General features: G+C 41.0%; 93 protein-coding genes and 4 tRNA genes (1 of these 97 only partly in view). 48 read left to right on the top strand and 49 right to left on the bottom strand.

What is annotated here, in order from left to right; translation table 11 throughout:
* From D7322_RS13340 to D7322_RS13325, 4 genes are all read right to left on the bottom strand, one after another.
* Positions 1-1,029: the 5' portion of a M13 family metallopeptidase gene (locus tag D7322_RS13340; protein WP_121124688.1), read on the bottom strand. The gene continues 975 nt to the left of window position 1, outside the view; only the first 1,029 of its 2,004 coding nucleotides appear in the window; its start codon is at positions 1,027-1,029; its stop codon lies beyond the left edge, outside the window.
* A gap of 105 nt (positions 1,030-1,134) precedes the next feature.
* Positions 1,135-1,344: a hypothetical protein gene (locus D7322_RS13335; RefSeq protein ID WP_147430407.1), complete on the bottom strand. Its 210-nt coding sequence runs from the start codon at positions 1,342-1,344 to the stop codon at positions 1,135-1,137.
* Between the two features lie 67 nt (positions 1,345-1,411).
* Complete coding sequence (gene metA / locus D7322_RS13330) at positions 1,412-2,356, bottom strand: homoserine O-acetyltransferase MetA (protein WP_121124686.1); 945 nt, start codon at positions 2,354-2,356, stop codon at positions 1,412-1,414.
* 115 nt (positions 2,357-2,471) lie between these two features.
* Positions 2,472-3,008: a TlpA family protein disulfide reductase gene (locus D7322_RS13325; RefSeq protein ID WP_121124685.1), complete on the bottom strand. Its 537-nt coding sequence runs from the start codon at positions 3,006-3,008 to the stop codon at positions 2,472-2,474.
* Positions 3,009-3,254: 246 nt separating this feature from the next.
* On the opposite strand from D7322_RS13325, the gene acnA reads away from it, so the two are divergent.
* From acnA to D7322_RS13310, 3 genes are all read left to right on the top strand, one after another.
* Positions 3,255-6,023: an aconitate hydratase AcnA gene (gene acnA / locus D7322_RS13320; RefSeq protein WP_183078696.1), complete on the top strand. Its 2,769-nt coding sequence runs from the start codon at positions 3,255-3,257 to the stop codon at positions 6,021-6,023.
* Positions 6,024-6,327: 304 nt separating this feature from the next.
* On the top strand, positions 6,328-6,894 hold the full coding sequence (locus tag D7322_RS13315) for a pentapeptide repeat-containing protein (protein WP_183078695.1): 567 nt from the start codon (positions 6,328-6,330) through the stop codon (positions 6,892-6,894).
* A 207-nt stretch (positions 6,895-7,101) separates the two neighbouring features.
* Positions 7,102-8,487: a WG repeat-containing protein gene (locus D7322_RS13310; RefSeq protein ID WP_121124682.1), complete on the top strand. Its 1,386-nt coding sequence runs from the start codon at positions 7,102-7,104 to the stop codon at positions 8,485-8,487.
* A 520-nt stretch (positions 8,488-9,007) separates the two neighbouring features.
* Here D7322_RS13310 and D7322_RS13305 read toward each other — a convergent pair.
* The gene (locus D7322_RS13305) at positions 9,008-9,892 is read right to left on the bottom strand and encodes a DUF808 domain-containing protein (RefSeq protein ID WP_121124681.1); all 885 of its coding nucleotides are present in this window, start codon (positions 9,890-9,892) and stop codon (positions 9,008-9,010) included.
* A gap of 132 nt (positions 9,893-10,024) precedes the next feature.
* On the opposite strand from D7322_RS13305, the gene D7322_RS13300 reads away from it, so the two are divergent.
* The 3 genes from D7322_RS13300 to D7322_RS13290 all read left to right on the top strand — a co-directional run bounded on the left by D7322_RS13300 (position 10,025) and on the right by D7322_RS13290 (position 12,701).
* Positions 10,025-10,582, top strand: a complete 558-nt coding sequence (locus D7322_RS13300) for a DUF4256 domain-containing protein (RefSeq protein WP_121124680.1) — start codon at positions 10,025-10,027, stop codon at positions 10,580-10,582.
* A gap of 209 nt (positions 10,583-10,791) precedes the next feature.
* Positions 10,792-11,250 carry a GyrI-like domain-containing protein gene (locus D7322_RS13295; RefSeq protein WP_121124679.1) on the top strand — a complete coding sequence of 153 codons (459 nt, stop codon included), beginning with the start codon at positions 10,792-10,794 and terminating at the stop codon, positions 11,248-11,250.
* 164 nt (positions 11,251-11,414) lie between these two features.
* A complete protein-coding gene (locus tag D7322_RS13290; RefSeq protein WP_121124876.1) occupies positions 11,415-12,701 on the top strand; it encodes a chloride channel protein in 1,287 nt (428 codons plus the stop codon).
* Between the two features lie 71 nt (positions 12,702-12,772).
* Here D7322_RS13290 and D7322_RS13285 read toward each other — a convergent pair whose 3' ends face one another.
* The 3 genes from D7322_RS13285 to D7322_RS13275 all read right to left on the bottom strand — a co-directional run bounded on the left by D7322_RS13285 (position 12,773) and on the right by D7322_RS13275 (position 15,874).
* Positions 12,773-14,194, bottom strand: a complete 1,422-nt coding sequence (locus D7322_RS13285) for an RtcB family protein (RefSeq protein ID WP_121124678.1) — start codon at positions 14,192-14,194, stop codon at positions 12,773-12,775.
* A 119-nt stretch (positions 14,195-14,313) separates the two neighbouring features.
* Positions 14,314-15,408 carry a slipin family protein gene (locus tag D7322_RS13280; protein ID WP_121124677.1) on the bottom strand — a complete coding sequence of 365 codons (1,095 nt, stop codon included), beginning with the start codon at positions 15,406-15,408 and terminating at the stop codon, positions 14,314-14,316.
* Between the two features lie 403 nt (positions 15,409-15,811).
* Positions 15,812-15,874: transfer RNA gene (locus D7322_RS13275), tRNA-Asp, on the bottom strand.
* Between the two features lie 530 nt (positions 15,875-16,404).
* On the opposite strand from D7322_RS13275, the gene D7322_RS13265 reads away from it, so the two are divergent.
* Entirely contained in the window at positions 16,405-17,001 is a 597-nt protein-coding gene (locus D7322_RS13265) for a hypothetical protein (RefSeq protein ID WP_121124675.1), read from the top strand.
* Positions 17,002-17,092: 91 nt separating this feature from the next.
* Here D7322_RS13265 and D7322_RS13260 read toward each other — a convergent pair whose 3' ends face one another.
* Together D7322_RS13260 and D7322_RS13255 are read right to left on the bottom strand one after the other, a co-directional pair.
* A complete protein-coding gene (locus D7322_RS13260) occupies positions 17,093-18,355 on the bottom strand; it encodes an amidohydrolase (protein WP_121124674.1) in 1,263 nt (420 codons plus the stop codon).
* Between the two features lie 76 nt (positions 18,356-18,431).
* Entirely contained in the window at positions 18,432-19,322 is an 891-nt protein-coding gene (locus tag D7322_RS13255; protein ID WP_220700073.1) for an AraC family transcriptional regulator, read from the bottom strand.
* Positions 19,323-19,505: 183 nt separating this feature from the next.
* Here D7322_RS13255 and D7322_RS13250 point away from each other — a divergent pair, with 183 nt between their 5' ends.
* The 3 genes from D7322_RS13250 to D7322_RS13240 all read left to right on the top strand — a co-directional run bounded on the left by D7322_RS13250 (position 19,506) and on the right by D7322_RS13240 (position 21,740).
* Complete coding sequence (locus D7322_RS13250) at positions 19,506-20,126, top strand: hypothetical protein (RefSeq protein WP_121124673.1); 621 nt, start codon at positions 19,506-19,508, stop codon at positions 20,124-20,126.
* 3 nt (positions 20,127-20,129) lie between these two features.
* Entirely contained in the window at positions 20,130-20,492 is a 363-nt protein-coding gene (locus D7322_RS13245; protein WP_121124672.1) for a hypothetical protein, read from the top strand.
* A 72-nt stretch (positions 20,493-20,564) separates the two neighbouring features.
* Entirely contained in the window at positions 20,565-21,740 is a 1,176-nt protein-coding gene (locus D7322_RS13240) for an oxygenase MpaB family protein (RefSeq protein WP_121124671.1), read from the top strand.
* Here D7322_RS13240 and recR read toward each other — a convergent pair.
* Entirely contained in the window at positions 21,737-22,351 is a 615-nt protein-coding gene (gene recR / locus D7322_RS13235; RefSeq protein ID WP_121124670.1) for a recombination mediator RecR, read from the bottom strand. The genes D7322_RS13240 and recR overlap by 4 nt on opposite strands.
* A 117-nt stretch (positions 22,352-22,468) precedes the next feature.
* Here recR and D7322_RS13230 point away from each other — a divergent pair, with 117 nt between their 5' ends.
* The gene (locus D7322_RS13230; protein WP_183078706.1) at positions 22,469-23,173 is read left to right on the top strand and encodes an LOG family protein; all 705 of its coding nucleotides are present in this window, start codon (positions 22,469-22,471) and stop codon (positions 23,171-23,173) included.
* Positions 23,174-24,276: 1,103 nt separating this feature from the next.
* Here D7322_RS13230 and D7322_RS13220 read toward each other — a convergent pair.
* A complete protein-coding gene (locus tag D7322_RS13220) occupies positions 24,277-25,722 on the bottom strand; it encodes an exonuclease domain-containing protein (protein WP_183078694.1) in 1,446 nt (481 codons plus the stop codon).
* Positions 25,723-25,950: 228 nt separating this feature from the next.
* Between D7322_RS13220 and D7322_RS13215 the strand changes: the two genes are divergently transcribed.
* On the top strand, positions 25,951-26,232 hold the full coding sequence (locus D7322_RS13215) for a GNAT family N-acetyltransferase (protein ID WP_121124667.1): 282 nt from the start codon (positions 25,951-25,953) through the stop codon (positions 26,230-26,232).
* 103 nt (positions 26,233-26,335) lie between these two features.
* Here the strand turns inward: D7322_RS13215 and hutG are convergent, their stop codons facing one another.
* From hutG to hutH, 4 genes are read right to left on the bottom strand one after another with little or no spacing between them, the layout of a single operon-like run.
* On the bottom strand, positions 26,336-27,325 hold the full coding sequence (hutG, locus tag D7322_RS13210) for a formimidoylglutamase (RefSeq protein ID WP_121124666.1): 990 nt from the start codon (positions 27,323-27,325) through the stop codon (positions 26,336-26,338).
* Complete coding sequence (locus D7322_RS13205) at positions 27,325-29,343, bottom strand: urocanate hydratase (RefSeq protein WP_121124665.1); 2,019 nt, start codon at positions 29,341-29,343, stop codon at positions 27,325-27,327. Before D7322_RS13205 ends, hutG begins: the two co-directional genes overlap by 1 nt.
* Positions 29,340-30,593, bottom strand: a complete 1,254-nt coding sequence (gene hutI, locus D7322_RS13200) for an imidazolonepropionase (RefSeq protein WP_245971338.1) — start codon at positions 30,591-30,593, stop codon at positions 29,340-29,342. Before hutI ends, D7322_RS13205 begins: the two co-directional genes overlap by 4 nt.
* Positions 30,594-30,605: 12 nt before the next feature.
* Positions 30,606-32,168 (bottom strand): histidine ammonia-lyase, encoded by a 1,563-nt coding sequence (gene hutH, locus D7322_RS13195; protein WP_121124663.1) that lies wholly within the window; start codon positions 32,166-32,168, stop codon positions 30,606-30,608.
* A gap of 76 nt (positions 32,169-32,244) precedes the next feature.
* Between hutH and D7322_RS13190 the strand changes: the two genes are divergently transcribed.
* The 6 genes from D7322_RS13190 (at position 32,245) to D7322_RS13165 (ending at position 39,029) form a co-directional block, all read left to right on the top strand.
* On the top strand, positions 32,245-33,159 hold the full coding sequence (locus D7322_RS13190) for a LysR family transcriptional regulator (RefSeq protein ID WP_121124662.1): 915 nt from the start codon (positions 32,245-32,247) through the stop codon (positions 33,157-33,159).
* A gap of 63 nt (positions 33,160-33,222) precedes the next feature.
* Positions 33,223-33,513, top strand: coding sequence for an antibiotic biosynthesis monooxygenase family protein (locus D7322_RS13185; protein ID WP_121124661.1), 291 nt, complete (start codon positions 33,223-33,225; stop codon positions 33,511-33,513).
* 106 nt (positions 33,514-33,619) lie between these two features.
* Complete coding sequence (locus D7322_RS13180; RefSeq protein ID WP_121124660.1) at positions 33,620-34,126, top strand: S-ribosylhomocysteine lyase; 507 nt, start codon at positions 33,620-33,622, stop codon at positions 34,124-34,126.
* Positions 34,127-34,771, top strand: a complete 645-nt coding sequence (locus D7322_RS13175) for a 5'-methylthioadenosine/S-adenosylhomocysteine nucleosidase family protein (RefSeq protein WP_121124659.1) — start codon at positions 34,127-34,129, stop codon at positions 34,769-34,771.
* A gap of 260 nt (positions 34,772-35,031) precedes the next feature.
* On the top strand, positions 35,032-37,218 hold the full coding sequence (locus D7322_RS13170; protein WP_121124658.1) for a bifunctional alpha,alpha-trehalose-phosphate synthase (UDP-forming)/trehalose-phosphatase: 2,187 nt from the start codon (positions 35,032-35,034) through the stop codon (positions 37,216-37,218).
* Entirely contained in the window at positions 37,215-39,029 is a 1,815-nt protein-coding gene (locus D7322_RS13165; RefSeq protein ID WP_121124657.1) for a glycoside hydrolase family 15 protein, read from the top strand. The genes D7322_RS13170 and D7322_RS13165 overlap by 4 nt, the downstream gene beginning before the upstream one ends.
* 84 nt (positions 39,030-39,113) lie before the next feature.
* On the opposite strand, the gene D7322_RS13160 is transcribed toward D7322_RS13165, so the two are convergent.
* The 3 genes from D7322_RS13160 to D7322_RS13150 all read right to left on the bottom strand — a co-directional run bounded on the left by D7322_RS13160 (position 39,114) and on the right by D7322_RS13150 (position 40,390).
* Positions 39,114-39,299, bottom strand: coding sequence for a CsbD family protein (locus tag D7322_RS13160; protein WP_104382022.1), 186 nt, complete (start codon positions 39,297-39,299; stop codon positions 39,114-39,116).
* A 38-nt stretch (positions 39,300-39,337) separates the two neighbouring features.
* Entirely contained in the window at positions 39,338-39,607 is a 270-nt protein-coding gene (locus tag D7322_RS13155) for a hypothetical protein (RefSeq protein WP_121124656.1), read from the bottom strand.
* A 204-nt stretch (positions 39,608-39,811) separates the two neighbouring features.
* Positions 39,812-40,390 carry a hypothetical protein gene (locus tag D7322_RS13150; RefSeq protein ID WP_121124655.1) on the bottom strand — a complete coding sequence of 193 codons (579 nt, stop codon included), beginning with the start codon at positions 40,388-40,390 and terminating at the stop codon, positions 39,812-39,814.
* Between the two features lie 181 nt (positions 40,391-40,571).
* On the opposite strand from D7322_RS13150, the gene D7322_RS13145 reads away from it, so the two are divergent.
* Positions 40,572-40,919, top strand: a complete 348-nt coding sequence (locus tag D7322_RS13145; protein ID WP_121124654.1) for a hypothetical protein — start codon at positions 40,572-40,574, stop codon at positions 40,917-40,919.
* A 21-nt stretch (positions 40,920-40,940) separates the two neighbouring features.
* The gene (locus D7322_RS13140; RefSeq protein WP_108631829.1) at positions 40,941-41,186 is read left to right on the top strand and encodes a DUF7218 family protein; all 246 of its coding nucleotides are present in this window, start codon (positions 40,941-40,943) and stop codon (positions 41,184-41,186) included.
* Between the two features lie 67 nt (positions 41,187-41,253).
* Here D7322_RS13140 and D7322_RS13135 read toward each other — a convergent pair whose 3' ends face one another.
* Positions 41,254-41,499, bottom strand: coding sequence for a hypothetical protein (locus D7322_RS13135; protein WP_121124653.1), 246 nt, complete (start codon positions 41,497-41,499; stop codon positions 41,254-41,256).
* Positions 41,500-41,902: 403 nt separating this feature from the next.
* Here D7322_RS13135 and D7322_RS13130 point away from each other — a divergent pair, with 403 nt between their 5' ends.
* From D7322_RS13130 to D7322_RS13115, 4 genes are all read left to right on the top strand, one after another.
* Complete coding sequence (locus D7322_RS13130) at positions 41,903-42,403, top strand: RNA polymerase sigma factor (RefSeq protein ID WP_121124652.1); 501 nt, start codon at positions 41,903-41,905, stop codon at positions 42,401-42,403.
* A gap of 85 nt (positions 42,404-42,488) precedes the next feature.
* On the top strand, positions 42,489-42,695 hold the full coding sequence (locus D7322_RS13125; protein WP_121124651.1) for a hypothetical protein: 207 nt from the start codon (positions 42,489-42,491) through the stop codon (positions 42,693-42,695).
* Between the two features lie 268 nt (positions 42,696-42,963).
* Positions 42,964-43,431 carry a ferritin-like domain-containing protein gene (locus D7322_RS13120; RefSeq protein ID WP_121124650.1) on the top strand — a complete coding sequence of 156 codons (468 nt, stop codon included), beginning with the start codon at positions 42,964-42,966 and terminating at the stop codon, positions 43,429-43,431.
* Between the two features lie 111 nt (positions 43,432-43,542).
* The gene (locus D7322_RS13115) at positions 43,543-44,508 is read left to right on the top strand and encodes a DNA topoisomerase IB (RefSeq protein ID WP_121124649.1); all 966 of its coding nucleotides are present in this window, start codon (positions 43,543-43,545) and stop codon (positions 44,506-44,508) included.
* A 4-nt stretch (positions 44,509-44,512) separates the two neighbouring features.
* Here D7322_RS13115 and D7322_RS13110 read toward each other — a convergent pair whose 3' ends face one another.
* Entirely contained in the window at positions 44,513-45,715 is a 1,203-nt protein-coding gene (locus tag D7322_RS13110) for an NAD(P)/FAD-dependent oxidoreductase (protein WP_121124648.1), read from the bottom strand.
* A gap of 190 nt (positions 45,716-45,905) precedes the next feature.
* Here D7322_RS13110 and ku point away from each other — a divergent pair, with 190 nt between their 5' ends.
* From ku to D7322_RS13095, 3 genes are all read left to right on the top strand, one after another.
* Positions 45,906-46,661, top strand: coding sequence for a non-homologous end joining protein Ku (gene ku / locus D7322_RS13105; protein ID WP_121124647.1), 756 nt, complete (start codon positions 45,906-45,908; stop codon positions 46,659-46,661).
* Between the two features lie 213 nt (positions 46,662-46,874).
* Positions 46,875-47,492, top strand: coding sequence for a hypothetical protein (locus tag D7322_RS13100; protein ID WP_147430404.1), 618 nt, complete (start codon positions 46,875-46,877; stop codon positions 47,490-47,492).
* A gap of 173 nt (positions 47,493-47,665) precedes the next feature.
* On the top strand, positions 47,666-49,840 hold the full coding sequence (locus tag D7322_RS13095; protein ID WP_121124645.1) for a GAF domain-containing sensor histidine kinase: 2,175 nt from the start codon (positions 47,666-47,668) through the stop codon (positions 49,838-49,840).
* 686 nt (positions 49,841-50,526) lie between these two features.
* Here D7322_RS13095 and D7322_RS13080 read toward each other — a convergent pair.
* The 3 genes from D7322_RS13080 to D7322_RS13070 form a co-directional block, all read right to left on the bottom strand.
* The gene (locus tag D7322_RS13080; RefSeq protein WP_121124642.1) at positions 50,527-52,545 is read right to left on the bottom strand and encodes a glycoside hydrolase family 43 protein; all 2,019 of its coding nucleotides are present in this window, start codon (positions 52,543-52,545) and stop codon (positions 50,527-50,529) included.
* 151 nt (positions 52,546-52,696) lie between these two features.
* Positions 52,697-53,359, bottom strand: coding sequence for a response regulator transcription factor (locus D7322_RS13075; protein ID WP_121124641.1), 663 nt, complete (start codon positions 53,357-53,359; stop codon positions 52,697-52,699).
* Between the two features lie 9 nt (positions 53,360-53,368).
* The gene (locus tag D7322_RS13070) at positions 53,369-54,067 is read right to left on the bottom strand and encodes a hypothetical protein (RefSeq protein ID WP_121124640.1); all 699 of its coding nucleotides are present in this window, start codon (positions 54,065-54,067) and stop codon (positions 53,369-53,371) included.
* A 371-nt stretch (positions 54,068-54,438) separates the two neighbouring features.
* Here D7322_RS13070 and D7322_RS13065 point away from each other — a divergent pair, with 371 nt between their 5' ends.
* Positions 54,439-54,945, top strand: a complete 507-nt coding sequence (locus D7322_RS13065) for an RNA polymerase sigma factor (protein ID WP_121124639.1) — start codon at positions 54,439-54,441, stop codon at positions 54,943-54,945.
* Between the two features lie 158 nt (positions 54,946-55,103).
* A complete protein-coding gene (locus D7322_RS13060; RefSeq protein ID WP_121124638.1) occupies positions 55,104-55,826 on the top strand; it encodes an SIMPL domain-containing protein in 723 nt (240 codons plus the stop codon).
* A gap of 509 nt (positions 55,827-56,335) precedes the next feature.
* On the opposite strand, the gene D7322_RS13055 is transcribed toward D7322_RS13060, so the two are convergent.
* Positions 56,336-62,185 carry an alpha-2-macroglobulin family protein gene (locus D7322_RS13055; RefSeq protein WP_183078693.1) on the bottom strand — a complete coding sequence of 1,950 codons (5,850 nt, stop codon included), beginning with the start codon at positions 62,183-62,185 and terminating at the stop codon, positions 56,336-56,338.
* Between the two features lie 438 nt (positions 62,186-62,623).
* On the opposite strand from D7322_RS13055, the gene D7322_RS13050 reads away from it, so the two are divergent.
* Positions 62,624-63,958 carry a GH1 family beta-glucosidase gene (locus D7322_RS13050; RefSeq protein ID WP_121124636.1) on the top strand — a complete coding sequence of 445 codons (1,335 nt, stop codon included), beginning with the start codon at positions 62,624-62,626 and terminating at the stop codon, positions 63,956-63,958.
* Between the two features lie 3 nt (positions 63,959-63,961).
* Here D7322_RS13050 and D7322_RS13045 read toward each other — a convergent pair whose 3' ends face one another.
* Positions 63,962-64,783, bottom strand: coding sequence for a hypothetical protein (locus D7322_RS13045; RefSeq protein WP_121124635.1), 822 nt, complete (start codon positions 64,781-64,783; stop codon positions 63,962-63,964).
* Between the two features lie 126 nt (positions 64,784-64,909).
* Here D7322_RS13045 and D7322_RS13040 point away from each other — a divergent pair, with 126 nt between their 5' ends.
* Positions 64,910-65,428 (top strand): hypothetical protein, encoded by a 519-nt coding sequence (locus tag D7322_RS13040; RefSeq protein ID WP_121124634.1) that lies wholly within the window; start codon positions 64,910-64,912, stop codon positions 65,426-65,428.
* A 73-nt stretch (positions 65,429-65,501) separates the two neighbouring features.
* Positions 65,502-66,026: a hypothetical protein gene (locus D7322_RS13035; RefSeq protein ID WP_121124633.1), complete on the top strand. Its 525-nt coding sequence runs from the start codon at positions 65,502-65,504 to the stop codon at positions 66,024-66,026.
* Positions 66,027-66,058: 32 nt separating this feature from the next.
* On the opposite strand, the gene D7322_RS13030 is transcribed toward D7322_RS13035, so the two are convergent.
* On the bottom strand, positions 66,059-67,159 hold the full coding sequence (locus D7322_RS13030; protein WP_121124632.1) for a peptidase associated/transthyretin-like domain-containing protein: 1,101 nt from the start codon (positions 67,157-67,159) through the stop codon (positions 66,059-66,061).
* Positions 67,160-67,349: 190 nt separating this feature from the next.
* Between D7322_RS13030 and D7322_RS13025 the strand changes: the two genes are divergently transcribed.
* Both D7322_RS13025 and D7322_RS29250 read left to right on the top strand, forming a co-directional pair.
* Positions 67,350-68,018: an Imm19 family immunity protein gene (locus tag D7322_RS13025; RefSeq protein ID WP_121124631.1), complete on the top strand. Its 669-nt coding sequence runs from the start codon at positions 67,350-67,352 to the stop codon at positions 68,016-68,018.
* A 23-nt stretch (positions 68,019-68,041) separates the two neighbouring features.
* A complete protein-coding gene (locus tag D7322_RS29250) occupies positions 68,042-68,416 on the top strand; it encodes a ribosomal maturation YjgA family protein (RefSeq protein ID WP_121124630.1) in 375 nt (124 codons plus the stop codon).
* 22 nt (positions 68,417-68,438) lie between these two features.
* On the opposite strand, the gene D7322_RS13015 is transcribed toward D7322_RS29250, so the two are convergent.
* A complete protein-coding gene (locus tag D7322_RS13015) occupies positions 68,439-71,333 on the bottom strand; it encodes a triple tyrosine motif-containing protein (protein WP_121124629.1) in 2,895 nt (964 codons plus the stop codon).
* 178 nt (positions 71,334-71,511) lie between these two features.
* Here D7322_RS13015 and D7322_RS13010 point away from each other — a divergent pair, with 178 nt between their 5' ends.
* The 4 genes from D7322_RS13010 (at position 71,512) to D7322_RS12990 (ending at position 79,472) form a co-directional block, all read left to right on the top strand.
* Positions 71,512-74,565 carry a SusC/RagA family TonB-linked outer membrane protein gene (locus D7322_RS13010; protein ID WP_121124628.1) on the top strand — a complete coding sequence of 1,018 codons (3,054 nt, stop codon included), beginning with the start codon at positions 71,512-71,514 and terminating at the stop codon, positions 74,563-74,565.
* A gap of 25 nt (positions 74,566-74,590) precedes the next feature.
* Positions 74,591-76,141 (top strand): RagB/SusD family nutrient uptake outer membrane protein, encoded by a 1,551-nt coding sequence (locus tag D7322_RS13005; RefSeq protein WP_121124627.1) that lies wholly within the window; start codon positions 74,591-74,593, stop codon positions 76,139-76,141.
* Positions 76,142-78,193 (top strand): glycoside hydrolase family 16 protein, encoded by a 2,052-nt coding sequence (locus D7322_RS13000; protein ID WP_121124626.1) that lies wholly within the window; start codon positions 76,142-76,144, stop codon positions 78,191-78,193.
* Between the two features lie 253 nt (positions 78,194-78,446).
* The gene (locus D7322_RS12990; protein ID WP_121124624.1) at positions 78,447-79,472 is read left to right on the top strand and encodes a threonine aldolase family protein; all 1,026 of its coding nucleotides are present in this window, start codon (positions 78,447-78,449) and stop codon (positions 79,470-79,472) included.
* Between the two features lie 99 nt (positions 79,473-79,571).
* Here D7322_RS12990 and D7322_RS12985 read toward each other — a convergent pair whose 3' ends face one another.
* Both D7322_RS12985 and D7322_RS12980 read right to left on the bottom strand, forming a co-directional pair.
* Positions 79,572-80,288 carry an MIP family channel protein gene (locus D7322_RS12985; RefSeq protein WP_121124623.1) on the bottom strand — a complete coding sequence of 239 codons (717 nt, stop codon included), beginning with the start codon at positions 80,286-80,288 and terminating at the stop codon, positions 79,572-79,574.
* Positions 80,289-80,443: 155 nt separating this feature from the next.
* A complete protein-coding gene (locus D7322_RS12980; RefSeq protein ID WP_121124622.1) occupies positions 80,444-81,511 on the bottom strand; it encodes an NAD(P)H-dependent flavin oxidoreductase in 1,068 nt (355 codons plus the stop codon).
* Between the two features lie 169 nt (positions 81,512-81,680).
* On the opposite strand from D7322_RS12980, the gene D7322_RS12975 reads away from it, so the two are divergent.
* Both D7322_RS12975 and D7322_RS12970 read left to right on the top strand, forming a co-directional pair.
* A complete protein-coding gene (locus D7322_RS12975; protein WP_121124621.1) occupies positions 81,681-82,673 on the top strand; it encodes a 2-hydroxyacid dehydrogenase in 993 nt (330 codons plus the stop codon).
* A gap of 32 nt (positions 82,674-82,705) precedes the next feature.
* Positions 82,706-83,632 carry a DMT family transporter gene (locus D7322_RS12970; RefSeq protein WP_121124620.1) on the top strand — a complete coding sequence of 309 codons (927 nt, stop codon included), beginning with the start codon at positions 82,706-82,708 and terminating at the stop codon, positions 83,630-83,632.
* An 80-nt stretch (positions 83,633-83,712) separates the two neighbouring features.
* Here the strand turns inward: D7322_RS12970 and D7322_RS12965 are convergent, their stop codons facing one another.
* On the bottom strand, positions 83,713-84,045 hold the full coding sequence (locus D7322_RS12965) for a winged helix-turn-helix transcriptional regulator (RefSeq protein WP_121124619.1): 333 nt from the start codon (positions 84,043-84,045) through the stop codon (positions 83,713-83,715).
* A gap of 120 nt (positions 84,046-84,165) precedes the next feature.
* Here D7322_RS12965 and D7322_RS12960 point away from each other — a divergent pair, with 120 nt between their 5' ends.
* Positions 84,166-85,614: an MFS transporter gene (locus tag D7322_RS12960; RefSeq protein WP_147430402.1), complete on the top strand. Its 1,449-nt coding sequence runs from the start codon at positions 84,166-84,168 to the stop codon at positions 85,612-85,614.
* A 36-nt stretch (positions 85,615-85,650) separates the two neighbouring features.
* On the opposite strand, the gene D7322_RS12955 is transcribed toward D7322_RS12960, so the two are convergent.
* Complete coding sequence (locus D7322_RS12955; RefSeq protein ID WP_121124617.1) at positions 85,651-86,784, bottom strand: 2-isopropylmalate synthase; 1,134 nt, start codon at positions 86,782-86,784, stop codon at positions 85,651-85,653.
* Positions 86,785-86,973: 189 nt separating this feature from the next.
* On the opposite strand from D7322_RS12955, the gene D7322_RS12950 reads away from it, so the two are divergent.
* A complete protein-coding gene (locus tag D7322_RS12950; RefSeq protein WP_121124616.1) occupies positions 86,974-87,750 on the top strand; it encodes an AraC family transcriptional regulator in 777 nt (258 codons plus the stop codon).
* An 18-nt stretch (positions 87,751-87,768) separates the two neighbouring features.
* On the opposite strand, the gene D7322_RS12945 is transcribed toward D7322_RS12950, so the two are convergent.
* The 6 genes from D7322_RS12945 to D7322_RS12920 all read right to left on the bottom strand — a co-directional run bounded on the left by D7322_RS12945 (position 87,769) and on the right by D7322_RS12920 (position 97,006).
* Positions 87,769-88,722, bottom strand: a complete 954-nt coding sequence (locus D7322_RS12945; protein ID WP_147430401.1) for a hypothetical protein — start codon at positions 88,720-88,722, stop codon at positions 87,769-87,771.
* 79 nt (positions 88,723-88,801) lie between these two features.
* Positions 88,802-91,945, bottom strand: coding sequence for an error-prone DNA polymerase (locus D7322_RS12940; RefSeq protein ID WP_121124614.1), 3,144 nt, complete (start codon positions 91,943-91,945; stop codon positions 88,802-88,804).
* Positions 91,945-93,447, bottom strand: a complete 1,503-nt coding sequence (locus D7322_RS12935; protein ID WP_121124613.1) for a Y-family DNA polymerase — start codon at positions 93,445-93,447, stop codon at positions 91,945-91,947. The genes D7322_RS12940 and D7322_RS12935 overlap by 1 nt, the downstream gene beginning before the upstream one ends.
* Positions 93,444-94,190, bottom strand: coding sequence for an ImuA family protein (locus D7322_RS12930; RefSeq protein WP_121124612.1), 747 nt, complete (start codon positions 94,188-94,190; stop codon positions 93,444-93,446). Before D7322_RS12930 ends, D7322_RS12935 begins: the two co-directional genes overlap by 4 nt.
* 139 nt (positions 94,191-94,329) lie before the next feature.
* The gene (locus D7322_RS12925) at positions 94,330-95,064 is read right to left on the bottom strand and encodes a LytR/AlgR family response regulator transcription factor (RefSeq protein WP_121124611.1); all 735 of its coding nucleotides are present in this window, start codon (positions 95,062-95,064) and stop codon (positions 94,330-94,332) included.
* Positions 95,065-95,077: 13 nt separating this feature from the next.
* On the bottom strand, positions 95,078-97,006 hold the full coding sequence (locus D7322_RS12920; protein ID WP_183078691.1) for a sensor histidine kinase: 1,929 nt from the start codon (positions 97,004-97,006) through the stop codon (positions 95,078-95,080).
* Positions 97,007-97,347: 341 nt separating this feature from the next.
* On the opposite strand from D7322_RS12920, the gene lgt reads away from it, so the two are divergent.
* A complete protein-coding gene (gene lgt, locus D7322_RS12915; RefSeq protein ID WP_121124609.1) occupies positions 97,348-98,160 on the top strand; it encodes a prolipoprotein diacylglyceryl transferase in 813 nt (270 codons plus the stop codon).
* Positions 98,161-98,199: 39 nt separating this feature from the next.
* Here the strand turns inward: lgt and D7322_RS12910 are convergent, their stop codons facing one another.
* The gene (locus tag D7322_RS12910; RefSeq protein WP_121124608.1) at positions 98,200-98,862 is read right to left on the bottom strand and encodes a response regulator transcription factor; all 663 of its coding nucleotides are present in this window, start codon (positions 98,860-98,862) and stop codon (positions 98,200-98,202) included.
* A 326-nt stretch (positions 98,863-99,188) separates the two neighbouring features.
* Here D7322_RS12910 and D7322_RS12905 point away from each other — a divergent pair, with 326 nt between their 5' ends.
* The gene (locus D7322_RS12905) at positions 99,189-101,240 is read left to right on the top strand and encodes a PAS domain-containing sensor histidine kinase (RefSeq protein WP_121124607.1); all 2,052 of its coding nucleotides are present in this window, start codon (positions 99,189-99,191) and stop codon (positions 101,238-101,240) included.
* A gap of 156 nt (positions 101,241-101,396) precedes the next feature.
* Here the strand turns inward: D7322_RS12905 and D7322_RS12900 are convergent, their stop codons facing one another.
* From D7322_RS12900 to rocD, 6 genes are all read right to left on the bottom strand, one after another.
* Complete coding sequence (locus D7322_RS12900; RefSeq protein ID WP_121124606.1) at positions 101,397-102,473, bottom strand: phytase; 1,077 nt, start codon at positions 102,471-102,473, stop codon at positions 101,397-101,399.
* Positions 102,474-102,486: 13 nt separating this feature from the next.
* Positions 102,487-103,749, bottom strand: coding sequence for a right-handed parallel beta-helix repeat-containing protein (locus D7322_RS12895; RefSeq protein ID WP_121124605.1), 1,263 nt, complete (start codon positions 103,747-103,749; stop codon positions 102,487-102,489).
* Between the two features lie 90 nt (positions 103,750-103,839).
* A complete protein-coding gene (locus tag D7322_RS12890) occupies positions 103,840-106,623 on the bottom strand; it encodes a TonB-dependent receptor (RefSeq protein WP_121124604.1) in 2,784 nt (927 codons plus the stop codon).
* Between the two features lie 205 nt (positions 106,624-106,828).
* The gene (locus D7322_RS12885; protein WP_121124603.1) at positions 106,829-108,493 is read right to left on the bottom strand and encodes a tetratricopeptide repeat protein; all 1,665 of its coding nucleotides are present in this window, start codon (positions 108,491-108,493) and stop codon (positions 106,829-106,831) included.
* A gap of 584 nt (positions 108,494-109,077) precedes the next feature.
* On the bottom strand, positions 109,078-110,043 hold the full coding sequence (gene rocF / locus D7322_RS12880) for an arginase (protein WP_121124602.1): 966 nt from the start codon (positions 110,041-110,043) through the stop codon (positions 109,078-109,080).
* The gene (gene rocD, locus D7322_RS12875) at positions 110,040-111,305 is read right to left on the bottom strand and encodes an ornithine--oxo-acid transaminase (protein ID WP_121124601.1); all 1,266 of its coding nucleotides are present in this window, start codon (positions 111,303-111,305) and stop codon (positions 110,040-110,042) included. Before rocD ends, rocF begins: the two co-directional genes overlap by 4 nt.
* A 122-nt stretch (positions 111,306-111,427) precedes the next feature.
* Here rocD and D7322_RS12870 point away from each other — a divergent pair, with 122 nt between their 5' ends.
* Positions 111,428-111,880 (top strand): Lrp/AsnC family transcriptional regulator, encoded by a 453-nt coding sequence (locus D7322_RS12870; protein WP_121124600.1) that lies wholly within the window; start codon positions 111,428-111,430, stop codon positions 111,878-111,880.
* Positions 111,881-111,946: 66 nt separating this feature from the next.
* Here D7322_RS12870 and D7322_RS12865 read toward each other — a convergent pair whose 3' ends face one another.
* A complete protein-coding gene (locus tag D7322_RS12865) occupies positions 111,947-112,132 on the bottom strand; it encodes a hypothetical protein (RefSeq protein WP_121124599.1) in 186 nt (61 codons plus the stop codon).
* A gap of 204 nt (positions 112,133-112,336) precedes the next feature.
* Here D7322_RS12865 and D7322_RS12860 point away from each other — a divergent pair, with 204 nt between their 5' ends.
* The 3 genes from D7322_RS12860 (at position 112,337) to D7322_RS12850 (ending at position 114,859) form a co-directional block, all read left to right on the top strand.
* Entirely contained in the window at positions 112,337-112,579 is a 243-nt protein-coding gene (locus tag D7322_RS12860; RefSeq protein WP_104382080.1) for a hypothetical protein, read from the top strand.
* Between the two features lie 100 nt (positions 112,580-112,679).
* Positions 112,680-113,339 carry an NAD(P)H-binding protein gene (locus D7322_RS12855; protein ID WP_121124598.1) on the top strand — a complete coding sequence of 220 codons (660 nt, stop codon included), beginning with the start codon at positions 112,680-112,682 and terminating at the stop codon, positions 113,337-113,339.
* Positions 113,340-113,446: 107 nt separating this feature from the next.
* A complete protein-coding gene (locus D7322_RS12850) occupies positions 113,447-114,859 on the top strand; it encodes an alkaline phosphatase (protein WP_121124597.1) in 1,413 nt (470 codons plus the stop codon).
* A 40-nt stretch (positions 114,860-114,899) separates the two neighbouring features.
* On the opposite strand, the gene D7322_RS12845 is transcribed toward D7322_RS12850, so the two are convergent.
* From D7322_RS12845 to D7322_RS12835, 3 genes are all read right to left on the bottom strand, one after another.
* Positions 114,900-114,972, bottom strand: a tRNA-Thr gene (locus D7322_RS12845).
* A 34-nt stretch (positions 114,973-115,006) separates the two neighbouring features.
* Positions 115,007-115,079 (bottom strand) — tRNA-Thr (locus D7322_RS12840).
* A gap of 33 nt (positions 115,080-115,112) precedes the next feature.
* Positions 115,113-115,185: transfer RNA gene (locus D7322_RS12835), tRNA-Thr, on the bottom strand.
* Between the last annotated feature and the right edge of the window lie 158 nt (positions 115,186-115,343).

The following is a 115,343-nucleotide window of genomic DNA, read 5'->3' as shown; positions in this document are numbered from 1 at the left end:
CACGAACTCTACCCCCCGTTTATCCAGCGCACGTTGCTCCTTCTGCCCTTTCAGCTTACGCCCCCAGAAATCAAAGGAAAGGTCATTTAATTCTTTCGTTGTATATGATGCAGCAGTATTTAACACATGAAATGTTAAGATATCCTTAATGACCGGAAGATTCGCAGGATTGAAGATCTTATCTAAATTTTCATAGTACTTCAGTTCAGGTACAATAACGGTATCCGCTTTAAATCCAACTTCGTTTAGATATTTAGCAATATCGACATTTTTTACCATCTTCTTTAAATCCGCAACTGCCACCGGATTATATCGGCCGTTTGCGTCTCGCGACTGTTCGACAGTTTTTAGGTTAGCAGCCAATTCTTTTTCAAAAGCGACAATTTTAGGCCCTTTAAGATCTCTCGTGCGTTGACCTGACTTAGCATAAAGTGCTGAAATATAATTTGAATAGTCCTTTAAGGTCTCTTCATTTTTTTGATCTTTTACCTGATAATAAGAGCGGCCTAAACCCAAACTTCCCCCACCCAGGTAAACCGTATTGACATTCGAATTTTTGAGATGTCCATAGACATATCCACCAAAGAAAGGATTGCCTCCTATGGGTGCAACCTCTACCAGATATTTATAAAGATCATCAAAATTCTTTATCGCATTGATTTTTGTCAAATAGGGCTGAACAGGCGCCAAGCCAAGTTTGTCGCGTGTTTTCATGTCTACAAAAGATCTGTACAGATCCCCGATCTTCTGATTATCAGTCCCTTTTGGAAACTGGCCAGATAACGACTCTTGCAACACTTTCAGCGTGGCAATATCCGTATTCTCACGTAACTCATCAAAAGATCCCCAACGTGCTTTATCGGATGGTATCTTTACAGTTTTCATCCACTGACCATTTACAAAATTGTAGAAATCATCCTGCGGACGAACGGCTTTATCCATGTAGTCTACATTAATCGCATTATTTTGGGCATGACCGGCCAAAGAACCGCATGCCAGCAAAGCAGCTAACAGTATACTTCTCTTCATATGATATTTTAGTTTGTTCTCTATCACACAAACTTAAGAAAAGTTTTGCTATTGTTTGTAATACAGAACATAGTTTTGCAGACAACTAAAATAATATACATTGCATTATGTCTGCGTCTTGTTTCCCGTCGATTTACGGAGAAGAAGGAGGAAAATAATCAGAAACAGCGCCACACCGCCCAGCCAAATCCATGGATTGGCATACCATAAGGTGCCGTTTGCCTCTCTAAGTTTTTGATTTTCCTCAATGGGCACGTCCGCATATAACGCAACAAAGGAAGATAGCAGACAAAATAGTACAGACATTCTTTTCATACGACCAACTTTATATAGATAGAATCCCGCGTCGACGTATTTTGTTTGCTTAGGATAAAATTTGTGTTCAGTCCTTCTGTCTGATCTCGCCCAGGTGAACGACATCTTTTAAATCAAAAGGTGTCTCCTGGTAAACGAAATAGTTAAGCCAATTATTGAATAATAGATTCGCATGACTCGTCCATCGTACCAAAGGTTGATTGTCCGGATTGTCATCACGATAATAGTTCGCTGGCATACGTATGGTCTGGCCTTTTTCTAAATCTCTTTTATATTCTTCATCCAATGTAAACGGTGCGTACTCGGAATGACCGGTCAGATAAAACTCACGTCCGCCACGAGAAGATGCGATTGCAATGCCCGCCTCGGGAGATTCGGAAAGAATTTCTACGCCGCTTTTAGTAAGCAAATCTTCCTTCTCAATAGTGGTATGGCGACTATGCGGAATAAAAAACTCATCATCAAATCCACGAAATAATGGATGTCTTTTGTCTAGTGCTGTATGTTTGAATACGCCAAAAAGTTTTTCTCCCAAAGGTTTTTTCTCAACCTCATAGAAATGGTATAACGCCGCCTGTGAGGCCCAACAGATGTATAAGCTCGACGTTACATGCGTTCTCGCCCAGTCAAAGATTGTCTGGATCTCATTCCAATAAGTCACCTCTTCGAATCGAACCATTTCCACAGGTGCTCCCGTGATGATCATACCGTCGTAAAAGTTCTCTTTCACTTCACTCAGGCTTTTATAAAACATCTCCAGGTGTTCCTCAGGTGTATTTTTGGACACATGCGTTTCCAGTCGAAGAAACTCCATCTCCACTTGCAAAGGATTATTGGAAAGTAAACGAATAAAATCGGTCTCCGTTGTGATCTTAAGCGGCATCAGATTAAGGACCAAAACACGTAATGGTCTAATATCCTGCTCATTTGCTCTCAGGTCACTCATGACAAAGATATTCTCCTTTTTTAAAAGTTCTATCGCAGGAAGGTTATTAGGAAGTTTGACTGGCATATATAAATTCTCCTTATACAATTAGCATGCAAAATTAGCAAGAAAATGGCAGAATAATAAATGAATCCGCAAATTTAAGTTTGCACCGAATGAGCAGATTCCATTACCTTCCAACTTATTCTTCACTTAATTGTTTTAAGGCCTTTCTAAACTTCATTGATCCGAAGTTCATCCCGCCAACATGCTTGTTGACCAATTTGCCCGCTTTATCCAGGATAATGGTGGTCGGTATACTTGTCGTACTCCATTCTTTTGGCAATGCCGAATTCAGTTGATAGACCGGAAGATTATACTTCCGCTTTTTTAGAAACTTTGCTGAAGATTTCAGATTACCGTCAACGTCAACGGACAAAAAAACGATTTTGCTATTCCCCTGAAAATCCTTATACAGTTTGTCCAGAGAAGGCATTTCCGACAGACAGGGTGGGCACCATGTCGCCCAAAGATTGATCAGGACAACCTTGCCTTTGAGCTGATTTAACGAAACAACATTTCCTTTGCTGTCTTTAAAGCTAACCTCCCCATTCTTGTTTAACAGGACTGCTTTTTCCTTTTGTTCTCCGGTATCTGCATAACTGAACGCTGTGTGGACAAATGGTATAGAAAGCAATAAGCTAGCGGCAATCAATCTGAATGTATTTTTTATTTCCATCTTGTTTTCTCCAATAAAAGGACATTAACTTAAACGTCTGATCTGGCAAATGATTGTACCTTTCGTACAAAACAAACTAATATCAACGTTCTCCAACGCAACGACAGCTCCGGCTGATCCGAGTTATTCCTGATCCGAACGGCTGCTTTTGTGCAGTCAACAACTGAAAGAAATGATATGTCTAAAAGTTATTACAAACAAATTTACGGATATGGTTATTATATAGTATATAATAAGTAAATCAATATGAGCAAGGAAAAATCAATTCAGGAAATCGAAATCGATGGAAGAGTGTATCAGTATAGCTCCCTAAGGGATCTACCAGAAGGTAATATTGAGCACCTCCCATTCAGTATCCGAATTCTTCTGGAAAATGTATTACGTAATCATGATGGATTTAGTATAACGGATGAACATGTCAGCACATTGATCGGCTGGTCTCCACAACCCGTTGATAAAGATATTCCATTTAAGCCGGCACGTATTCTGATGCAGGATTTTACGGGCGTTCCTGCTGTTGTGGACATGGCTTCCTTAAGGGCTGAATTTATTCGACATGGCAAGGATGGACAGAAGATCAATCCGGCAATTCCGGTTGATCTGGTGATTGACCATTCAGTGCAGGTGGATTATTTTGGAACAGAATACTCCTACGACAAAAATGTCGAATTGGAATATGAGCGCAACCAAGAGCGTTATGAGCTTTTAAAATGGGCGCAAAAAGGTTTAAAAAATTTCACTGTCGTGCCGCCGGGAATGGGCATCTGTCATCAGGTAAACTTAGAATACCTTGCCAAGGGTGTAATAGCCCGAGATAATTGGCTTTTTCCGGACACCTTGGTGGGCACCGATTCACATACACCAATGGTGAATGGTATCGGTGTTCTGGGCTGGGGTGTGGGTGGCATTGAAGCTGAAGCCGCCATGCTGGGACAACCCATCTTCTTCACCTGTCCGGAGGTAATCGGACTCAAACTTACAGGCAAAATTCCGGATATCTGTACCGCAACTGATATGGTTCTTTCGATTACAAAAATCTTACGCGATAAGGGAGTTGTCGGAAAATTTGTTGAAGTCTTCGGAGAAGGATTGGATACTCTATCAGTGACAGACCGCGCCACCATATCCAATATGTCGCCCGAATTTGGCTGTACAGTCACCTATTTTCCAATCGATGACCGTACGCTGGAATATATGCACAGTACCAATCGAACTGAACAGGAAATTAAAATTGTCGAAGAATACTGTAAGCGCAATTTGCTCTGGCGCACGGGAAAGGAACAGATCTCCTACTCTTCGGTAGTGGAATTTGACCTAAACACACTAGAACCGACAGTCTCAGGCCCCAAGCGCCCACAGGATAAGATTTTGGTCAAGGATCTAAACCATAAGTTTTCACAACTTTTAGATAGCGAACACCATAGGCAATATATTCCTATGCCACAGCGTTCGGAATCAGCCTGGCTGGCAGATGGTGGGTCGGGGACCGAATTTACTTTTGGGAAAGTTCCGGTTGAACATGCTTCTCCCCATGAAGTTATTTCAGAGTCCATACATGCCGTACGCATCAAACACAATCACAAGGAGTATATCGTCAGCGATGGCAGTATTGCTATTGCCGCGATAACCAGTTGTACCAATACTTCTAATCCGACTGTGATGATCGGTGCGGGTCTATTGGCCAGAAATGCGATCGAACGCGGTTTGCGCACAAAATCCTGGGTGAAGACCTCACTGGCCCCGGGTTCAAAAGTAGTAACCCAATACCTGGAAAGATCAGGCCTGAATGCAGATCTTGATGCGCTAAGATTTCACACTGTAGGTTATGGTTGCACTTCCTGTATTGGAAACTCTGGACCACTCCCACCCCAAATTGCTGAAGCAGTAGAGAAAGGAGAATTGATTGTTGCATCGGTACTGTCAGGAAATAGAAACTTTGAAGCACGCGTACATCCTCAGGTAAAAATGAACTTTTTGATGTCTCCAATGTTGGTTGTTGCCTATGCCCTTGTAGGTCGAGTGGATATCAATCTAATGGAAGAACCATTGGACTATGATCCAAATGGCCAACCGGTTTATTTAAAAGATATCTGGCCAAGCCGCGAAGAAATAACCAAAACAGTTAACGAATGCGTTAAACAATCTGATTTTCAGGAAGTATATGACGTTATTTTCGACGGATCTACGGACTGGCAAGACCTGGAAGTCAACCTTGACCAGAATTATCAATGGGACCATAACTCAACCTATATCAAAGAATCCCCTTTTTTTGAAAACTTACAGGCAGTTCCACAGCCCATCGAGGACATCAAAAATGCCCGAGTATTGCTTTATTTAGGAGACTCTGTTACAACCGACCATATATCGCCGGCAGGTTCTTTTAAGGAAGATACCGCAGCCGGAAAATACCTAAAAGCCCATCAGGTGAATAGAGAAGATTTCAACTCTTATGGTTCTAGACGTGGTAATCATGAAGTGATGATGCGTGGAACCTTTGCCAACGTGCGCATTAAAAACAAAATTACCGATCAGGAAGGTGGTTTCAGCCGGTATTTCCCAACAAATGAAGTAAAAACAGTCTATGATACTGCAATGGAATATCGAAAAACTAATACGCCGCTGATCGTTTTGGCCGGAAAAGAATACGGTTCAGGATCTTCCCGGGATTGGGCAGCCAAAGGCACATTTCTCCTTGGTGTACGGGCGGTAATTGCCGAAAGCTTTGAACGTATACATCGAAGCAATCTGGTGGGTATGGGGGTAGCACCGCTTGTTTTTATCAATGGAGAGAATGCGGAAAAGCTGGGACTTGACGGTACTGAAACCTATACCATCACTGGCCTGGCGAATGAGTTAACACCGCATAAACTTTTAGATGTAAAAGCTGTTCACGAAAATGGGAAAACAATCACGTTTCAGGTCAGAGCAAGACTGGATTCGGCTATCGAAATCGAATATTTTAAAAATGACGGTATTTTACAGTATGTATTAAGGCAATATTTAAAAAACAATTAATTTACTGCCTTATTGATCAACACCAAATTTGCAAATACAACGGGGCACGATATATCGCGCCCCTTTCACAACCTATATAAAAACCTACCAGAGTTCTTTTTAGACAACTATTTCCCGCCAACACACAAGGAAGTTTGGCGACTTGCCAAAGTTAGATCCGATAACAAGAGATTTTTCTCCCTGAAGTCAGCCATTTTTTGGCCTCGGAACAATGTAAGGGATTAAATCGGTTATACTTCCATTATCAATGATAAAAATGTATTTTCGTCTGCGGTCAATCGCAATATTTACGTACAGACAAATCATGGAAGAACTGGTAGAGCAGACTATTTCGAATGTAAACTTCAACAAAGAATTACAGCAAATTACAGAATTTTATAAATGCACATTTGAGTATTGCGATTTCCAAAACGCCGCAATGGTTGATCTGATATTTACAAATTGTGAATTTAAATCCTGTAATTTATCCAATATAAAATTAAAAGGAACTCAATTGGATCATGTCATTTTTCAGGACTGCAAGATGTTAGGTATTCAGTTCAACGAATGTAGTTCCTTCTCTTTTCATATCCAAATGAAGAATACCATACTGGATTACGCTTCTTTTTTTGAACGTAATATGAAGAAATTCAAATTTGAACAGTGCTCATTGCAACATGTTGATTTTGAAAAAGCCAACCTCCAACAGGCCATCTTCAAAGATTGTAACTTCCTGAACGCCAGATTTCACCAATGCAATCTGGAAGGCTGTGACTTTAGGACTTCGGTCCATATCCAAATGGATCCCGAAACCAATCGGATGAAAAAGAGTAAATTCGAACCGGAGCAACTACCGGGTTTATTGGCAAAATATCAATTGTTGATTGACTGAGGGGAATTTTTGACATTGCACACGGCGAAGATTGTTAATCAACAATCGGCTAAATAACGGATTTCAGGGATAAAAGCATTTATCCTAAATCATCATATTTGCCTATCAATTTTAGGTAGATGAACCTATCATGCGCTTACAATGGCAAAAATATCTTACCATACAAGCTCATGACCGTTTCCTCACCGCTAAAAGCAAATTATTCTGATGAAAAAAACATTCTTATCATTCGCAGCTTTGATGGCTGCCAGCACAGTATCTCTCGCACAGATCAATAAAGCGTTTAAAATAGATTATGCCATTGTGGTTACAAACGCTAACAGCGGTACCGAGCAGGAAGCTCCGGTTTCCTTGTATGAGGCTTATGTCAGTAATGACAAGATAAAAGTGGTCTCCTCAGCGGATGGACAGGAATCTATTTTTCTGGCTAAAAAGAATGAAGATAAATCGACCATACTCTATCCGTCCTTATCGAAATACATCGTACACGAAGATGACGCAACTTCCTTCTCGATCAAATTAGTTCCGGGCCAAACTAAAAATATCGCTGGTTACCCTTGCAAGTTAGCACAGATCGAACTTCCGAATATAGAAGATATCGAGGGCAATAGCACCTTATCCATCTGGTATAGTGAGAAACTTCCTGTGATCTATTGGGAGAGTTTTGATATTTTCAAAAAGATTCCCGGTGGCGTTTTACAGGTAACCACACCACTGGGTGTAGACATTGTGGCACAAAGTGTAGCGAACAGCCAACTGAATGACAACGATTTTATCGTTCCTGAAGATTATGATCAGGTAGATTCCATCTACGGGGAAGAACAGGAGGGTGAAGAAAACAATCAAATGGCCGAAAACCTTTACTTATTTGAGGATAGTACTTCCGGTCTTATGGGGTTACAGGATGATACGCAACAAATCGTCGTGCCAGCACAGTATCATTACATCACACCATTTGTCGGTGAGGTAAGTGTTGTCCAGTTTAAAAATGAGAAATATGGTGCAATCAATCTTACGGGGAAAACCGTGATCCCTTTTCAATACGATTATTTAAGCTATGACGATAATTCGGAGCAATTTCTTTTTGGAACAAATGAAAAATATGGTATACTAGACAAGGCAGGTAAAGTTCTTATCCCGGCCAATTATGATATGATTTCATTTATCAATGGTGGTTACGCTGTTTTTCAGCAAAATGAAAAATACGGAATCCTAAATCAGGCCGGAAAAATCGTTGTACCGGCAAGCTATAGCTTCATCTCGGAGAACAATGGCACACATTTTATTTCTGTCGAAAATGACAAATACAGCTTGGTTGACATAAAAACAAATAAGATCTTAACGCCAGCCTATGATTTTATTTCAATAACCGAAGAACCGAATCTTTTCCTTTCCAGCAAAGATGGTAAATACGGTTATTTAAACGGTCAGGGGAAAATCGCCATTCCTTTTATCTACAGCGGCGCAACTTCCTTCAGCGATGGGTTGGCATCGGTCACAAAAGAAGGGTCAGATGACGTGATCTTAATCAATACAAAAGGTGAAGAAGTAGAATTGGACGCTGCTGCTGAGGCTGCCACGGAAGAGAGCTAATTCATATATAATTTTTCTAAAAATAAGAGTCCGTGTCTTATGCATGTTTAATACGTGTACGAGTTGGATCCGTATCTGCTATACCCCTGCTTCGGCCCATATAGGAGGTAAGAGCAGGATTCACCGCTGTTGATTAGACCATGAGTCCATGTTTAACTCGGACTCAACACGGACTCATGTCAGACTCATGTCGCTCTCATGGTGAAGCAGAGGCGACCATGTCCCGACCAAGTCCTATCTGTAGCACGTAGAGTTGCCGAGCAATACCATGTTGAGCCATCTATCGGTTTATCCGAAGAAAGGGGCCGTATCATAAACGAAATTCCCATTTGCAAATCAGAATTAAATTTGGGAGGATACCTTTAATTACAGAAATCATAAAAAAGGGTCAAATCTCTGATGAGGTTTGACCCTTTTTCGCTGAATCTAACAAATTGTCGAAATTTTAGATGGTATCGATATTGTAAAATTAACTTTTGATACAGTCCCTTTCTTATTTTTAGAAGCTATTTTTCAGTAATTATGTCGTGCTTACGGTTTTCTTTTTACCAAGAATTTTCTTGCCTATTGTGAAAAGTAGCACTGCAATGATGCCGCCCCCAAGTCCAAACAAAAGTTCCTTGACTATACCCGGGAAATCCGGCAAAGCGTGATGTAGGAAATCAATATAATGGTTAAAAATACCGCCTGAGACCAGGATTAAAGCAATGGTACCGACCACAGCTAGCAATTTGATGATAAAAGGAAGTGCTAACACCAGTAGTCTACCTAAGCTGGCTAAAGGCCCTTTTTCGTTCGCGCTTTTGATCAACTTATATCCAGCATCATCCATCCGAACAATTAATGCGACGATACCATACACACCTACCGTAGCAAGAAGAGCAACTACACAAACAGTAATAATCTGCAAAGTCAGACCTTTATCCAATACTGTTCCCAAGGCGATGATAACGATCTCCACAGAAAGGATAAAATCTGTTGTGATTGCCGCCTTGATCTTCGACTTTTCGGCTTCCATATCATTCTCTGCGATAACCTCTTCGGTCTTTGTTTCACCTTCATGCTGTTTCCGATGAAATAAATATTCAATAATCTTTTCAACCCCTTCGAAAGCCAGATAAAATCCGCCTAAAATCAAAATGTATTTAATAGCGATCGGAAAAAAAACGTTCAACAACAAAGCTATAGGGACGATAATCAGTTTATTGATGAGTGACCCTTTGGTAATCGCCCATAGGACAGGCAATTCCCTGGATGCTAAAAAACCTGTCGCTTTTTCCGCATTCACGGCCAAATCATCACCCAAGATTCCTGCTGTTTTTTTTGTCGCTATCTTGCTAGCAACCGCAACATCATCCATTAAAGCTGCAATATCATCTAAGATTGCAAATATTCCTGAAGCCATATTTTATTTAAAATTTGAACGTAAAAATATAAATTTAATTCAATTCGTAAATAAGTAATTTAACGGGATTGCCATAATCGCCTATAAACAGATCTATTTAATTGTGTATTTTAGATACAAATTATACCAAATATGAAAAAATCACTTTCAGCGACGGAACAAACCGCATTATTAAACATACTTAAGACCAGATTTGAGAATAATATGAAAAGGCATCAGAAACTGGTTTGGGAACCCATACAGCAAAAAATCGAAGCAAATCCAGCCAAGGCCCGGAGTTTACAGCAAATGGAACTGAGCGGTGGTGAACCTGATGTTATTGGCCTAGATCCAGTCAGCAACTCTTATCTCTTTGTCGACTGCGCTACAGAGAGCCCAAAAGGAAGAAGGAGTCTTTGCTTTGATCAAGCCGCGTTGGATTCCCGAAAAGAAAATAAACCTGCGGACAGCGCAATAGAAACGGCCAAACAAATGGGTGTCGAACTACTTACGGAAGAACAATATCGACAACTGCAAAGTTTGGGAGAATTTGATCTGAAAACATCAAGCTGGATACAGACACCTGCCAACATTCGCCAACTCGGAGGTGCTTTATTTTGTGACCGGCGCTATAATCATGTTTTCACCTACCACAATGGCGCGAACTCCTATTATGCCGCGCGTGGATTTAGAGCTATACTACATCTTTAAATAACACTAATAAACAAACTGTTTGACATAATTTAAGTCAAAAATGAAAAAATCAATAACCGTACGGCTTAGTCTTTTATGCTATACCAGACATGAAGGCGATCATCTGCAATCTCAGCTCAGGGAAAAATAATTTTTTATTTCAATAATTCCTAATGACAGAGGGTTGTCAGTTGACGGATCTATTTTTGGAGAAAATATAAAAACGCATGAAAAACAGATCTATTCCTTCTTTTAATATTATTGGAATTGCGATACGCACAAGCAATCAAGATAGTCAGGCAGCCAAAGATATTCCTGCTCTCTGGGCTCGATTTTTTGAAAATGATATCATGAACCGGATTCCTAACAAAATCTCCAATGCGCTCTATTGTGTTTATACGGAATATGAAAAGGATCACACACTACCCTACACCACTTTGTTGGGCTGTAAGGTTGCCCATCTTGATGATGTCCCGGAAGACATGGATGGCATACGCATTGAGGAAAATGTCTACCACCATGTCGAAGTTGAAGGAAATCTGGAAGCGGGCATTGTTTACGACGCGTGGATGAACATCTGGGAAGCCGATCTCCCGCGCGCATTTTCAGCAGATTTTGAAGTTTATGGAGAAAATGCACAAAATCCCGAACAAGCTAAGGTTGATATTTTCATCGCGCTTCAATAAGCAAAAAACTTAATAATATCTGGGGCAATAACAGCTAAATTTGTTAAAGCCTGACAACATGCATGGCTCCGTCAGCAAATGTAACAATAAGTATGTCGGAGCCACCTTGCTTTTATTTTCGTCAAAATATCTTTTACCTTTGTGCCGATTTAAAGCAAAATAATATGCAGGGCACCACGACGCATCGTAAGAAAATTGTTCGATATAGCTACCTTAAATTAATCGGAAGTTCAGTTTTTGTGAGCTTGATCTGCTGCTTGTTGGCTTATAGTCTCAAACATATCACCGGATATTTTCTGGAAAGAATAGCTGAGGGCATTGGAAACCTAGATCCCCGACTCTTTATCATCTTGCCCAGCATAGGCATCACGACAATATACTTCCTCCGGAAATATGCTTTTCAAAATAGAAAGAATAAAGGGATCAAGGAGATCTACACGACACTCGAAACACGAAAAGATCATCTTCCTTTTTTTAAAATACCGTCCCATTATGTCAATGGCTTTCTGACCGTTATTTTCGGCGGGTCAACAGGAATTGAAGTTTCTACGGTAGTAGCAACAGCAACTGTGGGGAATCAAGCCTATAAACGCCTCCATCCCGCTTGGGCTTATAAGACCGAGCTGATCTGCGCCGGTGTTATTGCCGGAGTGACATTATTGTTTGGCAGTGCATTGGGCGGCCTTTTATTTGCCTTTGAAGTTATTTCCAGAAAATACAACAAAACACTAATGATAAGCGGCATTAGTTCGATGCTTGTTGCTGCTTTATTTGTTTACTATTTGGATGCAGCTCCCCTGTTTAACTTTACGCCAAAGCAATGGCAATGGCAGGCAGTTCCTTATATTGTCATTCTCGCATTAATAGGCGGTTTATTGGCACTATATTTCACTAAAATTGTGATCTATGCAAAATCGTTCTTTGCTGGAATAAAAAATAATTTTATTCGGGTCAATCTGGGAGCGATCACTGTGGGTCTGCTGATTTTCGTTCTGCCGTTATTATACGGTGACAGTTATCACGGTCTTGGGAAAATCCTTGAAAGTAGTTTGCATGGATCAGTCAATTGGTTATACTTTCTCCCACTGCTTTTGTTAGTGCTGTTAAAACCGTTGGCGGCGGCGCTTACTTTGGGTGCAGGCGGTGACGGTGGCGTTTTTGCTCCAAGTATCGTAACGGGTGCGCTCCTGGGCATATTTTTTGCGCAATCCTGCAATCATTATCTCGGCACCCAGCTCATTGTCATTAATTTCGCATTATTCGGCGCAGCATCCATGCTTTCTGCAGCTATTCATGCTCCTTTTACAGCAATTTTTATTGTTGCGAGTATTGTTCCTTCAGGCTATATACTATTTGCACCACTGCTGCTGTCCAGCCTCGTCGCTAAACTGCTCGCCAAAAAGATCTATCCGTATAACGTGTACACCTACAAAGAAGTCGCCCACAGTTAATGGCTTATTTATTTTTATTAAAAAGCAGTTCCATTCGTCAATGAAACTGCTTTTTTGCAAAGTAATCCATGCTAGTCTTCACGACTACCATCGTCTGCCATACGAACAATCTTGGGAGAGAACTTAGCCACAATATCGACTAATTCCTTTTGGGATGCCATGACTGTATGAATATCTTTATATGCCATAGGCGCTTCATCCATTCCTGCCCCCAACAAAGTAATCCCTTGATCAGAGAGCATATTTTTCAGTTCAACGGACGAAAGCGTTTTGATCGCCTGCGTACGGCTCATCAACCGCCCCGCCCCATGGGAAGCCGATTGGATCGCCGCCATATCACCCTTTCCGCGAACCAAAAATCCCGGAGTCGCCATGGAACCCGGAATAATCCCCATGACACCTTTTGCCGCAGGAGTAGCGCCTTTTCGGTGTACCACAACCTCTTGTTCATTCCAACGTTCTTTCCATGCAAAATTATGATGGTTTTCAATTTTCGCTAGCAGCTCAGCACCCAAAGCAGCTCTTATTTTTTCATGGATAACCTCGTGACAGGCAGATGCATAATCACCGGCCAGATTCATTGCCATCCAATATTCCTGTCCCTCCATTGTATTTAAGTCCAGATAAGCCAGATTCTGAGCTTGATAAGGCAGCTTGCACAAAGACTTGGCCAATTTGGTATAATGAGCAGCAACAGTGGCTCCCAATCCTCGGGATCCGGAATGTGTAAGTAAGCCTAGGTAAACTCCTTTATCAGTATCCAGTACTTCATCCTTTTCATTGAATTCCACCATCCCAAATTCTACAAAGTGGTTGCCGCCACCGGAAGAACCTAACTGCGTCCATGCTTTATCTTTTAATGATGCAAGCAGATTATTCTCCGAAAACAATTTGTTTTCCAAAACCGCGTGATCCACGCGTTCGTGTTTCAGATACCCATTACCGGCACCAAATCGCGTATGTTTCAGGATAGTTTCCTTTAATGTGTCCGTTTCTGTGTCCAAAAGAGATGCTGGCATATCAAATATGGACAAAGCCATTCGGCAACCAATATCAACCCCCACACCATACGGAATTACCGCATTATTCGTGGCCAGTACCCCACCGATCGGCAGCCCATAACCTTGATGGGCATCCGGCATTAATGCACCGGCAACAGTAACAGGAAGTTTCATTGCCACTTTCATCTGCTCTTTGGCTCCCGCTTCGATTTCAGACTCTCCATAGATGCTATATCCCACAGGATTTTCGTTCAAGGTAATCAGGGAGGCATCAACGGCATCCTGCCCTAATATGGCATCCGCCAGTACACCGAACACTGCATCCGCCAAATATGCTGACGGATCTTCCAGAACAGCTTTAAATTTGCCCAACATCTCCGTTCTCGTCAAACCATGTCGCTTGCTGTTGATTTTCAACGCAGCACCTAATGTATGATTCTCCTTATATCCCAATGCGATCAGGTCATTGCCATTGATTCTTTTATTTTCCATTTTCTATCATTTGTTATTTTTTTTGGGGGAATCAATCCAATTCCAAACAGGTGGCAATAACCTCTTTACAATTGCCACCTGCACCTCTTTTTTCCAATTTTATTTACTTTCTATGCTCGTTATTTGACAAACAATTGCTTTAACTGATCGACAATCTGTCCATTTCCTGAAACAGATATGCTATTGATCTTTTCCGCAATTTTTTCTACATATTCCATTTCTTTCAATTTAAACAACATGTTGTTTTCCTCCATAAGTTTCGCCGTGTTGAGCAAACTTCTTGTGGAAGCGGTTTCTTCACGCCGCGTAATAATATTTGCCTGTGCCCGTTTTTCTGCAATCAGCACCTGGTTCATAATATCACGGACATCTCCGGGAAGAATAATGTCTTTGACCCCGCAAGTTAATAAGCGTAGCCCCAATCCGGCGATATAAGCAGTGGTATTTTCTAAAATATAGCTGCTGATCTCGGTCTTCTTCTCCATCAGTTCGTCCAAAGTCATTTGCCCGATATAGGTACGCAGATTTAACTGCATCACTGCGTACAACTGCTTCTCGTATTCTTTATGGTCCAACAGCGCTTTCTTGATATCTATGATTTGGTATTGTAAAGTGAAATTAACCCGTATCTGTGCTTTGTCCCGTGATAGAATTTCTTGTCCGACCACATCCAAGGTCAATACACGCATATCCGCTTTTGAAACGGCGATTGTTTTCGCATTCTTCCACCAAAAATATGTTCCCGGATTCAAAATTTCGGTGAACACGCCATCGACAAAAAGTAAACCCTTCTCATTTGGTTCCACTTTATATTGACGGATATAGTAAGCTAAGGTTTGCTTTTCAAACAATTGACGGTTGATAGAAGCCGGTATTTCGATTTCTGAAATATCCTCCAATTGGAATTTACGTGACTGCAGACCTTTCCAGAATACATATCTGCCCGCCGCCAATGTCTTCTCAAAATTATTGTTTAAGAAGACCAGCGCTATAGCGGTATCCTCCACTTCGACAATATCTACCAGCTCACGAAAGCCCTCCAGCAGCAAGAGCACATCAATATTTTGGTTGGACGGAAATGAATGTGCCCTATTGTATAGCTCCAGTTTTTCGCCGAAACCCAACCAGTATTTACCGGTTTCCAATACACGGATGACTTGGTTATTCTTAACCACCAATCCAATTTCATTGACATTTATTTGTACTCTTTTCATACTATCTGTTGTTTTATACTATTATCTAATGAAAAAAACCGCTATTATTTGTCCATCGATGCAGGGCGGAATCAAAAAGAGCCCTACAGATCTTTACACTTAGAAACTTCAAGAAAGCTAGCACCGCTAGTTGCTATCTGGTTCTTCCTATATCGGCTCTGTATGAGATGTTCCCGATCACAGGCCCCTCACCAACTGCTCCAAAGAGAGACAAAGCGCTCTCCAGAACCGGACAAACTATAGCAAGCTTTAATTAACTGACCTTTTTAAAGAAGGTTAACTTTCAAATCCAGAACCTAAATTCTGTGCAATACCCTTATGCTATTCCATCCGAAAATGGAAGTGGGATTCGAACCCACACGATTGAGTTGTTGTTCTAACCAAGCTGAACTATCCTGATTGCTCAGGAGCAGGAGTCGAACCTGCGGCCTACAACGACAATGCCATGCTCTACCCTTGAGCTACCCCTTTCGGGGAAAGGATTCGAACCTTCATCCCTGGCAATCTTCTCTCATGCTTTTCATCTTATCAGTATATTGAATTCCCATCGGGTACAACACTATCCTGCTATACAGAAACAGGACACCGGGATGCAAATCAAAGCCTGAGAGTATTTTCGTGCTCCCTTCAAAGAGAGGCACATATCTTAAAAGCATTTTGCTATTATTTTCATCAAAGAACATTTATCATCGCTGACATGACAAAGATCGCATGGCGAATATGCAGGTAAGCTGCGCAGTATAATTAAACATCAAAAAAATAACAAATAAAATTACAAATCCCTGATAATAAGCAATAAAAAATACAAACCAAGATCTCACATATGAGCGGTTAATTTGTAATGCGCAATTAGAATGCGTAGACAAGAAGAAGCCAAAGCATAGTTGACGTACATTAACGATTGGAAAGCAAAAAATATCACTGAAATCCATGAGAACGACTTCCGATATAAATACTAATTTTACGTTTGCATAAACAACATGAATTCATCCTAAAATGAGTGTAAAAATATTCTCGACTATATTGGCTGTATTGCTTGTCACCGTAGGCTGCGCGAGCTCAGACAATACAAATACCCCCGCTAGGGAAATGCGTAGAAACGAAAAAAAAATCTTGCTATCGGACAGTACAAAAAACAATGATCAGCCCGCATCAAAAGTAGCTGCAGATCCGGCCAAAGAATGGCTGGAAACTATTTTTCGCTGCGAAGAAAGGAAGCCCGGGAAGTATTGCTATTATTTAGACAAGGAAGAGACCATCTGTACGGCACGTTTCATGGAATTCCTACAGGATGCCAATAAAATTTATGGCCCTTCCAATCTGACAGATGCCGAATTACCCGAGGCGGAAGCGCGATACAAAGCCAAATGGAAAAATGTTTATCCCCTCAATACACAGGAAATGTGGTTATTTGGCCGAGGTAATGATGATGCTTTAACGATCAATGCCATCCTTATCAAAAAGTTAAGCGCAAATAAATACAGCGTATTTATAGATTACGGTGATGATATAAAGACACAAAATGAGGTACAGCTGGTTGTCGAAAAGAACAACTATAAAATTGATTATTGCAAGACAACCTTTGCACAATAATGGCACTATAAAAAACAGTTGAGCTGATCTAAAAAGTCACTTTCTATTTTTGAGGATAAAAAGTGACTATATAGTACCATAAATGAGATGTTTAAGCAGATTGAACAGGCGTCGAATTATGCCATTTTATGATATTGCCCTTATGCAGCAGTCCGTCCACAGCAGAGATTCTCGATACAGCTTCAGCGGAGCAGCTTGCATCCACCAGTAGGAAACTTGCATCATCACCTACATTTGGCCATGTTCTATTGCCTTTATCATCCAACGGTAATTTCCCATTTGTAGCATAACGCAGACAACGGGATAAGTCAAATTCCGTTTCATAACCATACAACTGTGCCGCAAGATTCGCTTTTTGCAGCATATTTCCGCTACCGAAAGTGCCCCAATGATCCTGTACATTATCATTCCCTGTAAGCACCTCCACTCCTGCCTCGCGCAGTTGCGGTAATGGCATGAGCATATTCCGAAAAGGAACCGAACTGGCAATGCCGACTTTCGCCGCGCCCAAACGTTCAGCGGTGTATTGCAGATCCTTTGGAGACATATAGGCTAACGCAAAAGCGTGACTGATAAATGTACGTCCCTGTAGCTCGGGATTCTCAAGTACTTTGTCTATCAAATAATGAATGGTTTTAGCACCTGACTCTCCCCCCTCATGCAAGTGAATATCAATTCCTTTTTTGTTGTCCAAGGCTAACTGAACAGTAAAGTCCATCGGTTTTTCGATACTTCCGTCTATACTATAAGGATCTAAACCGCCTATAAAATCAACTTTGTCCCAAGCGGCAATTTCACGCATGAGTCCGGTTGAATCGGTGTAATATAATCCATGTTGCGGGAAGGCAACCAATTCCGCACCAAAAGACGCTTTCAAATGTTCCAGCGCCCTGAGCAGATGTTCCAGTGATTTAGTACCCGAAGTCGGGTCAACGTTAAAGTGTGTTCTTGCGAAATTAGTTCCATAGCCTTGTAACAGCATAATTAGTTTTTCCGCTCTTTCCACTGATGTTTTGAGTAGCTCGGGGATAATTTCCTGCTCACGTGCAATCATATCCTTCACCGTTCTGTTTTTAGGAAACACAGCTTTCCAAGGAAGCCCGTATAGCGTTTTATCCAGGTGGATATGCATATCCCTAAAGGTGGGTAAAACAAGTTTTCCATTGGCATTGAATGATCCTGTTCCATCACCGGTTTGGGCCGGCCGAATTTCCTGTATTTTTCCACCCTTTATCGTTATGGAGAAAAGCGCGGTATCAGTTCCGATAATTTGTCCTTCCCGGTAAAGAAACCCTGTTTCCAACCGTACATTTTCCAGTGTATACTGCTCGCTTCGCTGAATTAATTCGTTCATGAAAATATCATTTTTTTCAAAACTAGGCTATTAAAGGCTTTCCGCTTTGTAGATATTATCACATCATTTGTAAATATTATGGCTGAGCCCTAAACTGGCTGGGTGTCATGTTCGTATGGCTCTTGAAAAACTTACTAAAACTGGCATTATCATAAAAGCCCAGATCAAAAACAATATCCTTAACGGACTTATTCGATATTTTCAACAACCTCTTGGCTTCCAGCAATATCCGATCTTGAATCAAAGCAGAAGCCGATACATGAAAGATTCTGTTGCTCAGAACATTCAGATAATTGGCAGAAATATTTAATTTATCTGCATAAAATGCAACAGATCGTTCAGCTTTATACCAACAATCTATCAATTGCACAAATTTCGCAATAATCGGGTTATCTTGATATTGGTCATAATCGTTAAAATTGTCCGCAACAAATTTACTAATCAGCAATACGATTACTTTGACCCTGGCGTAGATAAGTTCCCATAGAATTTCTTTTTCTTTCAAGTCAGTGGAAACAGCCCGAAATTCCTGTTCCAATGCCTGATACCCCGATGCGGATAAAGTAATCACCAAATGCCGCAAATAATAGGATACCGGAAAGCGCAAAGCTGGTAAAAGGCTTTCAAACCAGATCCTGCTGATCATCAATTGCAACCCTTGCGTAGAGTCTGTCATCGACCATTGATGTACCTGCCCCGGAAATACGAGATGTAATTGATGCGTTCCTAAACGAAATGTTTCAAAGTCCACTGTATGCGTACCGGTTCCTTTTTCAAAAAGCAGTAAAATAAAAAAATCGTGCTTGTGAGGTTCTTCAATCTCCCGCTTTCCGATTAATTCATGAAAAAGTAGATCACGGTCGGACATTATTCCATCGTAGAACTTCTGCAGATTTAATATTGGGAAATGGTCAGTAGGATGATGCATAAACAGGTTCAAAGATAAATCATAAATCTTGGAAAACATAAAATGGCGGTATCTGTTTTAGACATTGCATGAATTTTCTCCCAATTCATGGGTTTAATGCAAAAATATAGTTACTTTGATTTCAGTTTATAGAAAATCCAAATGTTGCGCAGAACTAAAAATCCAGTTTAGAATGAAAAGCAACCAACAGGGTTTTCAAATAGCCTTAAAAAAGTTTTTAATATGCAGATTGAAATTGATCATAATTTTTATGAAATCGTCAGCTGGAACAAAGATTATATTCAGATCCAGGGAACATATTCTCCCTATCGTATCTATGCCCCGCCCTACTACGATATTGCCTCTTTAAAGCAATATATTAAACTCAATCCACCAGTACATCAGGGAGGAGATCAATCCTATTCTTATCTTGAAAATCCCTATTATCTCTTCAAAACTCCCTACCTAGTTAAAGTTTTTTCGACGGTATCTCCTGCTGCCATTGAACTTAAATCAAGTAGCATTCTGGTTTATCAACGAAAGAATGTAAACACATTAAAATTACTCAAAGCTTGGAGTATGGATCTTCTATACAATGAATTAATCAAAATAGTATGCTATTGGGAAGAGCAACTGGATAACTATGCGATTAGGGCTGTACGTTTAAGCAAGCGATCGAACTCGAATTATAAAATCGAAGGCAACGAGATCTGTTTTTCCTCCCGATTGATTGATCTTGATAAAGAACAGTTGAATCTGATCGTTTTGGCAGCGTTTTGTAAATTTTCTAAAAAAACCAAGAAAGAATCCGAAGCTATTTATAACTTGTACATCCCCAATTGGAGGGAGTTTAATATATACTAAAACATGGCAGAAACCGCAATACTATTGACAATCACAGTAGACGGTAATTTTGACTCACTGATTGATGATCCCGTCCAGTTTTCGAAACTATTAGGTCCTGAGCAACGACGTCAGATTGACGATCATGTCGTTAATCAGTTGGAAGATAAAGATGGTGCTCCGGCCCTGAGCGATTTTAGCATCGCAAACATCACATTTGATCCCGTCTCCTCAAAGGGCTCCTTTCGCGTTCATTTTAAAATTTCCAGACAGTTCTGCTGTAGTGACGTTACTTCCTGTCAGACAGACTATATGGACTTCAAGTTCACAAAAAGAGGGAAAAAAATTGATGTAACGGGATCCTATGTATTGTGGGCTATCCAATAGGTACCAGATCTTAAACTGGGAACAGGAGAATTCAAGTCCAATAAATTCAAGCTCTATATATTACTATCAAAAATGAAAATTCCCGATCGCTATAAAATTAACACAACTTCTTTTCACTTTTACTGGACAAAGGGTATTGGTGTCAGCTTACTAACTAAATTGCCAACCACTCCCGATTTGGCTCATGCAGCACAATTTATACCTTTGCTATATCAATATGACAAAGCCTGTGATCAACTGGTGGAACAGTTGCATCTGAAAATTGGTTTCGTAAAGGGACAGCAACTGATTCGGGACTATTTACGCGGTAGAGTTATTGAAGCCGATTATGTTGGACTGATTTCGGAATTCATGGATACATTACCTCTGGAACCTGAGTGGCTCGATCGGCAAAAAATAGAGCAGGGAATCAAACTCAGTCAACGCTCCGGACTAACCGGACTAATTGTATTAAGGGATTACTGTCTTATGGGTGGCTACGAATCCAGTGCAATCAACAAACCGCTAATTTTTACGGGAGCGCTGAAAAAAGGTGCGGCAAAGCGTTTAACGGAAACCGTTACATTTTGGGTTGATATTACGGCCAATGATGCATTGAAAAAAGGCGGTATCGGTATAGAGGCCATTTTATTGACCAGATGCATCCATTCATTTGCCCGATTGAATATATTGAAACATAGTGGTTGGAATTCTGATAAATGGGGAATTCCTTTAAACACCTGGGATATGCTGGCAACAAACCTAGGCTTTTCATTAGTTTACTTAATTGGACTCAAACAAATGAAATTCAATTTATTAAACACTGAAATTGACGGTATATTCCATCTTTGGAAATATGTCGGAACTTTATTGGGAATTCCAGTAGATCTCCTCCCGGATTCGGAGGAGGAGGCTATTAAATCGCTGTACTATTGGACAATGACCCAAAAAGAAGGTGATAAAGATAGTGTCGCACTCGCTCAGGCTCTAATGGAAGAACCGGTAAACGCGGCATATCCAAGGAGCAAATTTGGCAGAAGACTCATGCGGGAAGTTCATTTGTATTATAACAACTATCTTTTAGGAGCTTATTCCTGCGCGTTGTTGGGACTGGAAAAAACGACTATCGGCAAAATTGCCTACTTCAACATCCTCAAAAACAAAAAAGCAAACAGTCAAATCCTAAACGATAAAGTCAGGCAGCAACAGATACGAAAAGGCCGAAAAGTTCATGAGGGAGTCAAACAGATCTATTTGACGTACAACTAACCTACATTTCGTTCGTAGGGTACTCTCGTGGCAATCGATCTGCCCAATGTGAGCTCATCAACATATTCCAGTTCACCTCCAAATGCGATACCACGTGCGATTGTCGTAATCTTAATATCAAATTCACGCAACTTACGGTACAGATAAAAGATCGTTGTATCGCCCTCCATTGTTGCTGACAACGCAAGAATAACTTCCTCTACACCACTACGTTGAATACGATTGAGCAAACCTTCAATTTTAAGATCAGCCGGACCGATGCCATCCATGGGCGAAATCAGGCCGCCCAGCACATGATAAACGCCCTGATAAGAATTTGTATTTTCAATGGCCATAACATCACGTGTATCCTCCACAACACAAATTATGCTTTTATCCCGCTTGAAAGAACTGCATATTTCACAGGTCGAATGGTCCGAAATATTAAAGCACTCCTGGCAATACTGAATATCTTCTTTCAATCGGTCAATAGTGGCAGTAAAACGGGCCACCTCCGGATCGGACTGCTTCAATAAATGCAAAACCAGCCTTAGCGCTGTCTTTTGCCCCACACCAGGTAATTTGCCAAATTCCGCAACCGCGTTCTCAAGAAGTTTAGAAGAAAAATTCATAATGCAAATGTAAGAATAATCGCAAAAAGTAGCTAGTATTAAAAAAATAGCTATATTGTATTCCTTTTTGAAAAAAAATGGGTTTTAGAAATTAAATGTATAACGTTATATATGGACATTACAAAAGAAGATAAAATTATCCGCGCTTTTGAGAACAAAACATGGCAGGAAATTAAGGTTAAAGATTCATGGCAGATTTTTAAAGTCATGTCAGAATTTGTGGACGGGTTTGAAAAATTGGCTAAAATTGGTCCCTGTGTATCCATATTTGGTTCTGCACGTACACCACGCGAACACAAATATTATCAGATGGCGGTAGATATCGCTGCCCTACTCACTGAACGCGGTTATGGAATTATATCTGGAGGTGGGCCGGGGATCATGGAAGCAGCGAATAAAGGTGCCTATGAGTCTGGCGGAAAATCCGTGGGCCTAAATATTGAATTACCATTTGAACAATTTCACAACAAATATATCGATCGGGATAAATTGCTTGAGTTCAAATACTTTTTTGTGCGAAAAGTAATGTTTATGAAATACTCCCAAGGTTATATCGTCATGCCGGGGGGTTTTGGAACAATGGACGAACTCTTTGAAGCAATTACCTTGATTCAAACAGGTAAGATTGCGCGCTTCCCTATCGTATTGGTTGGTTCAGAGTATTGGAAAGGCTTAATAGACTGGGTGCAAAATACCATGCTGCCAAACAAGTATATCAGTGAAGAAGATTTGAAACTTTTTCGCATTGTCGATACAGCAAAAGAAGCTGCCGACCATATTTTCCGTTTCTATGACAAGTACTTATTGAAACCAAACTTCTAATAATCAAAATATTATGTCAAAATAAGGAGCATCCGAAAAATCGGATGCTCCTTATTATTTTAATTTCCTCCTATTGTCAATCTAGGTATGGTCGGTCCGTTTTGCCCCCCTCAAAAAGAATAATATCTATATCGAAATCTAGGTGCAAGATCTTAAACAAAGGCAAATACTACGGATAATCTACAGTTGTAGATCATTGCTACCTTATTAAAATTTTGTTTTTAAATATTTGAAATACAGTTAATTAATACTATTTTTTGATTAAACAGGTTTTGATTCTAACTTTTGCAACTACACCACCGAAAATGCTGTCCGGATCCAGATCTATACCGTCATCTGCACGTACTGCTTGGTGGTCATCGCGCAGCATAAGATGAAACTGGACAGAAGTACTAATGAAGTACTATAAATATTAAGCATCTCCCTGACTGATTAAACAAACCTGCGAGGGTTCTTTAGCAAAACTAAATTTCAATATAACAAAGAACGGACCTTAATGCACCAAATTTATTTAATTTTTAAAATGCCCCGATTTTAATGGGACACTAGTGGTTGTAGATTATAAATAATAAAAAAAAAGGGCCTAGGCCCTTTTATATATAAAGATATGGATAAGATATACCGTAGCTACTTTTAGAAAACGCCCCATATTTGTTTACTAATTCCGCCATTACAGTATGCTGACGCTAAAATAGAACAAATTAACTCTATAGAGAAAAAAACAAGGGGGGACAAAAAGGGGGACAAATCACAAATAACTGAAAAACAATAAATTACCATTATCCAACAAAATACTATTTCAACTTATCATTGGGTCCAGCCTAGAGCCGCGGCCACTGTATTTCTGTATGAACAATAAAGAAAATTAGCTACTAAACACAAAAAAGAAGACCTGAGGTTGGGAGCCCCAGGTCTTAACTAACCAATTATTAACCTAAATTATGAAAAGTCTTTTTTATTATTCTATATAAGGAATGTTTCAACTATCAGACCAAAAAAAAATGTAGGCTCTTATTTCACATTTTTTTAACAAATTACTGAGATTGATATGACGAATCCCGTTGCTAATAGTCTATTTCGCAAATTATAGCGCGCTATCCCGACTAATGAAAGAGCCTATCAGAAGTAATTTTGTCATAGTTACTGACAGGTTCTGCTGCGACAAGGCCCATAGGATTATTATTCATGAAATGTACCTTATTTGGATATCTTTCGGCCATCTGTCGTACCAGTTCCAACATATAATGATTGCTAGGATACACCTTAACCTCTGCTCTGATATCATCAAGACAAGCATGCTGACCATACTGATCAATATAACCCATCCCATAAAACCGTCCATTTTCAATAACAATACAGCTTTTTTCTTCCACATTCCGACCCTGATCTATAAATACATAGGAAGGCCTCCGCTTCGACCATTCATCTATACACCGTTCTACCCGCGTATTATGCAGTTCACGATCAGGTAACTCACCCCTAATTGTGGATTTAATTGCCAAACTGGCAGTGCCAAAATGACAAAACTGGGCATTAATTTCGCCTTCTTTCATAAAGGATTGCAACAACTGAATAGCATCATATTCCCGCTGAAACAACTGAATAAAATCCTGAACGCGGTTCATTTTACCAATTGCCAAATGGAGGTAACCATTTTGGTCCTCATAAGAAAATAAGGCAAATTTTGGCTCATAACGTTTGAGCGCCCGATTATATTTCGGCCAAAGCCGTTTAATTTCAGCGCATTCCAGCAACAGGGACATAAGCTCCGTTCCACATCGTTCATAGCTGATGTGATAGATCTCTTTTAAAAAATTTTGCCGTTGTGCCTGAATATTATTGCCTGTAAAATGCGACGATACCCGCTTCTTGATGTTGATTGCTTTTCCCACATAGATTACTTTTCCATTTCTATCGTGAAAATAATACACTCCTGGAGTATGCGGGAGCTGCTCAAATTCCCTAAGATTTAAATGTGGTGGAAAACGCTGATCGATAGCCTTATGTTTGATCATTTCCTGAAAGACCTGAGCTGTGTCCAATGCACGCAGGTAACCAAAAAGGATCGCTGTCGCATCCGCGTCACCGCCTGCACGATGCCGATTTTCAATAGGTATATCCAGATAATCACACAAACGCCCCAAACTATAAGATAATAGCCCAGGCTTGATCTTGCGGGCATAACGCACCGTGCATAATTTAATTGAAGACCATTCTATTCCTGCCTCCTGCAGCTGAAAACGAATAAAGGAGTAATCAAAATTGACATTATGCGCAACGAAAACCCGATCTTTCAATAAAGCGTGAATATCTGAGGCAACATCCTCAAACATTGGCGCATCTTTAACCATGTCATTGTCGATGCCTGTCAACGCAAAAATAGAATTGGGAATTTCCATCCCCGGATTTACCAAAGTCTCCCAACGATGCAGTACCCGATTACCATCGTGTATAACGATTGCAATTTCAGTGATCCGACTGGATTTTGCATTCCCGCCCGTGGTCTCAATATCCACTATGGCAAATTCTTGTTTTTTGCTTCGATTCATAGTCATTCTTAAAACAAATATACTAACATTTTTAGTAGAAGCGTATTTTTTCTAAAGTTTATTAACAAAGGGAGTAATTGGAGTGGCGGAAATTGTCAGTTCCCTACGGCCTGTGATCATTTAGTCAATTTTCGGCAATATTCAACAGAATCAACAGTACAGGAAAGTTGTTGATTTGATTTTATTTATTTTGTAGCTACTTTTAGATAACACATTAAATCATAATCAATGGAAGTAATACATAAAAACGACGAAAAACATGGCAGTTTTGAGGTAGTAGATCAGGAAAAATCAGTCGCGCAAATGACATACACCTGGGCTGGTCCAACAAAGTTTATCATTGATCATACCGAGGTCAGCGAAAACTACACAGGTAAGGGATTAGGCAAGCAAATGTTAATGGCTGCAGTTGCTTTTGCCCGAAAAGAACATCTCAAAATTCTTCCCCTATGTCCTTATGCAAAATCTGTCTTTGACAAAGAGGCGGAATTAGCCGATGTGCTTTTTTAGCCCCAAAAAAACATAAAAAGCAGGTTAATCTATCATTGAAAGAGCCAACCTGCTTTTATTATTAAGACAGACTTTCGTGAAACATACCTGTGGATATAATAGCTTAAAACCGCTCCAATAACTTGAAAATAAGATATGCTCCTAATTTAGCCGTGCGGGCATCGATATCAAAATAAGGGTTTAACTCAGCAATATCCATCGACCTCAAATTGGGCAGTTCGATGATAGCACTATACAAATCGAAAAATAATTCATCAGGAACGATACCATTGAAGGCTAGTGCACTTACACCAGGTGCATAGGGCGCTGCAAATGCGTCCAGGTCAATGGTCAGATATACATAGTCCACCTGACCGGCAAAGTCCCGTACCTGTCTCCGAAGCGCATCCAGTCTGTCCGCGACTACATCCTTTCGTTCAATAATCTGCGTATGCTTGGATTTTGCATAGGCAATAAGACCTCTCGTATTGCTGATTTCCTGTATACCAATGGCCAAATAGTGAAATGATTGCCCCTGGTTACTGAGGTCTCTTTCGATCTGAAAAAATCCAGTTCCTGAATTCCCCTGTCCTGTCGAAGTTTCTCGCATATCCAGATGTGCATCAATGTTAATAATCCCGATCCGGTATTTCCTGTCGTCCAGGAAACGCTTTACCCCAAGATAATGACCATAGGTTACCTCATGTCCCCCGCCCAAAACAACGGGAAATCCCCCGCCTTTAAGAATGGAAGACAGCGCATTTCCAAGAGTAAATTGGGAAGATTCCAAATCATTATCTGTTAGCATAATATCACCAGCATCCTTAAGTTTAAGTTCACATGAAAAATGAGCTGGTAAATTTGCAAGTACATTCCTTATCGCGCTTGGCCCATCCTTCGCACCTACCCGCCCCTGGTTCCTACCTACACCTTCATCACTACAAAATCCCAAAAAAACCAACGATTGACTCAAATTGGAGTCAGCGGACAGATCTATACAGTCCACCAACTGATGCCAACGCATCCAATCTCTTTCTTCGCCATCAACCCGCCCCTTCCATACGGCTTGGTCTCCAGGGACATATAAGTCTTTGTGATTAAATAAAGGATCCATCAGTCTTCATTAAACAAATCATTGATAATATCATCGTCTACGAGTTGCGCACGGGTAACCAACAATGCGCTATTGCTCGCCATTGCATTGTCCAAGGCTTGATTTGCCTCCTTATTACGGGCCCACGCTCGCCTTGCAATACCATTATTTACATCAAAATACAACATTTTCTCCAATTTAACGTCAGCAGCAGCCGAACCGTCAAGCAGCATCCCAAATCCACCGTTGATAACTTCACCCCATCCAACACCGCCACCATTATGGATAGACACCCAAGTTGCACCTCGAAAACTGTCACCTATTACATTATGGATAGCCATATCAGCTGTAAACTGACTGCCGTCGTAGATGTTGCTTGTTTCCCGATAAGGGGAATCCGTCCCACTGACGTCGTGATGGTCACGTCCCAAAACGACCGGGCCCGCCAGGTGTCCTTTTCGGATAGCTTCGTTAAATGCTTTGGCAATCGCGATACGCCCGTTGGAATCTGCATACAGAATACGTGCCTGCGACCCGACAACCAACTTATTTTTACCCGCCTCCTTGATCCATTTGATATTATCCAACATTTGTTGCTGAATCTCCTTTGGAACAATGGCCTGAAGGGATGTCAATACATCCATCGCAAGCTGATCTGTCTTTTCCAGATCATTGGCCTCACCGGAGGTACAGACCCAACGAAATGGCCCAAAACCATAATCAAAGCACATCGGCCCCAAAATATCCTGAACATAAGAAGGATATCGGAACCCATCCCCTTCTGTGTCCAATATAGCAGCACCTGCACGACTACTTTCCAGCAGAAATGCATTGCCATAGTCAAAGAAATATGTCCCTTTAGCGACGTGCTTATTGACCGCATCCACATGGCGAACCAATGTTGCCTGTACAAATTGTTTGAATTTATCAGGATCAGCAGCCATCAGCGCATTGGATTCGGCAAAAGATAATCCCATTGGATAATATCCGCCGGACCAGGGATTGTGGAGCGAAGTCTGATCCGATCCAACAGTTACAAAGATATGCTCACGGTCAAACGCTTCCCAGACTTCCACGATATTACCGATGTATGCAAAGGATATCGTCTGTTTTTGAATCATTGCTGCCCGAACCTGCTTCACCAACTGGGCAATATTTTCAACCAACACATCTACCCACCCCTGCTCATGTCTCTTTTTTGCAGCCGCAGGGTTAATCTCCGCGCATACAGTTATACAGCCTGCTATATTACCTGCTTTAGGTTGGGCTCCACTCATTCCGCCCAGGCCCGAGGTTAAAAATACCTTTCCTTGAATGGTCTCTCCGACAGGCAACTGTCGACGAAAGGCATTCATGACAGTAATCGTGGTCCCGTGAACGATTCCCTGTGGACCAATATACATGTACGAACCAGCTGTCATCTGCCCATACTGCGTGACACCCAGTGCATTATAACGCTCCCAGTCATCAGGTCTGGAGTAATTCGGGATCATCATTCCATTACTGACCACAACGCGGGGAGCATGTTCGGATGATGGAAATAACCCCATAGGATGCCCGCTGTACATGTGCAAGGTCTGTTCATCGGTCATTTGGGACAGATAGTGCATTGTAAGCCGATATTGTGCCCAGTTCTGAAAAACAGCACCATTGCCGCCATAGGTAATCAGTTCATGGGGATGTTGAGCAACTGCAGGGTCCAAATTGTTCTGGATCATTAGCATAATGGCCGCCGCCTGTTTACTTTTTGCAGGATACGCATCTATTGGCCGCGCATACATCGCATAGTCAGGCCTAAAACGATACATATAGATCCTTCCATATTCCTTTAATTCAGTCAAAAACTCTGGCGCCAGTTCAGCATGCCATGATTTCGGAAAGTAACGAAGGGCATTCCTCAAGGCCAGCTTTTCTTCTTTTTTTGAAAGAATGTCCTTGCGCCGAGGCGCATGGCTTACCATAGCGTCACGTTCTATTTTGGGTGGCAGTTGGGAGGGAATGCCCTCTGCAACTACACGACTAAATGTATTGTCCATCATCGTTCAGTTGAAAATACTTCCTTACCATCTTTCCATACGGCCGAAGGCTTCATACTTCCCTGGTAATAAGTAATATTTTGATAATTATCGGTCCGGAATAAAATAAAATCCGCACGCATTCCCTTCACTAGCTTGCCCCGATCGTGTAGATTCAGGGCCTGTGCGGCGCGAAAAGTCAACGCTGATAAAACCTCGGCATTGCTTAGTTTTTCCATTGTAGCCAATATGCAGGCACTAGTCAGCAATTGGCCTATCGGTGCGGACCCCGGGTTCCAGTCGCTCGCAATGGCCAGGCATACGCCGGCATCCAGCAGTTTTCGTGCTGGAGTGAAAGCACAACCAATGCCAATTGATGCGGCAGGCAATGCTACAGCAACAGTATCGGAATGCGCCAAAAGGTTGATTTCAACCGCTGTGGATGCTTCCAAATGATCAGCGGATCGCGCACCCAGTTCCACAGCAACTTGGCTACCGGACGTACTAAACTGATCCGCGTGAACCGTCAGATCAAACCCCATGGCTTTGGCACGTTGCAAATATGGCCTGATCGTTTCCGCATCAAATGCTGTCTTTTCGATAAAAGCATCCACGCGATTGGACAATTGTTGTGCTTTCAATTCCGGAAAGAGGGTTACCTCCATTAGGTCAAGATAATCTTTTGCTGTCCCTTTATAGTCCATAGGCAGCATATGGGCTGCCAGACAGGTGGGTACCAGGTCCGCCGCAGCCACTTGATTTGCTTTTTTTATCGCACGTAATATCTTAAGTTCTTCTTCAACCTGAAGCCCATAACCACTTTTAACTTCAACAGTTGTAACCCCCTGTGCCAATAAAAATGCGGCACGGTCGACAGTAAGCTGTACCAGATCATCCTCCGTGCAGGCCCTTGTATGGGTGACAGTGCTCCAAATCCCGCCACCAGCTTCCGCAATTTCAAGATATGAAGAACCCGCATTGCGAAGGGCGAAATCATTTGCCCGCTGTCCCGCATAACAGATATGAGTATGACAGTCAACAAAACCGGGTAGTGCAACCTGATTACCTTCAAGACGAATAAGAACTGCTTTATCCTGCCATTTTTGGTACAGAAAATCAAAGTCACCTACCTCTTGAACAAGTTCACCTTCGATTAAAATTCCCGCCTGCTCAATAACCTGCAGTTTCGCATCCTTTATGGCGCCCTTCAACGGAATATTGTCCATTGTCAATAATTGCCTGAACGGACCTATCAGTTTTAAATCTTTTTCCATTTTCATGTGAAGCTAAAATGTTTCAAAACGTTCTACCAGCTCCATTGTTATGGCATTCTGTGGATTGCTTTGACGGCGTAAGCTAATCAGCTCGCCTGATTTGACCAATTCCAATGCACTGTCCAACAGAGCTTCCATTGGCTGATCGGATTCAATATGTGGAATAAACTGCCGTATGCGTTCGTGAATTGCTTCCAATGCCGGAGTGGACTGCAGCGGGTGATGATAATCCTTCGCCTGTGCAGCACATAATAATTCGACGCTCAGGATTTTATCCACGTTATCTATGACTTGAAGCAGCTTTCTACCGGAGATAGAGCCCATACTCACATGATCTTCCTGCCCCAGCGATGTCGGTATACTGTCTGCGCTAGCAGGAAAACATAAGCCTTTATTTTCACTTGCAATAGCAGCCGTACTGTACTGAAGAATCATAAAACCAGAATTGAGCCCTGTCGATTTCATCAACAATTTCGGAACCCCATTGGTTTGCCCCTCTAAGGATAAATAAACCCGGCGGTCCGATATATTACCCATTTCAGAAACTGCAAGCGTAGCATAATCCAAAGGTAAAGCAATGGACTGTCCATGGAAACTACCGCCACTGATCGTCAATTCATCGTTTATAATAACGGGATTATCCGTTACTGAATTGATTTCTAATTCGATCGCCTCCTTTAGGTGAAGCCAAGCATTACGTGAAGCGCCATGCACCTGTGGGATACAACGTAAAGAATACGGATCCTGAACGCGCGAACAATCTTTATGACTTTCTAAAATAGCCGAACCGTAAAGTAAAGAATGGATATTTGAAGCCACATAACGGTTCCCCGAATGTGGGCGAAGCTCATGCAGTTCGGAAAAAAAGGGTTTTATCGAGCCATTTAAGCCTTCAATCATCAACGCAGCAATGATATCTGCATTTTGAAGTACCCTATTAAATTCACTTACGGCTTTAACACCGTGCGCAGCCATAAATTGTGTCCCATTGATCAATGCCAGTCCCTCTTTAGCCCCCAATTGAACTGGTGCAAGATTATGTTTCACTAAAATTGCTTCCGTCGCATAAATCTCACCATTGACGCTAACCTTGCCAAGGCCGATCAAAGGAAGAAAAAGATGGGACAACGGGGCCAGATCACCCGAGGCGCCAACTGACCCCTGCTTGGGAACAACAGGAACGACATCCTGTTCAATATGCCAGACAATACGTTCTATGGTACTGTACTGTACCCCGGAGAAACCCTTTGCCAATGCATGAACTTTCAATATCAACATCACCTTAGCCAGATCATTAGCGATAGGTTCACCCATTCCCACAGCATGACTCTTCAGAATATTTTCTTGCAATAACTGCGTTTGATCCGCATCAATTAACGTCGTACAGAGCGGACCAAAACCCGTGTTAATACCATATACAACTTGCCCACGTTCGACAATTTGCTGCACATAAGCGGCACTTCTGTCGATATTTGCTTTCACTTCTGCCGAGATTTCTCCCTTTATATCCCCTTTTGCTATTGCTAAAGCAATGGAGCAAGTCAAATGTCCACTGCCGTATAAAAATTTTTCCATCGTTATAAAGCTTTTATCAAATTTAGCCGCTATATTTAATAATTAGAAATACCATTTTTATCATCAATTGATAACCATGAATTATCAAACAGAACTCAGACACTTTCTTTACTTCAAAGTGTTAGCCGAAGAGCTGCATTTCAGAAAAGCTGCGGAAAGGTTATTTATCGCCCAGCCAGGGCTGAGCCGGCAGATCAAGCAGCTGGAGGAGAACTACCGTGTGACACTATTGGAACGGAACAAACGACATGTATCACTGACCGAAGCAGGCAATTATCTCTTTGAAGAGGTGAAAGAATTGTTTAGGCATTTAGATCAGATTGAAACCCAGCTCCAAAGCTTGGCCAACGGCAGGATTAGTACACTAAAACTGGGCTTCATCGGCTCGGCAGTACAGACAATATTACCACAATTACTGATCAACCTCAAACAAAAACAACCGGATATTGAATTATCCCTACATGAACTTGCCAATGAAACACAATTGGACCTGATTCAAAAGAAGGAACTTGATTTTGGCTTTGTCCGTCTTTCCGATACGCCTATAGGATTACATAGCCTTCCTATTTATACGGAACATTTCAGCTTGGTGTTACCAAAAAACCATCCATTATTAATACAGAAAAAACCAAATCTGTACGCATTAAAGAATGAATCGTTTATTCTATTTTCGAAAAATTACAGTCATTCTTATTACGATCTGGTCATGAGTATTTTCCGGGATCATCAGTTTACCCCGAAAGTTACCTTGCGTACCGTAAACGCGTTAACAATATTTAATATGGTGGCCCAGGGACTTGGCGTCGCTATTGTTCCTGCCTCCTTGAAGAATGGTTATCACGTTGACGTCTGTTTCCTGGAACTGGACAGCTTGCCTCAACGAACGACACTTTCCCTGGTCTGGAATGCCGAAAACCGTAACCCGGGAATACCCTTCGTTTTAGATATTATCGCTTCACAAAGCCCAGAATCCATTATTGCTGAAATTTAGACTTTTTTTATCGTGGAAATATTTGATATATTTACTTGACTATATATTTTAAAAAAACAAATTATGATTTTAGAAGTAGCCGTACTACAAATTATCGAGGGACAACAGTCTAATTTCGAACTTGATTATAAAAATGCCTGCCAGTATATCAGTGCAAGTAAAGGGTATATTACACATTCGCTCCGCAAATGCATTGAAAAGGATAACCAATACATTCTATTGGTTGAATGGGAAACATTAGAAGACCATACTGTCGGCTTCCGAGAGTCTGATTTATTTAAAGAATGGGAAAAACTATTGCATCACTATTATGATCCGTTCCCTACTGTAGAACATTATGAAGTGTTAAAATAGCTTTTTAATCCACCTTTTTCAATAATATCTACTATCTTTGTAGAAATTTTAAATTCAACTTTTAACCCCTGTGAAGCCATGGCTTTACAGTAATGAACAGAATAAGATGTATACAAAAGAAAAAGCAAAAGTAAATAGTTTCACGGTAGACCACACCAAGTTGAAACAAGGGATATATGCCAAGGCTTCCAATACCAATAACAGCAACATTGAAAGCTACACGACATACGATATCCGCATGATCAGACCGAATTCGCCCGAACGTATGTTGTCTCCGGAGGTGATGCACACTTTGGAGCACTGCTTTGCTACGGAAATTAGGACTATCTTAGGTGACGAAGTGATCTATGTTGGACCAATGGGCTGTTGTACGGGATTTTATGTAGTCTTAGCAGGCACAGACAGAAGCCCTCAAGCTGTTGCCGAATTGATGAAAGAAGTACTCGAAACCATTTTGACAGAGGGTTATGAGGTACCTTTTCAAAACCCGATCAGTTGCGGAAACTACACGTTTATGGATTTCGATTCCTCAAAGCAAGCCTGTGTCAATTTCTTACATTTGATCAATGCTGGAGAACTCGCTTTCGAATACCCTTATATTGAAGAAAACTAAATGATCCTTAACAAAGAGATTGAAACAATCATTCTGGTAGCAAATAAAAATGAATTATCTTTTACTACCGACAATACATCGACCATCATCTATGAAATAGGTGTTGGTAAAGTGAACGCACTCTTATCTGTGGCAACGCTATACGAGGAGATCAAGACACTGGGTATCACCCCGGTTCTACTTAATGTCGGCACGGTTGGATGTACGCGGCACCCAATCGGTCACGTACTGTACCCAAGTTACTATGCCCAAGGCGACGCTTATACCGATGGATTCTTTTTGGAAAATACCCTTTTATTAAAGGGCCAAGGTTCAATCGAATCTGTTTCCGGCGCGGAATTTAAATATGAAGACGCCCTATTGACATCAGATCGTTTTATCAATGTAAATACAGCATTCTATCAAGATATCAAACACCTGAATCCTTTGGCTTTTGATATGGAAGCTTACGCACTTGCAAATTTTTGTTTTCTCAAAAATCTCTCTTTTCATAGTGTCAAAATTGTTTCTGACAACTGCGATGGTACCGTAAAAGACTGGGAAAGCATTCTTGGTGAAATTTCCGGTCGATTGGGAAAAATATTGGATGAGTTTGTGAATGAACGACTTCACAAAGAAAAAATAAGCATACCGAGAATTTCATAATAGTAAATACGCAGAAAAGACCTAAAGCGCTGGCTTTAGGTCTTTTTTTTCTTCCATATCCTATTGAAAGATCAAAATAGGTCAAAATCTGCGCTGCATAAATTTCTCATTCCTCATCAACGTAAAAGACTAAAATCTTGATTATTTGAATTATTCTAAACTATTTCCGGTCATGGCTTGTTCATATACCTAGATTAGGTACCAATCGTTATATTTATTATAACTCCTCTACACTGCAAATAAATCGATCTAATACTTTTATGAAGAATAAAAAGAAAATAATAATTTCAAATAGACTGCCGATACAAATAGAACGAAAAAAAGACAAACTCATCATCAAACCAAGTACTGGAGGTTTGGCCACCGGCTTGAATTCAGCCTTTGATTCCAGCGAAATCCTCTGGGTAGGTTGGCCGGGAATAGTTCCCAAGGATGATGCTGAAAAGGAGAAAATCACCGAATTGCTCAAACCGATGAACCTGCTGCCAGTTTTCCTTTCAAAAGAAGAAATCCGAAATTTTTATGAGGGTTACTCCAACGAGGTCCTCTGGCCGATCTGTCACTATCAGCCCAGTTATATACATTTTGATCGGGAATACTGGTCCACCTACGTAGCGGTCAATAAAAAATTTTGCGAAACGGCACTATCCATACCGCAATCTCTAGATTTTATTTGGGTACAGGATTACCAGCTTATGCTGCTCCCGCAACTTTTACGTCAGGAAAATAAGGAACTCAATATTGGCTATTTTCATCATATACCCTTCCCTTCAGAAGAGCTTTTTATGAATATCCCCCAACGGAAGGAACTGATTGAAGGCTTATTGGGGGCTGACCTGGTTGGCTTCCATACATTTGCAGATAGTCAGAACTTTCTGAACTCCTGCAGGAAAATATTAAACGTACCCTGTGGTCACAATCAGCTCAAACACAAAGACCGGCATATATTCATCGAATCTTTTCCAATGGGGATTGACTACGACAAGTTTGTACATGCCAGCTCCCTTCCGGAGGTAAATGCCATCGCTACGCAATTTCGCAGTCATTTTCCCGATCAGAAAATAATCATATCTGTAGATCGCCTGGATTATAGTAAAGGAATATTAGAAAGATTACGGGCTTTCCTCACTTTCCTGGAAAAATATCCGGAATGGCATTCAAAAGTTGTATTGTATATGCTTATTGTTCCTTCAAGAGATAAAGTATCACAGTATAAGAAACTAAAAGATGAAATCAATCGAAAAGTAAGTGAGATAAACTCGATATATGGTAATCTAAGCTGGACTCCGGTACTCTATTTTTATAAATCTCTTCCATTTGAAGAACTTATAGGTCTATATATGGCTTCAGACATCTGTATGGTTACCTCGACGAGGGATGGCATGAATCTCGTGAGTAAGGAATATATTGCCAGTAATACCTATAGTGACGGTGTATTGATCCTCAGCGAATTTGCTGGTGCTTCAAAGGAGTTGGTCGATGCACTCATCGTCAACCCATATAATCGGGCGGAAACTGCTGACAGCATCTATCAGGCCCTTAAAATGTCTCCCGAGGAGATTCACGAGCGCTCAGAAGCCAACCGTCAAATTATACAGAAATTTAATGTACAGCACTGGGTTCGTTTGTTTATTAACCGCTTGGCGGAAACAAAAGCGATACAACGTGATGAATGGGCACGACGAATTTCAGACAAGGTATTTAGCAGCATTGCCGAACGTTACCGAAAAAGCCACAACAGACTGTTTTTTTTAGATTACGACGGTACGCTGGTCAAATTTCAAAATCATGCTCAGAAGGCAAGTCCGACCGTCCTCCTATATAATTTGCTGGATAGTATAATCGCTGATCCGCTTAATACGCTCGTCATCATCAGCGGCCGTGCACAGGAAAGTCTTTCCACTTGGTTCGATGGACGTTCCTATTATCTGGTTGCGGAACATGGAATCTGGTCCAATTTTCCAAATTTCAACTGGGCTTATAAAAAAGGACTAGCTCTCCACTGGATGCCGGAAGTCAAAAAAATCATGGAGAAACTCGCCGACCAGACTCCGGGTGCCTATATAGAAGCCAAACCCTATTCCCTGGCATGGCATTATCGTAAAGTGGAACTTGGACTCGGAGAACTTAAAGCTACAGAATTAAAAGAAATTTTAAATCCAATGTTGAATGACTATGGACTGCAGCTTCTCGATGGAAATGCTGTTATTGAAGTAAAAAATACCGAGGTCAACAAAGGAAAAGCGGCATTAGAAATTGCCGGTCATATCAAAGCTGATTTCCTCTTGGCTATCGGAGACGATATTACCGATGAAGATCTCTTTAAGTATCTGCCGCAATCAACTATCAGTATAAAAGTAGGCAGTAATAAATCCGCAGCAAAATACTATTTAGATCAACAGGAAGATGTACTTCAATTTTTAAATCAACTTATTATAAAACAATGAAGGAAAACACAACAGTAGACAGACATATTTATCAAACCGGTATTATCGGCAATTGTTCCTATATTGCTCATGTAGGCATCGACAGTAACATATCTTGGTTATGCTGGCCGTCCTTCGAAGATAGTTTTATATTTGGCGGTCTATTGGATAAAAATCAGGGGGGGCGTTTTATCATAAAGCCAGAAGAGGATATTGTTGAAACCAAGCAATATTATATCAAAAACTCCAATATACTCTGCACGGAAGTCCATACCGAATCCTTTGCTTATCGCATTACGGATTTTGCGCCGCGATTCGAACAATTTGGACGTTATTTTAAACCTCTGATGTTAATCCGTAAAATAGAACCGGTAAGAGGCGCCCCAAGCGTCAATATCCAATGCCAGCCGACTGGAAACTACGGAAGGAATACCTTAAAATCTACGCGGGGAAGCAACCATATTCTATACAGTAGCACTGAAATTGGCGAACGGATACGCTTGACGACAGATGTGCCCATCTCCCATTTTTTTCAGGATGACAACTGGACAATTATTAATGAAAACAAATATCTTATATTGACCTATGATGCGGCTTTCGAATCTGCCATTTCAGGTACCTGTGAAGATTTCCTTCAAAAAACATTGAGTTACTGGCAACGCTGGATAAAACATTGCAGTATTCCAAATATCTACCAGAAAGAAGTGATCCGTTCGGCCCTGGTGCTCAAATTGCACCAATATGAAGATACGGGTGCAATTATTGCCGCTTCAACCACGAGTCTCCCCGAATTTCCAGGCTCCGGCAGAAATTGGGACTATCGATACTGTTGGGTACGCGACAGCTATTATGTCTTGACAGCATTAACACATATTGGTCAATTTGAAGAAATGGAAAGTTTTGCGAATTATATTGCCGGCATTACACATCATAACCCCGGAAGACTGCAACCCTTATATGGGATACTCGGAAATTCGGAACTCACCGAACAAATTCTTCCCTATTTAGATGGCTATCAAGACAGTGGTCCGGTCCGTATTGGCAATCAAGCGTTTGAACATATCCAAAACGATGTATATGGCCAAGCCATGATTGCCCTACTCCCCTTATTTACAGATCAACGCTTTAAAATCCACGAGAACAAAAATGTATTGGGCTGGGTAAATTTTATTCTGGAAAAAATTGAGGCAACCATAGATGAGAAAGATGCCGGAATATGGGAGTTCCGAAATTTCGCCAATCATCATTGTTATTCCAATCTTTTCCAATGGGTAGGCTGTAAAGCAGCACTACTTATTGCCCGTCAAAACGGCTATCAGGATATGGAACAGCGCGCAACTGTACTGCTCGAAAAAGCGGCCGCATATATCGAGGCTTGTTATGACGAAGAAAGAAAGGTCTACCAAAATGCCTTGGATAGCAAAAATTTAGATGCCAGTACCCTACAATTAATTGTCATGGATTACTTAAATCCTAAATCCACACGCGCACAGCAACATCTTGAGGCGCTGGAGAAAGAACTTAAAGGTGAAAATGGACTCTTTTACCGTTACAAACACCAAGATGATTTCGGTAAACCCAAGTCTACTTTTTTAGTTTGCGCATTTTGGTATGTAGAAGCCCTCGCTTGCGTGGGAAGGGTTGACGAAGCAAAAGAAATTCTGGAAAAATTGCTTACTTATAGTAATCATCTGGGACTGTTTAGCGAAGATGTCACTGAAAATAATGGCAGCCAATGGGGTAATTTTCCTCAGGCCTATAGTCATGTAGGTTTAATGAATGCGGTGTACCGCCTTGCAATTAAATTAGACAAACCAATCTTCTCCTTATAAAAAGGATTGTAAAACAAAAATGCGGTCAATTAGTTATTGACCGCATTTCTTCTCATATGTAAGTTTAAAACTTAAATCAAACGCTTACATTTTATCTAACCAATCTTCCACTTCCTCTTTCGTCTTTCCAGTTTTCTGTTGCAACTTACCTAACAACTCGTCTTCCTTGCCCTCCGCATATAACAAATCATCGTCAGTCAAATCAGCATATTGTTGCTTTACTTTACCTTTTAACTCGTTCCAACGTCCTTTCCATGTTAAATTACTCATAATACTCCTTTTTAGTTCAAAAATGAATTGATATATATTTATATTAAGTTTTCTTTATATTCATTGAAATGATCACAAATTTCATCCATCCCAATACTCCTTCCCATCAAATCAATAAAACGATTCTTATAGAGCGAAAATATATACAAACCTGTCGCAATATTCCCGATAACGAATATACCTTCAAGTTCATTGCTCCTGACAATCTTGTCTTTTAGGTGACACTCTTTTAGCAAAGGAATAGTATACGAAGACCATTTTCCCATTCGATCCTTAAGAACCAATCCGATATCTTTTGTTCTAGTCATTGTTTTTATCCTTTTTGATCTATATGCAAAACAGTAGTCAGTGATCAAATGTTTCAAAGTTTAGATGTTTACTATCAGAACAAGTGTTTTTATGCCGAAGACAGGTATTTATACGTCTATGTATGGTACACATCCAGCAACTTAACAAAAGTTTCCATCCCGCTGGGATGGAAACTTTTGTTAAGGTTGCCAGTTATATTGATTTTATCTTTTTCCCGGCAAATAGATCTGAAAACCCACGCCTACTCCGAGGCCGCTGGCACCACTGCCGGTATTGATACTTGCTTTGCTGTAGTTATACCCGAATGTTGCTTCCAAAGCGACTGTTCGGGTGATAAAATGGGCATACCCAACATTTGCTCCTACCGCCAAAGAAGCACTTTTGCCGATAGAGCTTCCGGAGATACCAATATCACCTTGTCCGAAAAAACGACCTGTAGACGATCCAGCGTTCGGAAAATAATAACGTACAAATGGCGCTATACCATAGGTCCATTCGTTATCCTCATCCTTTTTTGTATGTAATCCAAGGTTTGCCTGGGCACCTATCGCCAGTCCGTCTGATACAAAATAACCAGCACGTGGCTGAAGTGCAGCATTAAATGATTTTCCTTCAAAACTATAGCCAAGACTTCCGATTGAACCACCTACCATCCAGTTGCCCTGACGAATGGGCTCAATACCGACATCTGATGCCATCTGTGGCGTGGTTTCAATCTTCTGTGCATTTGCCTGTAAACAAATGCCGCTTGTAACGAATAAAAGTAGTGCAAATTTTCTCATAGTATCTTTTTTAATAAATTACTTTAATTTAATAACAAGATGCATGATTGAAAAGTTTTGTATTTATTATTAATTTCATTTTTGATACAGAAACAATCTTATCTATATTATAGCAAACCTATTTCACATAAATACAACGATTCGAACCCGGTAATTGTTCTATTCAAAAAGGAAATAGAATATGAGAACAACAATTCAATTTCGTAGTGGTATGCCATTAAAGTTCGAAGATGCTTTCTTGCTTTTGAACGAAATAGACCCTATCGATACTAATCCAGGCACAAATGAAGGCATGCCAGTCCGTAGACCTCCTAGAGTTCCTGACCTAGAAGAGGTGACACCTGACAAATACTATCCGGAAAATGCGGAAGGCCCCGATCCCACAGAGGAAGAACAACGCGACAGAGACGATTTGGATCATATAGATCCGGACCACGAAAAACATCCGGAGAAGCCGGATCATAAAGAGGAGGATATTTATCCCCCCGATTCAGACGAGGAGGAGGACGTCGAGGAAAAAGGCTTATAATCAACAATTAAAATAAACGTTATGACCAAAAATCATGGTAAACAGATCAAGGATGACGCGAAATACGAAGCTTTGCGCCGTGAAGGTTACAGTAAAGAAAAATCTGCCCGAATAGCGAATACACCCGACTCGGGAAAAAAAGGTGGAAAAAGCACAGCGCTGGATGAAAGAAGTAAAACTGAATTACTTGCGGAAGCCAAGAAAATCGGAATAAAAGGCCGTCATAAAATGACTAAGGAGAGCCTGATCAAAGCAATTCGCGCCTAATTAAAAAACTCCCTAAATAACGGGAGTTTTTTAATTAGCAGTTTCGGCTGAATTGCCAACGGCAAACTTAACGATTGATATCCTTTGAACTATCTTTTTGAGCAGAATCCAATAAGGTTGTGTCTTTCTGCATGCTCATCTTCTGTTGCTCACTTAAGTTATACCTTGTTTCATCGGCATTACTAGGAGTTATATTATCTGATTGTTCACTTCCCTCCGTATTATCTCTCGAAGAATTTTTACAGGAAAACAATGTTGTGCTACATAGTAGCCCGATTCCAACAATAACCATTAATTTCTTTACCTCTTTCATATATAATTTATTTTTATGTGCTGATTCTTAATAAAGGAACCCCTTTCATTAAACTTTAGTTCGATAAAATTGAAAAACTGTCCGTGTTGCTCCAAAACCTGAACAATATGAAATGTTAAATAACAGTGACCTATATCCGTAATTTAAACATTTCTTAAGGGAATAAATACCCATTTGAGGAGCTACAAAAGAGCGTAAACTTATTTTATTGCTGTACTATTTTTTTGAATAAACCGTCTTTCCGTGTAGCTGATAAGCCACAATGTATAAAATATCCGGTATACGTATTTTCCGCATTTAGCTGTTTAAACAAGGGTATACACCCCAATTTTGGCAAAAATTAGCACTCTAATTGCACCAATATGTTTGGAAAATCAATCAATTTAAATAAACGATAGATATCATGAACAATTCCAATTTAAACTTGCTAGTCGAAGAAAAAAGAAGTCTATTAAAACATTTCGCAGGAAAATTCACCACCGATCCTGACGAAAAAGAGGATTTGATTCAAGAAACACTTATTCGTGCATTGAAGTCGATCGATGACTTTATTAAGCATCCCAAATTAATGTCGTGGTTGTATGTTATTATGAAGAATGTCTATATTAACCAATATCGTAAAGCCAAAAGAACCAGTGATATCCATGAGACCTATATAGGTTTGGAAGCTTACAAAACGACAGAAGCGAATAAGGGTGAGAATAAATTCGTATCGGATGATATTGAGAAGGCCATGTGCGGTCTTTCCGAAGACAACTATCAGATCTTCCAGTTATTTTTGGAAGGTTACAAATATCACGAAATCGCGTCCTATCTTGGGATGCCGGAAGGAACCATAAAGACGAGAATACATATGACCCGCAAGAAGCTGCAAAAACAGTTAAAAGTATATCGAATTCAATAAAACCAAAAGTTCTTTTGAATGTTAACAAAGTAGAGTTCTTCACATTAATTTGAATTAATTTGACAATACATTAAAAAACAGCTATATGAAATCTAAAAACATAGCCTTCAATCAGCAGCATTTATCGATTTTGCTGATTATTTGTGGCGGTCCTATTGGCAAAGGAAATAACAAAACAATCGTTCAGCCAGATGCGGCCAGCTCGATAAACAAAAAACAAACCAAGAGCAACGTGGAAGAGGAAAAAAAACTTCCTGCTCAGGTAAAACAAAATAAGATCTGCATCAGCTAAAAAGAGACCACTTTATTCAGATAAAGTGGTCTCTTTTTAGCTGAATTCCGATAGATCAACAAATCATGACAAGCAGAGTTCCATTCTCTCTGTTTTGACAGACAATTTTACCTTCAAACGGCATTGCAGAGTGTATCGCTTTTTTAATGGCAACCCGGAAAGTTACCAAAGGGTAAAAATACGCATACTGCTATTTTTTTCAACGGAACGGCTCCGGCATAGGTTCTAAGATCGAAATGAAATCAAATATCTTAAAACGCTAAAATAAATGGAAACGATAACAATAAATGATAGCACATTGATCAATGATCTCATACAGATCAACAATGATCGCATCGCAGGGTATAAGAAAGCAATTGAGATTGCTGACCGTCTTCATATCGATACCTTGCCCCCTATTTTCGTTGATTATATGAATCAATCCGAACTATTTATTGAAGAACTTAAGCCCTATCTGGAACAGCAGGCCAAGGCCGCTACCGACGGTACAATGATCAGCGGTAAGCTTTTCAGAATATGGATGGACATTAAATCTGCCGTGTCCGGCAATGACCAAAAAAGTCTGCTTTCAAGTTGTGAACAGGGGGAAGATGCTTTTACAAAGACCTATAAAGATGTTGTTGACAATCAAGATTGGGAAATCACACACGACCTCCTCCTGCTGATCGAAAAACAGCTGGCCATACAATTGGAAGCCCACGAGTACATCAAAACACTAAGGGATAAAGAATTATAATTAAATATAGTCTAACTTAACCATAAAAAGATCCTTATTTGTCGATAATGAGGATTTTTTTATTATTCAACGACGTAAGTTCAACAATTGTTATCTAAATAAAGCGTCTATATGAAGATCAAAAATAAACAAGGCTACACAAGGCGAAAAATTAGAAAAATCTTTAAATATTTTGATAGCTCAGGCAAAGAGATCACGGATCCAAAGGTATTGGACCGGATACGTCATTTAGTCATTCCGCCGAATTGGAACAATGTCTGGATTGCAAAGAGTGCAAGAAATGATCTCCAGGCCTATGGTTTCGACCAGAAGGACCGCAAACAATATATCTATCATCCAAAATTTGTCCATCAAAAACAAACGGATAAATTTAGACATGTTCTCTATATGGGGCAGTACCTTCAGGATCTTAGGAAAATAAGTTCCCGACATTTGAAACATAAGGACTGGACGATGGAAAAATTATGTGCAATTGCTTTTAAAATAATGGACAGTACGCTTATCCGAATTGGCAATAAGCGTTATACGCTGGAAAACAAGTCGTATGGTCTCAGCACCCTTGAAAAGCGGCATGTCAAGATAACGGGCAATACCATCACATTCGCTTACAGAGGGAAAAAAGGTGTTTTCCAAGAAAAGACCTGGCGAGACAAACAACAGGCAAAATTACTTGACGAACTGCTCCGACTAAAGGGAAAAAACCTATTTCAGCTCGAAAAAAAAATAGGCAAAAGCAATTTTTGCGGGCGCACTTTTAATACCTATCTGCGTAATCATTGTCCGGGACAGATCACCTGTAAAGATATCCGTATATGGGGAGCCAGCAGAGAAGCGTTCGATCTATTATCCCGATCAAAGCAGGGAGATGATCTAAACACACGAAAAAAACAGCTAAATGAGGTAATAAAGACGATCGCCAAACAATTGGGCAATACCAAAACTGTATCACAAAATTATTATATCCATCCGGTCATACAACAGGTATATATGGAAGGGAAATTCCCTGTCATCAAAGAAAAATTGACGGGGAGTAAGCTCGAATATAAACTATTTCGCTTTCTGTTAAAATATAGCTAAACCCTTAGCGTCCAAACCTGAACCACTCGGACAGGGGATGTTTCTTATTTTCCAACCAATGAGCGACCATTTCCATTCCAGTGACCGAAAATGTAATTCCATTGCCCCCAAAGCCACAAACGAAATAGGTATTTTTAAATTGCTTATGTTCACCTATATAGGGCAGACCGTCTTTGGTTACGCCAAAGGTTCCGGCCCAGCTAAAATCTGTGAAAAAAGACTTATTGAAAATCTTGTGAAAAGATCTTTCCAACTTATCGGTCTTTTTAGCGATCAACGCATCACGCTTTTGCGGGTTACGAAATCCTTCATCTTCGCCGCCTAGCAAAAATCGGCCATCATCGGTCGTCCGCATATAAAGGTAAGGATCGGAAGTATTCCAGATCAATAAGTCTTTATACCGCTGATAAAGAGAGGGATTCACTTCGGAAACGATAGCAAAAGTGCTGATTAAGTCCACAAATTTTTCTGGGATTACGCCTACTGTCTCATAACCGATGCAATAGATTATTTTTTTTGCGCGGATCGTTGCCCCTGTAGATACTTCTGCCGTATGGCTGCGCAGATTGCTTTTTACAGAAATAAGCGCTGTCTTGTCAAAAACTTCCAATCCATGCCTGACATTGTGGGTCAGCAGTTCGTGCGCAAAACAAAAGACATCTATACTAGCTCCTTTTTCGGAGAGTATTCCGCCGTAGGCTTTCTCCAGATGGAATCTGGTTTTGATTTCATTCTCGCTAAGCCATTTTACTTTAAACCCAGCAGCTTTCCGGGCATCAAATTCCTGTTTTAGCCAAGTAATATCCTTTTTGCGCGAAGCATAATATAATGAATCTTTAGTCCGAAAACCAGCTTTGGATTCGATCTTGCGTGAAAGCAATCCGATATTGTCAATTGCTTTACTACAAGCTTCATAACTGGCGATGGCACCTTCCTCGCCTATTAATTCCGTTAATTGATAGAGCGGCGTGTCGATCTCGTATTGCAACATGGATGTTGTCGCCGCCGAACTCCCATTAACAATTTCCCGTTTATCAATCAGCACGCACTTTTTCCCCATTGATATACATTGGTGAGCAACCAGCGCGCCAGTGATTCCGCCGCCAACAATTAAAACGTCGCAGACTTTGTCCTCGCGCAGGGCGGGATAAGTTGCCAGGAGTCCATTTTTTATTAACCAGAAAGGTTCGTATGATTTTAAATCCATATTGTGAGATAAGCAATGCCCTTATAACCAATTTCAGAAAGAAAAGTTTGGATTACTTCGTCGGGCGTGGAAAGAACAAAAGCACTATTTTTTGGATGGCCCAAACTATTTCAACTTAGTAGCGGTTATCTCTCTAGAATAATCGTAATAAAGCAATCTGGCTATCAGATAGCGATAAAAATAACATACTATGCGAGCCATTTGGACAGGAGCAATCGGATTTGGTTTGGTAAACATCCCGATAAAACTATATAGCGCAACAGAAAGCAGCAGCCTTGATCTCGATATGCTAGATCGAAAAGATTTAGCCAATATTAAATTCAAACGCGTCAATGAACAAACAGGAAAAGAGGTAAAGTGGGATAATATTGTCAAGGGATATTTTATGAAAGATCATTATGTGGTATTGGAAGATGCTGATTTTGAAGATGCCAGTCCGGAAAAATCAAAACTCGTCAACTTACATGCATTCGTCAAATTGGCAGATATCGACAGTATATATTTTGATACACCCTATTATCTTGAACCCCAAAAAGGTGGTGAAAAAGCATATCAATTGTTATTAAAAGCTCTTGATAAAACAAAAACAGCCGGGCTTGGCGCTTTTGTCATGCGTAATGTAGAACACCTTGCCATCATAAAACCCTATCAAAATGTTTTGGTTTTGAACAAAATCCGTTATCAACAGGAAATAAGAAGCCTTGATGAACTGAAACTGCCTGCTGAAGTCAAACTACAAAAAGTAGAAATGGATATGGCCACGCAACTTATTCAACAGCATAGTCAGGCTTTTGATCTAAGCAACTATAAAAATGAATATAGTGAGGAACTGTTAAAGATTATCAAACAAAAAGATAAAGGTAAGCGGCCTACAATAAGAAAAATAAAGGTTGAAAATACGAAGGCCAATGACCTGCTCGCCAAACTAAGAGCAAGCTTAGGTTAACTAAAAAATTTATTCAATACATAAACTCAAATCAGGAAATACATATTGTCTACGCAAACTAGGCCAATGTTGGATATGTGGTGTACAGATCGTTATGAACTTGATTACTTACACATTTACAGCGAACGGACAGATATCCTTAGGTTACCCGTCAATGATTCACTATTTCTTTCAAACCATATGAGAGCGAACACTGTTCTTAATCAAAAAGGCATGAAAAATATTATTCCTGAACAGAAAGAAGGAAAGAAGCTTGATTGCTTTGAGTCAGTTGATTTTGAGAGTGCAGCGATGGCCGACTTGGCCTTTGAGACCGTATGCTCCTATCTCCTGGATGTCAATTACTGGTATGAACTTGCAAAAATCCCTGCCACGACTTTTCAGTTGACCGACAGCAACGGTTTTCCGATTGACCGTCCGCTAGCATTACATGACTACATCAGACTGAATATTCCCGGCCCCGGCCTGCCCAGCAGTGAAGGCTATGACTGGGTAAATGTAGTCAATATTACCCAAGATGTAACGACTGAATATAAGCTACTTGCTTTGACACTAAAACCCTGTCCTGATCCAAGACATCCCGACAACAAAGATACCTCCCATTTTTTTGAAGGTATCTCCTCTTCAACGTTCCTAGTAGAACAACGACGCAACAGCATATTAATTCAATATGCTGGACGTAATGAAATTATTAACGTGGAAAATCATGGCCTAGGTGACAATATCAGGAACTTAATTATTGGATTGGCCGCGAAAATTGGGGCCTCTTATCCGCAATGGAAACTCCTCGTTAAAGGCCTCGCAGATCGAATACGTCCGAATAGACCATAAATTGGAGCCACGATGACCAGGTAACGCGTAATATTATTAATTTTTTAAGAAAATAAATTCAAATAAGATAATCTGTTTCAATAAAAATATCCTATTAATCACCGATAGACAATCTACTTGTATTAATTTTTTCGTATATTTAGGCATATATCTTAAGGAGTTTTGGGGTTACTATGAACACTGATTTTCAATCTAACAATCAAAATGCGATCAAACTTCAGCATTTTGGCAGTCTTGTTGTTTTGGATGAACAATATACTATTGTAGCTCTGAGCGAATTCGCGGCTGAAAAAGCCAATCTGCCTACCGACGTTCTATTACGCACGAATTTTTTTGAAGGTTTTGCCAAGGCTTTTGGTGATGCTATTCAAAAGATCGCAGATGTGATGAGTGAATTGCGTGAAAATAGTCAGTCACGTCATATCCTGCCCATAAAAGTATATCAGGAACGTATCTATTTCAAAATCAAACTATATCAAGGTCATTTTTATATCGAATGGGAACGACAACATAAAAAATATATTTCCGCAAAAAAAATAAACGAATTTAACTTTTTACTCGACACAATCCAACCTAACAACTGGGATAGGGTTTGCTTAGCAATCAATAGATTACTAAATTACGATCGTGTTTTTGTCCTTCAAATTCAGGAAACCGGATATAGTGAGGTGATCGCCGAACATACCGCTGACGGTAAACCTTATTTCAGAGGAAAAGAGTTTTCCAGAGATTTCATGCCCCAAGAAGCGATGGAATATTATAGCAGCTATTCGTATCGTTATGTTCCCAACATCAAAAAAGTTGATCAGCATTTTGTGTATATGGAAGATAGCATAGACACACTTTCCAGTCTTTTGCGCCCGCTTCCTCAACTTCATCATCTTTTTCTTGAAAAGATCAGCGTCCAGAGCGCGTTGTTTTTCCGTATTTGTATAGATGATGAATTCTGGGGACTTGTGGTGGCTCAACATACCCATGAAAAAGAGGTAGATCTGCAACAACGGAAACTATGTACTTTTGCCATCCAGGCTGCTACCAATAAGTATGAAAGCCACGTAAAACAAAACCTGCTCGAAAGAACAGAACTTCTTAATTCGGCAGAAAAAGAGCTAAAAAAAAGTCTGTCCGAGAACAAAATGGTTAACTGCGCATTAGTCCAGCATATAGATACGCTCACCGAACTGGTCAATGCAGATGGTCTTGCCATTTTTAATCAGGGCGATGTCTTCAACCACCGTCATACACCGCATAAATCACTGTTTTATGAAATCATTCAATTTCTCCAACAACATAGTGATAAAGCATTGTTTAAGGATTACAACTTTAGATTAAATCACCAGCATCATTTCAAAGAAAAGTTAAATTTTGCAGGACTGATGTATCTCAAGGTTGGCCTCGAAAATGATTATTATCTTGTATGGTTCAGAAAAGCAAGTCAAAGTCGTGTGATGCAACTAGGACAGATCGGAAAAGCTCTTAAAGAACCCGGGAAACTAAAAATTTGGGAGGATGTTCGTTATGATGTCGCCAAACCTTGGAACGATGCAGAAATCAATTTTGTCTTGCGTCTCAATCAAATTATTAAAGAATCCATATTCAGAAAACTTAAAGAAAGACAATTACTTAATGAGGAACTACTGAGTCTGAACAATGAATTGGAAATGTTTACCTATACACTATCCCATGACCTGAAAAATCCCTTGTCAATACTAAAAATGGGCATTCAATTTCTACAACAGCATTCCGACAATATTGATCTTTCTAAAACCAACAAATGGTACCAGAATTTCAGCAGAAGTGTCGCCAATATTGAGGATATCATCAACAGTATGGTACAATTAAGTCAACATCGGGCAAGTGTTCTGGATAAAGAGCCGCTTCCTATGGCTTACACGCTACAACGTATCTTTCAGGAAAATAAAACACTATATGATGCAGCAGACTGTGAGCCCCATTTTGGGCAATTGCTGCCAATATGGGGAGAAAAAAGCGCTGTCTATCAGATATTTACCAACCTTATTGTAAATGCCATTAAATATTCTTCTCAGTCCGACAAACCTACGATCAACATTGAGAGTAGCACCAAGGATGATATGACCTATTACTGCATCAAGGATAACGGCATAGGCATACCTGAAGAACATCTACCACATATCTATGAAATGTTTACCCGGGCAGATAATGTCGGTGGGATTCCCGGAACGGGCATCGGCTTATCTCTTGTCAAGCGTGTCATGGAGCGTCTTGGAGGAAGCATTCAAGTCGAATCAAAGGTTGGTGTTGGGACAACAGTTCACCTTTATTTCCCTATTGTTGCACCTTTTCCGGATCATATGCTCAATGACTGATGCCATACGTCTTGACGATAGAGACACGATAAAATACGGGTATAGATTAATTTTTCTTCACTAATTTTCGGTAAATAACAAGTGTAATTACAAATATAAAGATAAGGATAAAGAGCCAAATACCCGGCTCTGTGTACCACTCATTCGAATTTCCGGTATTTAATGCCTCCGTGCGTTCCGACTGTTGCGTTATCAGAGCAATGAATGCGATATTTAAAGCGTTTAATATTATCATGACAATTTTATCCTAGAATCCAACATTAGAAGAACCAATTTCATTGGAAAGTAGTTTGAATCGAATTAATTTAAACCAATTGCCCATTTTGATTGTTCTTTTATTAAAGCAATAGGCATAAAAGTATACATACTCATTCAATCGTTGAGAACAATGGAAAAGATTTTGCAGCATTCGATAGTGAAACAAGGTTTGATTATTGCATATTATTTTAGTAATAGATGGTATCGAAAATGTTTGTTTAGTGAGACCAGTATTCCTGTTTCAAATAATACCGATCCGATGGTAGTAACCGAAGCAGATTTAGATCATTCTCACCGGCAAAAGAAGGCTGAATTAACTTGCGCTCCTATACAGGAGGACAACATCACCGAAGAAATAAAGCAACCGTGCAAAGAAAAATACGACCGAAACACAAGTCAAAAATCCAGGAATAATCATTGATTGAGCGTCATTCCGATTCGATTTGTAATTGATTATCTTTATTGAAGCGAATATCCCGGATAAAGACAATCCGCTTATCACCTGTTTTTGTTGTCCGCCCGTGATAAATACAACGCAGCTTTCCATCGCGATCTTTAAAAATACTATTGTGTCCCGTACCTGAAATAACTCCGCCGTGATCGGTATTTTTTTGTATAATCGGATTGGTTTCTGATTTGCTGTAACGTCCCAAAGGAGATGTGGAGGTAGCATAGCCGACGGCGTAATTTGCTCCCGCAAAATAATTAGCGGAGTACATCATATAATATTGGCCTTTTGCTTTTAATAAAAATGAACCTTCCGTCCATCTTCTGTTGATTTCGCCTGAAGATACGGAACGACTTTCCCATTCGGACTGTTTATCATTCATCTTTAGCGGTGGACGTATTAACAGTTCAGGACGCCCAATGACCTGCTGCATGCTGCTGTCCAATTCAACGCCATAAACCCAGCTTTCCTCAATATCTTTATATCCCCATTTAGATTTAGCCCAGTCGGCGATTTCAGAAGCAACGGGATGTTCATAGCAACAACGGGAGTAAAACAAATAATTTTTGCCGTCAGTATCCCTAAAAACATTGGCATCGATAATGGGATAGCCGGGGTCAAATAGTGGCTTGCCTGTCAGGTCTAAAAATGGTCCCGCCGGATTATCTGCAACCGCCACGCCAATGCGATAGTTCTCCAATTTATCCCCGGGGTTTTCCTTCCAGTGTGCACTATAATACATGTAGTATTTATCATTGACCAAGTACACCTCCGGCGCCCAAAAGTCTTTTGTCCCCCACCCTTTAGGCTGTCTTCCATCATATACCTTCCCTACTTCCTTCCACTGGATGAGATCTTTTGAACTGTATGCTATAAACCCATTTTCCGTACCCCCTGTTCCATACAGATAATATTGATCACTGGGTTTATCATAGAGAATGAACGGATCGCCGAAAGCGACATCCAAGGAGGAAGCAGATTTATCTTCAGTCTCAAGTAATCTAAATTTAGCACTGTCAAACCTAGGCGTCATCCTCCCACTCCCTTCCGAGGAGACAAGATCGACAGGTACTATCGCCGTACGTCGTGGAGCAACTTGCTGTTCAGAAAAATGCGTATGACAGATGTAGTACCACTGCTTCCCTTTTTGGAATAAATCGCCATGACCGGTGCCCGAAAATCCACTGTTATTTTGGCTTAATAGCGGATTTGTTTCTATTTTTTTCCAAGGGCCAAACACATTTTCAGCAACAGCTACGCCTACAGCATAATCTTTATTTCTAAAATCATTGGCCGAATAAAACATGTAATAACGTTTACCCTGTCGTAAAACCGTAGGGCCCTCGCTGACCGGCCATGAGGATCCAGCGGTATTCTCCCAAGGGAGTTCCGCATGTAGGCATTCTTTTAATGTTTCTTCCTTAATCCCCGAGTAATCATCTTTCAATTCAGCAACGAAGATGCGGTTTCCTTCCGTTAACCTGACATGAAACAAATATTTTTTACCATCGTTGTCCCTGAATACATAGGGATCGATCTGCTTTCCGCCCTCCATAAGAGTCTTAGGAACGTTTTGTTTAAAAGGACCTATAGGGGAATCGCTGACAGCGATCGCAATTTTTTCACCGGCAGTATATGCCATGTAAAACTTTCCCTGCTCAGACCACACCTGTGGTGCCCAGAATCCCGTGCTTCCAAATACATCCTCTTGAATTAATGCGAATCCTGCTTTTGCGCCTATCGGCCCCTGCCAATGTTTTAAATCTTCTGACTTGTACACTTTAAACCCCAATTGCTGATCACCATCTCCGTTAGTGCCATACAAATAGTAATAACCATCATGATAGAAGATCGTGGGATCAGCCTGAAAAATTCCATTTTCAGGTGACCGAGCCCCTCCATCAGCATCATGCATAACGGAGACAATACTATCTTTACCCATTGGGTAGCCCAGGGGCAGTATAGCGTAAAGCATAAAAAAAAATGCAGTAAATTTCATCTGTTTCACCGATACAATTTGAGTACACCTTAAAATTGAAGAAATATTTACAATATCACAGGCGATATCGTATCAATAAAGGATCAATTTGTATCTTTTTTCGGTTTTTACTTTTAGCCGATGTATAAAAGAACCCATCGAGAATGGAAAATTAATTTAATATTCCATTCTCGAAGGCAAACTTGACCAAATGTGCAGTATTCTTCACGCCAGCTTTATCTATTAGATTTTGCCGGTGCCCCTCCACAGTACGTTTGCTCAAAAAAATCTTATCTGCAATTTCAATATTGGTGTAACCTTCTGCAATAAGTCCCAATACCTCGAGTTCCCTTTCGGAAATCTCGAAATCAGTTTGTATTCCCATCGCATGCTGCGCATAGCGTTGACCAGAGCGTATCTGCTCCAGCAGTAACATTGAAATCTCCTCACTCATATATCTACCGCCAGCAGCAATATGATTAAGTGCAAAAAGCAACTCGTTATAACCAACATTTTTTAGCAAATACCCTCTAAGACCATATTCAAATGCTTCAATGACATAGTTAATCTGGTTCAGCATCGAGAGAATTACCACTTTTATATCTTTATGGTGTTGATGCAACACCTGTAAAAGAGCAATCCCATCCATTTCTTCCATGCTAATATCCGTCAATACAATATCAGGCAGAAGATCTCGGTTCGAATCCAGATAATCCAGCGCTTCTTTGCCATTGGACGCCTCACCAACAACCTTAAAACTATCTTGGGACTCCAGAAGCAATTTTATACCATTACGTACCACCATATGGTCCTCTACCAATAGGATTTTTGTCATATCGTCTTTTTAAATCGTTAATTTAAGTATCATACCTTTTTCAACGGTATCGTTAATAATTTTAGCACTATATAACTCCATTACTTTTTTTAGTCGCATTGGGCTATCAGCGCTTCTGGTTTTTTGCAGTATGTTATCCGCCTTAAAATAAGGCAACACTTTTATAAATACAGCAAAATCAATGAGCTGTACAGATATTGAAATCGTCTGAATAGGCATCTCGTCTTTCAGATATTCAAATAGTGCGGTAAGCAATTTAAAAAGATGCACCTGAATATGATGATGAAGTTCCTTTAAATCCGGATCGAGGATAATATCTATATTAAAGCCTAGTTTTTGTCTATACGAGCTCACGACCTCATCAATTGCATGGAAAATTCCCAAATCATTCAAAATTGGATTATAAAGCACAATAGCTTTGTTTCGTAATTCAATCACTAACGAAGTTAGAGAATCACGCAAACAACGTAGTTCTTCAAAGTCACCATGCCGATTTGTAAAATTCTGTAATGATATTCGCATTCCATATAATTCCTGCGCGAGTTCATCTCTAAAATAACGCCCTATACGTCCTAAGTCTTCCTGCTGGTTTCGGATTATGGATTTGTAAAAATCTTCCTGACTTCCTCCCCAGATCTGATTTAGATCCTGCCCCCCATCGTTTTCCTGTGATTGATCTATATATAAATTTTTGTCATCGTTCCCCATAGTATATTGCTTTTCGTAATATGATCAATAACCATTATCAAGCTCGAACAGTTTTTAAAATCTGATAACTCCGTTAAAGATTCCTGTATAGTTTATAGTACTGCGTATAAATACGTAGTACTATGGGATAAAGGATGGAATTTCATAAGGAAAACACTTGTTGTTAAAGTAAAAAACACCTTAATTCACCTCTAACATCCGGAACGACCAAAGCCAGCAAAACAAACTTAAAGTACTATAAAACACCAAGTTAAATTAGAAACAAAATTACATATCTCGAATTTAAATTTAAAAAAAACAATTTTTACCTGTTTTTTCTAGCACCCTAATTGTAGTAGTCTTGGCACTAATAAACACTTAAAATTGATAATATGGAAAATACAACAATCGATCAACTGTTTAAGGAAAAGAGACCTACATTAAAATATTTGGCGGCGCAATTTACGAGCGACCCAGATGAAAAAGAAGATTTAGTGCAGGAAACTATGGTTAGATCATTATCTTCCATAGAAAAGTTTTTAAAACACCCAAAGCTTATGTCCTGGTTATATATTATTATGAAGAATACGTATATTAATCAGTATACACGCAATAAACGGTTAGAAAATTACCGCAACGAATACATAAGTACTGGTTATATAAATGAAATCACAACAAATCGTGGTGAAAATAACTTTGTGGCATCAGACATACAGCATGCGCTCAATAAATTACCAAAAGATTATTACAATGCTTTTGCATTATTTTTAGAAGGTTTTAAATATTATGAAATAGCGGAGCACTTGCAAATCCCGGAAGGAACGGTAAAAACACGTATCCATATGGCTCGAAAATCTTTACAGAAGCAACTAAAAACGTATGCTAAAAGTATTTATTAAAGAGCAGAAACTATTTATACCAAAGCAGACGCAATTATCGTGTCTGCTTTTTTTTTATATTTTTTTGTTTTATACTGCTCAGGCCCGCAGGTGCTGTCACCAATATTTAGTATATTAGAATAATTACTTATAAAATCCAGCTTAATAGTCGTTACGATATGAGACATAAAATAAAGTTATTATCGCTAGTCGTCAGTAGTGGTTTATTATTGATGATATCCTGCCAATCTGTTTCCAGTGACAATAGAGACCGGATACGGGTCAGCGGCGAGGGAAAGATTAGAATAATGCCTGACCAAGTTACACTTACCATCAATACAGCATTTACAAAACCGCGGATGGTAGATGCCGTACGGGAAACACAAAATACTGTTGACAGCGTCATCGCCATACTTGGAAAATATGGGAATAAAAAGGAAGACATCAAAACAAGTAGTGTTTCGGCAAACAAGGACTATCAATTTATCGGAAATACGAATAAATTTGTCGGTTATCAAGCGCAACAGACCATCGATTTTGTTTTACACGATCTATCCAAATTCACGGAATTAACGGGTAAATTACTCGAAACAAAAATCAGTGGAATTGGCTCCATTTCATTTGACCATTCAAAAGCCGATAGTATTCTTCGGGAAGCCGACCTCATCGCATATGATGATGCACTAAAATCAGCTCAAAAGTTGGCATCAAGAGCTGATGTAAAGATTGGAAAGCTGCTATTTTTATCAAATGATGGTAGTGCCCCGAATGAATCTACAGGGTATAGAACAGGAATGGCTCTGGAAACATTTAATAAAGCTTATGGCGGCGAGGGATTTAAGATAGCTCCGGAGGTACTTGAATTTAAAAGGACGATATATACCGAATTTGAAATAAAATAACGTACCCGCTGTAGAATACGATCGTTCCCGTCTAATACTGAAAATATCTTGTCCCAAAGCGTGTACAACTTTTTGGGGACATGATATTTTCAGTATTTTTTTACGGCATTTTCGCTAGATTTTGAGACTCAGCTCGGTTGCAAAATTCCAACACCAAATTTGAGCGAAAGCGCCGTTTGCTTAAAGTGACCTACCCTAGCTACCAAATAAAAAAGATACTTGACCACCACCGTCATAACCTTTTTTTTTGGTCAAGATTGACCAAGCCACCAAATAAAGTTGCCATTCCACCGTACAAAGTACCGGAAGATCCTTTTATGACCATATAACCCCACTCTACCTTTGCAACTTTTGAACTGTCACGTTCCAGAAATTGATTTCGATACCACGTATCAAGGCAAAGTAATATTTGAAGTACGGGACATGTCTTTTGAAATCAGTGAGCAATAATAGCGTAAAAAGATCTACTTTCGAATAATTCGGAAGCAGATCTTTTATTGCAATTTCGATTAAGGAATAATGGTCAATATGGTATTTGCACTATGTGCATTAATAGCGGGATCATACATACATCCTACCGTAGTGATTCCCGAATTAAATGTGCCCGGATTGTTCGCTTTAACCTCATACTCATAGGTGGATTTTCCCTTTGACAGGCGATCCATAAAGTAATTTGTCGAAGCATCTTTCAAACTAAAATAATACCCTTTTCGCCATTGGTATCCAGAAGGGCTATAGATGGGTTCTACACCGGCCGGGCGGCTATCTTTCAGATGAACATATTGAATGGGGTCATCATTGATCACTGTAATCCTAACTTTGATCCGTTCGCCCAACTTAGCTTCCTTGGATTCTACCCATTCCCCTTTCCGCTCTACCAGATATACTTTCTGAACCGAGAGCGCATTGGTACTGGATTTCACCTGGTCGAGATCAGCAAAATACTGATGGACAATACTCCCGAAAATAACTCTATCATTGTGGTTTTGTATTTGAATAGCCTTATCAGTTTGCAGTTCCGCTCGATCAAATTGCTTACTGACTTCTCCCAGAACATTATTGCTGAGGTCAGCCTCTTCCTTATTCACCCAAACACGCACGGTGTTCCCAGGAACAAAATCCTTCGGATTGTTTGCCAATAACAACGCATATAGGGCATCTGCTGTCATCCAGGTGCTATACCAATGATTGGCCTGTTTGTTATAATAGATCCATTGAGTAATTTCATTTAGTTTGGTCGGATCATTTAGTTTGTAAGCTTCCACAAGATAAGATTGTAAACTAATTTTATTGTATTGATTCAAATTACTTTTCCAATACATTCCTTTTTGTGCATCGACAATAGCCTCTTGATCAAGTCTATTTTTGATTTCCATACTTTGTTTACCTTGTCCAAAGAGCTGGTTAACAATCCATGCTTTAGCTGCCAGTCCAGCACTTAGACTGGCACTGCTTAAGGAGGAATTAAGCATTTTATGCTGTACTAATCGAAGCGAATCTTGTGGGAAAGGATTGAATTCAGTCCAATACCTGCGTGCAAATAAATAGTCTATTCCCACATTGACACTGGCTTTGGGCGAAAATATGGCCGGATCGCGATCAAGGTATTGCGTAAGCTTTAAAGCAAGGTCTCGCATATCACTGTTGACCAAGGTTCTGTCCAAATAGAGTACCTTACCAAAGATTTCCAGCATACGGATGCTGATTTCAGTATTGGCCTGTCCTCCGTCAAACCAAGCAAACGAACCATCTTTTGACTGATTATTTTTTATCTTCTGTTCAATGGCACTGATTTCAGATTGTATATCAATGTTAAAAAACGCTGCTATTGCTTTCAACCGTTCCTTATCTCCCTGCATGTCCCGTAGCCAGGGCATTTCTTCCATTTTAAATTCCTCTAAACTGCTATTCTCTTCTAATCGTCCTTTTTTTGATCCGACATCCAATTTCTTGAAATAGTCCGTCACTGCTGGATAATGTAGCTGTATGTATTGCGCCATTTTGAGACCAAACCATTTGCTGCTCAGTTGTTCATTACATTCATACGGATAGTTTTTCAGGTAGTCCAGTGCCGAAAGTATTTCCAGTATGGGATTGCTTTGTACCTGTACCCTCCCCATGAGGTTGTCCTTCGCATTTCCTTTTAATGTATATGTTTTGGACTCTCCTGCTTTTAGAATAATTTTTTCCGAATCAGCAACCAGAATTTTATTCGGTAATACCGGAATTTCAATAATTTCACCATCAGAAAACTCCTTGCCTGCTGCAACGATACGAACCTGAATTGTTGGATATTCAGCTGGGATTTTCAATGTCCATTCCGCGATTGTGTTATTGGATGCTGCCACACTAAAGTTTTTTAACACGGAGTCAACGCGAAAAGCGGCCGAAACGACCTGATTATTCCGTGGATCAATAAGTTCTATTGTTGTATTTACCTGCATGCGCTCCTTCGTCAAATTTTGAATTTGCGCCTTGATCGTAATCTGGTCATTGGTTCTAAAATAGCGTGGAATATTCGGGCGCACCATCAGCTGTTTTTGTGTTTGTGTAAAATAGGTACCTCCAGCTGATGCCAACTCCTGAGTATGCGCAAAAAGTAACAATTTCCATTTTGTCAATGCTTCGGGACTATCAAATTCAAAACTGATATTACCCGCTTCATCGGTATATAAATTGGGAAAGAAGAAAGCCGTTTCCTGAAGATTGGTACGTGCCTTAATCTGCTTTAACGGATTATCTGCGGCGGCGTCCATTTCAATAGCACCCATTCCAAATTCGGCAAGCTTCTCATTTGCTGTAATCCCCATAACTGGCGGTTCATTCAACAACGCAGAGGCAGGTAAAGGTCGAGACTGTTTTGCTACACTTGCAGCACCGCGGATGCGTATCGCGCCAACTTCGGCCCGCAGTCCCGGATCCCGCAACTCGTCGTACATACTCACGGTTGACATGTACGCTTGGTTATCTACTACTTCATATAAGGAGTCGTCCCGCTCCAGAACGCTGCCCCTATAGCCCCCGCGGTTTGATAACAAACCATAGTCATAAATCTGATCCCGTTGATTATCGGCATCAGGACCGAAGTAATAAGAGATAAACATGTTTCTTGAACTGATCTGTTGTCTAAAAGCATTGTTGATGTAGTAATAATTGGACCTTTGATAATAAGGATAACGCAACTGAAAAGAACCGAAAGCATTACTGGCAAATGCATCCAACGAGGCGTCATACATCGTTGCCAACACTTCTGTCGCTATTGTTTTATCCTCCTGTTTTACCATAAAGCTCCATTTTTCTTTTTGACCGGGCTTTATTTTATCGCGAAATGTCCTGGTTTGAATCGTTAACTCCTTATTCTGTTGAAAAACAGGAATTATAATTTGTGACAGCATCAGTTGATTATTGACAACAAAAAGTGCATTCAGCTGTAATTGACCGATGACATCTTTTTCATCCAATACAAATTGATAGTCAATACGACCATTTTTCCAATTCAGGATTTTTGTATCTAATTTTTGCGAATTTCTCTCGCGCATTAACAACAGTTTCCTTGCATTTTTCACATCAGTCTGCAGCATGATGGTGACCCGATCACCGATCTTATATCTGTCTTTCTCCAACCGGTAAGTGAAAAACTCTTGCTCTTTTAATTTCTTATCTTTCGACCGGTATAAATTCGTATAGCCGACCGCCCGTACGGTATCCCCATCCCGTATACTAATGGCTTCGATCTCGTATCTTCCCCAGTTGAATTTTAATGAGTCAAGTATGATCTTACTCGTATCTTCGTCATCTAAATCATAACTGGCTATCTTAATCTTTTTCTCTTCTTTTTGGAGCGAGACCGGATCAAAATAAAGTGGAAAATACTTACTATAAAGCTCTTTTGAAAGCAGATGATATTCTGCCCTTCCAAAACTTTCCCGGTATTCCGCTGTCAAAGGAATGCTGGTATCTTCCAACTTATAAATCGTGACCTTTCCGTCGAATTTCATCGGAAAACCATTTTGATTTTGTTTTAAGATCGTAATATCGCGCCATTTCTTTTCTTCCATAAGAGCAGGAACCTGAATCTGCAGCTGCCATGGACGGGACGAATAAACATAACCGCCGGAAGCCGATTGCATCTCCCCTGTCTGATTCACCACCTCAGCCTGATATGTCAATACATAGTCTTTCAGTCCGGCAAACTGGCTATCCATCAGGGGTACCCGAATGTAAAAATTTCCTTTTTCATCAACTGTTGTTGTTGAATCGCTATAAACAATATTCTTTTCTTCCTTCACATGATAGAATGATACTTTATACTTGACTGTGGCACCGACTAGCGATACGCCAGCCAAACTCTCTGCTTTGCCAACAAATATTGCAGTATCTTTTGCTGTATAAGTCATTTTATTCGGCTCAAAAACTACTTCAAATGTCGGTCGCTTATATTCTTCGACCCGGAAATAGTGTTGATCAAGCTGTTTTGAGCCATAAAATACCAAGAGGTTATAGTTTCCATTCAATGCCTTTGACGGCAGCTGGAAACTCGCGTTGGCAGACCCAAACAGATTTGTTGTCAAGTTTACCGAGTCGATTTTCTGGCGATTGGCATCCTGCAAATAAATTTTAACACTCTGCTTTTCTAAAACCTTGCCCTGCTGTACATGATCATCGTAAAGAATTGTCTTAAAATAAACGATTTGACCCGGTCGGTAGATTGCTCTATCCAACAAGCTGAGTGCACGCATATTCCGCTTATTATTGCTTTCGGCTGATTGGCGTAGGTTGTTTTGATAATAGACTTGATTTTCGTTATCCAAAGGAATTAATGTTTTTTCCCCAGATAGCAATAATGCATGATTACGTAGGTAACCCTCATTTTTGGGCGAGTAAGTCGCCTTAAAGCTGAATTCGCCAACAGCATCGGTCTTTAATTGCGCGATCAATTTAGGAAGAGCATTGTCTACAAGCTGGTACAATGTTGCGCTTTGATTCGTATAGGGTGCTCCGGTTTTTCTATTCAATAACAACCCCGAATATATAAACTCATCGGTAGATTTTACAGCTATATTTCCGGGTATAAATACATCTGAAATGATAAGCTGGGATACAGCGACATCCTTATCCTGCCCATTATCGTGAAAAAACTTATTATTCCCGACCAAAATGGTATAAGTACCCGCTTTAAGGGGATTAATTTTATAAATTGTACTGTGCGTCGTATAATCAACAAACGCTTTCAATGGAACTTGTTCCTCATAGACCAGCAACGCATCTAGGGTCGTCCGATAATTGAGGGAATCATATTTTACCGTATAGTTCTTTGAACGCCTCGGCATCAGGCTTGTATTATACACCCTGATGTAAAGGCTGTCTACATTTGTGTGATAGATTTGGACCGGTACGTATTCGTCAGTCGGTGCCGTTCTCTTGTAATTTAAGGTAATGGAAGCCTTCTTAATTTCCTTCATTAAATTAACGGCATTCGAAATCCAAGGCGATTTTGGGTACTCTTGTAAGGCTTTTTCAAGATAGGTAACTGCCGTAGGCTTCTTTCCGATATCATTGAAAGCCGTCGCTATCTGATACAATAAAAAAGCGTTATAGTCACTTTTATTGCTCGCTATATTTTTCAAGTACTCGTCCACTCTTTCTTCGATATGATTCCATTTCCAATCTTTGGACATGATATAGCTACGTGCATCCAGATAATTATTTTCGGTACTGATCGTTAACAATCTCTCTTCAAGTTTATCTCTATTAGTTCTGTTGACACCCTTTAATGTATTCAAAAAATCTAGGTATTGGTAGCTTAGAAAATGGTACAGTGTAGGATTCAGACTGAGGTTCCGGGTTTCGACAAACAGACCTTTCCAACGTGTTATGGGTTGGGTACTCAATCCGTTTGTATCCGAAATTGACAGACGAAAAATAGAATCTATCATATGTATTTTACCTTTTGCATCTTTTGCCACAAATTTGTTTTGGCTTTTACTTACATACTGGTTGATATTGGAAAATAGATAGCTAGCATAAAAATTTTGAAGGACCGCTTTTTCTACCTTTTCAGCTGTCCGGATATTGTCATCAAAATGATTCTGAATACGCAGAAAAGTAGAATCCCCGGATTGATTTACTTCCAATACTTTGCTCTCCGCCAAAAATGCCCGTATCCATTCAGCATGATCCTTGGCGCGTCTAGCTTCGGCTTTGATATCGGCTAATAAGGGTAACGTCTGCTCATAGTTTTTTATGGAAATAAGCCGTTCGACTTCGTCCCACTTTGTCAACTGCTTGTGTGAACCAAGCTCTTGTGAAAATCCCAAGACCGGGATACATATCAACAATAACCAAATATATTTTTTCATAAAATATGACGCTAAATATTTATTAAATATCCTGTTTTTTTTCGAAAGGATGCGATAAATTAGCATATTCCATAACTGTTAAAAAAAATACTTCCCTGAGGACATACATGCTGAAGCATATTCTATTTCTTTTATTTTTAAGACTGATATTGTACAATTTGATTGCTAGGTATCACTAAATGATAAATAAATATTTTTTTATATATTTAATAAATAATTCATATCCAGTTAATATCAGTTTCGTTCCTTTATAATAGAATAATTAATGCAGTTAACACTTTAATGTATCAATTATGAAAACGATCAACTATTTTTTCCAACGGATTATATTTAGAATCTTTTTAGGTCGGTTCAGTTCATTCTATTCACCACTAAGATTCCACAAAAATTAATTCATATTCAGGTCGGATGACACATCCGATAGCTATATTTCGATAAATGCATTTAACCAAAGATGCCTTTGGCAAAGATTTTATGTGGGGTGTGTCTACCGCAGCCTATCAAATCGAGGGGGCACATGATCAACATGGCAAAGGCCCTTCTATATGGGATATTTTTGTAAAAAAGAGAAACCGGATATTTCAGAATCAACATGGCGATCAGGCCTGTGATTTCTACAATCGTTACATGCAGGATCTGGCACTAATGCAAGGTATGCATATTCCTAACTATCGTTTTTCCTTATCCTGGAGCCGTATCCTACCGAATGGTATTGGGCAGCCCAATCAGTCAGGTATGGATTTCTATGATCGCCTGATCGACCTCTCACTGGAACTGGGGATTACACCTTGGGTTACTCTATATCACTGGGATCTCCCCTATGCGCTGGAAAAAAAAGGCGGCTGGGTCAACCGTGATGTCAAAGATTGGTTTGGTGAATTTGTATCCACATGTGTTGCCCGTTATGGAGATCGTGTAAAAAATTGGATGGTGCTTAATGAGCCAACCGTATTTACGGCTGCAGGATACTTCTTTGGTGTACATGCTCCGGAAAGAAAAGGTTTGGGCAACTTTCTTGCGGCGGCTCATCATGCTGCATTAGCACAAGCCCATGGCGCTAGGATCATAAAATCCTTACAACCGGACAGTCGGGTGGGCACGACTTTTTCCTGTTCCCATGTTGAAGCCTTCACAGCAAGAGAAAAAGATGTGATTGCGGCAAAAAAAGCCGATGTATTACTCAATAGATTGTTTATCGAGCCACTACTGGGGATGGGCTACCCCACACAGGAAATCAAAATTCTCAATCGAATTGAAAAATACATCAAACAAGGTGATGAGAACGATTTAAAGTTTGACATGGACTTTATCGGTATTCAAAATTATACCCGTGAGATGATTCGTTACGCCATGTTTGTTCCCTATCTTCAGGCAAAGATCGTAACAGCCAAGGAACGTAAAGTTGAAATGACCGAAATGAACTGGGAAGTATACCCCAGCTCCATTTATCAAATGCTGAAAAAATTCAGTAGCTACCCTAATATCCCCCCACTCATTGTCACCGAAAATGGAGCTGCTTTTAAGGACCAGATTGAGCATGGACAGGTACATGACCCCAAAAGATTGAACTACCTGCAGGAAGCCATACAACATGTCTATCAGGCAAAAGAAGAAGGCGTAAATGTGAAAGGCTACTTTGTCTGGACTTTTTTAGACAATTTTGAATGGGCGGAAGGATATCGGCCACGATTTGGGTTGGTATATGTAGATTTTCAAAACCAGCAACGCATTATAAAATCCTCAGGTCACTGGTATGCTAATTTTCTAAAATAATCCTTACTTCTTTTCTGACCGACGTTTCCATCTATTGAACAGTTTCAACAGCAGCGGAATCAACAGGAAGGGCAATAATAAACTGATCATACTGACGACCGTATTTCGTCCGTTATCACCAAAAAAGTAAGCCGACAGCGAACCTAACAGAACTGGAACACCAATGACCAGAATTTTCACCCATGCCAATTCGGTCTCAGTCTGACGAATTTCACGAGTAGGAATAGCCTCGACCACGTTAAACTCTCCGGCATTGAAGTAGGCTAAAATTTGTGTTATTTCAGATGTTGTTAATTCCCGTGGTCGCAAAATCTCTCCTTTTACAACAATGAGCAATCCACGCTCGTCCTGTTGAATGCTATCAATATCCTTTGTCTTAAAGTATTTCCTATACCCCATTGGGTTAAGAGCATACCCTTTATAATCACCTCCGGGACAGAGACAGGAGAAGTTATCCGCATTCAGTGAAAAAATAATGTTCGTATGATCATCCCGAATAGTCGCTATTAGAGCTACCAGAGCATGAATACAACTTAATGCCAGAAATTGAAGGATAAACATCCAAAAAGACAGCTGTAACAACCAGGATACGAGCAGTCCCAAGAGAACCAAAGCAATGGAAAACCATTTCAGATATACGATCAGATTTATTTTGCGATTCAGAAAATAGCTAGCAATCGCACAGACGACAGAAACGATACCTGATTTCCACTCCAAAAAAACAGAAAGCAAACCTACAGTGAAAATTAGTCCATACAATACCAATATGAAATAATTCCCCTTTTTACCTAAATTTTTCCGTTCGATTTGGATACTGTTTCCCAAGTTTCAGCGCTTTTAAAATAATGATTGCTTTCTTGTTCGCTTATATAGCATTAATTGGATAAAGATATTTATATTTATCCAATTAATGAATATTAAAAGGGAAGATAAACAGTGAGAATTTGACTTATGAAGACTTTTCAATTTAAATCACATAACGTTAAAAAGGGCTTAATCTTTGGATTTAGCTATTTGATTATTGTTTTTACTATTTTCAGCCTTATCTATGGTGGCATAAATCGTATGGCTGATGCTGTCAATGACTTTGGCTCAGCGAAAGGGCTGGGCTTCTTGGTCGCCATCATTGTTATTGGTCCATTTGTTGTGATCCTGCAGATAATTAACCCCAAAATAGAAGTACATATCGATTCTCAGCATATACTGATCAAACAAAAGAGGAAACCGGATCAGGACATCCTCCTAGAAGACATTTATAGCATGAAAATAAACCATTCATTGGTTAATCAGCTTCAGCTTTTCGACCGGCAAGGACAGTTAATCATAACGATCCACCCCCAACAGGATATGCAAATCATTTACGGGATTGCTGCCGAAATAGCGCAGCAAAGATCCTTCGTCCAACAAAAAGGTAGCAAGAAGATCTTTGGTAATCCTATCGAGACCATGTCTTACACAAGGAAGCTTTAAAACTGAAACAGATTAACGTTCTCGACCTGATCCAAAATAACAACAAGATTTTAAATAGAATAAAAAATAATACGTGAAGGTATACTATCCCAATAATCAATGGACATTTTATATGATATCTCCTCTCATCATCTGGGTAGGGCTTTGCTATTTCATATTTGTCGAAAGGGATTTTTCCTTGGTTTTTATAGGCTTTGCTTTATTTTCCTTTCTCTTCTTTTGCTATTGCCTTTACGAAAGATTTGGAACCAAATTAACCATCTATGCCGATCGTCTGGAACTCCGCCAAAACTTTCAACAGTCCCAATCATTTCACTATATAGATCATGAATTTGTCGTAGGTCCGACCTATGACACCTTTACCCATCGGACGTTTTCAACAAAATATACGGGTCGGTCACGTTATTTTTTTATCTATCCATTGGATGAAGATGGCAATCGCGTGAAAATGCTTTCTACTGCGCTTGAACTTAGTATTACCAAGGGTAGATACCGAAAAATCCAAAAAGATTTGTCAGAAAGCTTGAAAAAGTTGGATCTTCTAGCACATTTGCGTTATAATAACAACAACGATACTGTTATTGTTAGAAATAGGTAATCCTCTTTTTAGCAAGAGCACAGCATCCAAGCTTACTTTAGTTCCAGCAGTTCTTTGCCAAACTTTTTCTCAATAAAAGGATTCATCGGTGGGATGCCGAATTTAGTATTGTCTAACCAAAATTTGCTTGTATAACGGCTTTTTAATTCGAGCCAAAGACCTGAAGTAACCTCTTTCTTTACGTTCTTGAATTCATCTTTCGTCATGAATCGACGTTCCTTTGTATAAAACTCGCTCAAAAAATCAAAAGGGACAAATTCCGATTTACGACCTCTCTTAATAGCACCGACATTCATTACCACCCTGCTGACCAACTTCCCCTGTTCAGGTTGATCGAGATTTGTCGGCGAATAATTTTCCATGGTTACCCCAGTATATTGCTGCCCTTTGATCTTAAAGAAGCTTACTTCTTTTTGGCTATTGGGTGGGATAATATCAAAATATACTTGTACATCACCACGGGCTGTTTTTTGGATATATCCTGTATTCAGATTACCCGTCCGGATGATTTTCCGCCCTTTATCCGGAACCAGAACAAATTTTGAAGGAAGATCATTCGCAACAGACTGCGCCTTCATGCGCATCATATGTGGCTTCCATTGCCAAAAATTTCCCATCACTTCTATAAAATTCTGCGTAGCGATGGAGTCCTCAAAAATCCGGTAATCCAAAACCCGATGATAGACCTTCCCTTTTTTGTTTTTCAACGGAATATAATATTCTATAATTCCGTCGTAGAAATAACGTGTACGCTTATTGAAAAAAGTGGTATTTCTAAAATATCCCTTCAAAATAAGATAATCATACTGACTCTTATCTCCGATAGCGACCTCATTTATTTTAATACTACGTGGAATCAATTTGATCAGCTTCTTCTTACGCAGCTCCGAACTCAATTCCTGATAATTATTATAAGAAATATGCTGTAATATGATCTTTGAGCTTGCATTCTGCCTAAGCGAATCCAGTTCGAACTCCCCTTTCGTATTCGCTACACACAATAATGTACCATCTTCTGTATAAATATTCACTAAGGGCACAGGTTCACCACTCAGACTATCAATGATGCGAATCTGAGCAAATAGTATGTTGCAACTAAAAAAGAAGCCTAACACAAATAATATTTTTGCCATAAGTCAAATGATTACCCTAAAATATAAAATAGTCATTACAATAAATGCCAAAAATCGTTAAAATACATTCTTATACAGATCACTTCGACCAAAATCTATCGAACCCGATCTCACTTCATTTTCGAAATGCTTTTTTTTATTCCGTACAATAAATTTCTTTCTATATTTAACCATCAATCCGATACATCATATGGACAAAAGTATTTCGGTTAAGGAATTAGAGGACAGCCTATTTTTTTGGTATTATTATTTATGTTGGTTCCAAGGTTATGACATTGACAACGAATTAAATATGGATGAAGCCCTGGAAGTACTGCAAATTGATGAGCTGGCTTTTGCAAATTGGAAACAGCAATTTTTTCCGGCAAGTATCAATAACGAAATCCTGCGATCTGTACAAGGCGAACTGACGGAAGAATTATCGTTTCATATTCAATTCCGAACCCATGAAATCGTATTTTTTCTCAACGATACCTACATAGGTAATTTAGGAGGACATTTTGAGGCATGGTTTTTCACCTTGGATGAATTAAAATCTTTTGCATGCTTTCCGCTTCTCTTCATGTTATTTTTGCCTATGCTGGGTATTACAACCGAGCAGAAACAGGAGACCCACGCATTGATAATGCAACATTTGCCAGCTTTACCGGCATTGAGCGATCATGCGACATACATCGCTAATTGCATCACAAATGGATTAATAATGGCGAATGGATTTATAAAACAAGAACGCGTCGGCCAAATCAATACACAAAACCATAGTGTCAGAAATATCAACCAATATCCTACCCATACAGAGAATATTATGACAATAAATAAATTACTGGCAAAATTCGTTCAAAAAAAACGACATGAATAGGTTCAAACTATTTAATTGTACCGATGAAATTCAAAAGAGCTCACCACCTGATTTTAATGTGCATAACAATAGCCTTAGGATTGTTATCGCGAAAAGTAGCGTTTATCCCCCTTTTTATTGGCGATAGTCTGTATGCCTTTATGATCTATTGGGTATGCAGGTTTATTTTTTTCCACCGATCGTTCAACTTTTGTTATATAACTACCCTTGTATTTTGTTTCTTAATCGAGTTTTTACAACTGGTACAACATCCATTATTGATCAGTGCCCGCAGCCATCCGCTTCTGCGATTACTATTTGGCCAAGGTTTTCTCTGGTCTGATCTGCTCGCTTATATCGCCGGTGCTTTTTTTGCTGTTTTATTGGAGCGATCTGTTCATTCAGGTCCGAAAAAGTGAAAATTTTACCCGTCTAATTTTCTTAAATCGCATTCAGGTAGTCGTTTAATGACAGCTCTGTTTCAATCTGCAATTTCTTACGCAATCTATACCGGTGGATTTCAACTCCCCTAACGGTAATATTCTGCAGCTGTGCAATCTGTTTGGAAGTAAAATGAAGTTTCAAATAGGCACACACCTTAAGATCATTACGAGATAACCCAGGATGTCTCAGCTTCAACTTATTCAAAAAACCATCATTGAGCTCGTCAAAATGACTGGCAAACTGATTCCAGTTGGCGCTGTTCTTTTCGATGTCTTTTAATAGATTATTGATACGTTTCAAATTGGAGGTTTCATCTTCACCTGTATCCAACTTAGCCAGTTCATCCCTTACTTTAATCAATGCACCCGAGTTTTCAAGTAGCTGCATACTCGTACTTGCCAGTTCTTTTGTTTTGGTCATGACCTCATTGGCCAGTTTCTCGTTATTCAACTTCACGATCTCCTTTTCGTTTTTTTCAATTTCCAGTTGATGGATATAGCGCAGTTGAGCCAGTTGCTTTTCATGTTTCAATTGTTGTTTATTCTGTTCAATTTTTCGCACACGAATCAATCCCAATACAGCAAGGCTAGCAAGCAGAAAATAACCGATTTTTGCCCATAGCGACTTATACCAAGGCGGCAAGACGATAAAGCTATATTCCTCCACGCTGGATTCCTGGTTAAGATTGTTCCTTACTTTTACCAAGAATGTATATTCGCCATTCTGCAAATTGGTGTATGACTTTTCCGACTGCTGGGTCCAGGAAGACCAACTCTCGTCATACCCCGAAAGTTTATAACTAAACTCGATATGTTGATGTATACCGTAACTTGGGGAGGAAAAGCTAAATCGGAAAGAATTGAAAACAGCAGGTAACTGTAGGATACCATCCCCAACAGACGCCTGTTGCCGTTTTGAAGCATTTGAAAAAAAACCGCCAAAAATAAGGCTATCGCCCTTCCCTGTTGCCACAATTCGCGACAGTATAGCGACAGGTTTTACACTTTGTTTCAAATATTTATCATAATTGATATGAAGTGCTCCTTTCTCCGCTCCTACATAGATATTATTTCGATCAAAACTATAGATATGCTCAAAGCCGGATGTATTCATGCCTTCTATTTCTGGAAAATTAATCAGATGATAAGTTCCCTGTTTTGAATCAAATTGCCCCAAACCGACCGTTTTTTTTGTGCAAAACCAGACATTCCCATCTTGGTCATCTCTGAGATAGCGTATGGTCAGATCTTTAAAGGCAGCAAATTGCTTGCTTGGCACAAATCGCTGCCTACTATAGTCATAATTGTAAAGCCCTTTTTCGGTCGCAAAGACTACCTGATTTTTTATTTTAAACACATAGTTTTGATAATCCGCTGGGAGTCCATGCTTTCGGGTGTAGAGTTGAGCTTGATATGACTTTTTGTCCTGTGAAAGCGTTATGCTATAGATCCCTCTGTAGGGATGAGAAGCCCATATTGTTCCATGTTCGTCCTGTTCCAGAAACCGAAAAGAATCCGAGGGACCATTGAGCGAGCCTCTTGAAGAGAAAATGCCATTATGAAAATGCAATAGCTCCAATCCCTGATAGGTTCCGACTAAGCTCTCTCCAATCGGATATACCATATTTAGCGGAAGCAATTTCCATGTTCCTATCCCCCGGCTTAATGGTTGGATGGAGTGCCCCCGGATCTGAAACAACCCTTTATTGTGCCCAAGTAGCAATTGACCATTGAGCTGTTCAAGACGCCAGGCTTCTCCACCGTCACTACCCTGAAGAAGGGAAAATACGGCTGGTGAACGGCTCTGATCTATCAGACCACTTTTTATCCCCGCATAATATACACCATTTGAGGACGAGAGATAAAGTGTATGATTAAAGATTAGGGAGGAATATCCGGTCACGTCATTTTCCATATTGGGTCTAAGATACCGAATCGCACTTCCATAACTTATTACAGAAATCACATTATCCGTACCGATCCATATGTTCTTTTGTCGATCTACGAAGACGGCGGTGACATTCTTATTTTGGAGACCTTCCCGGACACCGATCCGTTGTATTGTATTTCCAGCTAAGTTGCGTATGTGGCAACCTTCTTTTGCATTGCCGACAACAAAGGTTGAGTCATCGATTTTCGCTAAAGACGGTGTGTAACTACCATCGCCATCTTGTGCATTCAATCGTGTCAATTTCATGTTTAATAACGCATATGTTTCGTTATTTAAGGTTGACAACAGCATGCGATCTTTGCCAAAAGGCATCAATGATGCGATTTTCACATCCTTAAAAGGCAAGTCTTTTAAATAGGGAGTCCATTTATTATCACGAAACTCCAGCAAGCCATTCTTCTTATCCTGAGCATAGAGCATCCCCGCTGATTGCCCCATATAATACCATTCCACAGCCGCCGGGTGTACTTGAATCTTTTGTCCTTTTAATTCAAATATCACATTGGTAGCCCTAAAAAAGACCGATTGCCCTACACCCACCGTATTCCAGATGTCTGCAAAGTTCCTGTATTTTTCGGGAACTAAATCCTGCAATGACCGATAGACTAAACCCGATTGCGACGAGCGTTCAAAATACCCAAAGTCACCTTGTCCCCCAACATAAATTCGATCGTCGGCATCAATCCAGACCGAGCGAATATTGGTGTGATTGGGCAGGGAAAATGTTTTCCAGTATCGTCCGTCAAAGGTCAGCAGCCCTTCGCTGTTACCAAAGTACATGATGCCATGACTATCCTGTTTGATATCCCAAGTGCGGCTCCCACCCTGGTACACGGATTTACTATAATTGTAGACCAAAGGCATGCCAAGCAAATCCTGAGCAAATAACGCATTAGAAAAAGCAGAAAATAGTATAAAAAAAAGGATGGCAAAACACTTCATAATAATTCCCTTCAATTGGCTGACGTAAACTTGACGTACCCCAAATATATTGAATTATAGCCGAAAAACCCAACATGAAGTAGTATTGTAGTACCCTTAAAATTCATTAATCATATCTGTAAGGCTAATTTTGACTCTTGATAATTATAAACAATTCCTAAATTTCAATTCATTACACATGAAAAATAATATCAGTATTATTGCCGGTACTGTGCTGTTCTCCTGCCTAACAAATATGGTAAGTGCACAGAGCAGAACAATCAGTGGACGGATTACAAACGAGCAGGGCAATCCTGTTGTCGCCAGTATCGTTGTACAGGGAAATTCCAAAATAGGCACAAGTAGCAATGAAAACGGGGACTTTACACTCGACATTCCCTCCAACTTCAACTATGTCATCATCTCATCACTGGGATATGAAACGAAAAAAGTACCCGTAAACGGAACTACTTTAACTATTCAACTCAAACAAAAAGGAGATTTCAATCTCGATGAAGTGGTTATCGTGGGTTATGGTACCCAACGCAAGGGCGACCTAACCGCCCCCATTGGTACAGTAAATATGGAAGAAATGGTCAAACGTACCGTTTCCAATCCAATGGATGCGCTACAAGGTACAGTTGCGGGCTTGCAAATCGTAAGTTCGGGAGCACCGGGCTCATCACCCTCGGTTCGTGTCCGTGGGGTGGGTTCTTTTAATAATGAAAGTCCGCTGTATGTTGTGGATGGAATGTTCATGGACAATATTGACTTCCTGAATCCAAATGATATCGCTGACATCTCTGTTTTAAAGGACGCTTCCGGTGCCGCAATTTATGGGGTACGTGCCGCAAACGGTGTCATTTTGGTAACCACAAAAAAAGGAAGCCTAAATATGAAATCAAAAATTACATATAATGGTTTCGCTGGTTTCCAAACACCGACAAATGTCCTCAAAATGGCCAATGCACAGCAATATGCAGCCTATGCGAAAGCCATTGGTAATGAAGCCTTCGTAAAAAGTTCGGTGCAAAAATTTGGCGGGACCGAGACCAACCCAGCGATGGACACCGATTGGTTCAATGAGCTCCTGCGCTCCAAAGCCCTGATCACCAACCATAATCTCGACATCATGGGTGGATCCGATAAAATCACCTATTCCATGGGCCTTAATTACGTCAAACAGGATGGAATTATGGATGCCAGCAATATGAACCAAAAATACAATATCCGCATGCAGGCGGATGCCAAAGTAACAGACTGGTTAAAGGCGGGTTTTAGTGCGCATTTCAATAACTTCAAAACCTACTCGCCGAATAATGCTGCTTTTAGACAAGCTTATTTCGCCTCTCCACTCTATCCGGTCTATGATCCTACCCTGGAACTTGCCAAACCAGAGAAATTTGGCTCGAGTACTGCAATCGGCATGCAATCTGGTTTTTGGTACAACAATCCCATTGCAACAGCCTTTTACAATACGAACCAAACAAAGGGTTTCCAGATCCTGCCTACCATCTATCTAGAAGCTACATTGTGGAAGGATAAGATCACTTTTCGTTCGCAGCTCAGTCAACGGTATCAGTCCACACACAATATAAATTATAATCCGGTCTATTATATTGACAATGACCAGCGCAATGATCGCTCCTTTTTACGGTCAGCACAGGCACGTAATACCAATTATATTTTGGATAACCTCCTAACGTATAAAGATCAGGCTGGCAAGCATCACTGGTCCCTGCTATTAGGCCAGTCTTCACGTGAGGAACGCTGGCGCGAAACCTGGGTCCAAGCCAATGATGTACCTGCATCCGAGGAATTTTGGTATGTCGGCGTAGATGCGCAAGGCACTGGTTCAGCTACTGGTTATGGCGAAAAAGGATCTCGGAATGCAGGGGTATCATACTTTACCAGAGGCACTTATGATTATGACAACAAGTATTTACTAACTGCGACATTCCGCGCGGACGGAAGTTCAAAATACCAAACGAAATGGGGTTATTTTCCATCAGTTGGTCTGGGCTGGGTGATGACACGCGAAAAGTTTATGGAAAACCAAAAGCTTTTCAATCAGTTAAAGCTTCGTGGAAGTTGGGGTAAATTGGGGAACGACGGTATCCAGCCCAATGCAGGATATGCAACAGTCTATTCTGGCAACAACTACTCTGGTATATTTGGCAGCGAGGGAGCAACAAATGGTATCCGGGTCCCCGGATACCGTGTCGGCCGTTTTTTCACTCAAGTCCGCTGGGAAGTTGTTGAAGAATGGGATGGCGGTCTGGATTTCGCTTTATTGAACAATCGTTTGACAGGCTCTGTAGATTATTACCACCGCACGACACATGACCTTGCATTTAGTCGACCTATCCCCTTTTCCTGGGATCGTGTCTATGGTAACTGGGGAAGTGTAACAAACAGTGGCTGGGAGATCGCTCTGCAATGGAAAGACAAAGTCGGTGACTTCGGATATGCACTAGGCGGAAACCTGACCACCCTAAAAAATCGGGTCAAAAACCTTGGCGGACTGGAAAATATCATGAACGGTTATCCGGAATGGTCTGCCGAATTCCCAGCACGTATCGAACTTAATCAGCCCATCAATTTCTATTATGGTTATGAAGTCGCAGGGGTCTACCAAAACCAGGCTCAGATTGATGCCGATCCCATTGCGAAAAAATACAACCAACAAAATCCAAACACACCAATTTTACCGGGATATCTTCAGTATAAAGATCAAAACAACAATGGCGAACTCGATGAGAAAGATCGCGTCAACCTGGGCAACTACCTTCCAACTATTGCCTATGGATTTAATATTGCATTTGATTACAAAAAATTTGATTTAAGTGTTGCTTTTCAAGGTGTAGCCGGCAACAAGATCCATAATCTTAATCGTGCGATGCGTCGGAAGTACAATCAGATGAACGCAGATGCCGCATTCATTGAAAACTTATGGACTGGAGAGGGAAGCAGTAATACACATCCTTCCGCAAAAGGTTCCGTTGCCCCCTGGAATCTTCAAGCCAGTTCATTTTTTGTTGAAAGTGGAGCTTACCTACGGATACAGAACATACAATTGGGCTACAACTTTGATCTGAACAAAATACCAGTTCGTGTTTTCGCAACAGCTGACCGACCTTTTATGTTCACCAAATACAATGGATTTACGCCTGAAATATCCGGAATGGGATTCGATGCCAATGTGTATCCGATCGCCTCTACATATAGTCTAGGTGTCAAAGTATCGTTCTAACTATTAACCCCTTAATTTAAACTGCATGAAAACTTTTAAATATATCCTGATTGCAAGCTGCTTAGGCCTTTCTTTTAGCCAATCGAGCTGTAGTAAATTTTTGGACAAACCCTTAGAAAACCAGCAGCGTTCTGAGGAGATCGATTACAGCAACACGGCTTTGATGTATGGGCCTGTTTCCGGTGTATATCGTTCGGCCTCAGACGATAATCTGGTACACTGGATTGACCTCTCCATTCGTTGCATGCGCGATGACGACTACCAACAGGCCGCACCAAATCCAAATGACAACCCCGAATTAATGGGGATCAAAAATTTTCAAAATGATGTCACGATTCAATCGTATTGGGGTTTAAATCAATCTTGGATCAGTTATTACAGCCTCGTTATTGCTGCAAACAATGCATTGATCGAACTGGATAATTTTGCGGCGAAAATCCCTGCATCAAATACAGCCGATATAAAACTCAATAAACAATACAAAGCCGAAGTCAGGTTTCTAAGGGCCTATGCACACCTCATGGCATCACGCCTGTTTGGAAATGTACCTATTTTAATTGACAGTGATAATATTGGTCGCCTGGCTACAATCAATAAAAGCACAGCCACCGAAGTCCGCCAATTTATCCTGGATGAAATGAATGCCTGTTCGGAGGATCTTGAAGATGCCCGTCCAAATCAGTCCAAGCACGTTGGAGCAGTAACACGATATTCCGCACTTCTTTTAAAAGCGAAAGCCGCTGCGGATTTGGCTGGAAATGACAACGGTAGTACCTATTGGAACGAGGTCCTCGATGCTACAAACAAAATTATCGCAAGTGGCAAATTTTCCTTATACCCCAACTTCTATGAACTTTTTAAAATCCCGGGAAAACTGTCCAACGAATCTATCTTTGAACTGCAATACTCCGATTTTGGATTAGGAACCGGAGATATTGTTCGTCCCGGTGTTGATTGGGGAACGTTTTTCAAGTGGCAAGGTCCTTCAGGTGATCAAAAAGGAAGTCCTATTTCTGGTGCTGGCTGGGTCCCACCTTCACAGAATATCGTTGATTTCTTGACCAATAGAGGCGAAACCGAACGGCTAAAAACCACAATCTTATACTGCGGTATCAACGGCAACCCGGCAACTACGGCAACAACACCAAGCGGCGATGTTGTCTATGGGAATCCTTTCGGTGTCAAATATTTCAACGGCAAGGCCTATCTTCCAAAATCACAGATGACGGCAGGCCGAATGGAATATGGAGCGAACAATAATGTGCGTATATTACGTTATGCGGATGTACTTTTATTGAATGCAGAGGCCAAAGTCAGAAAGGGACTGAATGGTGATGAGCCTTTTCGTCTGATCCGCGAACGTGCCAAACTAACTGCAATTACAAATGTCACTTTAAACCAGATTTTGGACGAACGCCGCGCCGAATTTGCCTGTGAATGGTGGGGCGAGCGTTTCAACGACCTGGTCCGTACAGGACGGGCAAAAGAAGTATTCGGTGCAAAATTCACCCCCGGTGTAAGTGAGTTCCTCCCTATACCACAAACTCAAATAGATGCAAATCCTAACTTTCGATAAATGATGACCGCAGGAAGACTACTCGCTTTTCTATTGCTCAACCTTCTCTTCCTTCCCTTCGGATGGGGACAGCAGGGAAAACCCGTTAAAACAACAATTACTAAGGTAGGCGGTGGCTTTACAATCATGCGCAACGGCCAGCCCTACTTCATCAAAGGAGCGGGTGGAACAAGCAATATGGAACAATTAAAAGCGTATGGAGGCAACTCCATACGCACATGGAGCCCTTACCAAGCAGATGAAATCCTGAATAAAGCACAACAGCTGGGACTTACGGTAACCCTGGGTCTCGACGTGAAAACAGAACGGCATGGTTTCGATTACAATGACCCGGTGGCTGTTGCAAAACAAAAAGAATACCTGCGTACAGTGATCCTGAAATACAAAGATCATCCGGCCCTATTGGCTTGGGGGATCGGCAATGAACTCAACCTGCATTACAGTAATCCCAAGGTCTGGGATGCTGTCAATGCCATTGCCAATATGATCCATGAATTAGATCCCAATCACCTGGTCACCACAATGCTCGCCGGTATAAATCAAAAGGAAATTGATTATGTCAAAAGCAAATGTCCGGCATTGGACCTTATTGCCGTGCAAGTATACGGCGGACTTGCCTCCGTTCCTGAACAATTGAGAAAAACAGGCTGGAACAAGCCCTATATCGTGACAGAATGGGGGCCTACCGGCCATTGGGAATGCCTCCAAACACCTTGGGGAGCATCGATTGAAGAGACCAGCCACGAGAAAGCAGCAGTTTACAAAAGCCGATACGAAGCCTCCATCGGTCAGGACAAAAACTGTCTGGGATCTTATGTCTTTCTGTGGGGACAGAAGCAGGAACGTACACCAACTTGGTATGGACTGTTTACCGAAGCTGGCGAAGAAAATGAGGTTGTCGATGTAATGCATTACCTCTGGTCGGGGAAATGGCCAGAAAATCGGGCTCCACAGCTGGACTCCTTTTTGTTGGACAACAGGCAGGCAAAAGATTTCATCTATCTTGAGTCTGGTAAAACCTATCCCATGGAAGTCTTTGTACGGGATCCCGACGGGGATAAATTAAGGATACGCTGGGAACTTCTACAGGAGAGCACTGACCTTAAAGAAGGTGGTGACCGTGAAGAACGGCCACAGGCGCTAACCGGATTTATCAAAAATAGTACGGATGACAAAGGTACATTAACTGCTCCTTCCAAAGAAGGTGCTTATCGGTTATTTGTATATGCAAATGATGGAAATAACAATGTTGCGACGGCAAATATCCCCTTTTATGTGAGATCAACTTTAAATAAGACCAGCGGCAGAGCCTATCATTTCTCACCGGTACCGGTATGGTCCGATGAATTTAATTACTCGGGTTTACCGGATAAAAGCAAATGGTCTTACGATATCGGTTCCCTCTATGACGGCTGGGGAAATAATGAATTGCAATATTATATGGAAGCTTCACGATCAAATTCCCTGGTGCAGGATGGCGTCCTGAAGATTACGGCGAAAAAGGAAAATAAAGGCGGTAAATCCTATACCTCCGCAAGGCTGACCAGTAAGAATAAGGGGGATTTCACTTACGGCAGATTTGAGGTCCGGGCAAAACTACCGCGAGGCCGTGGCACCTGGCCCGCTATCTGGCTGCTTCCTACCAATCGGAAATATGGTGACTGGCCCAATTCGGGGGAAATAGATATACTTGAACATGTTGGGCACGATCAGGATGTGGTTCATATTTCTACACACACCCAAGCGTACAATCATGGCATTAACACACAGAAAACAAATAAAAAAAAGGTATCCGGCGTTTCCGACAGGTTTCATGAATATCGTGTCGACTGGACTCCAGCCTACATCAAGGGCTTTGTTGATGAACAGGAGATTTTCCACGTTGACAATGAAAACAAGAGTTTTAAAGAGTGGCCCTTTGACCAGAATTTCCATTGGTTAATCAATTTGGCTATCGGTGGAAACTGGGGTGGTAAAGAAGGTATAGACGACACAATATTTCCGGCAACATTTGAAGTTGATTATGTTCGTGTTTATAATTTATTGGAATAAAATTTCATTTGGCCGCTCCCCCTTTAAAACCCAAACCGCTTGTCGGATCACCTCGGCAGGCGGTTTTGGCTTTAGCAATGATTTCTTACATGATATTTTTTTGTTCAAAAGCAGAAAAAAGTAAGAAGTATTTATACTTTTGAATGCACAAACGGCGATCAGCTTTTCTGCATCCATTTTTGAAACTAGGTCAGAAAAAAGAACCATAGCTGTTACTAAATATTAAAAGGATTCCTGAGCTAAAACACTTACTATGTACAATTTTAAAAACGACTATTCGGAAGGAGCCCATCCCCGCATTTTGGACAAACTCATTGCAACCAATCTGGTACAACAACTTGGATATGGAGAGGACGAGTACGCACAAGAGGCAAAAGCAGTTTTAAAAGAAAAATTGAGTAATCAAGCCGCAACAATCCATTTCGTATCAGGAGGCACCCAAACGAACTTGTTGGTTATCTCATTTCTCCTTCGTGTCCATGAGGCCGTAATAAGTGCAAAAACAGGACATATTGCGGCAAATGAAACTGGTGCCATCGAGGCCACGGGGCACAAAGTGATTACGACTGAAACAATAGATGGGAAATTAAGGCCCGAGGATGTCGCTGAAGTTTTAGCTGTTTATGCACTTGCTCCCCATGTGGTCAAGCCACGCATCGTCTATATTTCTAATTCAACAGAGATTGGTACAATTTACAGCAAGGACGAAATCAAAACTCTGTATAAATTTTGTCAATCCCATCAGCTGTTACTTTATATGGACGGGGCACGGTTGGGACATGCACTTACAGCGGAAAATAACGACTTAACGCTTGCAACAATCAGCCAGTATACCGATGTCTTTTATATTGGCGGCACTAAAAACGGTGCGCTTTTAGGTGAAGCCATTATCTTTAATAAACCCGAATTGGCGACCGATTTTGATTATGCGATCAAGCAAAAAGGTGCCATGTTAGCCAAAGGACGTATTCTTTCCATTCAGTTTTTAGAACTCTTTAAAGATGATCTGTATTTCGATCTGGCACGGAAAGCAAATACACTGGCAATGCGTATTGCCACGGCGGTCCGAGAAAAAGGCTATACTTTCCTAACGCAGTCCACCACAAATCAGCTGTTCCCAATTCTTCCCAAAAAAATTATTGAACGCTTGAGCGCGGATTATCAATTCTATATTTGGAAAAATATCGATGCGGATTATGCCGCCATCCGACTCATCACTTCCTGGGCAACCGATGAGGAAAAAGTCACGGCCTTTATCAAGGATTTACAGGAGGTATAAGAACATAGTACTAAAATTCGTATTGAGATACGAATTTAATATACATAAAAAAACGCGCAAGACTTATTTCTCTGCGCGTTTTTTTTGCTTTTATGAAGATTAATCTTTAGGTTCCAGGGCTCTCCACACGCCTGCAGCAACCGCAGCACCCACCAATGGTGCAACAATAAATAACCACAATTGCGATAATGCATTGCCGCCTGCAAGAATTGCCGGGCCGAATGAACGGGCAGGATTAACCGAAGTACCTGTAACCGGTATGGCTACTAAATGGATTAACAGCAAAGTAAATCCAATGGCTAAGCCCGCCATCGTACCGTTTCCTACCTTTGATGTTGTTGCCAGTATGACAAAAAGAAAGAGAAAAGTTAAAACGGCTTCAATCAGAAAGGCCGAAGCAGTACCATATTCATTTTGGTAACCTTTCCCCCATCCATTAGATCCATACGCCCATTCGCCAGCTGTAAAACCTCCTAATTGACCGCTTAAAATCTGTTGCAACACAAATGCCCCCAAAAGTGCGCCGATAAATTGTGCAATAATGTAAACGATTGCATCCTTAGCAGACATTCTTCCAGCCAATAGTACACCTACCGTCACAGCCGGATTAATGTGACAGCCTGAAATTCCGCCAATGGCATAAGCAAAGACCACGACCGATAGACCAAATGCCACTGCAATACCCAAGAGGCCTAGCCCCGAAAGTCCTCCCATGGTATTGGCACCAGCAATAGCGGCTGCGCCACAACCAAATAGTACCAAACCAAATGTTCCAATTAGTTCGGCTACAAATTTTGAAGATGTTTTAATTTCCATATGAATCTGTTTATAACTTAGTTAACTCTAATGTAATCATTTTCTATATAAAAAAAGAATAAGGAATAAATTATTGTAGAACAATATCTACATACCTAGGAAACTGCGGCAGCTTTGTATTTTTAGTTATATAGCATATTGGTTTATCGCATTATTTAGCCTGTCGCTTCTTCAACCTCCCGAATGAGCTCCTGAAGGATATCTCCAGTCGAACCTTCCCGATAGGAATGAATAGATTGCCCAACCCAAATACCGACGAAATCTGTATTTCCTTTTGCCTTTGCCGCCCTTCTTAAGGCATTGGTTAATTTATTTTGATAAGGATAAGGTAAAATATAGTCCGTTCCCTCCACAGTTTTAATGAAAGTGTTCGTAATTGCCCTAGTAAACCTTCCAGAAAAACTCCGGGTCAATACAATATCTGATTCTTTCACCTGACTTAAATGTTGTTTCTCAAAATCAAGTAACGCACTTTCCCTGGATTTAAGCAATAAACTGCCAACTTGATAACCTGCCGCCCCCAATTGCTTTGCGGCAAGCAACGTTCGGGCATTATATATCCCGCCGGCATAAATCAATGGTTTGTTAACATGATCATATACTTGCGACAACAAAGAAAGTCCGCCAATCCGCGGAATGGCGGTCGCCTGGAAACTTCCACGGTGTCCTCCAGCTTCCAGGCCCTGTACACAAATAATATCAATACCTGCTGCCTCCAGGATCTGCGCTTCAGCAACCGAGGTACAGGTACCGATAAGAATTGTATTATTTTCCTTTAATAAAGCTATGCTCCGGTCATCCAGATTGCCGAAAGTAAAACTAACGATTTTACACTCGCTTGCTATAATGGCAGCAAGCTGTTCCCGATAATCCGTCAGATGAATGTCCTCAAACTTTGGCAACTCCACCTCCAATCCATACTGATGAGCCAGTGTCGCTACAAATGAACTAACTTTATTGTAGTGAGATCTTAGATTTTCGGATACCTCGGGTATGCTATTAACAAAGATATTAACGGCAAATGGCAGTGCGGTCAACTTTTTTGTTGCTGCAATGGCAGCGATACATTTTTCGTAAGGCAAGTCTCCCAGTGCCAATGTACCTAGTGCGCCGGTTGCTGAAGCTGCCACAACCATCTCAGGCGTCGTCACCCCAAACATAGGTGCCTGTACAATCGGATATGCTGTGCCTAATAGCGCTGTAATTTGAGTAGACCAGTTCATGATGAAGCGATTTTTATGTTCAAGAGTTAAATCGGATAACTTAATGGTGATTCCAAAACTAATTTAGCGCTTTTATCGGGCATTTTATAAGAAATAACCCCATTAATTCGATAGAATTTAAACCGGATAAAAAATTAATACCGTATATTTACATAGGAAATACAATTTTATGAAAATAGCTTTCTTCTCAACCAAACCTTACGATAAAGTCTTTTTTGAACGGGAAAACGAGACCTACGGTTTTCAATTCAGTTTTTATGAAACCCATCTTGGCCCTCATATCGTCAATGCAATTGAAAACGAAGAGGTTGTCTGTGTTTTTGTCAATGACAAGTTGAATCGACAAGTCATCGAAGTCCTTGCGCAGAAAGGCATAAAGTTGATTGCCCTGCGATGTGCAGGTTTCAATAATGTCGATTTGGTGGCCGCGAAAGAATTCGGTATTCAGGTCTGTCGTGTACCAGCCTATTCTCCAGAAGCCGTTGCCGAACATACGATGGCCATGTTATTGACACTCAACCGAAAAACCCACAAAGCTTATAACCGTGTCCGTGAGCAAAACTTTTCCTTAAATGGCTTGTTGGGCTTCAATATCCATCAGAAGAAGATCGGAGTTATCGGAACAGGTAAAATTGGGAAAGCATTTATTCGGATTGCCCTGGGATTCGGTGCGGAGATCATTGCCTATGATCTGTATCCTGATCAAAATCTGATTAATGCTGGTGTTCAGTATACAAGTCTTGATCAGCTATTTAAGGACTCCGATATCATCTCATTGCATTGTCCGCTTACACCAGATAACCATTACCTCATCAATAAAGAATCACTGGCAAAAATGAAGGACGGGGTGACCATCATCAATACAAGCCGGGGCAATCTTATTCATACAAATGATGCTATTAGTGCATTGAAAGAGCATAAAATAGGATTATTGGGAATTGATGTGTATGAACAGGAAGAGAAACTATTTTTCAAAGATCTCTCCTCAACCATTATAGAAGATGACACCATCCAGTTATTAATGAGTTTTCCAAATGTTTTAGTAACGGCACATCAGGCTTTTTTCACCACGGAAGCACTCACCCAAATTTCTCAACGGACATTAAAGAGTATTGCTGACATCCTGTCCACCGGAACGACAGACAATGAAGTAACATTATAGCACTGTATCCGAAAAGATCGTTAACGTTTAAGATGAACAATACAGATAGCAATAAAGTTTTGAAAGGCTTTTTATTGGCTGTTAGTGCAGCCATACTTTGGGGTGTTTCCGGAACTTTTGGTCAATTTCTTTTTCAGCAACGAGGCGTCAATGTTGAATGGCTTATTACTATAAGAATGTTGATAACCGGCGGCTTTCTTTTAATTCTTGCGGGAATAAACAATCGCAGCGACCTATGGTCTATCTGGCGCAAGCGTAAAGATGCTATTGATCTGCTCTTATTTAGTATTGTTGGCGTGCTCGCCGTTCAATATTCATATTTTGCTGCGATCAACTATTCCAATGCTGCTACGGCAACGGTCATGCAATATACCGGCCCAGTCATGATCGCTATTTATATTGCATTGAAAGAGCGAAAATTTCCAAACGGCAAGACATGCCTGGCAATTATACTGGCCGTGTTAGGCACCTTTCTATTGGTCACTCATGGTAAAATGGGCACGCTTTCGATCTCTGGAATCGCCCTATTCTTTGGTTTGGTGTCTGCAGTAACACTTGCCTTCTATACCTTACAGCCTGTTGATCTCCTAAGTAGGTACAAGTCAACCATTGTCATCGGCTGGGGCATGCTTATCGGCGGAGTTGCATTTTGTTTTGTCAGAGCTCCCTGGGACGTAGCCGGTGTCTGGGATATGCAGACCTATGCTTATACGTCGTTTATCGTTATTTTTGGAACGCTAATTCCCTTTTATGCCTATCTCACAGCCGTGAAATTAATCGGTGGACAAAAGACCAGTCTCCTTGCCTCCGCTGAACCCCTATCTGCGGCATTGCTGGCGGTATTATGGCTTAACACCCCATTCGCCTTTACAGATTGGATGGGTACAGCATGTATCATATTGACAATTATTTTACTCGGAACGACAAAAGATAAAAAGCAATCCCTGCAAGTCATATAAATCATGAAAGAAGCGTTACAGCGAAACCAACAGCCCATTCTGTTGACTGTTGATTCTTATTCTTATATCCGCATTCTAAATTATCTCTTTTTATAGTGTAACCACCATTCATCCAGCTGCTCAATAATCGGCAACAAAGTCTTGCCCATTTCGCTCAGCTTATATTCTACACGCGGTGGTGATTCTGCATAAGTCTGCCGGCAAAGGATACCATCGCGCTCCAGTTCACGCAATTGTACGGTTAATGTGGTCTGTGCCATATCATCCATCTCCCTTCGCAATTCCCCGAACCGTTTAGGGCATTCTTTTGCAATGGCTTTGATAAGTAAAACCTTCCATTTTCCGCCAATGATCTTGAAAATGCCATTGACATCACAACAACTTCCAAAAAATTCATTTTTTTTTTCATCCATAATCACCTCATACTGACCATTAGTTCATAAAACCATACTAAGTACATCATTTATAACTACTTGACTATAAAAAATATCCAAACTACTTTTGACTATAAAATTATCAAAAACTTTGGCTATATGCGCTTTCGAATTAAAGATTTGCTTCACATTTTTATCCTATCCATTGGCATCTTTTTGTTTGTCATCGATCTATTTATTATCAATGTTTCCCTACCGACCATACAGCAGTCCCTGGATCTGAGCAATAGTGCAACCCAGTGGATCATTATCTTATATATTATCGGCTACGCCAGCCTGCTGATCAATGCGGGCAATGCCGGAGACTATTTTGGCAAAAAGAAATTATACGTCATGGGTATGGCCGGTTTTACTTTTGCTTCGGTTATATGTGGGCTGTCAAGCAATATCTACCTTCTGCTGATGGGCAGATTACTGCAAGGGATAAGTTCAGGCATGATGGTACCACAGGGTATCGCGCTGATCACGCTGCTTTTTGAAGACGCCTCTAAGCGAGCTATGGCCTTGGGGATATATGGTAGCATCGCAGGCATTGCCTCCGTGATCGGACAACTGCTCGGGGGACTACTTCCCGATCAGTCCTGGATCCATGAAAGCTGGCGCCTTATTTTCCTAATTAATATTCCAATAGGTATCCTCGCCTGTATCGCCGCTTACTGTTGTGTTCCCAGAGACCAGCCAAACCCTACATCCACGATTTCGTTTATACCGATGCTGAGCTTATTTGTACTCTTGATGGGCCTAATATCTCCTTTGGTCATGGGGCCTGAGTTGCATTGGCCGATCTGGTCGATATTATTGCTGGCAGCTGCACTTATCTTTACGCTGTTATTCCTAAAAAAGCAGAAGGAACTATACAAAACGGGACAAAAATCGCTTTTTAACTTCGTCCTTTTCGACAACAGGGTTTTCAATCTGGGACTGATTGCGGCATTAGCTTATTACATGGTCCAGGATGCTTATTTCATTATCAACTCCAATTATCTACAGCATGACAAAAGTTACACGGCAACAATGACAGGCATCGCTTTCGTCTATCAGGGGATAGGTTACGTTGTTGCCAGCCTGATAGTCAGCCGGTTTATTCAACGTCATGGCAAAGCCGTTGTACTCACCGGATTGGGAGTAATGGTTATGAGCCTGTTTCTTCATTTACTTGTCCTCAATAAAGTAAGTGTCGCAAGCGATCAGCTTCATCTGCTCTTTTTCTTTTATGGGCTTGGCTGTGGTAGCGTACTACCATCCCTGATGACGTTAGCCTTAAAAGATGTCAGCAAAGAATTGATCGGCGTAGGATCCGCGATCTATCTTACCGTACAACAACTGTCCATTTGTCTCGGTATTGCTTTTGTTGTTGGCCTGTTCCTACATGAAAATGGGAATCCATTTTTCAGGCTGAACAATATCACTACAGCTTACGGCTCCGCTACTACAGTATCCATCTTATTACTGCTATTGGTGGCCTGTTGTATTATCTGCTTACCAGCAATTGGGAAAAAGAAGGGTAACTGTATTAGCGCTCAGCAAAAGTATGACTGTGAAGTATAATAATGCCAATGAAATATTGGAGTAAAGATGAGAAGACTACATTAGTCTTCTCAAATCCCGATCTTCGACATAAGGTTGCTGATCCGCAATCAGCAAAAATTTGGTATATATATCTTCAAAATCTTCAGGGAGATAGGTTAATTCCAATGCATTAAGGCGATCCTTTAAGGCAGCCCGCCCGCTTCTGGCGGAGAGTACCAACGCAGGGAGCGTCCCTCCAATAATTTGAGGGTCAATAATTTCGTAATTCCTCCGGTCTTTTAACACACCATCCTGATGGATACCCGAAGAATGAGCAAAGGCGTTTTTACCGACAATGGCCTTGTTGGCCTGAATGGGATTGGACATGGCGCTGGCCACCATAGCACTGAGCTCAACAATATATTTGGGATCAACTCCACTTTTTAATCCCAGCCTTTCTTTGATAAGGAGTGTCAATATGATTTCTTCCATAGCGGCATTTCCCGCACGTTCCCCCACGCCGTTAATCGTTCCCTCCACCTGTTCTGCGCCAGCCAGTAATCCCGCTATACTATTGGCCGTTGCCATACCCAAGTCATTGTGGCAATGAACAGATAAGATGGCTTTTTCTTTATATTTCCTGTTCTTGTTGACATAAGATATCTTTTCGAAATATTCAAAAGGGGTACAAAATCCATTCGTATCCGGTAGGTTGACAACTTTTGCACCTGCTTCAACGACTGTATCTGTCATCTGTACCAAAAAATCGTCCTTCGCTCTCCCCGCGTCCTCTGCAAAAAATTGCACCTCATCACATAGGCCAGACGCATAAGCGACCATATCAAATGCCTGCTGTAAAATAGCTTCCCGACTGCTATTGAATTTATGTTTGATATGGATATCGGATGAACCGATACCAAGCTGTATACGTGCGATCTTAGCTCCCCGCAGGGCTTCAGATGCGGCATCAATATCTTTCTTCTGCGCCCGGGCCAAAGCACAGATTGTTGCATTTTTCACGATTCGACATATTTCTGTCACCGCCTTAAAATCACCCGGTGAACTGATTGGAAATCCGGCTTCGATCACATCTACCCCCATAGCATCCAGCTTCTCGGCTATTTCCAGTTTACTTCTTAACGACAGTTGGCAACCTGGCCCTTGTTCACCATCACGTAGTGTGGTGTCAAAAATCTTTACTTGCTTCATCAATTATACAATTTATGTTGTCTGAAAGGATGCTTTTGTGAACCACTGATTCCTTTCGGCAGCTGCAAATTCTACCTTTAGGCTGATGTCGGGCTCATGATCATTTCATTTAGACTTGTTTCTACGACCCAAATCTAATGGAACGATAAGATTTTCTATATTTGAAAATAAAACAAATAGTATTGAATAATGCCAAAATCAGCAATATCAGTTTTTCCCTGTGCTACGACCTTCCGAGATGGAACAATTGAGTTGCGTGAGTATGGTCAATTTAACACTGAAATGCATTTCCATGAACAGGTACAGCTCCTGAGCCCAACAAATGGAACGCTGTTTGTTTATACAGAAGGAAATAGCGTATGTGTGCCAAATAATTTTTATGTATTTATTCCGGCGCAAGTCCCTCATAAACTAGTTTCCCGATCTCCCCGTATGGTACTAAAAACTATTTTTCTGGATATGGTGCATTTTAATGATAGATTGACGGTATATCCCCCACAGGAATTATTGGATCATTTTTTACGTTTCGGTGAACAGCATTGGAACCTAAATATAAATGATTCAATGACACGAACAAGCATTGAGGCATTTAAATCTATGCTTCCATTATTATTGGCCAAACCTTTTCAATTACAAATTAGCGCAGCGCAAAGTGATATAATGATGGCTATCTGTACATTTATCCTGGAGAATCTCACCAATAAATTATCCATTACTCAACTTGCCCAAAAGTTTAATATTTCCGAGCGATCGCTGTTTAGACAGTTTAAAGAAGAACTGCAGATGACCATATTCCAATTTATAAAACAACATCGGTTACTGAAAGCACTGCATCTCCTGGAAAACAAAGACCTACAGATCGCTCAGATTGTCTATGCAATTGGCTATGACAGTGTTTCCAATTTTTCAAATCTATTTAAAGAGTACTTTGGCATTTCGCCGCAACAGTATCGTGCCAAACTCTGATATCCATCGTGTTAAGACTCATTGATCTTTTGGTTCGTATTTTTTAAACAGGGCGTAGTCATAAGGAATGTGCATACTTAAAGACTTGGCGCCCCATGTATCCCCCCCATCAGGAAGATAAAAATCATAGGCATTGTCCAGGAAATTCTCCCCATCAGGAGCTTCCTGCCAATGTTTCTTTTCCCGATTATAGAGTAATATCATGCAGCTTACACAATCTTTGTTGCCTTCTTTATTGAGGTTTTCATAGCATTGGCCAATTTTGATATTCAACTTTTGCTGAATGATCACTTCTGTCAATCGCTTATTGGTAAGGTAAATTAAAGCCAATTGTGCATCTTCATCTGTGGGAGACTTCTTTGCGGGGATAAGTTTATCAAATTGAGCTTTTTTAATCCTTGCCATCTCTGCCGATTTGAATTCGGGAGTAAGAAGATTGGTATCGATAGGCCGGAAGTCCTCCGCATCAGCTACCCTGGTGACGCCGGAGTCCAAAGGGACTTTTCGGTCTGCGGTATCAGCATCCAGTGCCGTTCCCCCCCCATTATTTTTGTCAAACACCTGTCCCAGTTCCGACAAATGATGCCCGATATGGTTAAAACCAACAACATAGCGTAAAAAAACAAAACCTAAGGCAAGTACAGCTAAACCTATTATTAAGCCTTTCTTACTCCCCGTCCCCTTGCTTTTGTCCCGTTCTACTTCCAAAAAAGAAGACGGTTCAGGTGCTCCCCCAGCTGAAGCTTCGCTATTGGACACCTCGTCGTAATCAACTAAAAACAGGTCTTTGCCATCGAAAAGATCTATATCGCCTTCGTCAAACATTTGAACAATATCACGGGCCGTTTTAAATTTTACATTTGCACGGTTGGCGATCAGGTCAATGGCTCCGTCGCGATTATTCTGTTTGATCAAATCGATGATAATTTCTTTTTCGATTTCAATTTTATTAACGAGAATATTTTTTTTCATAAATTTTATGTTCTTTTCAGTTCGTTCAGCTGTCGTACCTGCTTTACGCATTTCAAAAATGAGATTAATAAATGGAAGATCAATGAAAATTTCGCCCTTTATAAAAAACATGTGTTACGCGGTCATCCTCTTCTGCCAGATTTGTCAATAAACCGGACATATCAAAGCAACGTTCGGCAATAATATGGATCACTTCACCTTCAACCTGCACTTTCCCAGCGACCATAAATAATTTCGCCCGGAGGATCTCTTTTCGGTATTTTTCAAATACCTTACTCCAGATGACGACATTTGCAAAGCCGGTATCATCTTCGATGGTCACAAATAGCACACCTTTGGAAGTCCCTGGGCGCTGTCGTACGGTAATCAATCCACATACTTTAACAGGCATATTATTTTTAATTAGCCCTAATTTTTCAGTTGGAACCACATGGAGCAGATCTAATTTGTCACGTAGGAAACTAACCGGATGTGCTTTGATAGACAGCCCGGTCCTTTCATAATCCGCTACGACATGTTGACTGGGACGCAACAAAGGTAGTTCAATCTGTCCTTCAGCAGTTGATGCTGAAGGTTTCCCTTCAAATATCCCAATGGGGCGATCACCCAAAGCTGTGATTTCCCACAGTGCCCGTCTACGGTCGATGCCAAGCGAACGGAAGGCATCTGCTTCAGCTAAGCGCTCCAGTCCCGACTGGGATAATCCAGCTTCCATCATTGCCGTGATCGACGAATACCCCTGTTTACGCCCTTCGGTCAACACCATGGCCTCTTCTTCCGAAAAACCTTTAATCTGACGAAGTCCTAAGCGCAGGGCATGCTGTTTGCCCATATCACCTTCCAAGGTGTTATCCCAAAGGGAATGGTTAATATCTATGGGGAGTACTTTCACACCATGCCGCCCGGCATCAATAACGATCTGTGCCGGCTGATAGAATCCCATGGGCTGGCTATTGAGCAGAGAAGCCGAAAAAATATCGGGATAATGGTATTTTATCCATGAAGAAACATAGACCAGCAGTGCAAAAGAGGCCGCATGGCTTTCCGGAAATCCATAGCTACCGAATCCTTCCAGCTGCCGAAAGACGCGCACGGCGAACTCTTCCGTATAACCTTTCTTCACCATACCGTCTATCATCTTTTGCCTGAAAAACGACACCTGCCCTTTTGCCTTAAAGGTTGCCATGCTACGGCGCAATTCATCTGCTTCAGCGGGGGTGAATCCGGCCGCAACAATTGCAATCTCCATAGCCTGTTCCTGAAAAAGTGGGACACCCAAGGTTTTTTCCAGAATCGCCTTAATTTCTTCTTTAGGATAGTCCACGTCCTCTTCCTTGTTACGCCGGCGCAGATAAGGATGTACCATGTCCCCCTGTATCGGTCCCGGACGTACGATGGCCACCTCAATGACAAGATCATAAAACTTCGTTGGTTTTAGTCGTGGCAACATGGACATCTGCGCCCGGCTCTCGATCTGAAATACCCCAAGCGTATCGGCATGACAGATCATATCATACACCTTCGAGTCATGTTTAGCACCAATGCCTGCCAAAGTCAGATCCAGTCCATAATGTCTTTTGGCAAGATCAAAAGCCTTTCGGATACAAGTCAGCATCCCCAATGCCAATACATCCACTTTCAGGAAACCCAGTGCCTCCAGATCATCTTTGTTCCACTCCAGGTTGGTCCGGTTATCCATGCGGGCATTGACCAGCGGACAGAGTTCATGAAGATTGCCCTGTGTAATGACAAAGCCGCCGGTATGCTGCCCCAATTGCCTTGGAAACCCAATATATTGATGGGTCAGTTCAAGCACTTTACGTAAGTGCGGATCTTCGGGATTAAATCCCTGTTCCACTAAACGTTCCAGATCAATGTCATTATCCCAATGACTGCTTACCACACCCGCCAGACGGCCAACGGTGTCCATGGATAGCCCCATCGCTTTTCCAACATCGCGAACAGCCCCTTTAGCCCTTACCTGCGTCACCGTGGCCACAATAGCCGCACGGTTGCGCCCATATTTTTCATAGATATACTGAATCACCTCTTCACGGCGTTCATGTTCAAAATCAACATCTATATCCGGTGGTTCATCCCGGGCATCAGACATAAATCGCGCAAAGAGCAACCTAAACTCAGCGGGGTTGACCGAGGTAATACCCAGACAATAACAAATGGTAGAATTGGCAGCCGAACCGCGTCCTTGGCACAAAATACCTCTTTCCTTGGCAAAACGTACATAATCATATACGGTCAGAAAATATGAAGCATAATTTTTCCGTTCGATAAAATCAAGTTCCATCTGGATGGTGTCAAAGATGGTCGCGGGGATCTGGTCACCAAATCTGCTCTTCGCCCCCTTCCAGGTCAAATAGGCCAGTTCTTCCTGTGCAGTACGTCCATTGGATGACAATTCATCCGGATACACATATTTTAAATCGTCCAGCGAGAAACAGCATGCTGTGGCTATTTCCATTGTCCTGGCGATGGCATCGGGGTATGGCCTAAACAGACGTTCCATCTCTGCTATAGGTTTCAGATAACGTTCGGCGTTTGGATACAATTTAAATCCGGCGGTCTGGATCGTACATTTCTCCCGGATACAGGTCAAAACATCCTGTAACTCCCGCCGTTCTGGAATATGATAATGTACATCCCCCAAGGCAACAAGGGGGATAGCAAGATTTTCGCCCAGCTGCTGCATGCGGAATAAAAGCTTTGCATCGTCACCACGATAGAGCCGTTTGACTCCTAAATACAAAGCTGTCCCCAATTGCTGCCTGTATTCTGTTGCAAATGTGGCAAATTCCGCTTCAAGCTCAAATCTGGCTGTTAATCTGTCAGGGGGGCAGATAATAAATTTGATTCCTTCTTGATACTGATACACATCGGATCTATAAAGCGAGCATTTGCCTTTTTCGGCGCGCAGATTACCTACGGTCAATAAAGACGACAGTCGTCCATAAGCTTCCTTATCCGTTGGATAAGCCAATAAACTTGGACCATCCTGCAGGTCCAGACGACAGGCCGGGATAAGAGTAATCCCATGTTTTTTAGCGGCGGTATGGGCACGAACAATCCCTGCAAAACTATTCCGGTCAGTCACCGCAATTTTGCGATATCCCAATTGTGCAGCACGTTCCATCAGCTCTTCCGGATGGGAAGCTCCTTCCAGAAAGCTAAAATTGCTGGTCACCTGTAATTCACAATATCCCCTCATTATGCAAAAAAACCATGTAAAAACCATTGATTGGGCGCACGGTCATCGTAATGCCCCGAGCGATAGAGCCAAAATCGTCGGCCTTTCTCATCCTCAACAGCATAGTAATCACGATGCTCCCCCTTATCTATCCACCATTCCCGCTCTATACGCTCGGGCCCATCTGCCTTCTTAACAGTATGGACTTCCCCCTTGTACCGAAATAACAGGGGTGGATAATCCGGAATAGGCGCTGTGACCATAATCGGTTCGGGGATACTCAGTAAGCGGGTGGGACGAGGTCTGTCAATTTGCCAGTCAACAGTAGGTACTTCCTGTGCTGAACTGGCCATTTTCATGGACCGTTCAGGCCAATAATGTGCCGCAGGCAAATAGCGTGAAATTTCACAGGCGGGATCTCTGCTTTTTAGACGGTCCAATAATTCGGTTACAACAGGATTGTCCAGTCCGATACGATGGCTCCATAACTTCTCCTGAACAGGGTCTGCTTCTTCAACTTTGGGGATTTCCAATATAAATAGTTCAATGCCCAATGCAGGTTCTATCTGTGGGATTTTCAGGGCAAATAACTGAAATAAATGCTGTTGGTATGCTGTCGCCCGATTGGTTCCGATGCTGATCTGTTCTATTTTCCCGTCCACCCGATGGCATTGTAACACCGCTTCCCGAACCCCCTTGCCTTCCCCGGTTAAACGTTTACAGATGTTGTTTAAGAGCTGCTGCAGGGCAAGTTCAATGCCATTGGCTGTACAAATGGGCTCCAGGCAGGGCAAACGTTCTTCGTAAGGAAAAATAGGTTTTATAGAAACAATAAATTCATCCTCATCCCCGATGGCCTGATCCAGGCGGAGTACTAAATGTTTTCCAAAACGTCTGCGCAGAGCTGTGCGTGGCATGCGCGCGAAACTTCCGATTGTTTTTAATCCAAGACTTTGCAAGCGTTGCAGCACAGTAGCCTCTAGCCGTAGTGCCTGTGCGGGTAAATCCAATATAGCATCAAACTGTTTATCCGTCTCCACAATGGTATTTCCATTTCCAAATCGGGCGATTGCCCAAGCCGAGCCGATCGTATCCGCAATACCTACACGTACGTCATAACCATGGTGTTTAAACCGCGAGACGATATGCTGTAAATAAGATTCTTCTCCCCCCCAAAGATGAGCACAACCACTGATATCCAAAATAATTCCTTCGGGCAGATCTATCGCCACAAGCGGTGTATACCGGATACACCAATGTGCAATGTTATAGAGCAACTTTTCGGTTAATCCCGGACGTTCATTGACCACTTTTAAGGAAGGTAAAAAAGCCTTAGCATCCGCAATGGCTAGACCTGGATACACACCTTCCTGCTCAGCCAGGACGTTACAGGCATTGGCGATCAGCTTGCCATGCGTAGAAATTGCCAATACAAAGGGGATTTCCTTGAGCTGAGGCTGTCCAACAGTCATCCAATCTGTTTTTAGATGGCGAAACCATAAGGAGGCAAATCGTTTTTTCATGCCAATCCCTGATTAGCATAAGATTGCTCCCATTCTTCCGTAAGCGATCTTGTTTTAGCAACAGGTTCAAAACCGCCCGCAGTCCATGTCATCTGCCATCGCCCCGGATTTCCATTCCGCACTTTAAGTAATTCGATATCCCAGCTTGGATGGCCAATTCCCGGTAGTCCATCTTCCAGTTGACTAGGTCGAGAACTAATTTTCCAGCGTGCAGCACAGGCTGTTGCTCCCAAAAGCTTCGGATTGTGCTGCAGAATAAACCCTGTCACTCTACTTTTCTCCACAGCCAGTTGCAAACGCCGCGACTGTACAAAGTCCAATTGATGTATCTCCGCCAGTACCGCTGTGATTCCCTCACATTTCAGTGCCTCTTCCATTGCCCAAAACAGGTCCTTTTCCCGACCCATACGAACAAAAATGACCTTTTCAGGATCAACACCAAAAGATTTAATGGCCGTAGGAAATAACGTATGAAAGCCGCTTATCCAAATACAAATGCCACTATTCCGCATCAGTTTACCCAATAAACCAGCTATAAAACCACAAGAAACGGCGCCTCCTACCCGATCAAAACTAACAAATTCATGAATCACTCCTCTGGGAAAAATTCCGTTGGGAAAAGCTTCCTCCAATGGGCCCAGGCCCATTGGAAGTACATCAGCTGATTTTTGCTTTATTCCTTGCCATACCAGCAAGTCTTTTTTCAATTGGCCGATTAAAGCTTGTTTTTCTTTTGTTTGCATAGCCACCTCCGTCTTAAATTTAAGCAAATTTAAGACTAAAATACTTAGTATTAAAACGAAGTTGCTATATTTTTTAGTTTTTAAATATTATAGAGCAGGATAAGCCCACATTTCATTCCCAAAGAAACATGTATTTTCATCAGAAGTCACTCAGAAACTGCTGGATAACATCCTTCTTTCTGGTCGCTACCGGAATCATTTTGCCATCTGCCATTTCTAATTGACCATCCTTAAAATATTTTTTGATATAGTTTGCATTGATCAGGTAGGATTGATGACAGCGGATAAATTCGGTGTCAGGCAACATGGTTTCGAAGTGTTTAAGTACTTTAGAAACCATCATAGGTTTGTTATCCTTGATGTAAAATGTGGTATAACCTTTGTCGCCATGGCAGTATAAAATATCGTCGATATTCACAATCTGTGTATACTCAAAGGTACGTAGCGCAATTCTTTTGGGTTTATTTGGTACTTTCAAATAATTCTCGGCCATATTCAACTGCATGCTATTAAACCTGTATTCCGTATTCTTTTTATAGCATTTTTCAATTGCCTCTATAAATTGCTCAGGCACCAAAGGTTTCAATAAGTAGGCAATGGCACCAATATTCAGTGCTTCAATGGCATATTGATTAAACGCTGTAATAAAAATCGTATTGATATCCAACTTCAGCTCGGACAGAAAAGACAGGCTCGAGCCATCTTTTAATTGAATATCCGCCAAAATCAAATCGGGATTAGAGGCCAGTAACTCCCGCTCAGCCTGAGCAATGGAAGGGCTATAGCCAACGATCTGAACATAAGGAATGCTATCCAGGAGTGACTTTATATATAAGTATATATTATACTCATCTTCAAGAATATAAACTTTCATAAGATTATTTTTTTTAGTTAAAATACAAAACAAGTGGAATATAAATTTCGACTTTATAACCACGCTGATCATCGGTATAATTTGGCGTTATTTCAATCCGCGCTTTCGGATCTGCATCTGCAAACAACAGCTCCAGTCGCTCTTTTGTAATGATTTGCGATAAGGATGTCTTGTGCGGAACCTGTTCTTTATGGACCTGCATTCCCCAGCCATTGTCACAGATGCTGACATGCAATTGATTTTCATCTGCATGAAAATCAATTGTCAATTGCCCCATATAGGGCAAGTTCTTAAACGCATGTTCAATGGCGTTTTCCACAAATGGCTGTATGATCATTGGTGGAATCATGACATCATCCAGATCCAGATCACCTGTATTGATTTGAAAGTCAAATACATCCTGATAGCGCATCTGCTGTAAAAGTATGTAATTATTTAATGATTTAATTTCCTGGCCCAACGAAATGTATTCTTCTCTGTTTAATTCAAGGATATCGCGAATCTGACGGGACAATAAGAGCAGATATTGATTGGCCTTAGCTTTCTGATCGCTGCTGATCAAACCCTGTAGATTGGCAATGGCATTGTATATAAAATGTGGATTAAGTTGGTTCTGTCTGGTTTTTTGTTCCAGAATAAGCTGTCTATTCTCCGCAAGAATACGCTGGTTGATATTTTGTAGTAATCTCTGTTTGTTTCTGAAATAGATAAAAAATGCAATAGTGAATACCAGGGCCAATAGAATCACAAATATCCAGCGTTGCTGCATCAGGATCTTATGGTTGAAGGCATTAGTGGTTCGTAGCAACGTAATCGCCTGATCTTTTTTCTCTGTCTGATATTTTGTATTGATATCGTTGATTTTCTCGGCTTCAATCCGCTGCGTACTCTGTTTATAATCTTGAAATGTTGAATCCAGTGCAAAATATGCCCGTTCATAATCTCCCTTTAATGCATAAGCTAATTGCAGATTTTTATAATAAAACATCTTATTATGCTTTATCTTATGCTTTTTGATAAATCGGAGACCGGCATTAAAATAAAATATGGCCGAATCCACCTGATTATTGTTCAGGAAGTTCTTGCCCAGATTCGCATATACATAAGGATTAAGTGTATTGGAGGCTTGTAGATAGCTGAAATATGTTCGGGATGCTTCTACCGCTTTCGGATTGTTATTGATACTAAAATAATACTGTGCCTGTAAATCGTACATGCGCATGATAATGGCCGAGTCCTTTGTTGCATTGGCATAATGCCGGCAACTGTCCAAAGTACCTTTTAGTTTCTCAAAATCATGCAAGGCCATATATTGCATAAATTTCATCTCCTGATAGGCCTCAGAGACATGCGGATCCGTCTTATTGGGATGATAATGATACCAGGATTCGACATCTTTCAGTGCCTGCCGGTAGTTTGCCTGACGATATTCAGCATTGGCCAATAGATTATAGAACAGAAAAGTAAATACACTTTCATGTGCCAGGGCATACTCCTTTGCATCAATAATCTGTGCCACCATCGTTCCACTCGTCACATCATGAAAACTGAAATTGGCACGAATCCCCAGATAGTCTTTTAAAACCGCTAAATCCGGAGACAACTTTTGTCCTTCCAGATTTTTTAAGGCAATTTCAACAGAATCTATATTGTCATCCAATAAATATTCGTAGGCCAATAGAATAGAATAGTAAGGAGAATGCTCAAAATAGCCATCTTTAAGCAGTTCATTTCTCTTCTTTTTTACGACAGCGGCACTTTTGAAATCTTGTGTCGAAAGATAGGCCAACAGCACATTTTCATAACTCAATTCAAGTGAATCGTTGGGTATTACGGTATTCCTATTCGGATCACGGCTTTTATTCTGATGACAAGAAAAGAGCTGGACGAGCAGTAAAAGTGCCATAAGACAGTAAAACGCTCCAGTTCCGTAGTTCTTCATCAACATCTTTATTAATTTACTTTTGTTCTTTTCGAAAGGCTCGCATTGCTCCGCCAACAAGTAACCGAATATCGGAATATTCCCAACAAAACAATAGATCTGAATTCAAAAATATTTAACTTTCCTGATATTTAAGTATAACTCCTATATACAAACAAACATACTGGATCGAAAGATAGTAAATCAGGCGAATTAATAAGCGTATCCTCCGCATCAATATTCGTCATGAATAGCCTGCTTTCTGGATAAATAGCCTAGTTGCGGAATTTATTTCAATAATTTTCTGTAACAAAAAGACGTCAGCGCATACTCATCACCTAAACTCAAAACATATAGCCCTGATGACAAGCAGTACCGTATTAAATTTCATCACGTGGGATGTCAGCAGTGATATCTTCACCATACCGATCATCAATCACCCTGTACGTTGGTACGGATTATTCTGGCTACTGGGAATAGTTTTATCTTACAGGGTATTATGGAATCTATTAAAAAAAGAAGGCCGGCAGGTTGAGTTTCTGGATCAGTTGAGTATATATATTGTCTTGGGAACAGTGATAGGGGCACGCCTGGGTCATGTCTTATTTTATGACCCCTCGTATTATTTCAGCAACCCCTTAAAGATCTTTGCCATATGGGAAGGTGGTCTGGCCAGTCACGGCGGTGGAATTGGTATTTTGGTCGCTATTTTCTTTTTCGCCAAGAAGAAGAAACTTTCTTTCCTATGGGTAGCCGACCGAATTGCACTGGTTGTTCCTATTACTGGCGCCTGTATCCGTCTGGGGAATCTGATGAATTCTGAAATCATCGGTACTCCGACAAAGCTCCCCTGGGCTTTTGTCTTCACGGCTATTGACCCAATCCCAAGGCATCCCGCACAGCTCTACGAAGCCTTATTTTGTCTATTGTTATTCCTATTGTTAAACTACCTCCAGACAAAACCAATCCTAAACAACATCGGAAACTGCTTTGCACTCTTGCTGATCCTATTATTTTCTTTTCGGTTTATGGATGAATTCCTAAAAATCAATCAGGAAGATTTTGAGAGTTCATTGTTCATAAATATGGGACAGCTCCTTAGCATACCATTTGTTCTGATCGGATTGGCCCTATTTGTCATCAACAGTAAGCGAAAATCACCGCAGCTGTCATAAAACAAAAATTAGCCCGGAGACAAGCAGGCATGAACGGCGTTATTTTAAGATGCCGGACTGGAATGCGACTTTAACCAGTTCCGCAGTATTTTTTACGTTCATTTTTTCAATCAAACTCTGCCGGTGTCCTTCTATTGTGCGTTTGCTCAAAAAGATTTTGTCGGCAATCTCAACATTTGTGAAACCGTCAGCAATTAATTTCAGCACCTCCAGTTCACGCTCACTGATATCAAAGTCCGATAACGAACGGTTTGATAAATCCGTATAATTCTCACCGGAAGTTACCTGATCCAGCAGTGCCATACTGATTTCTTCACTGACATATCTCCCCCCATTGGCCACATGATTCAGGCCAAAAAGAAGCTCGTTATAATCCACATTTTTAAGCAGATACCCCGAAAGGCCAAGTCCAAAACCTTCGATAACATAATGAATCTGGTTTAACATCGAGAGAATGACCACCTTAATGGACGGATATGTTGACTTGATGATCCGCAGCAGTTCCATACCGTCCATATGATCCATGCTGATATCCGTTAAGATAATATCCGGCAGCAACTCCGCAGTAAGAAGTTGCAGTGCTTCATCACCATTCGATGCCTCACCCACGACAACAAACCCCTCTTGAGACTCCAATAACAATTTAATACCATTACGTACGACCATGTGATCTTCAACCAACAGTATCTTAACCTTACTCATTCATTTACAGTATTTAATAAAAATATCATTTCTTTTTTATCCGAACAGTATGCCACCATGGAGTTCAGCTGCATTTTTTACCTTGGAAAGATCAGAAAACAACTTGTACCCCCGGCTCCCCCTCCTTGTTCTTTCCAAACCGGTACAAACCGAATAAAGATACAAAATTCCATCCATTCAAACGACTTCATCCACATATTCTATTGGATCTCTGATCTAAAAAAAATACTACATTTGACTTAAAATTCAAAGAAAGTATAGAAAGAACACGGAAAGGGAACAATATTTGTTTTAAACTAAACGGCATTTAATTTTTTTGACACTTTATGATCCGTTCCGACAAAGATATTTTATCTGTACTCCATTCTTCATTGGGAGCCTGTGCAATCTACGACAGCCCGGATCTCCATATATCCTATGCAAGTGCGAAGATGTTACAGCTGTGGAATTGCGATGAAAGTGCCGTTGGACAACGCCTGGAAGACTCCCTTCAACAGCAGGAATTACTTGAATGTGTCTCCAAATTAAAACAGGTATGGTCTAAGCCCAAAAGTCCGGTTGAAGAACACGCGACCATCAAACTTAACCTCGCAGGAGAGCCCGGCATATACAATTGTAGGATGAATTATCAGCCATTGATCTCTGCCGACGGAGAAATCTATGGACTATATCACGCAATAGCACTCCTACCCGATCCTATTCCGGCGGCGCCGCAGGTAGCGGAGAAAAATAATATTGAACAGCAACTCCTGGAAGACTTATTGACACCAAAATATAGCCTTGGCGGCAATGTCCAAGCCATAACAAGCTTAAGCAAATACCCATTACAGGACAGGGACGCTAAAAATTTAAATCTAAAGCTGAGAGACGCCCTGAAAAAGATCATCGAAAGCGAAGAACATTATCATTTCGCCTTGCAATCTGCCGAAATGGGCACCTGGAACTTAAATTGCAAGAGTTACATCGTGCATTGGGATGAGCGTACACGTGAACTATTTGGTTTTGTCCATGGTGAAACCGCTCCTTACACGGAGGTATTACGCTATATACATCCCGATGACAGGACCAAGATAGATCAAGAAGTCAAAAAATCATTAAATGACCAGAATAAAGGGGTATACGATGTGCAGTTCCGTACCATTGGGGCCGAAGATCAAAAATTGCGCTGGCTCCACTGCAAAGGAAAAATGTATTTTGATTCCAACCAGCAACCGGAATGGTTTGCCGGAACGACCCTGGATATTACACAGCAGCATGCTGAGCGCGAAAAATTAGAGGCCATTAATACCCTAATTACACAAAAAGACCAGGAGTTTAGAATGATCGTCGAAGCTGCTGGGATTGGTATCTTCTCCATCGATCTAGAATCGCGGAAAATGGAACTTAATGATCAATGTCGTGAACTCTTCGGCTTTGACGGTCAGCAGGAAATACAGGAAGTCGATTTTTTCGCACAGATCTTGCCACAGTATCGGGATAAAATAAGCCATATCTTTCAGGAGGTAGTTTCCAAACAATTGCCTTTTGACTGTCAATGTGAAATAGAAGATAAAAAAACAGGGAAAGTAAAATGGCTCCGCTCTGTTGGCGGTGGGCAATTAGCAGCAGATTCGAACCGGCTGATTGTCTATGGTGCTATATTCGATACAACAAACGACAAAGAAGAGGAACGAAAAAAGCTGGATTTCATCAGTATCGCAAGCCATGAGCTCAAAACACCGCTGACCTCTTTGATTGCATATATCCAATTACTGCTTGCGAAGGAGCAGACGCTTAGTTCAGAAAAGCGCCTACAATATCTTCACCGGTCAAACGAGCAAGCCATACGTATGCGCGGGCTCATTGATGGTTTTCTGAATGTATCTCAGCTTAATGAGGGCAAGTTATTGCTTCACAAAAATACATTTCAGATCTGTACGTTGATAAATTACATTCAAAGCATCTATTCACTAAAATCTGTCAAGCATTTTATTCGTTATACCGGAGCGACCGATTCAAGCGTGGAAATCGTGGCTGATAGGGATAAGATCGAACAGGTTATCATCAATTTTATGGACAATGCCATTAAATACTCTCCAACCAATTCTACGATTATAATGGATATTGCTGTGGATCACGCGTATTTCAGTGTTAAGGTCAGCGATCAGGGTCGGGGTATCGGTGACAAGCACCAAAAACAAATTTTCAATAAGTTTTATCGGGTGAATGATTCAACGGATAGCTACGCTTCCGGATTCGGGATCGGACTCTTTATCTGTCGGGAAATCATCCAAAAACATCAAGGCAAAATTGGTGTGGACAGCAAACTGGCTGAAGGATCAACTTTCTGGTTTAAAATTCCAATCCATTCCCAGGCAGCCCCTGTAACAAGCATATAAAGTGCGGCTAAGCAGGATTGATGAAAGCTTGCCCCGGAGGGAAAACAGTACGCTGCGACTAACCTGGTTCTTTCGGTCAGCATATAAAACAAAGACAACAGCTGTAAAATGAATGTACAGCTGTTGCCATTTATGGATTGTCAATTTTCCGAAAGATTATTTCATTTTCAGGTCCTTTCCTGCAATATCCTCCCAACGGTAATAATGGAACGTTTTATCATCGCTCATGGTCACAAATAAACCGTGTTGAAAGGTATTATTCAGACGGGAAGACACAACCTCCGACCCATCACTTTGCGTCGCCATAACAGGCACTGTCTTCAAATGGATATGTTCAAATGGGTTCGCCTTTGTTCCCTCACGGCTAAAAATCTGAAAGCGGTTTGCTCCTTGATCAGAGACCAATATATAGCCGGTACTATCTGTCAGTTTATAAATGGAAATACCTTCATGATCTTCTTTAAAACTTTCGGTTGCAAAAAGAGCCAACTGCTGATTTCCCTTCGCAGGATCAGCATAATATTGCTTCACCCCCACCTGCTCGTCCGAATAGTAGATATAGCCTAGTTCATTGTCCACAGCGATGGCTTCAATTTCTTTTTTCCCACTAAATGAGCCAAACTTACGGACTAAGGTCGCTTTCACGGCGCCTGTACCATTATCTTCCAATAAATACTGGCCTAAATACCCTTCTTTAGGTCCGTTTTTCCGACCCACAATCGCATAGATTTCACCTTTCGGCGATGTGTAAAGTGCAATACCCATCAGATCCCTGAATTCCGGTTCGGTCTCACCTACAAACATATCCAATCCTCCCCCGTCGATTGGTTTCATATCCGGCAACGAGAATATCCGTAACTTATGGGTCATACGTTCGGTCGTAACAGCAATATCTACCGGTTTTCCATCCAACATCAAACCATAAGCGATATCCACATTATTAGGACGTTTCAGATTAGAAACTACCTTATCCTTGACAATTTTACCCTGTAAATCGTACACAAACAAGGCACCATCCGCATCTTTGTCCGTAGCAACGACCAGACTTTTGCCGGGATCGGTCTTATTGATCCAGACCGCAGGATCATCGGAATCATATCGTACTGCTTCAGTAACTATGGCCGGTTTGATCGTATCCGTTGCGAAAGTACTGGACTGTGGGTTATTACAGGCGACCTGCAGGAATATTGAGGCTGCCAGACAAAAAAATAGTGTTGTTTTTAAAGTTGTCATGCTATTGCGTTAATTAAAATTTAGTACCAAAAGCACCGACATAAGTCGCGGGCTTTGGCGAGCTATACGATAAACCATTGGATAGCACCAAGCCATCGCTAAAATGAGGCTTAAAAGCAGATGTACCTGCTTTTAATGCCGGTGAATTGCCTTGTAGATGGAAATCCCAGGCTGCATCAAATACATAATTATTGACCGAAGTCTCTAAGGGGTAGGCTGTAAATTTAGGATTGTTCTCGCCAGCGGCTTTACCTCTGACATCATTGGTGCCGCCTACGATATCATTCTTTCCGACCTGAAATTGGTCCACCGTCAATTGATCATAGCCATAATACCAATTGTTGCTCAAAACCGAACGACTATCTTCCGGATTTTTGGCATCACGTTTAACGCCAAAGCGCGTATTGGCAAAAATGTTGTTATGGATCTCTGCTTTTACCGAAGCTTCTAGCCAGACGGATCCTCCTTTGGCTGTTGGTCTACGCCAACCGGTATTAAGCATGGTGTTGTTATAAACGAAGATATGCGCTTGAGGCGTGCGGTCCCCGGAATTGGACAGCTTCAGCGCATTGGTATTAACACTGTAGATCAAATTGAAAGCCACGTCTGCAAGAGAACCCGATTTAAAGTTCATCGCCTCGCCCCCAGTTACCCCATTCGAAAAGAACCGGTTATTGGCGAAGATAATCTTGCCCCCTTCAATATAAGTACAGTCTTCATAAAAATGACTGATCGTACTATTTTGAACAATCAATTTTCCTTCCACATTGGAAAACCACAAAGCAGGCAGCGCTTCCCCTGCTTTCTGTTTGTACAGCCTCATCTTCACCGAAGTCGATGCATCCGACGTAACCGCACCACCATATTCTAAATACGTATTATCCAAAATCAGTTCTTTACAGCTTGGCGCCGCCAAAATACCGCCCCAAAGTTTTCCAAATTCATTTTCTTTGGTTTTATAAGAATCCTCCACCGTAAATTTCACGGGGCTCTCAGCTGTACCCAGCACATACAGGTTGCCCAGTACAACTATCTCAGGCTTATTCGTCGGATCCATCAGCACCGTTACACCTTCTTCAATGGTCAGCGACTTTCCTTCGGGAATAATGATATCCCCCGTGATACGCTGCACGGTGCCTTTGCTCCATATGCCTGCTACCTCACCGATCGCACTACCATTGGCATCGGAGGTATCCACATCGCTATTTGCTTTCTCACAAGATGTCAACCATACCATCGTAAGGGACATGAGCAGTATTATAAAATTATTTTTCATCGCTAAATATTTTCTCCGCCATCATTCAGATGGGACGTTATTTGTTTAAAATCAATGGGATTATTTCTCGTAAAAAGTTCGCACAGGCGCTTATTTCTTAAAAGAATAACGTAAACCAAGAATATAGTTCTGACCGTATAAATCCTTCCGGATAAGTGTGTTGCCACCTTCCACTATTTTCTCGGCGATCTTATCATTTTCGGGATTTGTCCCCTTTACATAAAGTTCCATGGGCGTGTTTAACAAATTATTCGCTTTGGCAAAAACTGCCCAGCCCGCTTTGAATTTCTTTTCCACTGAAGCATCCAGCTGGATAAATTCTTTCTGCCATAAATCGGCGTTTAAAAATTCCGATACCGAATTGATCCGCGAGCCAGTATAAGATCCGGCCAACTGCCCCTCCCAACCCTTGTTTGCATCCTTATAAAGCAAAGATAGATTGGCAATATGAGCTGCCTGTCCATGAAGAGGCCGTGTCTGATTTACCAAGATCGGATCCAGATCCTCTGTGACCTCGTTAATTACCCGTGATTTTTTCGGTGTGGTGATCCGTGAATGGGTATACGTATAATTGGCTTTAACACCGAATTTTTGGATATATTTAATAAAGTCCAGCTCTACACCAAAATTGTTAGCCGTTCCAAAATTACCCGGCATATAGTACACATCCTGCCCCCGAATTTCATCGGGCTGAAAGGTATATTCGATCGGATTTTTAATCCTCTTATAGAATAGTCCGGCAAGAAATTGCGATGAAGGCTCCGGAAATAACTCATAACGTAAGTCAAAATTATCCGCTAGTGCATGTTTCAAATCTGCATTTCCGCGTTCCCAGAATTCTTCATTTAATACCCGCGACGGCACCACCTCATAGAACCCCGGACGGTTTAAAGCACGATAATATGCCCCATGAAGCTGTTGCTTACTATCCAGGTGATATTTCATGGTCAAACTAGGCAACCATTCGGTATAGGCCCGGGAACCCTCCGGCCTTTCTTCACCATCCGGAAACAACAATTTATAACCCTGATTAGTGTGCTCCATCCGTATACCACCGATCATTTGAATTTTGTCATTCTCGTAGTTGAACATCCCGTAAGCAGCGGTGGTTTTCTCGCTGGCATCGTAGGTCAACGGATTCCGCACGGCACCCGTCGGATTGCTAACCGTGAGATTCAAATCCGTATAGTCCTGAAAATCCACCCCATACTGGTACTTCGCTTCACCGGCAATTGGAGACAGATTGTAATTGTTATAGAAACTGCTCCGTTGTTTGTCACGATATAAGCCACCGGTCGACAGTTCCAGTTTGTTTGCAGCCAACGGCACCTTATACGCAAGATCCCAATATCCGGCACGGTCATCGTCCGTATTCCGCTCCCAGCGATAGGTCACCGGAGACCTATTGACCAACGAAGTCCGTCTGCGTTGAAAATTCTCTTCGATACCATCCAAACTAATTGTCGTATTCTGCGGCAGTTCATTACGAGCAGATGACAGCACGCCGGACCAGCGGAAATTCAGGCGGTTATCCAAAAAATGATGATCTCCCTGTAGGTTACCATTGTAGATCTGCTGCTCGGTCTTTCTGGTCCGGGTCACATAAGTCAGTTCAGACTTGCCGATACTTGGATCATACTGTCCATTATAAATTGTATTGACCGCATCCCGCAATTGCAGATTATTCAGGTTCACATACATCTGGTAAAAACTCAGCCGATGATTGGCATTGAATCGGTAGTCTATCTTGTTGTGTACACCCAGACGCTGCTGCTGCTCATCATATTGCCGATCACTCTTTTCGGTGATGATCGCATTCGGATTGGTGTTATTGACCGAAGATTTGTAAAAAATAGAATGACTGCCACGGTAAAGATTTTGATAGCTCAGTCCCAATATTACCCCCAACTTATCATTTAGGTAACGGTTTCCAACTGTCAAATTACCAATAAGATCTGGTGTCGGTCTCTTATACCTATAGTCCAATGTGCCCTTATCAAAATCAGCGGCGGTGGCATTGTAATTTTTTCCATGCAGTTCATAGGGCGACTTTGACGGCACAGCACTACTGGAGAAGCTGCCAAAATCGCGGTTAAAATACCGCTGACTGTAACCTGAGGCCAGATTGGCCTGAAAAAACAGTTTACGTGGTGCGGATTTCATCACCATATTCACGACACCACCGATGGCATCTGCCTCCATATTTGGTGTCAGCGATTTGTAGACTTCCAACCGTTCCAACATATCGGAAGGAAATAGATCCAAAGGTACGTAGCGGTATTTATTGTCCGGACTGGGTACTTTCACGCCATTAACCAAGGTCGTGTTATAGCGTTTGTCCATTCCCCTTAGAATCGCATACTGTCCCTCGCCATTTGAATTGCGTTCGATTGAAACGCCCGAAACACGTTGCACAACGTTTGCCACCGTAATATCCGGTGAGATCTCAATTGCCCTGGCCGATACCACATTCATGATCTGTGAAGCATTTTTTTCCAGTCGGCGGGCGCTTGGGTCATCATCACCTCCGTTGCGCTGTCCTTTGATCGTCACCTCCATTAAGGTCTGCTCGCTCGAGGTAAGCTGAAACGTAAAGTGAGGGGTATTTTCTTTTTTTATCTCAATCTCCCTGACGAGTTCCGCATAAGCCACATGTCGGATATGTACTTTATCCATACCTGTAGATAGTCCTTTGAATTCAAATGAACCATCCAGTTGTGTCTTGGTTGACAGACCACTTTGTTCGAGGAACACCGTAGCACCGACAATGGCTTCTCCTGTTTGTCCATCCAGAACTTTCCCCTTGATCTTGGTCGCATAAGCGGCGCTGATCGAAATACTGGAGGCAAGCAATACCGTTAAAACATTTTTCATTTTAATAGATTATTATGAATCTTTGATTGTTGCCACAAATATGAAAGCCTGCAACAGATTCACAAAATCTTTGGCGTTACAAGAAAGAAACACGCCAAAAGCTAGGCTAGACGAGAGGGAAACAACAGACAACAAACAGCTGGAATAAAGACACTTACTAAAAAAATAAACGCCATTAAAGTTCAGTTACCCTTATGTTAAGAAATTATGAAATACGGAACAGATACCCAGCGAGATCCTCGCTCTGTTCCAATTTTAGTTTTTTCCTTAAGCGGTGTCTGGCCACCCGAAGGCTATCCTGGGAGATCCCCAGAAGGATTGCGATATCGGTATTGTTAAGATTGATTTTCAGCAATGCGATCAGGCGCATATCGGCGGCCGTCAGATCGGGAAACAGCTTGATCAATTTTTCAAAGAAACTATGATGCACACGCTCAAATGTGCCCATAAATTCTTTCCAATGAATGCCCTGCGTAATGTGCTCACTGATTTGTTGAACCATACGTTGCATAGGTTTTTTCTGATCTCTTCGATCATCTTTGACCAGTGCTTTTAACTCGTCCCGCAGCTCCTCCAGAAATTGATTGCTACGGATGAGGTTAAGTGTATGTGATGTCAGTTCTTTTTCTTTCAGGGTCAGCTCCTGTTTAAGTTGCTTATCTTCCAACAGTTGGTTTTTGAGCGCTATTTCAGCTAATTCGCGCTCCGCTTCCTGCTTTCGTGATTCGGCAATCTGAGTTTTGATCTTTATTTTTTGCCGGCTATAGAGTACGTAGGAAAGTATGCTTAATAGGATCAATACGAGTATCGTACCCAATAGCAAGATGGAATTCATCCGTTTGTTGGTCTGCAATTCCTCTATTTCCTCCGCCTTTTGGTTCATATCATACAGGGCCTGAAAAAAAGCCGTATGACGGGCCCCGTCCACGCTGTAAAGTTCCAGCACCAGTTTTCGGCTCCGTTCTGCGTAGAAATAAGCACTATCCATCTGCCCACTTAAAGCGTATGTTTTACTGAGGTCTTTTGTCGTTGAGGCCATCTGATAGACGTCGCCAAGGTTTTCAGCTAAACGAAAAGCAAGTTGGGTCAATTGAATACTTTCAGGATATTTATTAGTTTTTCGAAAGATATCCCCCATGTTATTGATGACCACAATCTTGCCATAATTGTCCTTGGTTTGCTGATACAAATTTCTCGCTTTTTCAAAATGCGCATAGGCACTGTCATATTTACCCAGATCCTCATAGATGCTGCCCAGATTTTCATGAATCGTGGCCTCACCGTTGCGGTTCGTCTGTTCACGATAGATCGCCAAAGCCTGCTTTTGATAGACAAAAGCCGAATCGTAATGGCCCTCCTTTTCAAAAAGATGCCCGATATTCCCTAAGACTGAAGCTTCACCATTTCGGTCATTTTCACCTTTGAATGCGTGCAAGGCTTTGTTAAAATATTCTTTCGCGACATGATGCTGTTTATTGAAAATATTGAGTTCGCCAATATCTGTCCAGTTGGATGCCAATGATTGTTTTGCATTGATCTGCGTGTAGATACGGTCCGCCTGGAAATAATAATCCTGTGCCTGAGCGTAATGCCCCTGATTGACACACAACCAGCCGATCGCCTGTAAACAATTTCCCTGAAGCATTAAATCACGGTCATTAACGGCTTTTGCATATTGTTTTTTCACTAACGTTATCGCTGAATCTGGATAATTTTGACTCAATATCCGGATTTCCTTAAATGAATCTACTTGCGCCGTAGCCAATTGGGACAAAAGCAGTTGCCCCAGAAAGACAACAGAAAATATAATGTTATTAGAGATCCTCATTTTTGCAGTAAATAATTGCCCAGCAAATTTAAGTGGAAACATGTTAAGAAAATATTAAATCCGATTAAACTTAATATGGTGCAAAGGACAAGCTACATCGCGACCTCAGGATAAGACAAAGCATACTTTTTCTTTGGTATTCTTCTGCTTATTCTTTACCTATTCTTTGTTGTTTCTTTGCCTATTCTTTACCGTTTCTTTACCTATTCTTTACCGTTTTTAGGCCTTTTCTTCGTACCTCCTTCGGGCCTTCTAGGGACTTGGTTTGCTGTTTCTTTGCTTATTCTTTGGTATAATACCAAAGAATAAGCAAAGAAACAGCCTTCAATGGTTCATGTTGGACATACCTTGCTAGCAACGAAGACTCTACCATAAACGAAAAAGGGTCTAATAAAAGTAGGGACGAACTGGTTGAGATGGAACTTTGCCCTGGCTCCAATCAGGAGGCCACCGTGAAAACAGAAAAATAAGGGGTGTCCGATCTTAGCATCGAACACCTCTTGGCACCTATTGATTTATTACACATTAAAGCTGGCGCAACAGAACCTCTTGCTTAATTGCAGTTAAAATACAGCTAACCTAGCAGCTAGCTTAAGCGATCGATCGCAACAAAGTCGCGCTATGGATCAATTTCCGGATTTAAGCTCAATTAAAGGTGTTATCCGTTCTAAAATATCAAAAGCGACTTCGGCCATCTTATTTCCTTTATTGTCCAACAGCGGATTTACTTCGACGATCTCCAAACAGGTCACTTTTTTCGAACGGATGATTTCTTCCAATATCAGAACAATCTCCTTTGGCATAAAGCCTTTGGGAACGGGCGTTCCAGTGCCGTCTGAAATCAATTCACTATCCATGCTATCCACATCGAAGGAAATATAAATCATATCGCAATCCTGCAAACCGAGCAATGCTTCGGCTACACAGTCCCCAATGCCCCGTTGGCGAATTTCTTCGACCCGATAATTTTTTATGCCCAAACGCTCAATCAGCAGATCCTCGGGCTCTTCCGTATCCCGAACGCCAAAATAGATTAAATTCGCAGGCTGTATCTTCTCGGCCGGACCAGCAATACGTTTCAGCTTATTCCAGAATTCCTGCGTTGATTGATCAATTTCATTAATTTTACAAGACAGATTATCTTCATTCAACATGGCGGCCAAAGGCATCCCATGCATATTGCCTGAAGGCGTTGTATAAGGTGAATGAATATCCGCGTGGGCATCAACCCAAATCACCCCCAATTTCTTATCCGGATAGGCCGATTTGATTCCACTGATTGTGCCCATTGCCGAAGAATGATCACCCGAAAATACCAGCGGAAAATTACCCGCTGAAAGACTATCCTCAACGGTTGAGGCCACTTGCTTACATTGTTCGTAAATCTGCTGAATATGCTTACCGAAAGGATGGTTATCATTTTGATAAATGGAGCTATTCCGTGTAGGCACATCCACAAAAGGATAATTGATAAAGTACTGACTTCCTTTGTTGATTGCCGCAATCTCAATGGCATCAATCCCTAAATCAGAACCTCTGGTACCCGCACCGATATCAGACCTGTTTTTGATCAATTCAATCATTTTCTTCATCGTGTGGTCACATTAGTCAACGATCGCTCGATTATCTCCAGACAGCTGTTGATCTGGCTTTCGGTTATGACCAGAGGCGGAGCCAAACGAATTTTGTTACCGTGGGTAGGTTTTGCCAGAAGACCATTCTCCTTAAACTCCAGACAAATATTCCAGGCCAGATCACTTTCTTCACTGGCATTGATCACAATGGCGGTCAATAGTCCTTTACCCCTAACCTCGGTAATGATATCCAATTTAGCGGCAATCTTCCGTAATCCTTCCAGAAATAGATCGCCCATCTGCCGTGCATTCCTAATCAGGTCTTCATCCAGCACAACCTGCAATGCCTCCATAGCCACTGCGCAAGCCAAAGGATTACCCCCATAGGTAGAGCCATGCTCACCGGGTTTGATGCATAACATAATCGCATCGTCTGCCAACACCGCAGACACTGGCAATACACCTCCGGATAGGGCCTTCCCCAAGATCAATACATCCGGCTTACTTGCACTGTCTACATCGTCGATGGCATAAGATGCCAACATGCTTCCGGTTCGCGCGATACCCGTCTGAATTTCATCTGCAATAAAAAGTACATTATAATGCGTACACAACTGGCGCACACGTTTTAGATAATCCGCATCCGGAACCACAATACCCGCCTCGCCCTGAATGGGTTCCACAATAAATCCGGCAATATTTTTATCCTGTTTGAACAATACTTCCAATGCTTCGATATCATTGTAAGGTACCAAGGCAATCCCTTCCACAAATGGACCAAAATCACTGGTCGCGGCCGTATCGTTTGAAGCAGATATCACCGAAATGGTACGTCCATGAAAATTATCTTTGGCAAAAACTATTTTAGCTTGGTTCTGTGCAACACCCTTCACTTGATACGCCCACTTACGACAGAGCTTCATCGCCGTTTCAACAGCCTCTACACCAGAATTCATGACCAAAGCTTTATCGAATCCGAACAACTTGCAGATCATTTCTTCAAAATCGCCTAATTTATTGTTATAGAAAGCACGTGAGGTCAAGGTTAGCTTTTGGGCTTGGTCCGTCAAGGCAGCAATAATCCGTGGATGGCAATGTCCTTGATTGACCGCTGAATAGGCGGATAAAAAATCAAAATAAGATTTACCGTCCACATCCCAAACCATAACACCTGCTGCTCGTTCCAGTACAACCGGTAAAGGATGATAGTTATGTGCTCCATATTTATCTTCCTTGGCCACGAATGCCGCACTATTTCCTTGTTTAGATACCATACTCATAATTTGGATTTTATTTTCAAATAATAACAAATATACAATTTTTACTATTTTTAATATAAAAAAATGTAATTTAACACTAAATTAGCATTAAAATATTAAAATTAACTTAAACCTACATGACAATGAACGGCATAGATGAATTTGACCTTCAGATTTTAAAACACCTGGATGCAGATGGCCGAATGGCGTATTCCGCAATTGCTACTGCATTGGGTGTATCCAATACCATGATCCATCAACGGATCAATCGCTTAGTGGAACAAGGCATATTGACCGGCATAAAACCTGTATTGAATGAAAAAAGATTAGGTTATGACTGGGGAGCGTTTACGGGCTTGAGCCTGGAAAAAGATCATGATTCAGGCCGTATTATAGCGGAATTGAAAAAAATCCCCGAAGTAACGGAATGTTATTACATCACGGGAAATTATACCTTATATGTTAAAATTATAGCCAAAAACCATGAGCATATGCGCCAATTGCTGTATGAAAAAATTGACAACATTCCCGGCATAGCAAAAACAGACTCGCTCATCGAATTGGGTTGCGCTTTTAAACGTAATATTATTCTTTAAAAATTAAACAGATTACGCAACCGGTCTTGAATCTATGGCAACAACGATGGGTTCAGGACCTTACTGTTACTTACCGATATTTGCCAGTTCTTCTTCTGTCCAATAAATCAATTCCCGCAATACATACACGTTTTCATAACTTCCTAATCCATCTATATAATCCCACAAATTGCCCTCAACTTTAACCGGTCTACCATGATGCAGTATATCGTATCCATTATCCAACCAATTTTGTATCTGCTCTTTATCCATCTTTATATAATCTTATTGTTCATATTTAAACTAAACGGTCACCTCAAATATAAGGCATTTTTATGAGTGAAATAAACCTGATCAACAAGAAAATAAAAATTCGGCTATTATTAAAATATCGCCTCTTTTGCTAAGTTTTTCGGCGTAAAATAACTGATTTAAGATTAAATAAGGTATATTCGTATGAAACCAAATTGCATAATTATGGCAGATTTTTTCTATGTTGGCTATGAAGGTGAAGACGAATTACTCGAACTCGTAGCGGTATCAACCATCCAATCCCTCCTCTATTTTCAAGACGCCGATCAAGAAGATTTTACAACAATAAAAACATCCATTGATCAAAACTTTATTGTTGAGGAAGATCTGATCACTGTGGCCGACACCCTACGACTGGATCAATCCATAGTACGCTTCACTCCCGGGAAACCAAACTATAAAGATTAAGTTTCCGGTATAAATCTAAGCTTAGTAACAGTAACAATATCACGATAATGAACAGGATTACCTGTGCATCATTTGGTATGGAACAAAAAAAACAAACAATATGAGAGCAGTCTTAATTGGCGGATCTGGCGCAACCGGAAGAATACTTGTGCAAGATTTATTGAAGTCAGCGGAATTCACCGAAGTTATCGTCCTCCTACGTCGCAAGACATTTGATGAACAGCCCAAATTACAGCAGATTATTGTGGATTTCAATAAGCTACAGGAATTTGAACAGCATATTCGGGGCGATATCGCTATCACCTGTCTCGGCACCACAGCCAAAGACGCGGGCAGCAAAGACGCCCAGTGGAGCGTGGATCATGACCTCAACCTGCAATTTGCGGCGCTGGCCAAGAAAAATGAAATCCCCTGTTTTGTATTGCTGTCGGCAGTCAATGCTGACGCAGGATCTAAAATTTTCTATAACCGGATGAAAGGGAGCTTAGAACAACATGTTAAGGCACTTGATTTTGGCAAGCTTATTATTGTACAACCCGGCGGTTTAATCCGTCCAAACACAGACCGCGTAGGGGAAAAGATTGGCATAAGTGCATTAAAGGCCTTTAATCGTATTGGCCTTTTCAAGACCTACGAAGCGCTTCCTGTGGCAAGCGTAGCCTCGGCGATGCTGCAGGCTATTCGCAACTGTAGAAAATCCGTCAACATCATCTCCGTAAAAGACATCAAACAATTAGCACAAACAGCAGATCAGCAGTAACTGCCATCCCCCAGGGGCCGTTTAAAGAGCATTCATAATAATGAATTAACAATTAGCTAATGCTACCTTGTTAATTTGCGGTCATTTTATTATTATTTATTACGCTAATGAAAAAACACTTTTTATTCCTCCTTCTCTTTGCATTTATTCAGGTATTCCCGGCTTTCAGCCAAGAAGCGAAATATATCTTTTACCTGATCGGAGATGGAATGGGCCTCAATCAAGTCAACCTGACTGAAATACACCGTGCCGAAATCCAGCAAAAAAACAGCCCCGCAGCGCTTGTATTTACACAATTTCCTCATGTTGGTTTTGCTTCGACACATTCACAATCCAATGGCGTTACCGATTCCGGAGCCGGCGGCACCGCACTTGCTGTAGGTAAAAAGACAAAGAATGGTGTGATCGGGATGGATAGCACAGGAACAGTACCCTATAAAAGTATCGCTTATGCAGCCAAAGAAAAGGGAAAAAAAGTCGGTATTATCACAAGTGTAAGCATTGACCATGCCACACCAGCATCGTTTTATGCCCATCAGCCTGACCGTGATATGTACTACGAAATCGGAAAAGAAATTATCAGCTCCAATTTTGACTTCTTCGGTGGATCCAACTTCCTAAAACCTGAAACAAGCTTTGACAAAAAGACGGTACCCTCCCTTTTTCCATTATTAGAAAAAGCAGGATATCAGGTTTTAAAGGGAAAAGATGCCTATGCGCAATACCCGCGCAAATCTGATAAAATTATCCTTATGAACACCGAGGGAACGGCGACTGATGCATTAAAATATGCCATTGATCAAAAGCCCGCTGACCTAAAGCTTGCCGATATTACTGCCGCAGCTATCCAATCGCTGGAACTGAATAACAAAAATGGGTTCTTTTTAATGGTCGAAGGCGGAAAAATAGACTGGGCCTGCCATGCAAATGATGCTGCTACGACCGTCCGGGAGGTGCTGGACTTTAATTCCGCTGCGGAACTGGTCTTTGAATTCTATAAGCAACATCCCAATGAAACGCTTATTGTCGTTACAGCAGACCATGAAACAGGCGGATTGGGTATCGGCAACGGCAGCTCGACATTAAAAACTAACTTGCTGGCAAACCAAAAATTATCGCATGCCGAACTGTCAAAAGAAATCGGCAATCTGCGCAAAAGTAAAGCGAATGCTTCCTGGGATGATCTGAAAAACTTACTTTCGGCACAAACAGGGCTGTATAATCAGGTAAAGGTAAATACAGATGACGACAAAATGCTGAAAGAGGCCTTTCAGCGAAGCTTCGTCGACCATCAGCATGAGACAGCAAAAAGCCTGTATGCAAGTGATGACAAAATCGCCGCTTTAAGCATCGCCATATTGAACCGCATGAGCTCAATCGCCTGGGCTTCCAACAATCATTCAGCAGCCTATGCTCCCGTTTATGCCATTGGTGTGGGCGCTGAACTGTTCAATCAGAAAATGGATAATACCGATATACCGAAGAAAATAGCCATAGCGGCCAAGTTAAGTCTGGATTAAAAACAAAAAGTCCTCAGGAATAATTCCTGAGGACTTTTTGAGCCTCTTATCGGGATCGAACCAATGACCTACTGATTACAAGTCAGTTGCTCTACCAGCTGAGCTAAAGAGGCCTTTTAAATGAAGTTTAATGAGTGTCGCTCAAAGAGCCTCTTATCGGGATCGAACCAATGACCTACTGATTACAAGTCAGTTGCTCTACCAGCTGAGCTAAAGAGGCTTTTTAAAGAAGTTTAATGAGTAGTACCCGAAGAGCCTCTTATCGGGATCGAACCAATGACCTACTGATTACAAGTCAGTTGCTCTACCAGCTGAGCTAAAGAGGCGTTCACTTCTTTTCAATCTTTAAACGACCGTCCGTTTTAAGATGCTGCAAATATCGAAAGCCTAAATCAAAAATGCAAGTCCACTGCTATAATTTTTGTCCTTGACATGGACAAATAATTCAAAATCAACAGCATTATTTTTGCAACATGAAGATTTG

The sequence above is a fragment of the Sphingobacterium puteale genome (genome assembly GCF_003627955.1).
GTDB lineage: Bacteria > Bacteroidota > Bacteroidia > Sphingobacteriales > Sphingobacteriaceae > Sphingobacterium > Sphingobacterium puteale.
This window is presented reverse-complemented; position numbering and strand designations above follow the sequence as displayed.

Coding starts and splice junctions, on each gene's coding strand:
- D7322_RS13335 (WP_147430407.1), bottom strand. CDS start 1,344: ATGAAAAGAATGTCTGTACTATTTTGTCTGCTATCTTCCTTTGTTGCG.
- metA (WP_121124686.1), bottom strand. CDS start 2,356: ATGCCAGTCAAACTTCCTAATAACCTTCCTGCGATAGAACTTTTAAAA.
- D7322_RS13325 (WP_121124685.1), bottom strand. CDS start 3,008: ATGGAAATAAAAAATACATTCAGATTGATTGCCGCTAGCTTATTGCTT.
- acnA (WP_183078696.1), top strand. CDS start 3,255: ATGAGCAAGGAAAAATCAATTCAGGAAATCGAAATCGATGGAAGAGTG.
- D7322_RS13315 (WP_183078695.1), top strand. CDS start 6,328: ATGGAAGAACTGGTAGAGCAGACTATTTCGAATGTAAACTTCAACAAA.
- D7322_RS13310 (WP_121124682.1), top strand. CDS start 7,102: ATGAAAAAAACATTCTTATCATTCGCAGCTTTGATGGCTGCCAGCACA.
- D7322_RS13305 (WP_121124681.1), bottom strand. CDS start 9,892: ATGGCTTCAGGAATATTTGCAATCTTAGATGATATTGCAGCTTTAATG.
- D7322_RS13300 (WP_121124680.1), top strand. CDS start 10,025: ATGAAAAAATCACTTTCAGCGACGGAACAAACCGCATTATTAAACATA.
- D7322_RS13295 (WP_121124679.1), top strand. CDS start 10,792: ATGAAAAACAGATCTATTCCTTCTTTTAATATTATTGGAATTGCGATA.
- D7322_RS13290 (WP_121124876.1), top strand. CDS start 11,415: ATGCAGGGCACCACGACGCATCGTAAGAAAATTGTTCGATATAGCTAC.
- D7322_RS13285 (WP_121124678.1), bottom strand. CDS start 14,194: ATGGAAAATAAAAGAATCAATGGCAATGACCTGATCGCATTGGGATAT.
- D7322_RS13280 (WP_121124677.1), bottom strand. CDS start 15,408: ATGAAAAGAGTACAAATAAATGTCAATGAAATTGGATTGGTGGTTAAG.
- D7322_RS13265 (WP_121124675.1), top strand. CDS start 16,405: ATGAGTGTAAAAATATTCTCGACTATATTGGCTGTATTGCTTGTCACC.
- D7322_RS13260 (WP_121124674.1), bottom strand. CDS start 18,355: ATGAACGAATTAATTCAGCGAAGCGAGCAGTATACACTGGAAAATGTA.
- D7322_RS13255 (WP_220700073.1), bottom strand. CDS start 19,322: ATGTTTTCCAAGATTTATGATTTATCTTTGAACCTGTTTATGCATCAT.
- D7322_RS13250 (WP_121124673.1), top strand. CDS start 19,506: ATGCAGATTGAAATTGATCATAATTTTTATGAAATCGTCAGCTGGAAC.
- D7322_RS13245 (WP_121124672.1), top strand. CDS start 20,130: ATGGCAGAAACCGCAATACTATTGACAATCACAGTAGACGGTAATTTT.
- D7322_RS13240 (WP_121124671.1), top strand. CDS start 20,565: ATGAAAATTCCCGATCGCTATAAAATTAACACAACTTCTTTTCACTTT.
- recR (WP_121124670.1), bottom strand. CDS start 22,351: ATGAATTTTTCTTCTAAACTTCTTGAGAACGCGGTTGCGGAATTTGGC.
- D7322_RS13220 (WP_183078694.1), bottom strand. CDS start 25,722: ATGAATCGAAGCAAAAAACAAGAATTTGCCATAGTGGATATTGAGACC.
- D7322_RS13215 (WP_121124667.1), top strand. CDS start 25,951: ATGGAAGTAATACATAAAAACGACGAAAAACATGGCAGTTTTGAGGTA.
- hutG (WP_121124666.1), bottom strand. CDS start 27,325: ATGGATCCTTTATTTAATCACAAAGACTTATATGTCCCTGGAGACCAA.
- D7322_RS13205 (WP_121124665.1), bottom strand. CDS start 29,343: ATGATGGACAATACATTTAGTCGTGTAGTTGCAGAGGGCATTCCCTCC.
- hutI (WP_245971338.1), bottom strand. CDS start 30,593: ATGGAAAAAGATTTAAAACTGATAGGTCCGTTCAGGCAATTATTGACA.
- hutH (WP_121124663.1), bottom strand. CDS start 32,168: ATGGAAAAATTTTTATACGGCAGTGGACATTTGACTTGCTCCATTGCT.
- D7322_RS13190 (WP_121124662.1), top strand. CDS start 32,245: ATGAATTATCAAACAGAACTCAGACACTTTCTTTACTTCAAAGTGTTA.
- D7322_RS13185 (WP_121124661.1), top strand. CDS start 33,223: ATGATTTTAGAAGTAGCCGTACTACAAATTATCGAGGGACAACAGTCT.
- D7322_RS13180 (WP_121124660.1), top strand. CDS start 33,620: ATGTATACAAAAGAAAAAGCAAAAGTAAATAGTTTCACGGTAGACCAC.
- D7322_RS13175 (WP_121124659.1), top strand. CDS start 34,127: ATGATCCTTAACAAAGAGATTGAAACAATCATTCTGGTAGCAAATAAA.
- D7322_RS13170 (WP_121124658.1), top strand. CDS start 35,032: ATGAAGAATAAAAAGAAAATAATAATTTCAAATAGACTGCCGATACAA.
- D7322_RS13165 (WP_121124657.1), top strand. CDS start 37,215: ATGAAGGAAAACACAACAGTAGACAGACATATTTATCAAACCGGTATT.
- D7322_RS13160 (WP_104382022.1), bottom strand. CDS start 39,299: ATGAGTAATTTAACATGGAAAGGACGTTGGAACGAGTTAAAAGGTAAA.
- D7322_RS13155 (WP_121124656.1), bottom strand. CDS start 39,607: ATGACTAGAACAAAAGATATCGGATTGGTTCTTAAGGATCGAATGGGA.
- D7322_RS13150 (WP_121124655.1), bottom strand. CDS start 40,390: ATGAGAAAATTTGCACTACTTTTATTCGTTACAAGCGGCATTTGTTTA.
- D7322_RS13145 (WP_121124654.1), top strand. CDS start 40,572: ATGAGAACAACAATTCAATTTCGTAGTGGTATGCCATTAAAGTTCGAA.
- D7322_RS13140 (WP_108631829.1), top strand. CDS start 40,941: ATGACCAAAAATCATGGTAAACAGATCAAGGATGACGCGAAATACGAA.
- D7322_RS13135 (WP_121124653.1), bottom strand. CDS start 41,499: ATGAAAGAGGTAAAGAAATTAATGGTTATTGTTGGAATCGGGCTACTA.
- D7322_RS13130 (WP_121124652.1), top strand. CDS start 41,903: ATGAACAATTCCAATTTAAACTTGCTAGTCGAAGAAAAAAGAAGTCTA.
- D7322_RS13125 (WP_121124651.1), top strand. CDS start 42,489: ATGAAATCTAAAAACATAGCCTTCAATCAGCAGCATTTATCGATTTTG.
- D7322_RS13120 (WP_121124650.1), top strand. CDS start 42,964: ATGGAAACGATAACAATAAATGATAGCACATTGATCAATGATCTCATA.
- D7322_RS13115 (WP_121124649.1), top strand. CDS start 43,543: ATGAAGATCAAAAATAAACAAGGCTACACAAGGCGAAAAATTAGAAAA.
- D7322_RS13110 (WP_121124648.1), bottom strand. CDS start 45,715: ATGGATTTAAAATCATACGAACCTTTCTGGTTAATAAAAAATGGACTC.
- ku (WP_121124647.1), top strand. CDS start 45,906: ATGCGAGCCATTTGGACAGGAGCAATCGGATTTGGTTTGGTAAACATC.
- D7322_RS13100 (WP_147430404.1), top strand. CDS start 46,875: ATGAAAAATATTATTCCTGAACAGAAAGAAGGAAAGAAGCTTGATTGC.
- D7322_RS13095 (WP_121124645.1), top strand. CDS start 47,666: ATGAACACTGATTTTCAATCTAACAATCAAAATGCGATCAAACTTCAG.
- D7322_RS13080 (WP_121124642.1), bottom strand. CDS start 52,545: ATGAAATTTACTGCATTTTTTTTTATGCTTTACGCTATACTGCCCCTG.
- D7322_RS13075 (WP_121124641.1), bottom strand. CDS start 53,359: ATGACAAAAATCCTATTGGTAGAGGACCATATGGTGGTACGTAATGGT.
- D7322_RS13070 (WP_121124640.1), bottom strand. CDS start 54,067: ATGGGGAACGATGACAAAAATTTATATATAGATCAATCACAGGAAAAC.
- D7322_RS13065 (WP_121124639.1), top strand. CDS start 54,439: ATGGAAAATACAACAATCGATCAACTGTTTAAGGAAAAGAGACCTACA.
- D7322_RS13060 (WP_121124638.1), top strand. CDS start 55,104: ATGAGACATAAAATAAAGTTATTATCGCTAGTCGTCAGTAGTGGTTTA.
- D7322_RS13055 (WP_183078693.1), bottom strand. CDS start 62,185: ATGAAAAAATATATTTGGTTATTGTTGATATGTATCCCGGTCTTGGGA.
- D7322_RS13050 (WP_121124636.1), top strand. CDS start 62,624: ATGCATTTAACCAAAGATGCCTTTGGCAAAGATTTTATGTGGGGTGTG.
- D7322_RS13040 (WP_121124634.1), top strand. CDS start 64,910: ATGAAGACTTTTCAATTTAAATCACATAACGTTAAAAAGGGCTTAATC.
- D7322_RS13030 (WP_121124632.1), bottom strand. CDS start 67,159: ATGGCAAAAATATTATTTGTGTTAGGCTTCTTTTTTAGTTGCAACATA.
- D7322_RS13025 (WP_121124631.1), top strand. CDS start 67,350: ATGGACAAAAGTATTTCGGTTAAGGAATTAGAGGACAGCCTATTTTTT.
- D7322_RS29250 (WP_121124630.1), top strand. CDS start 68,042: ATGAAATTCAAAAGAGCTCACCACCTGATTTTAATGTGCATAACAATA.
- D7322_RS13015 (WP_121124629.1), bottom strand. CDS start 71,333: ATGAAGTGTTTTGCCATCCTTTTTTTTATACTATTTTCTGCTTTTTCT.
- D7322_RS13010 (WP_121124628.1), top strand. CDS start 71,512: ATGAAAAATAATATCAGTATTATTGCCGGTACTGTGCTGTTCTCCTGC.
- D7322_RS13005 (WP_121124627.1), top strand. CDS start 74,591: ATGAAAACTTTTAAATATATCCTGATTGCAAGCTGCTTAGGCCTTTCT.
- D7322_RS13000 (WP_121124626.1), top strand. CDS start 76,142: ATGATGACCGCAGGAAGACTACTCGCTTTTCTATTGCTCAACCTTCTC.
- D7322_RS12990 (WP_121124624.1), top strand. CDS start 78,447: ATGTACAATTTTAAAAACGACTATTCGGAAGGAGCCCATCCCCGCATT.
- D7322_RS12985 (WP_121124623.1), bottom strand. CDS start 80,288: ATGGAAATTAAAACATCTTCAAAATTTGTAGCCGAACTAATTGGAACA.
- D7322_RS12980 (WP_121124622.1), bottom strand. CDS start 81,511: ATGAACTGGTCTACTCAAATTACAGCGCTATTAGGCACAGCATATCCG.
- D7322_RS12975 (WP_121124621.1), top strand. CDS start 81,681: ATGAAAATAGCTTTCTTCTCAACCAAACCTTACGATAAAGTCTTTTTT.
- D7322_RS12970 (WP_121124620.1), top strand. CDS start 82,706: ATGAACAATACAGATAGCAATAAAGTTTTGAAAGGCTTTTTATTGGCT.
- D7322_RS12965 (WP_121124619.1), bottom strand. CDS start 84,045: ATGGATGAAAAAAAAAATGAATTTTTTGGAAGTTGTTGTGATGTCAAT.
- D7322_RS12960 (WP_147430402.1), top strand. CDS start 84,166: ATGCGCTTTCGAATTAAAGATTTGCTTCACATTTTTATCCTATCCATT.
- D7322_RS12955 (WP_121124617.1), bottom strand. CDS start 86,784: ATGAAGCAAGTAAAGATTTTTGACACCACACTACGTGATGGTGAACAA.
- D7322_RS12950 (WP_121124616.1), top strand. CDS start 86,974: ATGCCAAAATCAGCAATATCAGTTTTTCCCTGTGCTACGACCTTCCGA.
- D7322_RS12945 (WP_147430401.1), bottom strand. CDS start 88,722: ATGAAAAAAAATATTCTCGTTAATAAAATTGAAATCGAAAAAGAAATT.
- D7322_RS12940 (WP_121124614.1), bottom strand. CDS start 91,945: ATGAGGGGATATTGTGAATTACAGGTGACCAGCAATTTTAGCTTTCTG.
- D7322_RS12935 (WP_121124613.1), bottom strand. CDS start 93,447: ATGAAAAAACGATTTGCCTCCTTATGGTTTCGCCATCTAAAAACAGAT.
- D7322_RS12930 (WP_121124612.1), bottom strand. CDS start 94,190: ATGCAAACAAAAGAAAAACAAGCTTTAATCGGCCAATTGAAAAAAGAC.
- D7322_RS12925 (WP_121124611.1), bottom strand. CDS start 95,064: ATGAAAGTTTATATTCTTGAAGATGAGTATAATATATACTTATATATA.
- D7322_RS12920 (WP_183078691.1), bottom strand. CDS start 97,006: ATGAAGAACTACGGAACTGGAGCGTTTTACTGTCTTATGGCACTTTTA.
- lgt (WP_121124609.1), top strand. CDS start 97,348: ATGACAAGCAGTACCGTATTAAATTTCATCACGTGGGATGTCAGCAGT.
- D7322_RS12910 (WP_121124608.1), bottom strand. CDS start 98,862: ATGAGTAAGGTTAAGATACTGTTGGTTGAAGATCACATGGTCGTACGT.
- D7322_RS12905 (WP_121124607.1), top strand. CDS start 99,189: ATGATCCGTTCCGACAAAGATATTTTATCTGTACTCCATTCTTCATTG.
- D7322_RS12900 (WP_121124606.1), bottom strand. CDS start 102,473: ATGACAACTTTAAAAACAACACTATTTTTTTGTCTGGCAGCCTCAATA.
- D7322_RS12895 (WP_121124605.1), bottom strand. CDS start 103,749: ATGAAAAATAATTTTATAATACTGCTCATGTCCCTTACGATGGTATGG.
- D7322_RS12890 (WP_121124604.1), bottom strand. CDS start 106,623: ATGAAAAATGTTTTAACGGTATTGCTTGCCTCCAGTATTTCGATCAGC.
- D7322_RS12885 (WP_121124603.1), bottom strand. CDS start 108,493: ATGTTTCCACTTAAATTTGCTGGGCAATTATTTACTGCAAAAATGAGG.
- rocF (WP_121124602.1), bottom strand. CDS start 110,043: ATGAAGAAAATGATTGAATTGATCAAAAACAGGTCTGATATCGGTGCG.
- rocD (WP_121124601.1), bottom strand. CDS start 111,305: ATGAGTATGGTATCTAAACAAGGAAATAGTGCGGCATTCGTGGCCAAG.
- D7322_RS12870 (WP_121124600.1), top strand. CDS start 111,428: ATGAACGGCATAGATGAATTTGACCTTCAGATTTTAAAACACCTGGAT.
- D7322_RS12865 (WP_121124599.1), bottom strand. CDS start 112,132: ATGGATAAAGAGCAGATACAAAATTGGTTGGATAATGGATACGATATA.
- D7322_RS12860 (WP_104382080.1), top strand. CDS start 112,337: ATGGCAGATTTTTTCTATGTTGGCTATGAAGGTGAAGACGAATTACTC.
- D7322_RS12855 (WP_121124598.1), top strand. CDS start 112,680: ATGAGAGCAGTCTTAATTGGCGGATCTGGCGCAACCGGAAGAATACTT.
- D7322_RS12850 (WP_121124597.1), top strand. CDS start 113,447: ATGAAAAAACACTTTTTATTCCTCCTTCTCTTTGCATTTATTCAGGTA.